The organism is Paenibacillus hodogayensis (assembly GCF_039536325.1).
Taxonomy (GTDB): domain Bacteria; phylum Bacillota; class Bacilli; order Paenibacillales; family NBRC-103111; genus Paenibacillus_AB; species Paenibacillus_AB hodogayensis.
The window spans coordinates 173,015-288,357 of record NZ_BAAAYO010000014.1; the positions used below are offsets into that span (position 1 = coordinate 173,015).

Below are 115,343 nucleotides of genomic sequence, written 5' to 3' on the forward strand. Positions count from 1 at the left end.
ACGTTCCTGCAGCAGCGGGGCAAGACGCTAACCAACTGGCCGAACGACATTTTCAGCTATACGAACGGCAAGCGTGTGAACGGTCCGCTTCTCCAGGACTGGTGGGAGTTCCGGTCCGGAACGATCGAAAGCTTCGTGAAGCAGACGCGCGACCTGGTTGACCGCTACACGGCGTCGAAAGGGAAAAAGATTCAGACGTCGGCCTATGTAGGCGCCTGGTTCGAGTCATATTACTTGAACGGCGTTCACTGGGGAAGCAAAAACTTCCGCTACGACAGCCGCTTGAAATTCCCGACCGATTCCATCTATACCGACGCTTACTACCAAACCGGCTATATCGACCATATGGACTTCCTGATGGTCGGCACCTATTACAGCACGACGCCGGAAATTCAACGCTACATCACGATCGATTCGATCGTCACCAACGGCGAAGTGCCGCTGTACGCGGGCATGGCGCTGGCCGACCTGCAGTCCCCGGCCTTACAGCGGGAAATTTTCCAGACGGCGCTTGGCAGCTCGAACGGACTGATGCTGTTCGACGCTTCTCTCGCCAACTGGCCGATTATTAAAGCTTCCATCCAAGATGAAGCCTATGTAAAGGATTACCAGATCGGCATGAGCAAGCCCGGTGACTCGTCCTCCTTTATCGAGGGCAACTACTACAATGTCAGTCGAAACCTCGGAGATTTGACCGTGTACAACGACGAGTTCGGCACGTCCACCGGAGGCAACCGTTTCGGCGTCGAAGTCGTGGCGGACGCGAACGGCAAAGTCATCCAAATGGCTAACAAATCGCAGGCGATCAACTGGAACTGGACTACGCCTCAGGATAACAACAGCGCCATTCCTCCGGGCGGCATGGTCATCTCCGCGCTCGACGAGAACGGCGTGCGCACCAAGCGCCAGCTCGTTGCCAATGCGTACAATATCGGCGACGACGTCAGAGCGGCGGCCTTAACGGGGCCTCTCAGCTATGACGGCAAGACGGTGTCGACAACGGATTTCGGCGGAAACGTCAAGGTGCTCGGCGCCGGCTCGTCCGTCAACGTTCTGCTGAACGGCAGCGCGGCAGCTTTCGACGCAAATAGCGGCGATTTCACCGGCAGCGTGAGCCTTCAGGAAGGCGGCAATACCGTTACGTTTGCCGTGTACGTCGACGGCATGAAGACGAACGAGAAGTCGATTCAAGTCACATACGTTCCAGATGCGGAGAAGCCGACATGGAGCAGCGGCGCCAAGTTGAACGCGACGAACGTGGATCAGACCCGGCTTCAGCTGTCCTGGTCCGGCGCCACTGACAACAAAGGAGTCACCGCCTATAAGATTTACGAAGGGACCCGCGAGATCGCTACGGTTACCGGCAGCGTCTACGAGGTCACCGGTCTGCTTTCCAGCACAACGTACAGCTTCAAGGTCGAAGCCGGGGATGCGGCCGGTAACTGGAGCACGAACGGACCTTCCGCGACCGTGACGACCCGCAGCTATTCGTCCGGCAATTCGGGCAATCCGGGAGGACCGACGGGAAGCGGCGGTTCTACTCAGCAGCCGGCTCCCGCAGCGACCGGTAACGGCGTAACGATCGCGGCCACCGCGGTGCAAACGACCGACGAGCACGGCAAAGCGGCAACGAAAGCCACGCTTGACGCCGCAACGGTAGCCCAAGCCGTCGCTTTGCTGCAAAAACAGGAAGGCGAAGCAAAACAGATCATCGTCGAATTGTCGGCCGCTCAACCGGTCGCCATGCTGACCCTCCCGGCCAAAGCGTTGGCGGATGCGGCTGCAGCGGTCAAAGGCGCCGTGCTGGTCGTCAAATCGGGCGGGACGAGCTACTCCCTTCCCGCCGATCTGCTCGATCTCGGCGCGCTCGCCGGCCAATTGGGCGCGGTTGCCGGAGACGTGCAGCTGACGATTACGCTGGAGAAAGTAACCGGAGCGGACGCGGAAGCGATCGCGAATGGTGCAAAAGCGCAAGGCGGAAGCCTCATTGGCGACGCCTACGATTTCCGCCTGACCGTTCAAGCAGGCGACAAGAAGCTCTCGCTGGACAGCTTCGGAAACCGCTACGTGGAGCGCTCGATCACATTGTCCGGCACTGTGCCGGCTCACGCTACCGCAGCGGTGATCGATCCGCAAACCGGCGAGATGACGTTCGTTCCCGCCCAATTCGTACAAGCCGGCGGCTCCACCGTCGTCACGATCAAGCGGACCGGCAACAGCATCTATGCAGTTGCAGCTTTCAGCAAATCGTTCGGGGACACGCAGTCGCATTGGGCAAAAGCCGATATCGAGCTGCTGGCCTCCAAGCTGCTGGTGAAAGGCGTAACGGACAGCGAATTCGCTCCGGACAAGTCAATCACCCGCGCTGAATTCGCTGCTCTGCTCGTACGCGCTCTCGGTCTTGCCGCGCAAAGCGGTTCGCCGTTCAGCGATGTACGCGCCAACGACTGGTATGCGGGCGCTGTCGCCACCGCCTCCAAAGCCGGGTTGATCGAAGGCTACGAGGACGGCACATTCCGTCCGAATCAAGTGATCAGCCGCGAGGAGCTTGCGGTTCTCGCCGTGCGCGCTTCCGACTTTGCCGCAGCGAAGCCGACGGCAGCGGGCAAAGCATCCGCCCTGCAGCCGTTCGCCGATGCCGGCACGATCAGCACTTGGGCGCGCGACGCCGCTGCAAGCGCCGTAAGCGAAGGCATCATGAACGGCGTCTCCGACTCGGCCTTCGCGCCGAAGGAGCAATCGAGTCGCGCGCAGGCCGCCGTCATGCTGAAACGTCTGGCGATCAAGCTCGGCTTGATGAACAACAACTGAATGTTTGCTTGAGAACGTATGAACGGGAGCGCGGCTGCTTATGCTGCGCTCCCGTTTTGTTTGCTCCCCTGTTCTCTTCCTTTCTCCCCCCCTATCCGGCGGTCCCGCTTCAGTCCGGCTTGTAGTCCACGTAAAACCAGGTGATCAACGCGGTACCCGACCTGTGTACGACATGGGATTCGGATATGACGGACACCCGGTAAAGACCTGGGGACGGCATAACCAGCTCGGCCCGGAACGTACCCTCCTTCATCGGTGTTTCCACCGTCTTCACCGGCACAAACCCTTCTCCGGTTCGCACTTCGTCGATTTCCACGGTCAGCGCACTCCCGAAAGCTTCGTAGACGACGCCCGTCACCGTATAGGAAGGGCCGCCGATTCGCACATAGCCGGAACGCGGCTCATCGAATCCGATTTTCGAATAACGGAACAGCGGATCGTCGGGCGGATTCTGCACTTGCAATGGCATGCTTTCTGCCGGGCTTCGGTGCGCCGTGGCGGGATCGTAAGCCGTTTCCAGCCGCGGGCTCGGATACAGGTTCGTCATCGATTCACTCAATCGACGGACGAAAGTGACTGCCTCCGCTCGCGTCAGCGTTTCGTCGGGCATGTATCCTTCCTCCGTAGCCGCCGTTTTCCCTTCGGAAAATCCGGCATCCAGCATATATCGGACCGCATCCGACCGGCTGTAATGCCTGCCGTTTGCCGCCGCGACCAATTGGGCTACGTACCCTCTCGACGCATACGGCTCCCCCTGCTCGTTAACCGCCGTGTCCTGCTCGTTCTGCTCGACGAAGCGCCAGCGCATGGCCGATTCATACGAATGGTACGGGGCGCTCCAATGCACGTCTGTCCCTGCCTTGTCGTCAAAATCGGTCGGCTTGAATGTCCGGAGCAGCATCGCCGTAAACTCGATCTGCCCGACCTGCTGATCGGGACGGAACGATTCGTCCGAATAACCGTCTACAATACCTTGATCGTGGGCCCAGCTCACGGACGGGTAAGCCCAGTGATCTGCCGGCACGTCCCGAAATCCGCTTCCTTCCGCATTCGCCGACCAAGCGAACATCGCGATGGAGCATAATGCCGCCCCCAGCGCCGTACCCTGCCGCAAACGCCGCATTCTCATCAGTCTTCATCCCCCATCTTTTTAAAATATAGGAAATTTCTTCTCTCTATATAGACGCGGTGCAGCCGTAAAGGTTGTACGCAGCTAGTCGCGCAGCAGTGCCTCTACCTTCTCGCTGGCCGCCGGCAGGCTCATCCCTTTCTTCCAGACCAGAACGGCGTTTTTCCGCGTCCCGAAATAGAGCGCCGTAATGTCCTTGCCCCCCATCGGCTCCTGCTCGTTAAACCAATAATACTTGTTGAACAGGCCGGTACCCGTAATCGGCTTCGACTTGATTACCGGCCGGTAAGGGGTCAAATACAGATTGCCGTTCGCGTCGTCATCGAATCGTACCTCATTAAGGGCATAGCCATCCGTCAGCTTCACATGATACACGATCCGTCCGTCGGCCAGTCGGCTCACGTCGGTAATCTGCACCTGATCGCCCGATACGGTCGTCACATTCCAATGGACCAGCCCGAAATATCCCCCTACGATAACCGCACCGAGAAGACCGGCTATGGCCGCGCCTTTCCAGTAAGCCTTCTTCACCGAACGGCTCCAGACCGCCGACAGCCCTTGCAGCATGCGGCTTTCGCCGCGGTTCTGCTCAACCGCCGGCAGCGGGACGTTCAGTTCGTCCCGGATCTGCTTCAATTGTTCGCGGCAATCGGCACACTCGGCCAGATGGTCTTCGACGATGGACCGGCTGCTCTCGCTGCACACCTGGTCCGCATACAGGGGCAGCAGATCCCCGATCAGATCGCATGGCGTTTTGCTCATAAAGCGGATTCCTCCTTCAGCATGTGCTGAATATGTTGTTTGGCGCGATAGAAGGTGACGCGGGCCCAGCCCTCCGTCTTCTCCATCAGCTGGCCGATCTGAGCGAATGACAGCTCCCCGAACACCCTCAGCATAAACACTTCCTTGTACGGCTCTTCCAATCGGCGCAACGCCCGATGAATGCGCATCGTTTCCTCCTTGTTCAAGACCGCTTCCTCGACAGGATCGCCGCTTGTGCTCTCCTGGAGCGCTCCCGGCTCCGGCGCGAACCGCTTTTGCTTGTCCATATAGGTAAAATAGCTGTTTTTGGCAATCTGGCACAGCCAGACGCTCATTTTGCACTGCCCCTTGAACGTATCGATGCTTCTCAACGCTTTAAAAAACGTATCCTGCGTAATTTCCTCCGCGACCGTCTCGTTGCGGCTCAATGCGTATACGAACGAATACACATCCCGAAAATGCCGGCGGTAAATCGGCTCGAAATCCATCCCCTGCTCCCTTCCACCCATCCATATGACTACGATCCGTCCGTTTCGTTACAAACAGTATACAAGTTTTTATGCACCCCCACCCAGACGGTCAACGCGTTTATTTATTTCTTGAAGGCCTTATTCAAAAAATAAAAGTCGTCCTATCCGAGAACCCCGGAGAAGACGACTTATGGCATTACCAATCAAGAACGCAAATCGCTGAAAGATGAGGATAACCCTATGAATAACAGCGACCACCGTTCATCCTTTTACTGCCCCAATAACGAGTCCTTTCACAAAGAAACGCTGAAAGAACGGGTAAGCGATCAGAAGCGGAATGACCCCAATTACGGCGATCGCCATTCTTACCGTTTCACTTGGCATCGGCTTGGATTGCAGGCTGCCAGCATTCAAATTGCTGGATGCCAGAAACTGAATATCCATCAAAATTCGGTTGAGCAAGTTTTGCAGGCTGAACAGCTTGCTGTCCGTCACATACACCATGCCGTTGAACCAGTCATTCCAATAAAGAACGAGCTCGAACAACCCGACTGTCGCGAGGATCGGCAAGGACAGCGGAAATACGATCGAGCAGAAGGTGCGGAATTCTCCCGCCCCGTCTATGTTCGCCGACTCGATAACCGGCGCCGGAATGGACGTCGAATAAAACGAGCGCATCATCATCACGTTAAAGCCGTTCGTCAACAAACCGGGTACGATTAACGCCCAGATCGTATTTTTCATATCCAGCACTTGCGTGTAAATCAGATAAGTCGGAACGAGTCCGCCGTTAAACAGAAGGGTAAAAAAGATCAAAAAGGCGACCAAATTGCGATAGGGCATATCCGGTTTGGAGATGGGATAGGCGAGCATCGCCGTAATGAGCACACCGACGGTGGTACCCACGACGGTAATGAAGATCGTAATGCCATAAGCCCGTACAATTTCTTCCCATCTGCTTCCCAAATACGCATAGGCATCAAGACTGAGCGATTTCGGAAAAAAGGAGTATCCTTCACGCACGATCGACTGTTCGTTCGTAAACGAGGAGACGATCAGCAGCACGAACGGGAAGAGGCACGCTAGCGAAATCAAAAGCAGGATGACGTGAGAGCTCCATTGCCAAAGACGATTTTCTTGATTCATGCTCGGCTCCCTCCTTAAAACAACGAATTTTCCCTATTGATTTTTCGCACGATATAATTGGAAACCAGAACCAAAACGAGACCGACCAGCGACTGATACATCCCCGCGGCCGACGACATGCCGATATCTCCGAGCTGCATCAATCCGCGATACACATAGGTATCGATTACATTCGTCGTATCGTACAAGGCTCCCGCATTCATCGGCACCTGATAGAACAAGCCGAAATCGGAATAGAAAATGCGTCCGATCGCAAGCAGTGTCATCGTAATGATGGTCGGTACGATGAGAGGAAGCGTAATGGCGCGGATCTGCTGAAATTTCGATGCCCCGTCGATCGTAGCGGCTTCGTAGTACTCGGGGTCGATCCCGATCATGGAAGCGAGGTAGATAACGCATAGGAAACCGACGCCCTTCCATATATTGACGATCGTCAATATGAATGGCCAATATTTCGCTTCGCTGTACCAGGAGATCCCCTCCATACCGAACAAAGGCAGTATCGTTTTGTTTACGAACCCCGTTTCCGTGCTGAGCATGGAAAAAACCAAATAGCTGATGATGATCGTCGAGATGAGATAAGGGATGAGCACGACGCTTTGGTAGAAACGCATGAAGAGCTTGTTTTTGATTTCATTCAGGAGAATAGCGACCGCTATGGCGGCCACCGTGTTGATAATAATAAAGGTGCCGTTGTACAAAAGTGTATTGCGGGTGATGATGTAGGCGTCCGTCGTTTTAAACAAATATTCGAAGTTTTTGAGCCCTACCCATTTGCCGCTAAACATGCCTTCTGAAAAGTTAACGTCCTTAAACGCAACCATTAAACCGAACATCGGCAGGTAATTATTAATCAAAAAATAAAGCAATCCGGGCACCATCATTAAAGCCAGCAAGCCGTAACGTTTCGCTTTTCTTCTGCTTCGGGTTCGGGTTATCGTTGCGGGTACGGTTACAGCGGCTTGTTCCATTTTGTGCTCCCCTTTCCGCGCTTTGTTCGCATTTAGAAAAGCTGTGATCCGCCGCACATACCGCTAACCGGCGTGGATCACAGCTTGGGCTTTTTCCTATCGGCGCTCCTGTTATCGGAGCACAACCGTCTTCTTCTGGTCGGCAGCCTGGTACGCGGCCAGCGCGACTTCTGTCGCTCGCAAACCGTCGAGACCCGTTACCGAAGGGGCTCTCCCATTGCGGATGCTATCGATGAAATCGTGCATAAGGCCCGTATCCATGTTGTCGCCCCAAGGGTCCCACTTCACACCCGCGGCTTCGCTGTACACGTTGACTTTTTGGCCGAACGCATCCACGTACAGAATGCCGTCCGTGCCGATGATCTCCATGGTCACGTCGCCCCAGATCGGATACATTTTCTTGCGCGACCAGCTGCAGTCGATGGTAGCGAAAACACCGTTATCGAACTCCAGAGTCACGATGCCGCAATCGTCAATCGGATCGTCGGAGAAACGACTGTCATACTCCGCATAGACGTCCCGAACCTCGGTCCCCATCATCCATCTCATCAGGTCGACCAGATGTACGGTGTGGTCCATGACCGCCCCTCCTCCCGACAAAGCGGGATTCGTAAACCAGCCTTCCGGGATAAACCCGTGGTTGGTTCCTTTAATGGCGAGGATGGTGCCGATTTGGCCGGCATCGATCGCTTTTTTGGCTTCCGCAACCGGCGTGCTGTATCGAACCGGAAAGGCCGTGCCCAGGTATACGCCGTTCTCCTTGCATACGTCGATCATCTCCTGCGCGTCCTTCAGGTTGGTCGCGAGCGGTTTTTCGCACAACACATGTTTGCCGGCACGCGCCGCGGCAAGAACATGCTCGTGATGCTTCGCATTCTCGGATGTGACGATGACGGCATCGACATCCTGCTCCAGCAGTTCCTGATAACTCGACAGGAACGGAATATGGAGCGGCTTGAGGAATTCGGTCCACTGTTCCTGCCTGGCTTGATCCTCTTCGGCGATGCCGACAATTGTCACGTCCTTCATGCCAAGCATGACCTGGATATAGGAAAGCGCATGCATATGCGCCAAGCTGATAATACCGATTTTCACGGATCGTCCCTCCCTGTTTATAATGTGACCGGCTGGCCCGTTTCCATCGACCGGATCGCTGCAAGCACGATTTCTACCGCTTTGTAACCGTCCTCCGCCGTGACCCTCGGGATGGAGCCGTCTTCGAGGCATTCGAGGAAATGCTGCAATTCACGGGCGTAAGGATTTTGCGCGACCGGACTTTCCGGTACGTGGACGCCGTTCGCCGTTTCTTCCGCCTGTCTGCGGGTCAAGGCAAGCGGCTTATCCCTGCCGCTGTCGAAATCGATGATACCGCCCGAACCGGCGAACTCGTATTTCGTCGTAAAGCCTTCATGCGCCCAAGATCCTTCCACATGCGCAATCACGCCGTTCTGGAAACGAAGCGTAACAAGCCCATAGTCCATCGTTCGGCCTGTCTGATTGGCTCGTCCATGCAAGCTTTTGGCATAGACGCGTTCCACATCGCCGAAGCACCAGCGCAGAAAGTCGATATCGTGAATGGACAAGTCCATGACGACGCCTCCGCTCTTCGCCGTATCCGCGTACCAGTCATTGAAGCCGCTCGGCATACGTCCGGCGCGGGTCATGCGAACGACGCCCACTTGACCGATCGTCCCGCTGTCCAGAAGGGATTTGGCCTTCTCGTATTCCGGGAAAAATCGCAACACATGTCCGACAAACAACCGAACCTCCTGGGCTTTGCAAAAGTCGATCATCTCCAGAGCATCCGGCAAGTTTCCGGCAAGCGGCTTCTCGCAAATGACATGCTTGCGATGCTCGGCTGCCTTCAGCACGAATTCCTTATGCAGAAACGTAGGCACGCATACGTCGACGATATCGACCTGATCCAGTGACTGAAGAGCTTCTTCCAGCGTGGCAAACGCCCGGGCGCCGGTAAATTGCGCCAGCCGTTCCGCCCTGTCCAGCTGCGAATCGACGATTCCAACGAGCTTGGCCTGAGGCAGGCCGATATAACAGGATGCATGGGCGCCGCCCATCGTGCCTGCGCCAATCAATACGATGTGTTGCAAGGTTCATTCCTCCTATTGGTTGTTTTTGGCCCATGCGTCCAGCTGCTTCTGCTTCTCGGCAATGATCTTGTCCAGACCGGACGCTTTCAGCTTGTCCATCATTTTCGGGAGCGTTTCCTTCGGATCGAGCGTTCCGGTTTCGAGGCCTCCCTTATACTGATTAAGGACGTTCGTCACGGAAGCCGATTCCGTTTTCACCGGGTCGACATTGAAGATAAAGCCCAGCGCCTTCGATTTTTTCGCCTTTTGGTTAAAATCTTTCAGCTTGCTCCAAATATCCGGCTCATTCCCTTTAAACACATAGGTGATCAATTGATTGCCGAAAAAGATACTCGAATTCGTATAGCCGCTCGTAGCTGCGGTCGTTCCTTGCGGAAAATCGATCATCGTATCCGACGTCTTGACATAATGCGTGCCTTCAATCCCATAATCCAAAATATTGAGCAGCTTGCTGTCCGAGTAGAGCAGATTGAGGAATTGCAGTGCTTTCTCCGGGTTTTTGGAATTGTGGGCAATGCCCTGCATCAGAATCGTAATGTTGCTCGTTTGGGTGACCGGCGGGGCGAATTGGACGGCTACAAGCTGTTGACCGGTTGCCGTCATTTCCTGGGCTTCGATACCCGGCTTGATTCTGCAGAAATACGCAAACGCTTTCCCCGCACTCATCAGCGTCTGGGCGGTATCCTTCATCGTCGCCGCTTCCTTCGGGATATACCCCTTCAAATACCATTGCCTGACCAGATTTAGCCGGTCCAAATATTGAGGGTCTTCAAACAGGTTGGCAACCTTAAACTGATTATCCAAGCCGGGAAGCACGCCGATCGAATCGTCCAGTGTATCGAAATCGCTTGTATTCATGAGGTCCGTAAAGGTCAGGTTGATACTCCCGCCGCTCAGCGGAACAAGCGGGCTCAAACCGGGCTCGTTGTCTTTGATCGTCTTGAACACTTGCTCCAGATCGTTGTAAGTCTTGATGCCATTGACATCGATCTTGTATTTGTCGATCAGGTCTTTTCTCATCAGAATGCCGGGGCCGGCTGCAAAATCCCGAATGGTGGGCAGCGCATAGAGCTTGCCGTTGATTTTCGTTGCGTTCAGGTATGCCGGATCTATGGCGTTCAAGATGTCCTTGCCGCTTTTGGCAAGCAGGTCGTCCAGTGCAACCAGCTGTCCTTTGGCGACGCGTGTGGCATATTCGTTGCCCAGAACCGTCATGATGTCCAGCTTCTCGTTCGAGGAAAGCATCAGGTTCGTTTGCTGCTGCCATGCCCCGAAATTGATCGGCAGCAGCTTCACCGTCGCCCCGATCTTGTCTTTGACCAGCTTGTTCACCTCGTCCTGAACAAGGGCGATGTCCTTCTGCCCCGTACCGGGATAAGCCATCGTAATTTCATAAAGCTTACCGTTCGCTGCGGAGTCGGACGGTGCCGGGCTTGTGCTTTCGGATTGCCCGCTCGAGCATGCGGACAACATCGCGCCGGACATCAGCGTAGCGGCCATCACCCAATGAACCCGCTTTCTTTTTCTCATCTGTTCGATCAACCTCCCCGATTGGATAGTCTAATCTTACTGAATGTTGCCCTGCCGTCTCTACCTAATGCAAGACTTCTTCCTGAGTGAAATCCGACACGTTATTGTTCCCGGCAGCCAGAAAAAAAACTGGAAGGGCGGCGAAACGCCGTCTTCCAGCTTCAGGATTGCCTTTCAGGGGATTGGCGGAATTCGTTCGGAGCGAGCCCCGTCCACTTTTTGAACATGCGGGCGAAGTTGGAGAAGTTCGAATAACCGATGGCGCCGGCGATCGTGTTAATGGACTTGTTCGTTTTCCGCAGCAGCTCTTTCGCCAAATCCATCCGTTCCTTCGCCACATAATCCGAGATCGCCATCCCCGTTTCCTTCTTGAACATTCTTGTCAAATAGTCCGGGTTCAAATAGACGTGAGCGGCGATTTCGTCTCTGGTTAAGTCGGGGTTTGTCAGGTTCGCCTGGATATAGATTTTCACCTTTTCCACCACGTTTAAGGTTTTCTCGGCTTCCCGCGCATGCCGAATCGACTGGCTCACAAGCACTTGCATCCACTTGAACAAATCGTCGACGGAGCGCGTGGCCCGCAGTGCCGCTTCTTTATTGTCGTCGAAAATCCGATGCGCCTGGAGTCCCTTCAGGTGAAGAAAATGATACACGATTTGAAGCATGTTCTGATCAAACTCCCGGAGCCACTTCGCATGAAGCCGTTCATCCTTTTCCACAACATCGAGATAAGCCCTTATTGCCGACAGCAGCTCGTTCTCCGAATATTGCTTCAACAGCTCCGTCCAGACAAGCAGAGGCGGCTCGGGCATCGCATCGTCGTTCCGGCTCGGCGTCTTCTCGCGAGGCAGAACCAGCACCTGATTGCGGAGCCGTATATTGTCGGCGTCCATCTTCACCAGCGTCTGGTACATGCCGACCATGTCGTGAGCAGCCGACGTTTCCCCGATATAGCAGCATAGACTGCAATACAAATATTCGTTGGAGGCTTTGATGAAATGCTGCAGCAGCTGCTGAAGCTTCTCGAGCCCGACGGGAGCCGGGGCCATATCGGGAATGATCAGCACCAGCATCTCGCGGTTCACTTGCACGAGCTGCCCCTTGATCCGGTATTCGCCAAGCAGCTCCTGCATGACGTTATGCAAGGCAAACTCCAGCATTTTCTCCTCGCGGAGAACGAGTTCCTTATGCCAGCGCTGGATGCGTACCAGCACGGGCAGATGGGCGGTTTTATCGTCGTAAGGCACATTGCCTTTGGACAAATACTCCCGGATATGCCGCGGCTCGGAAGGAATCATTTCCGTCAGCAGATCGCGCCAGAAATGCTCGATGAAGACAGGCTCATGGGAAGTCCACATTTCATAGTATTTTAAATATTTTTCCCGTTCCGCATGCTGTTCCCGCTCTCCGGCTATTTTCCCGAGCGCTTTTCCCGCTACCTCCTCCAGCTCGGGAAACCGGATCGGCTTCAGCAAATATTCGAAGCTGCCGAGCTGAATCGCCCGCTGCGCATATTTGAAATCCGCATGGCAGGTCAAAAAAATGCAGACGACCGAAGGCGCATGCTCCTTCACCCACTCCATCAGCTCCAGCCCGCTTCCTTGCGGCATCTCGATGTCGCAAATCATCAGATCGATCCTCTGATTCTCGATAATCTCCTTCGCACGCCGAATATTGTGCGAGATGTGCACGGTAGATATGCCCAGGCGCTCCCAGCTTACGCCTTCTTCAATCGTCTTGGCCGTATAAGGTTCGTCGTCTACGACAAGCAGTTGATACATGGACGGAAATCCTCCCTTCTGTTATCCCGATATCGGAAGCACAATCCGAATCTCGGCTCCCCATTCTTCCCCGTTAGCAAATGTGATCGCAGCCTTTTCTCCATGAAGCAGACGCAGCCTGTACTTGGCGTTCCAAATCCCGAGGTGCTCCGCCTGATCGTTGATCAGATCCTCTTCGGCGGACAGCTTCCGCAACACGTCATCGGAAAAGCCTTTGCCGCTATCCTTGATGAGCAGCATCATCTGCGTCCGTTCGGGGTCGTAACTGGCGACGATATCGAGATGAATGGGCTCATCCATCGTGACGGCATGCTTGATCGTATTTTCCACGAAAGTCTGAATAAGCAGCGGCGGCACCAGACACGACATCAGTTCATCCGGTACCGAGATATCGTAAGTCAAGTTATCTTCGTACCGCATTTCCTGGATGCGAAGATAGTTGCCGATTTGGGCGATCTCGTCGCTCAGCATCACTTCCGTTTTATTGCTCTGGAACAGCATGTACCGGAAGTAATTGACGAGGGCAAGCGCCATTTCGGGAATGACGGCATAATTGTGCACCTGGGCCGAATTGTAAATGATGTTCATCGAATTCATGAAAAAGTGGGGATTGATCTGAAGCTGCAAATGCATCAGCTCGGCTTTTTGTTTGCTGATTTGTTCCTCGTATACGCTAATTTTCAAATCCTGAATCGTCGCGATCATCGTGTTGAACGTTCCGTGCATCAGTTCGAATTCGTAGGAGGAGGGAACGGGTTCGATTCTCGTTTCCCATTGACCGATGTTGACCCGTTTCATCGCCGTCATGATGCGTTGGACAGGCAGCAGGATCATCTTCCGGAACGACAGCAATTTGATCGGGATCACGATCACGGCTCCGATACAGATAAACGCGATGATATAGTTAAAGAAGGGCAGCTGCTCCAATATGGCGCTGTCCGGAATAATGGCGGCCAAGCTGAATGCTCCGCGTTCGGACGCCGTCCGCACGACCAGGAAATGGCCGTCCGCATCGGGCTTTGGACTGTTCGCGATATCGATTCCATGCTGGCGGACGAAATCCCGATCGGTCATGGCTGCATTGTCCGCTTCGTCGATGAGGATCGCTCTCCCCTGTTCGCCCAGATGAATCAAGTTCAGCGGAACCATGATTTTGTTGACATTGACCCAGGCTCCGACATACACTTGACCGGCTTTGACGAGATGATACAGGAAGTAGTCGTCCCCCATTCGGTAAGCATGCCACCGGTCATCGGAATAGACGCGCTCTTCTTCCAGCGTCTTCAGCCATTGCTTGATCTGGCCCTCCATGTTTTTGCGGTATTCGTAGGTTAAGCTCATATTGTCCGTCATGATCATATCGTCATTGACTCTGGAATAGATGAGGAAGGAATCGATCGACTTGTAGGAATGGACATCGCTTGTCATTTTATTCGAAAGCGCGATTTTGGCAATATTGTACGCGTCCGTATTCCCGGTGTCAGGCTTATCGAGAGGGAGCAGGTCGGTGTCCATGGCGGCGAGCGCATACAGGTAATGATCGACCTCTCTAAGGCTGGCATCGATTTGCCCCATGTACAGGCTCAACATATTCATGTTGGACTGGGTCACCTGATTGCGAACAACCTGGATCGCGTAGAGATTGTTGCTGATCAGCAATCCGATCAAGGGGACGGTGATGATCAAGACGCCGAACATCAGTTTAAACCGGATTGATTTAAAGAAAGCGTTTCCAAGCATGGCATCAGCCCCGTTGTGCATTTTTTGTAAGTATACCCATTGTCCCCGGGAACGGCAATGGGAATTCCTGTTGGGGCCCATGTTTGATTTTCAGATGCCTTTACAAGAAAAAAGAATGATACCCCTGATTGCCACTCAAGGATATCATTTTTTTTTAGATGAATGAATGATTGAAACCCGTTGCATTCGCATTCCGAAAAGACGGCCTTGCCGCTTCAAACATGCTCTCAAACCTGAGCCATTGATTCATCCTTATTTTCAGTCTTGTTTTGCTTAAGGGCAATGAAAGCGACCACTATACCTAGCAGCGTAACGACGGTCGTAACGATAAACGCAGTGTGAATGGAGTGGTTCAGCTCAGCAGCCGTCATCGTCTCCAAAGTCGCATTCGAGCCCATGCTTGCGGATAGGATCGCCATAATGACCGCGAGACCGATCGCCCCGCCGATTTGCTGGCCGGTTGTAATCAGCGCGGAAGCGACGCCCTGCTCCTTGGGATCAATGCCCGTACTGCCTGCGATGAACATCGTCGTGAACACAAGCGCTTGACCGATGCCGATAATCACGGTGCCCGGAATGACTCCCCATACCGAACCCGTAGCGGATAGCTGAGTGAGCAGCAGGAAGCCGAAGGCTCCAGTCCCCATCCCCGCAGCAATCGTGCCGGCAACTCCAACCTTCGTTAATAGGGGATTAATGAGCCTCACCCCCAGAAACGCGCTGAGCGTAAGCGGCAAGAAAGAAAGGCCGGATTGAATGGCGGAATAGTGCAGAACATTTTGCGTATAAAGCGTCAAGAAATAATAGAGCGTACCGAACGATGCGGAAAAAAGGAACGCCGTCAGCGCGGCTCCGGTCAAATTGCGATTGCGGAACAAGCGAAAAGATAACAGCGGCGCTGCCGAACGTTGCTCGATGGCAACGAACGCGATGAGCAAAATAATGCCAGCCAAGACAAAGGGCAAGGTACCTAAGCTCAACCAGCCTGCGACCGGCGATTGGATGAGATAGTAAACGATAAGCAGCAAGCCTGCCGTTATCGATAGCGTGCCGCCAACGTCGAAATGCCTTGTTTGGGTCGAAATCTTGCTTTCTTTGAGCACGATCGGCGTCATCGCAATGGCGAGAAGCGCGATCGGCACATTCACGAAGAAGGTGGCTTCCCATCCGACGTAGCTGGTCAACACGCCGCCAAGCAGCAAGCCAAGGGACAAGCCGACTCCGCCCATTGCCGACCAGATGCCCATCGCTCGGTTGCGCTCGGCGCCTTCGTCGAAGTTGGACATGATCAGCGACAACGTGGCCGGCGATAACAGCGCTCCTCCGAGTCCTTGCAGTCCTCTGGCGATGACCAGCATGAGCTGGGATGTCGAAAGGCCGCCGAGCAACGAACCTAAACCGAACAAGGCCATCGCGATAATGAACATGCGGCGTCTACCCATTAAGTCGGATAACCGACCGCCAATTAATAAAAATCCCCCGAAGGCTAGCGAGTAGGCGCTGACGACCCACTGCAGGTGGTTGGCCGAGAAGCCCAGCTCCTCGCCAAGGGAAGGCATGGCGACGAAAATAATCGTGTAATCAAGAGCCATCATCAACTGCGAAACGGCCAGAATGAACAACGCTAATCCTTTAAAACGATTGGCATTCATCGAAATTCCCTCTCCTTTATAGACCAAATAGTCTAAAATGAATATATTTTTGACCGATCGATCTAATATAAGCAAAAATAAATGAAGCACAATGTGCTTCGCTTTATCGATTAAGCACGGACAGGGTAACGGCCGTGATTTGCTCCAACACTTTAGCATCGTCGGATAATTTGGCGACTTGAGTCAACGCATAACGGGCATGATACAAATACTTCGCCAGCGCAAGCAAGTCCTGCTCCGCGCTTAGCTCGCCTTGATCTCGAGCTCGAATCAAAGCTTCATGGAACGCCTTTTCCAGCCGTATCCGGTCTTGTTCGAACAACGCCGCGATTTCCGGATCGTGAGGAACCTGATCGATGGCGCTGTACAGAATCAAACATTCCTTGCGCCGATCCTGATCCTGCAGCGTCGTTACGATCTCCCGGAAAATGTCCGCAATCGTTTGCTTGACCGGTCCCGTACGCTCCAGATAGGAGACGACAGCCGACGACTTCTCGTTAACGTAATGCTTAACGGCTTTAATAAAGAGATCCCGCTTCGTGCCGTACGTATCATATAAGCTCTGACGGGCGATTCCCAGGCTGTCGAGCAGCATTTGCAGGGAGGTTCCCTCGTAGCCGTAATGTCCGAACACTTCCATTGCCTTGTACAGAACAAGGTTCATGTCGAATTCTTTGCTTCTTGCCACTTCATAAACCTCCTTTCTGTCCCATACTACCCGGACCGGATCGTTCAGTCAAGAAAAAGGGTGTGATCTTTCCCGACCATTCTAGACTGATCGATCAAAAATAATCTTAAAAAAAGGGCACTCCCTTGTCCCCTACCCTCCAACGTCCCCTACCTCTCAATCACTTCGCGAAATGTTCTGCCCCTCCTTCCTGCGTGATCCCATCTTATCATTTCCGGACCATTTGGTCAATAATAGGTACATCAACAAGATTACAAGAGACAGTGCCTTTCCGTACAAGGGTTTTAGGAATATCAGATGAAATCTTGCATGAGTGTTATATGATTGAAGCAGGAATAAACAATGGAGGGGGTCAGAGATGGATTACACTTCACCGAAAGAAGCGGCGTTACAGGTGAAACGCTGGCCGAAAGATACCATAGCAGCGGGTCGTCGTCATACCGTTGGTCTTCAATCTGACGGAACGGCGATCGCTGTCGGTGATAATCAATTTGGCCAATGTAAGGTAAGCGACTGGCGCGGTATGGTAGCGGTCGCGGCGGGTAATGTTCATATGGCGACGAACACGGGTAATGCTCATACCATCGGGCTTAGATCGGACGGTACGGTGGCGGCTGTCGGATGGAATAAGCATGACCAATGCGAGGTAAGCGGCTGGCACGATATGGTGGCGGTTGCGGCGGGTTGGCGTCGTACCGTCGGGCTTCGATCCGATGGCACCGTGGTTGCGGTGGGTCGAAATCATGAAAGCCAATGCAACGTAAGCGATTGGCGCGATATGGTGGCGGTCGCGGCTGGCGACTGGCACACCATCGGGCTTACATCGCACGGCACGGTGGCCGCTGTGGGCAATAATCAGCATGGCCAATGCAAGGTGAGCGGCTGGAGCGATATTGTTGCGGTTGGGGCGGGTTACCTTCATACCGTCGGGCTTCAATCCGATGGCACGGTGACGGCTGCGGGTTCCAATAAGCATGCCCAGTGTGAGGTAAGCGGCTGGCGCGACATGGTGGCGATAGCCGCGGGGAGTTATCATACCATCGGTCTTAAATCGGACGGTACGGTGGAGGCTGCGGGTTCCAATAAGCATGGCCAATGCGATGTAAGCGGCTGGCGCGATATCGTGGCGGTTGCGGCGGGTTGCGCTCATACGATCGGCCTTAAATCGGACGGCACGGTGGTTGCTGTGGGCGATAATGAATATGGCCAGTGCGAGGTAAGCGGCTGGCGTGGCATCCGACTGCCCGGTAAATAGTTTACAACATGAACAACCCCACTTTCCAAGCGAATAAATGGCCCGAATTGCGAAAAGCCATCCGCAATATCTTCGGACTATATCAACCGCCTTGAAGAAACGCTCCGGTTGGCAACGCCCGACTGGTTCTGTCGGTCTGCTCTCCATGTCTTTCGATTCAAGTCCTCCGGCTGTTCTTGTCGTCGAGCCGCACTCGCATCCGTTCGAACTCTTCCAGCTGGCGGGCAGAATAGCGGCGCTTATCGATACGCCCCCGCCGGATATTGCGGCGCATGCGTACCTCCAAATACGTACAGAGAGCGAGGTTTGCAAGGGCAAGCGGAATGACCCAGGCCAAAGATTCTTCTGTAGGAAACAGCATCTTCACAACTCCTTGTCAGGAATACTAAGATTAGGTTTATCGGAATGGACGAGTGTTCCGAGCCGGGAAGACGGTGAGCTACATCGTCCGATGTTCAAGGAATCGTGAAGCGAGGCATAATGCATAATGATCACCTCCTTCAATCAAAGAAGATAAGGCGCCAGGAATGGCTCGCTTACACGTTTTCGAGAGGCGGATAGGCCAAGGAGATTGCCATGTAACAGCGCTCCTCCTCCACAACCAGCTCCTTCCTCACTACCCGATAGGAATTTCCTTCCAAGCATACCGAATTTACCACTTCCAATGCAAATATCAGCTTATGGATGTGTGGAACGTTGGTTTCCCGGATCGTATGGTCCGGCAGCACCCAGTGTAAGTCCATTAGGGTTTCCTTCCTTTATGTGAAATGACGGTAGCGCTTAGTTAGGAACACAAGTTCAAGAAGACTGAACCTCATCGGCCGGGAACAACTGCCCGACCTCCTGATCGACGATCTGGGCGATACGCAATGCTACCGGCAACGGTGGTCGATTACGTCCGGTTTCGATCATCGAATACCCGCTTTTCGATTGATACCCCAGCAGCTTTGCCATCTCTTCCTGCGTTAACCCTTTCGCTCGCCGAGCGTTGCGAAGACGTGTGTTCATGTTGGGTTCCTCTTTTCAATAAATTCACGATACATGAATATAACTGTCATTATACGCCCAAAATAACCATATATCAACAGTAATATTCATTTATCATGAATTAAATGAATGGCATTCTCCAATAAGTTCATTTTCCGTGTACAATGAAAGGAATCCCTTCCCGAAGGGATAGCAATTTTGAAAAAGGGATGGTTTATGTTGATCGGAAAACAGTTGCGTGAGCTCAGAAAAGAACACAAAATGATCCAAGAACAGCTTGCGACAATTTTAAATTTGGCCAAGTCTACCATATCCCAGTATGAAAACAACGTAAATGAACCTGACTTGAAAACTCTCGTCAAACTGGCGGACCTCTTTGAGGTTAGTACCGATTATCTATTGGGGAGAAGCCTTGTCAGAACCATACCGGACACTGAAGTACCGAAACCCAACAACGTGGCTTACTTCGGTGAATACGAAGAAAAGTTGAGTAAAACCGAGGCAGAGTTTCTAAGGGAGAGCTTGGGCGTGTATCGGCGGGTGAAGGAGTAAGTTTTTGAATAAGCGAGTAAACGCAAGTATATGAAAGTAGAAAATTGCTCGAAATTTATGGGTAATGTCCAAAAAATATGAGATGGCCGTGTCCAGACAGTTAAATTTAAAGGGTTCCACATATAGTTATGCATAACTATGTAGAACCCATTATGTTATTTGATTTTTTTAAGTTTAGGTCTAGATAATTTCCAGTCTATATAATAGTTTATTTTCTTTTAACATAATGCCGATAGCTTCGTATTGCCGAATATAACTCTTGTAATCATTAACAATCCACAAAAGTTTGGTTATCTGCTCATCAACTAACGCATGATGGGGCATCAAACGATACTATCAGCATTGAACTCTTCAATCTCATTATCGACTATAGCAACTGGACCCAAACGATTGAACCCTACTTTAATACTAAAGGAACTTAATCGTTCCGGAATTTGTTTAGGGTTGATAAATACTTTTGCTCCTCCAGGATTACAAATTATCCAAGCATTTCGAGGACCTTTCTCTATCACGCTACCAGAATAATTTGTATGTACCAGGTTGTTCATACCGGAAATATAACGTATATGTTTGATGTCAGTTCGCCCCATTGAAAATGCCAGTTCTTTTGTTACTTTAAATTCATTAATCGCATCAGCGTACCTTCCTGACTCCCACAGTGCTACTGCATGCCAAAAATGGGACTCCAATTTATGGTATCCAGCACCAATTCGTTGAGCCTCCAACAAATATGGGACAACATCGGGCAACGTCCATCCTGGACCTAAAATCATACTTTTAGCATGCAATACCATAATGTCAGGGTGCGATTTATACAACTCAATTGCGCTCGCGGATGCATCTCTTGCGGCTGGAATGTTCTTGTGTCTCAATTCCCAATTAATGTAATTTGAGAAAAGCTCGGCAGGGGGAGCTGAACCAGTAATCGCTTTTTTGTAGAATTCTCGAGCATCTTCTCCGTGACCAATAGCAGCTTCAATTCGGCCTTTTGCTCGATATAAATGCGGTGTAACTCCGCAATTGGTCAGAGCCTTTTGGTAATCAGCTTCTGCTCGAGTATATTCAATGAGTTTTTCATCTTGGGATTCGTTACTATTGCCCAAGAGAACACGAGTTTCAATCAAACTTACCCAAACATAATCATCTTGCGGAGCACGCTTTGTTAATTCTATAAACTCTTGGATTGCTTTAGAAAGGTTTGCTTTTTTCTCATACCCAGTAGTGATAACCGCTCTTTGTTTATAAAGCAAGCCAGCAGTATGTCGAATCGAGTTGGCATTGTGATTTGTTTGTTTTAATGCGTGCCTAATCAATCGTTCAGCTCTTTCTAGTGATCCCCCTTCATGTATAGAACGAATTTCCATACGAGCCTCATGCTGATCCAGATAAGCTTCATTTGGATTTATAATTCTTAAGGAATCAAATAAACGTCGACGTGTTTCAATTCCTCCCAGACTGTCAATTAAATCTTCGTTCGACATAAGACTTCGAAAAATATGATTATCTGATATATACCCAAGATCCAAGCGCCTAATCAATTGGTCAAGAATATCAATTCGTGTCAGTTCTGCGATGGAATTGAATATAATTCTTGCAATCATGGCATGACGAGCTGTGACAATATCATCTTTAAAATCAATCAAACTATCCAAATCTTGAAATATAGGAGCAATATCGACAATGTTGATTTCTAGACTTCTAGCCAAAGCACTGGTACGGATTCCTTTTCCAAAAGAATGCATAAAACATACATGAAGGTAAGCTTGCCGTGCTTCTTGGTCTGGAATTGATTCATATTCATCTACAACCAATTCGTCAAATTTCTTCCCTTCAGTTGCTTCACGTAAGGCAACTAGCAGTTGTCTGTCTGAATATTCTTTAAACCTCCTTATCCGATCTTCTTTCCTCAAATCCGATAAATTTCCAAGACAATTAAACTTCTCCAGTTTAACAATAATATTTTCAATTTCATTATCACTTAGTCGCGAAAGAGTCCAACTCCTAGTGTACCGAAAAGAACCACCACCGCTGTAATTCCACTCATTGGGACGATCAGCGATAACCAATGTAAGAGGCACTTTAGCATAAGTACAATCTTTCCTTAAGGATTCTAAATTGCCCAAAAATTTTGAAGCACGATCTACAAAAATAAATATCCGACTACCTGTTTCTTTATAAATACTTTCAATTGTTTCGAATCTTATTCTCCTGTCTCCTCGGTACCAGAAGACAATTTGTACAAAATCGTGACACAGATCGAATGCCATCCTCCGCAAGATTGTTGATTTTCCCGAACCGGCTTCAGCGAGCAGAGTATAAGATGTAGTTTGATGCTCTATTGACAAGGCATCCTCAATTAAATTGATCATCATTGGATCGAAAACATCACGCTCGGCATCAACTTTATGAAATAAATCACTCCAATCGGCTTCAGAGCCCTTATAGAATTTCCCAGGATTCGAAGTCTCCCCATATTTCGGAATAGGTAAATGGAAGTAAGAGAGTAACTCCTGTAAAAGATCTGAACTAATTTTTTCATATTGTTTAAGAATGGGGAAATTGTATTGTTGAATATGAGATACCGATCGATTTGGTACCCTCCTATCTATTTCTTTAAGGAACTCATCAACATCTCCATCAATGAGTGTGATATTCTTTTTTCTCCAGACCAAGTCATCCTCAGGTAATTTTCCAGGGAAAAGGGCAAAACCCTCGGGAACTTGCCCTTTCATCTCCTCAAAAACATCGGCTAAAATGTCTCGAAAATTTGTATCCTGTCTCCCGTACCCCAAGTACAAAAAGGGCCGGTCGTAGAGCAAATCTGCCAGTCTATTAAATAGTCTCGCACGATTTCGTCGATAGTCAGCGTAGTCGTCCGGTGTGATTACCAATCTGCCTTCCGTCGTGTCAGCCCTTGAAATACACCCATGAAGTTTATAAAGAGGAACATCATTGGGGCCTAAATCCATTTGTTGAGTAGAGGAATAATAAACTTTTAAAGATTGAACGTTAGAGCTTAGTCGATATGTATCTTCAACCAAAAGATCATAATTAGTTGTAAAAATACCCGACCATTTAAATGAACTGATAAGACTGAAACCAGGTGAAGGAATTGCACCTGTCATCATTTCGATAATAAATGTGTTCATAGCTGGTCGGTTATGACTCGCCTCAACTAATTCCGCAGTTTCAGCCAAATTTGCTTTACGGACCTGAAATTTTTCACTAAGCATTTCTGCCAATCGATTTCCGGTCGGCATCTTCTCACCAGAGTTAGTAATACAATGATAGTTGGCGCCTGCGCCAATAAAAAGGACTACCCTTCCCGTTTTTAACGCCAAGAATAGTCGTTCGGGTATATGCATCAATTTGGACCTCCTCATTAACAAAACAAATATTGGAATTAATTATAACATATGTATGTTACATCTCGTAAGTAAGCTTAACAAGAACAACTGTAGCTATGAGAACTAATTTTATGACTTTCTTTTGGGCTTTCCAGAGGGTATCGCAGAAATAACACTAACTTGCCCTAGTTGTAACGGCATGATACAACTCACCCGTCTGCAAATCATCCATTTTAAATCTACGAACTCCTCCTTCGCTCATGTCACTAACCACCACTGTTCCTCATTAATTGCGAAAGAGCAAAAGGTTATACTTCCCATTTAGTTTCAGGGGTTCAGGGGGCATTAAACAGTTTTTCTTTCAGTATTAAACTCGGTCAATTTACAAAGGAACTTTCTATATAGCGATGGACCAAATGTGGTTCATCTCTCACCTCCCTTGTTGTTCTTTTGAAACACGCATGCCGCTGTGAGAACACTCCCTTCAACCGAATCCTATCACTATCTTTTCACTAGAACCCCTTCACCTCAAAGAAAGATCCAGCACCACAGCCTCGATATGCATCTGGTAGCGGATGGAGAGTTGTTCCGCCTTCTCATGAAACCGTCTTCTAGCTTCGGCGAGCGAATAACTCGGGGCTTTCCCGGCCCGGTAATCCCACTTCTCGTCCCACTGCGGGCAGGTGAACCAGCCAATGACGTACAGTCCCTGGAAGCATTGATGCGGGATCATATATTTTCGAACCAGCTGCTCTTCCATCAATTGTTCCAGATTGTTATGCCAGCAGCCTTTGAGCTCGATGTAGACACGCAAATGTTGATTTCCGGAAGAAGCGGGAACTTCCACCTTCAGATCGAGTCGGGCGCCGCTCTCTTCGCCCTGGGATCGATGCACTTCCACCTCCCGGTTAAAGGTAATCCCTCTTTGATCCAAATCTTTGGAAAAATGATAGTTCAGCACATCAGATAAGGTGTTCTCGTCTTTAGGCGCGTATTTCGTTTTGCCGGCAGTCCTTTTCTGCTTTCCCTCGACCTCGGGCCGCTGCTCGTTCCATAACAAAGGGATTAACGAGTTTTCCGAACGGCGCCAATCGTTCTCGAAAGCCTGAAGTGAGTCCCGCACCACGCCCAGTAGATGCTCTCCGCTGGTAATCGGTCTGGATTTGCCGTTATCGATCATATGGATAAGCGTGCTCATAGCCGGCGGCCGCCAAGTATCCCGCTCATAGTTCTGCCGCACCATCTCCCATTGATGCCGCGCAACCTCGCAGTCCGGCAGCAGTCGCGTTAATCGTAGAACATGGGCCGGCTGCAGCTTATTATCGGAGAAACCGTGACCGAGAATCGTCTGCTTCCAATCCGAGGCAGTCCCGCGCCAAGTTTTGGCAAAAAAAGTCGAATGCGCATGTATCCAGACGTACAATCGGATCAGCTGATCCGGCGACCACTTTTCTCTAAACTGATAAGCGGGCCGGTCCCCGGCATATCTTCGAAGGACCGCATACAAGAAGCGATCGTCCCTCGTCTCGCTGGATTCCAGCAAAGGCAAGAAGGCTTCACTCCCGCCATCTGGGGCATGGTCCAACTGCTTGGAAAGCGAAGCAACGGCCCTTTTCCAGCCGGTTAGCCCGGTGTAGCGATTACGGACGGCAGCGCGTGCATAGTCGCAAGCCTCGGCCGGAGCATGCCGATACAGCAGTCCAAGCAAATCCCTTAATGCGGTCCAGGAGAGAAGAGGTTCCGACAAAAGCCTCCTCACCTTGCCGCCTACATGGGCATCCCAGCAATACGCTACACGACTTTCCGCGATATCTCTGCTGCCATACCACGCTCCCGGTGTCCGGCGTTTTCTTAATTCTTCCAGAGGGGCATTCATTACGTCTGCGTTCCGGCGATAGGCAAAAGCAAACATCTCCTTGCCCCCGGCATACGAGTTAAAATTGGGCTCCACCATGTACGGAATCAAAACCGCCTCTCTGCCCGGCTCCATTTCTATGTACTAGGAATCCAGCTCCCATACGAGCTGCAGTGCATAACGGATAGGAAGGAAATCGGTCTTCCGCAATTTCGCAGGGTATTTCTCGGGATCGAATTGCAGCAAAAAGCAGCGTGCCGCTTCCAACATCCGTTCTCGTTCGAGATGGTTGAAAACTAGCCATACCCGGCTTTGAGTAACCGGCTTTCCCCACTGTTCCCATATATTCGGCCAGCATTGCTCGGCGAGCATCGGCCATCCCCAGCAGGCATCCTTCCCGGCCTCCTCTAGCAGGAGGCGAAGCCGTTTTTCCGGCGTTTTCCGTCCCAACAGCCTCAATCTCCTCGCCGGAGCCGATGGGACAGGAATGGGAAGCTCCTTCATGACGGCGCAAACGGGCGAGTCCAGCGATACGGCGTGCAAACTTTCCGCTCCTTGTTCGAACCGACGGTACACAGGCAGAAGTACCGAGACCTGGTCTTCATTGTATGGGTTCATTACTTGAGAAATCACATTCAGCAAACACTCACGGTATGCCGGTTCCTCCGTCTGCAAATAAAGCTCGACCAGATCGGGCAGCTCCTTCTCCTGAAACCAATGGCAGGCCGTCATTCGGCTTTCCGGCGCAGCGTCGCTGTACAGACAGTGCAGCAGGCGTAATTTGGCTTCCCAGGACGCGTTATGGCGAAGTACCGCATCCGGTTTCGCGAGAAGCCCTCCGATGGCGCGGATTCTCTGCGATCTTAGGGTTGGCGCTGTCCCCTCCTCGTTCCACCTTTCGGCCTGACGGACGATCAAACAATCCAGCACGCCGCTTCCCTCATAAATCCCCCTTTTTGCTTCTTCCTCAAGAAGCCGAATCGACAATGTGTATTGGTCCTCGGCCGACAGTACATCCAGAATCGTATAATCGCTGAACCAGTTCCAAGACAGCAGGAAAGCCGTCAAATCTTCCAACGATAATAAAGAAGGATACAATGCGCGAATAATCTTGTGGGCAAAAAACTCCGAGATATCCTCCGTCAGCCGGGAAGCAAGCTTCGCTTTGGCAGTCGTATCGCCGAGATCGATATAGAGGGACAGCGCTTCTTTGGCCATATCACTATCAAAGGTATCGTTCATGAATTCGTACAAGTCTTCCGTACATGGCTTCAAGTCCATCATTTGGATTAAAAATAAAATAAAGCTGCCAAACGGCCCTCTCATCCATCCTTTCTTCAAATAACCCGACAATAACTTCTCTACCCCGACATAGTAGAGCTGCTTGTAGAAGGCCGGTCTTCCCAGACGTGCATACATCCAATTCTGCTCATAGCAGGCAAGCAAAGCTTCCATTACTTTACGCTTGGCCGTATTCGTCCAACGGCCCGGATCTCCCAGACACAAAATCTCCGGATCATGCTGTACCATCAGCTCGAACAGTTCCGGGGAATGATCGCTTAGCCACGCAGCCGTCTGAAACAACTGCGGAATCACATTCCACTGTTCGTTGAACACCAGACTGCTTATCTGCTGCACCGTCATTTGCTGCGTCAACAGAAAGCGGGATGCCAAAAATTCCGCATAACTGTAATGGGCCCAGTTAAATTGCATAGGCTCGAATTCCCTGAACAGACCGGAACGAAGAACCTCCTCGGCATCCTCGACCGAGAAGCCAAGCGTACGACGAAGGCTGATCGGCCAGTCGCGCAGATCGAGTACACCTTCTTGAGGTAAACCAAGCGAGCGGTTGGAGATAATCGGCTTATTGCAAAACACCGTAATCGCCGCCAGGAACATGGCGACTTCGTATCTTTTCTCGGCGGAAGCAAAATTGCCGTTCGGCTTGCTTGTCTTCTTCCTTTCCTTGCACAATTCAAGACAGCCCAACTCGAATAAGCGGTCTTTCGTTGAGGGCAAATTTCCGTTATTTCTATACTCTCTAAGAAGCATCCTCAAGGTTACGGGAAAATAGACAAACCCGTTCATATACCGCTGCTTGACGTCTTGCAGGAATTTGTCGGCCTCGACTCCATAATCCGTGCAAGCGAGACGGATATCCTCCAGAAATAACGGCGCGAGCTGGTAGGCTTGAACGGCCTTCTCCCCCCATAACTTGCTCAGTTCGCTTTTGAACGAAGGCGGGAACAACCCCGGCCGGCAGGTTATGCGTATAATTAATCGGGATCGATCCATTTGGCGGAACGACTCCTTCAGAAGATCGCACATACTGTCGATGAGCAGCATGCCCTCGTCTAGCGCGTCGATGTATAAATAAAGAATGTCGCTGCTCCTCTGCCATCTGGCGACTGTCGGATGTTGCTCCAACTTGGCGGACAAGATTCCCGGAGAAGAAACAAAACGCAAATCTATAACATGATTCAAGCTGCCTTCCTTTTCATGAACTAAACCATTTTCGATAACAACCGACTTACCCAGACCCGAATCCCCTAGCAAAATTAGGCAAGGTACATGCGACAATTCGCCGAGCTGCACGAAGCAATCGCTCTCTCGGGACGGAAAAGCAAGCCATTCTTCCCTTTCCCACCAAGAGCGGATGTGTTCTTTGTCTCTCGGATACCAGTAACGCAACCAGTTATGCTGGATGCCTTCCGAATCTTTCATGTCAATCCCTCCGGGCGTACGATGCCGTCAACGTTGCGGGCCATTTCACAAGGAACATCTGGGTAGTTTGAATCATAAGTAGGGACTTTAGACGCATTCTTCCTTAATTCGACGTTTTCCAATCGATTCCTTCTTTGGGAGAGGAAAAAGCAAAAAGCACGCTTGCGCGTGCTTTAGTACAAAGTCAGTGCTCATCCACTGTCTTCGGGAAGGTTCAACGTCTATTTGCTGGCATACAAATGCTTCAGCATTTCGCGGTTTTTCTGCGCGAACAATTCATTATGCGAGGACACCATCCCGTACGAGTTGGCATCGGGCGTGACGAATTGCTTCGCTTTATTGACCGCGTTGGCCGCGTCTTGGAACGCTCCGGCTATCAGGTGCAGCTTGCCTTCGTGCTGCAACACATCGCCAGCGGCATAAATGCCGGGCACCGAGGTTTCGCTCATGGAAGATCCCGCAATGCGATGGTCCTGCAATTCGATCTTCACCTCGCTATTGGCCAGCAATGCCTTGTCCCGCTCGTACCCATGATTGATGATCACCTCGTCGACCGCAAGCTTGAACAAGGTCCCTTCCTCATTGTCCTTCAGCAAAACGGTTTCGATCCGCTCGTGATCTGCGGCTGCGATCAGCTTTTCGATCGTAGTGTTGAGCAAGCATTCGACGGCATTCTTCTTCAGCCGCGTAATGTCGGCTTCATGGCCGGCTTTTAACGAATCCTTCCGATAGGTCAAGTACACCTTCTTCGCAATCGGCCCCAATTCGTTCGCCCAGTCAACGGCGGAATGGCCGCCTCCGGAGATCAGCACGGTTTTGTCTTTAAAGCGTTCAAGCGATTTCACGGTGTAGTGTAAATTTGCAACCTCGAATCGCTCCGCTCCCTCGATCTCGAGCTTGATCGGCTTCAGGATGCCTCCTCCAATGGCCAACAGCACGGTCTTGGACCGATGCGCCCGGTTCGAAGCGGTATGCAGAACGAAATGTCCTTCCGCATCTTTGGATATGGAAGTGACCTTTTCCCCAAGCACGACTTCCGGCTCAAACGTCAGGCCTTGCGCGACCATTTGCTCGATCAGCCGGGCACCAGGAACGGGAGTCAATGCGCCCACATCCCAAATCATCTTTTCCGGATAAACATGTACCTTACCGCCCAGAAAGGGCTGGAATTCAATAATTTTCGTTTTCATTTCACGCAAGCCGCTATAAAAGGCGGCGAATAACCCGGCGGGACCGCCGCCCACAATGGTGATGTCAAACAAATCGTTGTCCTGCATGATACAATCTCCTCGTTTCCCTTTATGTTTTCCAAGACGTGCGATCAGCTTTATGTTGATAATGATTATTGTTATCAATAACTCTCTGCAATAGTTTAGCAGTAACCGCACCAAATGTGAATACATAAATGACAAAATAAATATGAACAATTATCAAACGCAAACCAGTGAATAAAGCCGTATTTCCTACTATGTAAAATTAACTAAGCGGATTGGAGTCTATGAAACGGGCGGTTCACTCACATAAATTTTGTTGTAGGCGGAAGGAGACATCCCGAATTTCTGTTGGAATACTCTGCTGAAGTAGAGCGGATTGGCATAACCGACACTTGCCGCAACATCGCGAATGGGAAATTTGCCTGCCTTCAGCAGTTCACGCGCTTTTTCCATCCGATAATGAATCACGTAATCAATCGGCCGGAATCCGGTGTACTTATGAAAATAATACGAGAAGCGCTTCGGACTCATTGCGTGTAGCTCTGCCAATTCGCTGAGTGTCAGCGTGTTCATGTAATGCCCGTTCACGTAGGCAACGGCATCTTCTATCACCTTTTTGGCAGATGGACTGGCGCTTTCTTGGCGTTGGCAGCCCGCCAGCACCTGATGCATAATGCTTAAAAAAATTTGCTTGGCGCGAAGCTTTGCAATTCCCCCGGCAGCATGATTGTTCTGATGCAGCATATCCAGCCATTCCAGCATGCCCGGAATCGCCCCCGGCTCCAGCACGAAATGGCGGTCGCAAAGATGTTCGCCGCCGACATCGCCCGACTTGTTCAGGCTATAAAATAATAAATCGTATTTGAATGGGGAAAGCCCTGTAGCCTGCCATTCCAAGTGCATATCCGGCGCAGCATGAAAGACGGATCCGGGCCGCATGTAATAGTCAGAGCCGTTCGCACGTATTCTGGCCTCTCCGGCAATCGTAATCAAAAATCCATGCTTTACCGTCCTGAATTCACGCAATCCGCTTTTGGGTTGAATGACGAACCGGTAAACTCCCTCTATATCGCGGGAACCATTAGCCAACACCGCCGCTAATTCATCCACATCTATCATTGCATTCGCCTGCCCCTGCCAAAAATTGTACATCTGGCTGCTTTCATAAAAATTTCGCCACACTTCTCCCCTGTCATTTTAGCAAATTCCGGCTCAGGATGCCTCTTGATCCAGAGACCGATAGCCGGCGGATTCCAAGTATCCCGCTCATAGCTCTGCTGCTCTACTTCCCATTGATGGCGCGCGGCATTACGGTCAGGCAGCAGTCGTGTTAGATGCGGCATATAAGCCAGCTGCGGCTTAGTGTCTTTAAAAAGAATGCTGCCCCTTAAACCCATATTATGGATTTTGGGGCAGCCTCCGTGCTCCGGCTATCAGTCTCTATTTCCCCCCTTTATGCGAATTGCGTGATAGCAAGGTGTGCTGAAACAGGTCTTGTTCCTCCAGCAAGAGGAGTAATAGTTAATGCCGTAGAATTGCCAACAGGATTTCGTACAGTAAGCAATGAATTGATGACGGTTGTTTGGACAAGCGCTATTCCTACGATCTGAGAAGTGCCTGTTGCACGTCCAACCACTGTATAGGCCAGATCAGCGCTATTAAGAGTTAAAATCAATTGACCTGCTTCAGTCACACTCACCTGAAACAAGACCTGATAAGTTCCAATTGCAGATAAGTTAAACGTACTGGGACCTGTACGGGAAATAGTCGTCCCACTAGTAGGTCCATTTTGCGGGAAACTTACGTCGGTACCAGGAGCGACTGTTGCTGAATTATCAAGAGGCATCAAGGCATAAAAATCTGCAAAACTTAACACTCCTCCTGCAGATCCGGTTGCTCCCGTTGATCCGGTTGCTCCGGCTGTTCCCGTTCCTCCCGTTGCCCCGGTTGCTCCCGTTGATCCAGCTGTTCCTGTCGCTCCCGTTCCTCCCGTTGCTCCGGCTGTTCCTGTTCCTCCTGTTGCTCCCGTTCCTCCCGTTGATCCGGCTGCTCCCGTTCCTCCGGTTGCTCCCGTTCCTCCCGTTACTCCCCTTGCTCCAGCTGTTCCCGTCACTCCCGTTCCTCCGGTTGCTCCCGTTCCTCCCGTTGCTCCCCTTGCTCCAGCTGTTCCCGTCACTCCCGTTGCTCCGGCTGCTCCCGTTCCTCCGGTCGCTCCCGTTCCTCCGGTTGCTCCGGTTGTTCCCGTTCCCGTTGCTCCGGTTGCTCCCGTTCCTCCCGTTGCTCCCCTTGCTCCAGCTGTTCCCGTCACTCCCGTTCCTCCGGTTGCTCCCGTTCCTCCCGTTGCTCCCCTTGCTCCAGCTGTTCCCGTCACTCCCGTTCCTCCGGTTGCTCCCGTTCCTCCTGTTGCTCCCCTTGCTCCAGCTGTTCCCGTCACTCCCGTTCCTCCGGTTGCTCCGGTTGTTCCCGTTCCCGTCGCTCCCGTTTCTCCCATCGCTCCAACAGGTCCGGGTACTCCTCGTGGCCCTCGCATCCCGGTAGGTCCTTGTTGTCCTTGATGTCCTTGGGGTCCTTCGGGTCCTTGAAGTCCTTTAAGTCCTTGGGGTCCTGCAGGTCCTTGAGGTCCTTGAGGTCCTTGAAGTCCTTCGGGTCCTGCAGGTCCTTGGGGTCCTTGGGGTCCCGTAGGACCGCCAGCAGGTCCCGCTGGTCCTTGGGGTCCTGTAGGTCCGGGAGGGCCAACAACCGTCGGAGTTGTAACGTTCACTTCAGGTGGAGGACATGAGACCTGCACAATTTTTTTTATGGCTTGCTGGCGACGCTTCTTTCTTTTTCCAGTCAAAGGGCAACTAATTACGGTTTTCTTCATACACCGTTTCTTTTTTTTCATACAACCCAATAACGACACCTCCCTATATTAGATGGTTCAGTGTACGTTATTTCTTTGTATTAGGCGTGGACTAAACACTATTTTCAAACAATTGGGTTCTTGTCGATTTCCACCTTCGATGCCCAAAATTTCATCCTGAATTACCGTTGGGAAAAAACGGAACGGCGAAATTAACGAAATCAAGTAAAATTCGCCCATCAAAAACTTTCTGAAATGAAAGAAGGAGCTGCATGTCGCAGCCCTTCGTTTTGGAACAAATGTTGACTGGTCAGATTTATGGAGAAAGCTCTACCTCTCTATCTGGAGGACCCCACCGCCGCATAACGTATCTCCCCGCCGACCATCGTCCACTGCACCTCGAAGCGGTCATTCAATAGCGTCAGATCGGCGGCGCAGCCCGGCTCCAGACGTCCGGCCGGAAGACCGAGCAGCGAAGCCGGAGTAGTGGCCGCCATCGTCACCGCGTCCGCTAGCGAGATGCCCAGCTCCGTCGTCAGACGTAGAGCCTCGTTCATCGTGACCGTACTGGAGGCGAGCGTGCCGTCCGCCAGACGGGCAATCCCGTCCTGGACCGTGACGTCATGGCCGCCAAACCGGTAGTCGCCGTCTCCGAGCCCCATCGCCTGCAGCGCGTCGGTAATGAGCACCATCCCGCGCGGTCCTTTGATCCGGTGCATCAGCCGCACGATGGCCGGATGCAGGTGCACGCCGTCGACGATCGCCTGCAAGCTGACATGCGGCTCCTCGAACGCGGCGGCGATTAGGCCGGGGGCGCGGTGATGGATCGGCGGCATCCCGTTGAAGCAATGCGTAACGTGACTGGCCCCGGCTTGGAACGCCCGGCTGGCCTCCTCGTACGTAGCGTCGGAATGCGCAAGCGCCACAATAATCCCCTTCTCTACCAAATAAGCGAGCAGCTCCATGCCGTTCGGCAGCTCGGGAGCCAGCGTCACCATTTTGACGAGCGGCCCGGCTTCCTGAAGAATGCGCTCCATCTCCGCGATATCCGGGTGCCGCAAATGCGCCTCATGCTGCATCCCCTTCCGCTTCGGGTTCAAATACGGCCCCTCCAGATGCAACCCCGCGATGCGGGCACCGGCCTCCCGGCCGATCACGCCCTTTACGCTGCGGATCATCGCGAGCAGATCGTCGAGCGACGAGCTGACGGAAGTCGCCAGGAACGATGTGCAGCCCGTCGCCGCGCACGCCCGGGATACCGCCTGTACGCTTTCCTCGGTGCCATCCATCATGTCGTAGCCTTCCGCGCCGTGAATATGCACGTCCACCATGCCCGGTATGAGCAGCATGCCTTGGCCGTCGATATGCCGGACGTTCTCTTCCTGCACGGGCCCCTTCCCGGGCTCGATCCGTTCCACTACCCCGTCGCGAATCCACACCACAGCGGACGGAACCACTTGATCCGGCAGGACTATACGAGCATCGGTAATAACCGTTCGTTCGCTCATGCTTCCCCCTCCTCTTCGCTGATGTCCCCGCAGATGACGACTTCGACTTCATGCCGGTCCAGCGCTTCCTGCATCTCCCCGGGCACGATCTTATCCGTGACCAGTACGTCCACCCATTCCAGCCCCAGCCGGAAGCCGGACATGGCAGCGAGCTTCGAGCTGTCTGCGACCGCGATGACCTGATCGGCCCTTCGGGCCATCTCCCTTTTCACGCGCGCGTCTTCCTCATAAGGATACATCAGACCGTCGGACACGATGGCGGAAACCCCGATAATCGCTTTGTCTGCACGGAGCTCGGACAGCTTCTCCAGCACCGAAGGGCCGTACAATAGATGATGCTCCTTATGGAGATAGCCGCCGAGCATGTAAATCTGCACATGCGGTTTATCCATCAGAACGCCGACATTATCGATCGAGTGCGTGATGACGGTAACGCCCTTGGCTTCGATCCGCTCGGCAACCGCCTTAACTGTCGTCGCTACGTCAAGAATAACCGTCTCGTCGTCGCGGATCATGCCCGCTGCCACTCGCCCGATGCGGCGCTTGGCTTCGGATTGCTCCGTGCTCCTCTCCCGGTAAGACGCGAACGGCTTGTTCAGCCTCGGCAAAGCGATGCCTCCGTGCGTGCGAACGGCGGAACCGTCCTCCGTCAGCCGGACGATATCCCGCCGGGCCGTATCGCGCGAAACGCCCAGATGCCGGCAAATGTCCGGAACGCTCATCGCGCGGTGCGATTTCAAGTAATCCAGAATGTAAAGCAGCCGTTCTTCCTGCAACATGACCGCATCCCCCGCTTTCATAAGTATTTTATCATAAGTAATAAGTATATTTAAGTATTTAATGCGTATTTTCGCAAAAAAAGACCGCCTCTTGCCGCTTCAGAAATTGGCATAAGGCGATCTATTCGTATTTTCTCAGTCATAGAAAGGAACCGCGGCTCCTTTCAACCCCACTGTCCCGGACAAAACGGACGACGCGGCTGATTAGGACCGGCACCGAAATGGGGTTTCCCCGCTCAAGCTCCTCTACACGTCTGAACGCAAGCTCAGAACAGGAACCGGGCATGGCCGCCATCCTCCACGCCTTCCACACCCTCCAGCTCCAGCAGCTTGCGCTTCATTGCCAGCCCGCCGCGAAAGCCTGTCAGCTTCCGGTTGGCGCCGACGATCCGGTGGCACGGCAGCATAACCGGGATCGGATTGGCCCCGTTGGCGGCGCCCACCGCCCGGACCGCTTGCGGCTTGCCGATCTCGGCGGCGATATCGCCGTAGGTGCGGATTTCCCCGTACGGCACTTTGCCGAGAGCCGTCCATACTTGCTGTTGAAACGGCGTGCCGATCAAATCCAGCGGAATATGCCCGAAAGACTCGCGCTCTCCCGCAAAATAACCGCGCAGCCAGTCCACCGCCCCTGTCCGCTCCAGCGCTGGCGCATCTTCCCGCATCTCCGTACCCGGTGCGATCCGGTTGATCCACCCGCGCCAATGCTCCAATCCTTCATGCGGGAAGACGATCCGGCACAGCCCGCGCTCGGTAGACACAAGCAGCCACGAGCCGCCCTCCAGCTCCAGTCCGGCCCATTTCCATTCTGTCCTCACGATCATCAGCCTTTCCTTATATCGCCGTGCGCGGCAAGCGCCAGGTGTCGCTCCCCTACTTACATGCCGCCATATGTCTTGATTATAACCCAGCCGCGCGGTCTTATCCCAGCCTCCGCCATGGCCGCCGCTGCCGGCATACAAAAAAAAGTAACCCTCAGCTACGGGCTGAGGGCCAAAGTTTATATGAAAAAAAGGGGGTCGAGTTCTATTATAGGCTTGGTTTGTTAACGCTGTATCAAATTAAGATTTCCATTGTGTTACAAAAAAAATCATTCTCGTTCGAAGTTGATTTTTGACTATCCAAAATCAATATTTATCCATTGCGCCAAAATGTAAACGTATACAATAGATGAGAAAAACGGCTTTACACCGGTGCAAAGGAATCGTCGGTTCAAGTATCGGAGGTGTTCGGAGGGGGATTAAAGACCAAGGCAAGCGCATGTTAGGGCGGATCGGCCATTCCTAGACTACGAAACGGAGGTTGTCTGCATGAACAAAAAAATAGCGACAGCACTTTCAATGGGGTTGGTATTAACCGTTGCCGCAACGGCCTGCTCGTCCGGCAGCAAAGAGTCGAAAGATCCGGGTACTCCGTCCGGCGATAAAAAAGGGGCGCGCGTCAAGCTGAGCCTGTTCCATACGAATGCGGGCATTACGATTCCCGACGGTACGGATTTGAACAACAACCCGTGGATCAATATTGTCAAAGACAAAGCGAATGTCGACCTAGAGGTGGAGATTCCCCCCTACACCGATTTCCCGACGAAATTTAACCTGCTGCTCGCCTCGGGCAGCTTGCCTGATATCGTGCAGGGCTACGATCCGATCGCAGCCTACAAGGCGGCCCGGGACGGCGCCTTCATCGACTTGAAGCCCTACTATGATAAATCTCCTCTGCTGCAAAAGGTCGTTACTCCGCAAATGATGGAGCTCGCCAAGGATACGGTCAGCGGCAAATATTGGCGCATCCCGATGGCCTATGACAAAGGACCGCAGGGACAGGGCGTCTTCGCCCGCTACGATCTGGTGCAAAAGTACAACGACGGCAAATGGCCGGAAACGATCGACGAATGGATCGAGCTGCTGCGGAAAATCAAGAAGGCGGTCCCCGACTCCATCCCGATGTCCAACCGGGTCATCGGCGACACGCTGTTCGGCTACGGCGGCGCGGTATTCTTCAATCTATTCGGAGCCGATCCTTACGGCTTCCGCATCCAGAGCGGCAAGATCGTACCGAACGTGCTGCTGCCCGAATACAAGGCGGCGGTGGACGTGTATCGTCAGCTGTATGCCGAAGGCATCTTCGATCAGGAGTTCGCGACCAATACGAACGACAAATGGTTTCCGAAATGGAATTCCAAAAACGTGCTCTTCCAATGGAACAGCGCCGACCAGCTGCTGCCGGGCATCGTTCCCGTATCCGGTCAGGTCGGAACCGCGACAATGGCGCCGGAGGCGAGATTCGCCTTTGCCCCGGACCTGAAAACGTATCCTTCCGTCGTATCCGATCCGCGATATGCCAAAGGCTTCCTGGGGACGCCGATCTCCGGTCACGGCATGTACGTGTCCTCGCAAAGCAAAAACCCGGATCGGGCGTTCCAGGTCATCGAGGCGTTCGCCTCCGACGAGCTGCGCGAAGCGGTCTTCTGGGGCAAGGAAGGCGACACTTATACGGTGCAGGCCGGCAAACGCGTGCCGATCGCCGACAAGCTCGGGGACCCGAATCGTACCTGGAGCCGGGTATACGCCCTGCTGTTCGGCTATACGGACGGTCAGGATGCGCAGCAGGCGCTGTATGAGCAGAAGGCCGGCGCGGACTACTTCAAATTGGCCAAGGACAGCATGAAGCAGCGCCAGACGGATGCGGAAGCGAACGGCTTGAACAGCCTGATCGGGTATGCGGCGCCGGACGATGCGGCGAAGAAGACGTCCGAGATGAAGCAGGCGCTCAATAAATTCACGACCGAAGCGATCATGGGCAAAATTACGATGGACCAGTTCGATCAAGCCCGCAAAGATTGGGAAAAGCAGTACCGCACCCTCGTATACGGTCCGATGCAGGCGTATTTGGACGCCAACAAAGATTATTTGATCAAGCTCGGCGTGAAGCAAGCGGGCTGGTAAGCCGACCCGGCGAACGATTCCCGGTCCCGCTTCGCGAATCCCGCAGTCAGGAGGAGGTGTCGGAATATGAGCGAAACTGCGGCCGTCTCCACATCGCCGGTGCAGCATACGAAGAAGCTGAAGAAGCGCAAGGTCCGAGCCAAGACGCTGCTTGCGTTATACGCGTTGTTTGCGCCGACGGCCATCTGTCTGTTTATTTTTCACTATATTCCGATGTACGGCATCATCATTTCGTTTCAAGACTTCTCGATCTACAAAGGCATTCTTCACAGCGACTGGGTCGGATTCAAGCATTTCCACTACTTTTTGACCGACCCGAAGTTTTGGCAGGTTATCCGCAATACGATTCTGATCAACTTCTATAACCTGCTCTTCGGGTTTTCCGCTCCGATCTTGTTTGCGCTGCTGTGCAACGAGATTTATCAAAAGCACGTCAAGCGCGTCGTGCAGACGATCTCGTATTTGCCGCACTTCCTGTCCTGGCTTGTCGTGTCCGGACTGTTCTACGAGCTGCTGTCTCCGCAAACCGGGCTGGTCAACCATCTGCTCGGCTGGTTCGGCGTCGACCCGATCTTTTTCATGACCGAAAGCAGCCTGTTCCGGGGCATTCTCGTCTTCTCGGATATTTGGAAAAACGTAGGCTGGTCGGCCATCCTGTATTTTGCCGTCATTTCCGGCATAGACAGCAGCCTGTACGAAGCCGCTTGGATCGACGGGGCGAGCCGCTGGAAGCAGACGATCCACATTACGCTCCCCCACATGCTGCCGATGATTTTGCTGCTGTTCCTGCTCAGGCTCGCCAGTCTGTTCTCGGTCAATTTCGACCAGGTGTTCCTGATGCAAAATCCGCTCGTCTACAACGTATCCGACGTGGTAAGCACCTATGTGTACCGGATGGGCATCGAGTCTTCGCAGTACAGCCTGACTACGGCGATCGGACTGACCCAGAGCATACTCGCCTATACGCTGTTGGTCAGCTCCAACCGGCTTTCCAAAAAAATATCCGGCCTGGGGCTCTATTAAGGAGGGAACCGCGGCATGCTGAACTATCGCTCCCCGTCCCGCATTGTATTTAACATCTTTAACTATACGCTGTTCGCGGCGCTCTCCGTCTCGATCATCATCCCGTTCATCAACGCCATCGCGATATCGCTGAGCGATTACGGTGCGGTGCTGTCCGGCAAGATCGGGCTCTGGCCGGTCAACTTTAATCTGCTGGCCTACAAGAAGCTGGTCGCCAACTATTTGTTTATCAACTCCATCCTCAACACCGTATTCCTGACGGCGGTCAATACGGTGCTTGGCGTAACCGTCGCGCTGTGCGCCGCTTATGCCTTGGCCCACAAGCAGTTTATCGGAAGGAAAATTGCCTTCAACTTTATTTTGATCACGATGTATTTCAGCGGCGGGCTGATTCCCACCTTCCTGCTGGTGAAGGGACTCGGGCTCGGCAACACGTATTGGGCGCTTATTCTCCCCGGCATGGTCAGCACGTTCTACATCATTATTTACAAGAACATGATCGATCAGCTGCCGAAGGAAATTATGGAGTCGGCGGAGATCGACGGAGCCGGGGAATTCTCGCTGCTGTTCCGGGTCGTGCTTCCGCTCGTGCTGCCGATGACGATGGCGTTCGTCATCTTCAGCGCGGTGGCGCATTGGAACGAGTGGTTCGGCGTCCTGCTATATATCAAGGACAAGAGCAAATGGACGCTGCAGTTCCAGCTGCGGGAAATTATGTCTTCCGGGCTCAGCAATTCCGCCAAGGATCTGGAGGTCGCCGCCAACCCGGGCCAGCAGATCCATGCGGAGAATTTGAAGATGGCCGCGCTGATGATTACCGTGCTGCCGATCATTTGCGTATATCCGTTTCTGCAAAAATATTTTATTCACGGCCAGTTCGTAGGCGCGGTCAAAGGATGAACCGGCGATGCCGCAAACGGAAGGCGCGCGAACGGAAGGTGGGGATGGGATGTCGGATCGTCAGTTGAAACAGCCGGAAGCTGTAGAGCGGCCGTGCCGCAATTTCTGCATCTTGGGCAAAACCGTTGTCCGGGACCCGATGGACGGACGGGAAAAGCTGGTGCTGTCCAATTTCGCCGCGGGGTCGGTCGGCAATCTGATCTTGATCGACACGGAAACCGGCGAAGGGGAAACGATCGGCCTGCCCGGCGATGCCGGGGCTTGGGCGCTGCTGAATTGGCGCGACGAGAAGCTGATCGTCGGCACGTGCCCCGGCTATGCGTATGTGCATAGCCTGGACCTGCGCACGCGTACGTGGGCCGTGCCGCTGCGCGACGAGAGCGAGCAGTATGTCTGGAATTGGACCATCGGCTCCGACAACAACGTATACGGCGGCACGTATCCCGGCTGCGTGCTGCTGCGGTACGATCCCGAAGCCCACACGCTGGAAAACCTCGGCAAAGTGTCGGATCATCCGAAAAACATGTACAGCCGCAATGTGGGCGCGGTGCCGGGCCATATTATTATAGCCGGCGGCTTGGATACGCCGTTCGTCAGCGCCTATGACATCGCCGCCGGCACGCTCCGGCCGTTCGCCAGCCCGCAAGGCTTCGCATCGCTGCACGAAGCCCATGACCGGTTCATTTGCGTCGCGCTTGACGATACGTATACGTTTTACGATTCTGCGACGTTCCTGCCGATGGAGGAGCCTCCTTCCTTCCGCGAATCGCTTGCCCAAACGAAGCTCGCGCTCAACGAGCGCGTCAGCGTCGGCGTCATCCCGCTCGGCGGCGGGGGGCGGGCCGGCGTTCGCGGGCAGGATTACGTCATCGCCGCGCCCGGGCAAAAGCCGGAGCTGCGCCCTATTCCGGCGGAGGCGCCGGCGACGCAGATTCATACGGTCGTGTCCGACGAAGAGGGTCGCATCTGGGGCGCCTGCGGCTTCGGCCAGACGATCTTCCGGTACGATCCCGCAAGCGGCGACTACTGGAACTCGTCCGGCGTCTGCGACTCAGGCGGCGAAGTGTACGGCATGCGGTTCGCGGAAGGACGGCTGTATATGACCGCTTACGCGGGCGGCGACCATATCGTCTACGATCCGCTGCGGCCTTGGAATCAGTTGGACAATGTCAATCCGCGAACGCTGCAATCCGTCGGTCCCGAGCTGATCCGTCCGCTCTCGCGCAGCATCGTCGGCCCGGACGGCGCCATCTGGACCGGATGGTCGGCCCAATACGGCGTCTACGGCGGAGGGCTGTCGCGCATCCGGCCGGCGGACGATGCCGTCGACTCTTGGTACGATCCGGTGCCCGGTCAGCAAATCGCCGAAATCGCCGCCGACGACCGGTACGTGTATTTCACGACGAATACCGGGGGCAATGGGTTGAAGGGGCGGCAGGAGCCCTGCCACCTGGCCGTCTTCTCGACGGAGGGGACTATGGTGCATAGGGTCCGTTTGGACGAAGGCGTCGTCCCGACTGCACTTGCCGCAGGCGGCGGCAAAGTATGGATTAGCGCGGGCACCGGGATTCTCGTCTTCGATCCGGACTTATGCGCGTTCGAGCCGACGATCGACCTGGGCACCCGCTCGCACTGCATGGTCGCGATCGGTGCAGAGACGCTGGCCGTGTTCGGCGAGCGGGAGCTGTTTCATCTGAATACCCGGACCGGAGCTGCGGTCGGTGTCGCCGCTCTGCCGGGGGCCGTCAAGACGGCGACAGTCACCCCTGCGGGCGAGCTGTACTTCGGCTTCGGCGTCGACCTGTACCGCTTCCCCCGCGCGGACGGCGACTGAGCTATCGCCTCACGGAACGGCAAACAAGCAGAAAGAGACCCTCAGCAACGGGCTGAGGGTCTTAAAGTTTATATGAAAAAAGGGGGTCGAGTTCTATTATAGGCGCTGTTTGTTAACACAGGATGAAAATCAGATTGCAGTTTTGTTACATTTTGCTGGGGCTTCCTAAAGCATAGCCGGCTTCATCATCAGCTCTGGCGTACCATTCCGCTCCACGGGCCGTTATTCCGCCCCTGACAGCTCGTAGTCATACCACATGGCCGCCTGCCCGCTATCGAGGTTGCGGATCACGTTCACCTTCGTCCCAAGCGTATACAGCTGCTTGTCGCTGCCGATATACACCTTGACGGCGTCGTGCTCCGGATTGCCGAGCGGGGTCAAGGTCCCATCCGCGCCAACCGTGTACAGACCCGGCTCGGCCCTCTCGCGCTCCCGGTCAAGCGGAAATTCGCCCAACCGGACAACGAGCTTGCCGTCGGAAGTCAGGGGCATATGCACGCCGGGATCGCCTCTCCCCAAGAATGCCGCCTCAAAAGTCGGCGCTCCCAAGTCCAAAACTTGAACGACCAATTGGTTCCACTCTGCATTCATGACGCGAAAGCTGTTGTCCGCAGCCAGATGCCCAAGCCGGAACGAATCCATCATCATGTGCCCGTGAAAGGATTGTCCGTATGTGGCGAGCCAATAGCTGCCGTCCGCGTTCGGAATCACCTTCGCCGGCACCTGCGGAAAATCGGTCAGCGGCGTCGCTTTGCCGTCGGCAACCAAATAAAGATAGCCTCTCAGCATGATCGCCGTCGTGTAGAAGTTCCGTTTCTCGATCGCGACGAGCGAGCGAGAGCCGTCCAAGGCAAATACCTTTTCCTCGTATTCGACCTTCCCTGCGTTCGACGGAACGTCCATGTCGGCTTTCTCCAGCAAGCGCAGCCCTTTGTAGTAGATGCCGTCTTCGCGAATATCCGGCTCCTCCGCGACTCCGCGGTAAGGATCGTCCAGCCGCTGCCGCTCCATCCGCTCAAGCAGTGTTTGAGTCTCCTCCTGGCTCAACGGGACCGGCTTGGCGTCAAGCGTCTTCCTCACTCGGAGGATGCGGTTCTGGTCCACGGGCCTGGGGGCGAGCACATACAGATGATCGGCGTCATCGAATACGATAAGCTGGAGCACCATCTGCTGCCCGCCGATGACGTTCAAGCCGTTGACCTTGTCCCAATACATCGTCAAATGCAGCAGGTCATGAACGAAATGCCACGTCAGCGGCATATACGTAATCCCTTGCAGCTCCAGAAACGGATACTCCTCCCTACCGTTCTCGATCGCCGTCCCCGCGACGGAAATCGGGTACGCCGCCGGAATTGCCGTGTAGCTTGCGGGCAGCGAGCGCTTAGCGGACAGCTCCTGCGAGAAAGGCTTCTTGGGAAGTCGGGGGACCAAAGCGGCTTCCCATTCCGGGACTGCGGTTATTCGCAATCCCGCTTGTTCGTCCCACTCGAGACGAATGCCGAGCGCTTCCGCATTGTCCCACGCCAGCGGCAAGTACGTGATGCCCTTGTACGTGATGAGCGGATACTTCGCGCGAATCTGGTCCGTAAGCTGACCGTTCATGCGGACCGGATCGTTCGTAACCGACACCCGTACGGACGTCCCGGCCGCTCCGGCCTTCTCAGCGATCGGAGCGAAGACCGCAGCCGACCAAGCGACAGCCAGAACGAGCATCCATATCCTTATTCGATGATTCACCGCTACGGCACATCCTTGTCTACTTGCCCCAGCAGCCATTGTGCCGCCTCCAGCACGTTGGCCGCAACGAAGTCGGGCTCGGCGTCGGCCCATTTGTCCCGGTAAACGTGCAGCGAATCGCTGCCCCAGCCGGTCAGCACCAATATTTTCACGGCCCCTACCGCATGGGCGGCCAGCATATCCGTCGAGCCAACGTCCCCGATCACCGCGCAGCGGGTCAGATCCAGTCCATGCTCCTGCGCAGCTTTCCGCAGCAGTCCGGGCTGGGGCTTGTGGCACTCGCATCCTGCGCCAGAGGAATGCGGACAAATATAGGAGGAGTCGAAGCCATACGAAGCGAACTGATCGACAAATTCCTGCTCCACGGCTTCCCCGCGGGCAATCCGGTGCTGGTTGGTCAGCGCAAATACCGGAATGCCGTTCTGCTTCAGCAGCCGGATCGCCTCCAAGGAAAAAGGAAACAATTCAAAGTCGCGGGGATGAATAAAATGCCCGTCGCCCCCGATCGTGCCGTCACGGTCCATAAATACAGCCTGAACACCTTGCAAGCCGCTCTCTCCTATACCCGCAATGCTCAACTGTTCATACCCCTCTCGCGAAATTAGATAAGCGAACATGATCCCTATCTACTTTCTGTGAGAACGGCTTGTATTCCTCCCCTTATCATTCACGAATTTGGACAAAATCGGTACAAATTCCATCATTTTTCCCGCTTACTCACAGACAATTTCGACGACCCGGGCATGATCCAAACCGTTCGTTTCCAGCACTTCGAGACGCAGCCTCGTTACACCTTTCAGGTCGATACCGAGATGAAGCATACGCTGGTAGTGGTCACGAATGTGGGCGATTTCCGTGATGCCCCCTTCGTGCTCGGCCCTCAACCGGAACGACTTCAACGTCTCCTCCTGCGGTTGTCCCCACTGCATGCGCCGAAGGACCGAATCGACGTGACACAAGGTGAGCCAACGGTGAAGTCCGGTGTCCAGCACCAGCGTCACCCGCTTCAGATCGACGGGAGTATCCCAGCGAAGCTCCAGCCAAGGGGCCGCGTCGCCAGGCTCGGACATCCAGCGGTGGGTGCCCGGATCGGTCAAGTCGGGACGCACTCCCTTCTCCCCGTGAACCGAACGGGTATGCCCATCGACCGCGAACGCCGCACGGCCCGCCGCCTGCTCGGACGAAGCCGTGATGCGGGCGCTCCTTGCGAGGTTGCGCGTAAGCCGATAGCCGGGCAGAAACGCTCCCTGCCGGAGCAATTGCTGCTGGGCGGCCTTCACCACCTCCGGATCGGTCCACGCCTGCCGAAGGGACAGCTTGCGAGCGAGCGCCGTGGCGGCAAACGTACCCAGCCCCTCTCCCATCGTTGCGCACGTCCCCATTACCCGCGTACTGGAAAACGCCATGTGGGTGGCAGACAGGTTGCGCCCGGCGAACATCAGATTGGATACGTTCCGGCTAATCATCGACCGCAACGGGATGCTGTACAGGTAAGGCGTGTACGGCTGGTGGCAGGGCTGCTCCCCCTTGGCGTCGATCCCTTCGGGCGGATGGGTGTCCATGGACCAGCCGCCGTAGGCAATCGCATCCTCGAAATCCGCCGCCTGCTCCAGATCGTTCTGCGTCAGCACGTGCTGGCCAAGAAACCGTCTGGACTCTCGTTTGCCGGGAAGAAAGCCGAACCAGTCCAAGGCCCAATTCGCCGATTCGGGATGATGCCCGCTGTTTTTGATATGATCCCAGACGCCCAACATGATCGCCAGCAATTCATCGCGAATCCGTTCGTTGTCCTTGATCGTATCGAGTATCCCGCCGAACTCGACCCACCAGTACCCGTACTCCCAAGTGCTGTGGTTGCGAAATCGAAGGTCCTCCTCGCTGAACGTCCGGGCCCATTCCGGCGCTGTGAATGCCATCGGCTTCCCCATATCCCGGGACGTAAACAGCAGCGAGGACCCGAGCCGGTACGCATCGCGGTTCGCGTTCGCCCCCGATTCCCCGTATTCGTCGGCTCCTTCCCTGCCTGTGGTATAAGCGGCTTTCGCCTCGTGCCCGAGCCGGCCGTCCCCGGTACAGTCCGCATACAGGACCGCCTGAATCTCAAATTCGTCCTCCGTGCTTTCCCTTACCGCCGTTACCGTTTGAATGGTATCTCCCTCCATCGCCGCCCCCACGACTGTCGTATTCAGCAGCAGCGTCAGGTTCCGCTCCGCGCGGCATTTCTCATAGAGAATCAAATCCAGCATACTTGCGCTGCGCTGAGGATTGCGCACCGAGCATTCCAGCATGATCTCCTCCAAAATCCCGCTTTCTCTCCGCTCGGTTTCCAGCTCCTTGCCGATGGCCGACGCTCCCGAAATATTCATGCGGATTTCCGAGGAGGCGTTGCCCCCCAGCACAGGGCGGTCCTGACACAGCACGACCTGCGCCCCGTTGCGAGCCGCGGCAATGGCGGCGACGACTCCCGTCACCCCTCCTCCGGCCACCAGCAGCTGTGTGTCCCATACGATTCGCTCACTTTTCCCCATCGTTGCTTGACTCCTCTCCTTGGCAGGACTATCTTTAATTACATAGTAAACGAGACCCCATCCCTTTAAAATTCACATAATTAACTTGACCATATCCAAAATTTCAACGCCAAAGGAGAGGTCGGCCATGAACCGGGACCTGCTGCCGGAGCTCGTGACGCATATGTATTGGGAACGCAAGGAGCGCTTCTTGCTGGAGCAAGATACGTACGTGACATGGGTGCTGTTCGCTATCGAGCAAGGGAGCTTCGCATACCGGATCAGGGACGTGGAAGACACGGGAGAGGTCGGGGATTTGATCGTATGCCCGCCTCGCACCGCCTTTCACCGTTCGATCCGGGCTGCTCTGAGTTTTCATGCCATTACGTTCCGGTTTCCCGCCGAAGTCGAGGAGCAGGCGCTACAAGCGCTAAAGGGCATAACGAAAATCAAATTGCCCCAAAGCCGCCGATTTCTCGAAAATACGCATGCGCTCCGGCAAGAAGCCGCTCTCTCCAGCCCCAGTGTGGCGTTCGACAAGCGGAAGCAGCATTATTTCCTCGATCTCTGGCTAATCGCGATGAGCGTCCTCGCGCAGTCCGCGGATCGCCCCTCCCCCGCTGTCGACCCGATGATGCGGCAAGTTTCCGATTATTTGAGCCGCCATGCGCAGGAATCCCTTCAGATCCGGGAGGTTGCCCGCGCGTTCGGGCTGACTCCCGTGCAGCTGATCCGCCGGTTCCACGCCGCCTATGCGACGAATCCTTTGCATTATTTAACGGAGCTAAGAATGAAAAAAGCCTGTGCTCTATTGCTAGAGACAGACTGGACTTTGGATGTGATTGCCCACCAATGCGGATACGAGAACGGCTACTACCTGAGCCGCGTCTTCACCAAGCAGTTGGGGAGCAGTCCTTCGCTTTATCGGCAGCAGCATCGGCTGTAGCTCGCTGAAGCCCTTCGCCGCCAAATCCAAGAGCATCTACAAGCCCGGATCGGGCAAATAATACTTTTTGCCGTTCGGTCCCATGTAGAATTTGTTGCGCAGATCGATTAGATCCGGGCCGAATTTTGCTTCCAAAGGTTCCCGGAATTCGCGCATAATCTCCATCAGATAAAGGTCATGGATAATAACCTCCGTAATCGGCATAACAAGCCCGGGATGCAGCGTCCAAGCTGCGCGGCTATCGTCGCCGAGCGATAAGATGCCGGCAATGACCTCCCGGTCGTCCGCGCTGAATACGACCCAGCGCCCCCCGTAATCGGAAGTGATGGCTGCGCTGCTGTCGTGCGGATATACGTCGGCAAAATCAAAATCAAGCTCCCCGTACGCCACGATGACGATCCGGACGCCGGCCTTGGCCGCCCGTTCTAGGTCCTCGCGTAACTCCTCGGCGTCCTCTTTCCACATTTCCAGCAAAATACGGTGTCTCGCGCCCTTCACGCCTTCTCTAATGCGGTTAATAATCGCTTCGCCGCCTGCAATGTTCCATATACTTTCGCGATTTTGCGACGTGATCGTGTATTGCTCCAACGCTTGCTGTGCATCCGCGAATACTTGCTCCGCTTTACGCTTTCTTTGGGCTATCAGTTCATTCGGCGGCAACGGCACGTATAGCGGAGTACTTTCCTGACTGACCAAGATATCGCCGCGGCTGACCATTCCCCCCAGCACCTCATAGATTTTGGATCGCGGCACGCCGGAGTTCAACGATACGGCGTAGCCGGAAAGCGGGGACTTTTCCAGCAGCGTCAAATAGGCTTTGGCCTCGTATTCCGTAAAGCTCATCTCTTGCAAAAATGTCAGGACTTCCGGTTTCATGCGGAGGTTCCCCCTTATCCCAATCTTTACTATCTATTTTCTTGACAAACAGAAGAAGAGTCAATATTCTTTAAGGTAGCTACTTTTGTAGCTACTAATTTAAAGATATATGCTTAGGAGGATTTTTATGAGCAAACCGTCGCCGCTCAACCGAACTTATTACGCTTCCACCGTTACGGCCCTGCTCATCTGGAGCACGTCCTTTATCGCTACGAAAGCGGCATACGCTACTTTCCCGCCGATTACGCTGGGCGCAGCTCGCTTCGTTATCGCCACTGCCGTTCTAGGCATTTTTCTGCTGCTCCTGAAAGAACGTACGCTTCCAGCGCCAAAGCATTTGGCTCTAATGGCCCTGAGTGGCAGTCTGGGCATTACTTTATATTTTATGATGGAAAATATCGGCGTCAGCCTGACCAGCGCCTCCAACGCCGCCCTGATCGTTGCTTCCTATCCGGCCGTAACGGCACTGCTGGAGTGGCTCCTGTACCGGACAAAGCTGTCCGCAAGCAAAATGCTCGGTATCGCCCTCGCGATGATCGGAGTATACGTCTTGTCCCAAACGGGAGGCGCGGAAGAAGGAGGGTCGCATATCGTCGGGAATGTGATCCTGATCGGGACCGGTTTTGTATGGGCTTTTTATAATTTTACTACACGCAAAATCGTTAACCAGTATCCCGCCATCACGCTATCTTTTTATCAGACAGCTGCCGGAACCTTGCTTTTTCTTCCGTTCGTCTGGATCGAAAGAAACGCCTGGCAGCCTCCGACGCTGGCTACTTGGAGTCTACTCCTGTACTTGGGCGTGATTTGCTCCGTCGTTGCTTTCATGCTTTACAACTTCGGTCTGAGAAAATTGTCGGCCAGCGTGTCTGTTTCGTTGATGAATCTGGTACCGATTTTCGGCGTTTTGTTTTCCATTTTGTTTTTGCGGGAAACCGTGTCCTGGCTGCAAGCGGCGGGCGGCTTGGTCGTCATCGTCGGAGTGCTGCTGAGCGCCGCACAGCCAACCTCCAAATAACCGGTCGGGACGAGAAGCCCCCCGACCGACCGCTCAGAAGCCGAGCAGCCATTGCTCGGCTTCCTCTACGGTGGCGAACACTTGGAAGTCGTTCCCGTGCTTCATTTCCGCAATCATCTCTTTGGCCCTTCCCTGAATAAGCTGACCATCCGGTATGACGGCGGCCGCGCGAATGCGGTAATTCACGAATTTTTGCAGGACGCTTCCGGCCAGCCCGGTTCTCAGCTTGAAAAAATCGTCCGATAACGTTCCCTCCCCCAGAAGCAGCCGCAGCGCGTCATGCCCCATGCAGGCGCCGACCAGGTCCAGCGCATCCTGCTCCGTGGCGAGCGGACTCGTGGAATCGGCCGCTACATATGTTTTGCCGTTTCTATCGATAATGGTGTAATTCATGGGTGTTCCTCCTCATTTTCTTCTATTAGGGATAAAGCTTGGCGCAATCGTTGAATCCACTCGACTTCCGCTTTGTAAAAACTCGCGACATTGTCCCCGATCATGTCCCGGATACAGGCCGCCCGGGGCGTTACTCCTGCCGCTGCGGCGTCTCGCCGCTTTTTCTCCTCATGGTAAGCCAATTGCAGACGGACTTCCTGCTCGTAACGGTCCAGCATGATCTGGAGCTCCGCGGCATCCAAGGATCCGGCGCCGGCAAGCCGCACGAGAAACATTTTTTTGAATTCCGGCGGCTCGGCCGCGGCAAGCAGCCAGTTTTTCAGCTCGGCCAACCCGGCTTCCGTGATCGTATACACTTTAATGGACGGCGAGCTTTCCCGGTGCTGGACCTCATGGGTCAAATAGCCATGATTGAGAAGCTCGGTCAATGATTTGTAGATCTGATTGTTATTGCCCGACCAAGGCATGTACGATGAATTCTGCATCATCTTCTTGAGATCATATCCGGTTACCGAACGTTCACTCAGTATGCCCAGAATGGCGTGATTGATGGAAATTGGAACTCCTCCTTTCGTAACATATGTTAATAATAACATAGGTTATTGTAAACTTCCAGTCCCCGCATGTTAACTCTTCAAGTGCCCAACCCAGTTGACGACAAGAACGCATTCCGTCATAATTCAGTTCGATACGGCTCATTTCCGTTTCAAAACCGATAGGTTCTGAGGAGGCCAGCCTCATTGAAAATTAAAGTGCTGATCGCGGACGACAATTCGTTTATTCGGGAAGGCATGAAAATTATTTTGACCAGCTTCGAGGAATTTGAAGTGGTCGGCACGGTTGCCGACGGAGCCGAGGCAGTAGCGTTCTGTCAAAGTCACGAAGTGGACGTCGCCTTGCTCGACGTGCGGATGCCGAATATGAACGGCGTCGAGGCGACCCGCCTGCTGACGGAGCGGACTACCGCCAAGCCGCTTATTTTGACGACGTTCGATGACGACGACTTCATTCTAGAGGCTGTGAAAGCCGGAGCGCGCGGATATTTACTGAAAAACAACGACCCCGAACGCATCCGCGACGCGATCAAAAGCGTTTACCATAATCATAACGTGCTCCAGGACGTCGTGCTGGATAAGCTGAAGTCCAACCTGCTTGCCGGTCCGCATGCGGCCGTTGCATCCGCGCCCACAAACAAACCGGCATCTGCGCCGGATAAGCAGGCGGCCGAAGGCGGCAAAATCGACCGCAGCCTGTTCACGGAGCGCGAGCTCGACACGATGGAACTGATCGCCAAAGGGCTGTCCAACAAAGAAATCGCCAAGAAGCTGTTCATCTCCGAAGGGACCGCGGCCAATTACATTACCTCGATCCTGAACAAGACGGGGCTGGAGCATCGTACGCAGATCGCCATTTATTATTTGACCGGCGCCTTGAAAATGTCGGACGAATAGGAGAGATGTCACCGATGGAGCTATGGACGATCGGGAACAAAGCGGCGGTGCTCGGGTATGTCGTTGCGGCTGCTTATCTGGCCGATTCCGAATCCGCCGTCAACCCTTGGCACATGCTTGCCTACCTGCTGTATCTTGCCCTTAATATCGCCGTGCCGATAGTCAAAAAGCAGCAGCCGAAACGACTGCTGGTCGCGCTGTCCGCCGCTTCGGTCATCGTCTTCGCCGTCCGGCTGAACCCGCTGTTCCTGCTGCTTCTGCCGGTCAACGCCCATGAGCTGCTGTCCTTGCCGAAGGAGAGAAGGCTGTTGACGCTGACAGCCATGGTACTGCCCGTCCTCCTCCTACCCGTTGTCCTGTATCCGCCGTACCTGCTTTGCGCCTTGCTCAGTTATTTGCTTCAAGCCTGCGGCAACTCGATGGGCGGCAAGCTGGCCAAGCTCGAAGACGAGCGGGAGCGGACGCGGGAGGATGTGCACCGGCTCACCCGCTCTCTGCACGAAAATATCGATTATATCCGCCAGTCGGAGTATACGATCAAGCTGGAGGAGCGCAACCGGCTGTCCCAGCGCATTCACGACGACATCGGACACGCGATGGCCGGCGCGCTCATTCAGATGGAGGCTTCGCGGCGGCTGTTGACCTCCGACCGGGACAAGGCATCCGAGCTGCTCGGCAATGCGATCGCCATTTCCAAGGAGGGGCTCGAGCGGATTCGACTGACGCTGAAGGATATGAAGCCGCGTTCCGAGGAGCTCGGGATCAATCGGCTTCGGCTGTTCGTGGACGAGCTGTCGACCAAGGAGACCGTGACGGCCACGCTCAGTCACGACGGAGATCTGGATAAGATTACGCCTCTCCAATGGAAGATCATTCAGCAGAATACGACCGAAGCGGTCACGAACGCCCTTAAATACGCCGAAGCTACCGCGATTCACGTGGAGGTGCGGATGCTGAACACCTTCATTAAGACCGTCGTCACGGATAACGGCAAAGGAGCGCCCAAGGTCGTGAAGGGGCTTGGCATACTCGGCATGGAGGAAAGGTCTGCGGCTGCGGGCGGAACGGTGATCGTCGACGGAACGAAAGGCTTCAGCGTCACGACGCTGCTGCCTTATCAGGGAACATGATATTTCTCATCTCGTAAAACATGAATATTCTCATAGCCAAAGGATGAACTTATGCACTGACATGAGGGCATCCTTTTTGATTACAATACAGTCATAACCGCTAAGGAGTGATTCGGGTGAGCAACGTTCTGGAGATCCGCGGCCTGACGAAAAAATTCGGCGATTTCATCGCCGTCGACAATATGTCACTTAACGTGCGCGAAGGGGAAATATTCGGTTTTCTGGGCGCGAACGGAGCCGGTAAAAGCACGACCATCAATATGGTCGCTTCGCTCTTGCGCAGCACGAAGGGCGAGATCGCCCTGCTCGGCAAAACGATCGCCAAGCACGGCAAATTTGCCAAAATGAATACCGGCATCGTGCCTCAGGATCTGGCGATCTATGAGAACATGACCGCTTACGAGAATGTCAGCTTTTTTGCCGGGCTGTACGGTCTGAGAGGGGCCGTGCTTCAAGAACGAACGGAAGAAGCGCTCGAATTCGTCGGCCTGGGCGACAAGCCCCGCAGCTATCCCCGCAACTTCTCCGGAGGGATGAAGCGGCGGCTGAACATCGCCTGCGCGATAGCCCACCGGCCCAAGCTGATCATCATGGACGAACCGACCGTCGGGATCGATCCGCAATCGCGCAATTATATTCTCAACTCGGTGCGCAAGCTGAACGAGATGGGCTGCACGATCATTTATACAAGCCATTACATGGAGGAAGTCGAAGAAATTTGCACCCGTATCGCTATCGTGGATCATGGCAAAATCATTGCTGAGGGCACCAAAGAGCAGCTCAAAGCCATCATTACCGATTCCAAGGAAATATGGATCGGCATCCGGTCCGACGAATCGTTGAACACCGAGCCGTTGAAGGCGATTCAGGGCGTGACCTCCGTCCGGCTGGAGGAGCAGACGCTCAAGCTCGTGTCCAAGGCGGAGATCAACAATTTGAACCGGATCATTCAGCAGTTGATCAAGGATCAGGTCGAGATCCGCTCCGTCGAAGAGCAAGCGCCCAATCTGGAGACCGTATTCCTGACCTTGACCGGCCGGAACTTGCGGGACTAACACGTAAGGAGGATGAAGGTCATGACGATATGGACGATAGCTTATAAAGAAATCCGCTCCAATCTGCGCGATACCCGGACGTTCCTGTTCATGCTGGCGTTGCCGATTCTGTTGATGCTCATTCTCGGCTCCGCGCTTGCCAACACCTTCTCCGACGACATTCATGTAGGCAATCTGCGGCTTCTGGTCAAAAGCGAAGCTACCCTCCCCCAGTTGACCGCCTATTGGAACGGGTTCGCGGAAACGATCGGCAAAGAAGGCGTGGCGATCGAACAGGCCTCCGTCGCGACGGACGGACGGGACGAAGTTCGCGCCAACCGCTATAGCGCTTATGCAGAGCTGGACGATACCGGCATCCGTCTGTATGGGAGCAGCAAAGACACGATCGAAAGCAACATTTTGCAAGGGATGCTGACGGCATTCGCTGACCGTTACTCGCTCGCAGCCGCGGCCTTCCGGACCGATCCGGCCGCCGCGCAAGCGATCGTCGCCAGCGCCGGGCAACCCGTCGATTTCATCCGCGAGACCGCACTGACTGCCGATAAGCGGCCGGGCTCGATCGATTATTATGCCGTTGCGATGACGACCATGATCGCCCTCTACTCCGCCATGTCGGCCAGCTCGCTCTTCCGCGGGGAACGCACCCGCAACACCGCCATCCGGCTGATGGCCGCTCCGATCAGCAAGGGAGAGATCTTCCTCGGGAAAGTGATCGGATGCACCTTTATCAATATGCTGTGCGTCATCGCCGTCGTGTTATTCAGCAAATTCGTCTTCCAGGCGGATTGGGGCAATCACTACGTCTCCGTGTTTCTCGTGCTGCTCACCGAAGTGCTGCTTGCCGTAAGCCTGGGGCTCGGGATGAGCTTTCTCATTCAAGGCGACGGCGCCCGGTCGATCATCATGATCTTCACGCAGATTGCCTCCTTTATCGGCGGCGCCTACTTTCCGATCGGCGATACGGAGGGCGTGATGACCTGGATTTCCAACCTGTCGCCGCTGCGGTGGGCCAATACGGCTTTGACGCAAATTATTTATCTGGACAAAAGCTCGGCCGCATGGCCCGCCATCGAACTGAACATTGGCATCGCTGCGGTTTTTCTGATCATTGCCGTTATCTCCATGCGCAGACGGGAGGCGTTCTAACATGAGCGACCTGTTATGGCTTATCCGTAAAACGCTGACGAACACGTTTCGCAGCAAAAAAAGCTGGTTCATTTATATCGGACTGCCGATCGTAGGGGTGCTGGTCTCCATGCTCTTGTACAGCAACGAAAACAGCGGCACGCTCCATATCGGCATCGTAAACCGGGACGGCGATCAGACGATCACGCAGAATGCCATCCGCTTTCTCGAAAGCATGAATCAAGTCAAGGTCACCTCCGTTGCCGACGAACCGACGTTGAACGGCCAGATTGCCGCAGGTCAACTGGACAGCGGCATCCTGTTCGGGGCGGGGTTTGCCTCCAGCGTGCGGAAAGGGGAGCCCGAGCAATTGACCCTCGTTTCCGTAAAAGGCGCGCAGGTGACCGCCTATGTCAAGTCCATGCTGCACGGCTATATCGGCAACGTCGCCGCAATCGGCCGCAACGCCCCGGACGACGCCCGGTTCGCCATGCTGTATGACGCCTACGATCGGCAAAGCTTCAAGCTGACTGCCGAGACGGTGCAGGACACGTCCAACACGAAGATCATGACGTATCAATCGATCGGGTTCCTGATTACCTTCATGATGTTTTCCGCCGTGAATATGTCGGAAATTATTCTAAAGGATAAGGAAAACCGCACGTTCTTGCGCCTTCTCTCCTCGCCCGTGTCGGCCAAAAAGTACGTGTTATCGAATGTCGTCGCGAACGCGGTCGTCCTTTTGCTGCAGATCGTCGTCACGCTATTCATCATCAAGAATGTGTTCCATACCGACTCGGGCATCCCTTATCGATACCTGGTTCCGGCGCTGTTTCTGTTCGGGCTGACGGCCATCGGCTTGTCGCTCTTGATCGTCGCGTTCTCCAAGAACAGCGTGAGCGCTGGCGCCTTGCAAAACCTGATCATCACGCCTACCTGCCTGCTCGCCGGCTGCTTCTTCCCGATGGACATCATGCCGGATACCGTGCGCAACATCTCGAAATTTATGCCGCAGCACTGGCTGCTCGATATGATCAACAAGCTTCAGCAAGGCCAGTCGTTCGGCAGCCTGTCTTTGAATATGGCCATTCTGATCGCCTTCGCCGCCGCCTTTGCCTTGATCGCGACTTTCCGGTTCGGGCGCAACAACGACATCCGACAGTTTGTATAATGGCGAACCGGCCGTCATCGGCATACAAGTTGCGAATCGGAAAGTATGGGTCGTAATGTCCATACAGCGGCAGCCCCCGCCGCTCCAAGCGAAGCAAGCACGGCTCTCCGCTGGTCTCGGCGGGATTAGCACCGCATGGGGCGAATCCCGCTCTTGGACCTGCCGCCTCTCCTTATTTTGCCGTTCTGATCCTCTTGGCTTCTTCGATCCGTTTGAGCGCAAGCTCCTCCGCCTCGCGGAACGCCGTGTTCATATCTTTCGTGCCGTCCGCGATCGGCAAGGCGGATGCCGCGTACACGCTGTTCACCGAGAACGTATAGTCCGCGGAAGGCGGGATCGGCGCGTTTTTGTATTTGAAGAGCGCCGCATAGTTTTTATCCGGGAAAGCCGTTTCCTTCCCGTACTCTTTCTTCGTATCCTCCGTCATCAAGGTCGGAATGAAGCCGCGCCGGGAAACCCAGCTTTGGTACTCGTTCGAAATCATGAACTTCAGCACTTCCATGGCGGCGTCCTTTTCTTTCGTCATATTGGTCAAGCCGAAGTAGAACGGGGTCGTCTGCGTCCCGACTCCGGGCGCATCCGGGAAGACCGGCACCGTAACCATATCCCAATTGAACTGCTGCATGGCGGGAATCAAGCTCGGGCTGATGTAGATGGCAATGTTGTACGCATACATCGCCAAATCCTGTTTCGTCACGAACGCATCGTTGCCCGGTATCGCCTTCAATGTCCCGATTTTGCTGCGAACGCCGTTATCCTGCATCGGCTGCACGAACAGCGCATCGAACAGCCTGCGCCAGCCGGGATTCGTATTGATCGTCGGCTGCTCCGTCTCGTTATTGACGAGCGGGATGGACAACTGGTTTTGGGCGATGAATTGGCTGGGAGACGTACTCAACCCGACATACTGCGTGCCGTTCTCGAACCGCGTCAGCTTCTTGCCCAGCTCGACCGCTTCGTCCCACGTCATGCCGTCCCGGGGATACCCGACGCCGAATTTATCGAACAGATCTTTGTTGTAAAATAGAACGAACTTCATATCCGTAACCGGTACGCCGTACGTTTTTCCTCCGGAAAACTGCTTCATCGCTTTAATCGATTCCTGCTCCAGCCGACCCAGATCGACTTGATGCTTCTTCATCAGTTCGGTCATGTCGTACTGCATCCCGAACGAAAACAGCGTGTTCTCGAAAATCCCGATATTGTTGTAGAAAATGTCGATGCGCTGGCCTTCCGTCAGCAGCTTCGTCGTGCCTTCCTGGATATTCCCGCTCGGCATCTGGATATATTTGAACGTATGGTGAGGAAATTTTTTGTAAAGCAATTCCCCGTACTGTTTATCGAAAAAATCTTTCGGTTGAGTCGAGCCGCCATAGAAAATAATTTCCGCCGGAGGCGTCTGCACATTCTGTACTTCTTCCGCCGCACCGCTGCCCGCTTTGCCGCAAGCGGCAAGCGGCAGCAGCATAAACAATAAAGGCGCCATCCCTATTTTTTTCGATACGATCGCCAAGTTGTTGCCCCCCTATGGAATCGTTTGCTCTACCCTGTACATCCGCTGAAGTTGTAGATCTAATGTAAACGTTTACAATGTTTTCTGCATGTGCGCCGCTTTTCACTCCTCGCCATCGTTACAGGATGATCCCCAGCTTGCCGTCTTCCAGCACAACTTCGTAGCGGAGCAATCGCGTATTGGGGCGAACGAGCGATTTGCCGGTCTTGATCTCGAATTCCCAGCCATGCCACGGACATCTGACGATTTCGCCTTGTCTTCCAAACGCGTACTCGTATACATCGGAGGGCAAGGTCGTACCGCATACCGGTCCTTTGCACATTTCCGCCCCTTGATGAGGACAGCGGTTCAAGATCGCGTAATATTCGCCTTGTATATGGTAAATGACGACGGAGCGCCCCGAGACTTCGTATACGCGATGCTGTCCTTCGGCAATCTGGTCGGCCGTGCCGACAACATGTACAGTCATTGTGCCTTTCCTCTCTACAGCTTGTATAACTGCTTGGCGTTCTCGTAGAAAATGCGTTTCCGCTCTTCCGGCTTCAACCATCTCAGAATGTGATCAGGAGAATCGAAATCCCAGTGCGGATAATCGCTGGAATAGAGCAAAATATGCTCCGCGTCGATCATCTCGAAAATCTGCTTCAGCTGGGACGGCCGACTCGGCTCCTCGATCGGTTGTGTCGTAAAGAAGCAATGGTCGCGAATGTAAGCGCTCGGCATTTTTTTCAGCCAAGGCACTTGGGAACGAAGCGCCGTGTAGTTTTTATCGAGCCTCCACATCAGATGCGGCAGCCACGATACGCCGCCCTCGATGAATACGAATTTCAAGCGCGGATATTTCTCGAATACGCCCTCGCATATAAGACTGGTGAGATGCGCCATGAATGTCGTCGACAAGCAAGTATGCCATTCGATATACCATGTCGGATACCCCGCCGCCGTAGGCGGATTGGCCTGTCCGGCCCCTTCCGCTCCGGGATGGATCGCTATCGGCAGTCCGTTTCGTTCGGCGGCCTCGTAGATCGGATGGAAGTATCGTTGCCCGAGCGGCATCCGGGAGGCGCTGCTGCTCACCACTTGGACGAAGCCCGGATGGGAACCGAGCCGGTCGATTTCTTTGGCGGCTAGCTGCGGATCCTGCAAGGCAATCATAATCGAGCCTTTGAATCTGGGGTCTTTGTCAAGCCAATGTTCGACCAAATGATCGTTGTAGGCGCTGACGACGGCTGCGGCGAAGTCCGGATCATGGCCCACCGACACGCTGAACAAATTGCCGGTCAAAATCGCGTACTCCATATTAAAGGGCTCGACCAGCTGCTTGATGACGAAATCCGGGTCCGATCCGACGCCTCCGCCATCGGGAGGAAAAGCATCCTGCCTGCCGACACCGACAGGAGAGTAGTAGCCGGAGTACATCAGACCGAGTCCCGATTGGGCCACCCGGTTCTTCCACGCGTCGGACAAGTACGGCAGCAAATCCCGTTCGCTTCTTAACGCATTGTGAACGTCGCAGTCAATGATCTTTAATGGTTCACTCAACATCCGATCCCCTCTCTGTTTGAAACGTACCTCCAATTTATCATGAGCGCGATTTCAATATCCATGAACGTTAGCGATTCTTTTTGAACAATTCAACCCTTTTGCGAAATGCATCCCACGAACAAAGGACATCGGTTTCGCGCGTAGAATGGATAATCGACTCCGGAATGGGAGAGGTGGATGACTCATGTTTACTTTGAAATCCGTCTTGTACGACGACCGCATCGAGAAGTGGCACATCCGGGACGAGCCCGTCTATCACCATATCCTGATCTTCGTTGTACGCGGAAAAGTGATCTACCAAGTAAAAGGAGAAGTGATCGAGCTTCACGAAGGGGACGTTCTGTTTATCCCGTCCGGCACGATCCGCTCCTGCCATAACGATGCCAAAGGCCCGCATCAGAAATATTCCGCGCATTTCACGGCATCCGGAGAAGCGGAATCGGCCCTGGATGTATTGCGCGAAAACGGCGTATTCAAATGGACGATGCATAACGGCAATTACTTCAGACAGCGTTTCTCCATGCTCCTCATGCAATGGTTCGATCAAGCGCTCGGAGGGCATCTGATCTGCCAGGGCATCTTGCTCGAGCTGGTCGGAAGACTGATTCACGATGCTCGGCACAAGCATAACTCCACGGTCAAAAAAGATTTGATCGGCAGACTGCAAAACTATATCGTCCACAATCATTGCAAGCCGATTCAGCTGTCCGACTTGGCGCGTCACATCGACCGCTCCCCGAATCACGTGACGCGAATATTCAAGGAAATGCTCGGACAAACGCCGATCGATTACATTCATCAGGTCAAAGTCTCGGTCGCCTGCGAATTGCTGAAGGGGGGCGGCATGACGATCGCGGAAATTTCCGATCATCTCGGCTATTGCGAGCAGTCGTATTTTCATCGCGTCTTCAAAAAATGTACCGGAGTCGCCCCAACGGCCGTGCAGAAAGGACATTCGATCGCCTTCGTCCCGCTTCCCCGGCTTAGCGCGGCCGCCCGGACAGAAGCGTCCACATGAAGACGAGTTCGGCCCGAAATGAAAAGGCCGCCACGAATGGCGACCTTTTCACTCCGCTTATTTGGGCTGTACCCATATGGATGTCACTTTGTTTTTATTCAGACGCTCTACGCCGCCTACGATTTCTTTTTCATGCTCAGTCTTTAGTGCGGCTATTCGACGATCCAGAAACTTCTCATTCCGGCCAACTACTCCCGTGCATCGATATCATTTGCCGCACGATGATCCTTCTCTGCATGGCGTCTTGCGCAGCTATATTGACGCTGGAAAGCTAGTTGGGGGGGGGCAGCCGGTTTTACGTGACGGGGGCGAATTTGTAACCGAAGCCTTTCACCGTCGCAATATATTTGGCGCGGGACGACCCGCCTTCCAGTTTCTTGCGCAGGTTATGCATATGCGTTTTGATCGTGTCGGGGGAGTAGTTGGAGGGGCTGTCCCAGATTTGCTCATACAGCTGCCCGGGATGAAAGACCCGGTTCGGGTGCTGGGCCAGCGTCAGCAGCAGTTGAAGCTCCTTGGGCAGCAGCGCAACCGGTTCCCCGTTAACCTTCACGATCAATTGGTCCAAATCAATCTCCAAACCCGGGTAACGGAGCTTGCGGCTTTTCTCCGCCATGGCGGCCAGCTGAGCGCTCCATCGCAAATTCGCCTTCATCCGTGCCACCAGCTCGAGCGGATCGAACGGCTTGGTCATATAATCGTCGCCGCCGGATTGCAGCGATTGAAGCTTATGCTCCTGCTGCTTGTTCCCTGACAGAAACAGGATCGGCCGATCGTACATCGTTCGGATTTGCCGGCACAACGTGGCGCCGTCCATGTCCGGCATTTGCAGATCGAGCAGGATCAAATCGGGGGTTTCGCGCTGCAACAAGTCCAAGCATTGCCGGGCGTTGTAGGCGGGAAGCACTCGGAAGCCCTCCGCGGTCAAAAACAGGTTCAGTATCTCCTGCAGCTCCGAGTCGTCGTCTACGGTCATTACGGTTGCGGACATCGGCCACCCTTCCCTTTACAGATTGGATCAAACCGGATCTTACGCGAATTCGCCCAATACGTCTTCTCTACCGCCTATTATACGCCTCTCCCGCACAGGACGCTACGGAAGCCGGGGGCGGAAAATTCGCCGCTTCCGTTGAAACCCGCCTCGATTTATCCTATACTGCAATCATTGATAACAATTCTCATAGATTAGCTTACAGACTTTTTAGCGAGAGGTGCGGATGTCCATGGCAGGAGAGGCGCGCCAACGAATCGAAGCAACGGCTGCCTATATGGAGCGGCATCTCGACGAGAACGTAACGCGCGAAACGCTGGCCGCGCTGGCCGGCATGAATCCGGAGCATTACTCGCGGTTGTTCCGCAAATACATGGGAGCGAGCCCTATCGACTATTTGACCGGGCTTCGGATGGAACGGGCCAAGACGCTGATGCGCCAAAGCGAGGCGCCGATTGCCGTCATTGCCCGGCAGGTCGGCTTTACCGACCCGTATTATTTCAGCCGCCGCTTCCGGCAAGCCGTCGGCCTTCCCCCGCTCTCCTACCGGCGGAAACCGCAGCAGCGCATCGTCGCGCTCGACTACTACGAGCATTTTCGCCTGCTCGGCATCGAGCCCGTTGGCGCGGACGGCAGCATGGTAAGCGGTTCTTTCCCCGATTGGTCCGCTACGGCCCTCGACGTCAGCGGGTTCGACTCCCGGCCCGACGCGGAGCGCATTCGCGCGCTGAAGCCCGATTTGATCGTGACCGCTCGGGAGGAGCTGGAGCCGGCGCTTGCAGCTATCGGCAAAACGGTCGTACTGAATATGCACAAGGACCCGGTATACGAGCAGCTCCGGGCGATCGCGAGCTTGACGGGCAGGAACGAAGAAGCCGACCGCTGGATCGCCGCCTATGAAGAGCGGGCCGCGCGGCTGCGCCAGAAGCTGTCCGCAGCGGCGGGCCATTCGGACCGGTCTGCCGCCGTACTGCGGATACGGGGGAATCTGCTGCAAGTATACGGCACGCTGAATATGGGCTACCCGCTCTACCGCTCCCTGCTGCTGGAGCCTCCGGAAAAAATCCGGCTGCAATCCTTGTGCAACCATTACTTCCATTCCAGCGTCATCGCCCCGGAAGAGCTGCCGTACTATGCGGCCCACCATCTATTTGTCGTTCTTCAGCCCGATTCGGCCAGCCGTCAAGTCTGGGACCGGATCCGGACGATGCCTGCATGGCGCCAGTTTCCCGCGGTGCGCAACGGGAATGTCTATGAAGTCGACGTTCGCCGCTGGCTCGCGTTCGACCCGATTTCGATCATGCGGCAGATGGACGAGGCCGCCTCGCTGCTCCTTGCCCGCTAAGGGAACGCCTTATCCGTTTCAATGACGCATAAAAATCCATCCAAACCGTCACAACCCTCTATGGTTCGCCGGCTCCGGCAATGGTATGATTTTTAACGATAACAAGAATCATTATCATTCATGGAGGGTGTCATGACACAAGCTGTACGAAACTGCTGCCGATCGGTCCGGCTACCGGCCATCGCCGTGCTCATGCTGGCGGTTCTGCTCACCGCTTGCGGGACAAAACCGGAAACGGATACCAAGACAACCGCCCCGGCGGTGACGAACGGAGCGGCATCGACCGACAAAACCAGTGCGAACGGCTCTACCGCCGCCAAGCCGCAAATGCGCATGTTCACAGACGATCTCGGCAGGAAGGTCGAAATTCCCGTAGCGCCGCAGCGCATCGTCGTCAGCGACTTCTCGGCGGAGATGCTCGCGGTCGGAGTCAAGCCGATTGCCGCCGGCAACAACGACTTCAAAATCGTCTTTACCCAATCCCAGATGAACGGTGTCGGGAAGATCGGGGACCCGCCGAACGCGGAGAACATTTTGCAGCTTGATCCGGATCTGATCGTCATGTCGACGATCGCTCCGCAAATTTACCCGAAAGTGACCGAGCAGCTCGAGAAAATCGCACCGATCGTCTACTTCTCGTTCGAGCAGGACCCGATCTACGAAACGTTCCCGAAAATTGCCGATGCCGTCGGCAAGCCGCAGGAAGCGAAGGCGTGGATCGAAGGCTATGAGAAGGAAAGGAAGCAAGCGCAGGAGCAGGTCAAGGCCGCCATTGGCGACGAAACGGTATCGGTGTTCCGGATCGAAAAGGGACGCCTGCGCGTTTACCTGAACCGCAACTTTGCCGGATACACCGTCAGAACCGCGCTGCAAACGAAGCCGCCCGCCGCCGTCGCCGCCGAGCTGGCCAAAGCCAAATACGGCTCCGCCGTCGAAATCTCGCTGGAGAAGCTGCCCGAATACGCAGCGGACCATCTGTTCGTGATCGTGCGCGGACAAGGCGACGATCAGGGGGCATTCAAGGAAATCGAGCAATCCGCGATCTGGAAAAGCCTCCCTGCCGTTCAAAAAGGTCGGCTGTACTTCATCGATACGGATACGTATTACGGGGTCGATATCGCCACGATCCGTCAAACCATGAAAGAAGCCTCGTCCATGCTGACGAAAGGCGCGGGAAAGTAAGCCTCCCCCGGACGCTGGATATTCTGGCGGGCGGCTGATCATTTTCCCCGCCGCCAAGCGGGTGTTAAGCCCCTCTTCCCCTCAAAAAGCCCGGAAACCGGCGAACTTCGTTCGCTCGATTTCCGGGCTTTTCTTGGAGAAATGGCGCAGGCGACGCGGTCAAGGCCCCGCTCGCCGGAAAGCGCTGCTGCACGATGCGTGCGAGTCCCCCTCTAGCGCACGGCTCTTCTCTCCCTAAGAACATCCGCGGCAGCCGTTCATCCCCCGTCCCGCTCGCGGTTCGTAATGCCGAACGGAATATGAACGGACGGGACGAGGCGAGCCACATCCTCGATATGGCCCACCTGGTCATCGAAGAAGATATGCGGTTTGTACACCGCAAGCACCCTCCCCTTGTCGATTCCCCCAAGGAAGAACGCCTCGTCGATGCGGATATTCGCCTTTCTCAGCGTTGTGACGACCCGCTCGTGGGCGGGAGCATTGCGCGCGGTGACGATGGCGACGCGGATTTTGGGACGGTATGCGGGATTGTTGCGGTTGATCTCGGCCTCGCGATTTTGCAGCTTGGAGATTTCCGTCAAAAACCGGTACAGCGGTCCGGCCGGCAGCGGCTCGGCGGCCTTCTGCCTCTCATGGTCATGGAACGACTCGATCTCCCCGTCCAACTGAAACACCGTCTCGGCCGAATCGTCGGCAATAACGCCGTCAAAGTCGAAAGCCAGGCGCAGCTCCTGATCGTCGTCGTTGTCGATATAGTCGGTCGGGTACATGCAGCCTGCGGGAAAGCCCCGCTCCACCGCCTCCTTGACATCCTTCGGGTTGCCGGACAAAAACAACGAAGCGTTGAACGCTTCCATATATTCGAACGGATTGTTGCCCGCGAGAAAGGCGGCCCGGCTGATCGGCAGCTTGTAGTGCTCGATCGATTTGAAGACGCGCAGCCCCGTATCCGGATCGTTCCGCGACAGCAGCACGACCTCGACCGGCTGCTCCTCCGGCGTATTGATGCCGAGCAGCCGCTTGATCAACGGAAAGGCGACGCCTTTGCCCAGCGTGGCGTATTCGTTGTTTCTCTGGTACGCGCGGTATTCGTCCTCCCCCAGCTCCCGAAACACGTGATCCGATTCGGTCAGATCGAACAGGGCGCTTGAAGCGACGGCGACGACAAATTTATTTTCGATCGGATAGGCCACGGGTTGCACTCCTCTTTTGCTCTATGACAGGCTCTAGCGCCTATTATACGCCTCTCCGGGGCGGGACGCTATGGATGGTATGATGCTCGATCTGATCGTTCCCCCCTCTTGCAGAGCAACTGTTCGGCGTAGCGAATGCCGAGCCTCATTAAGCCCGATCCCAACTCATACGGCTCCGCTATCCGTCCAACGATGCCAACAGTTCACTTCAGCGGGGTGCCGCAGTAATCGCACACCTTGCGTTCGTTCGCGCCCAACGACATCTTGGCTCCGCAGCCGGAACACTCCGTCACTCTATGAGTCGGGGCTGGCTCGTTCTTGCCTTCTGATGATTTCTTCTTGGAGGGCTGACGCTGCGGCTCTCCGAAATGGAATTCCTGATTAATCTCTACGTTAAACGAATTCACCAAGCTCGGTTCCGGCCTATTCCGTCTTCCTGCAACGATAATGCGTCTCGGATTCTCATACAAGGTTGCGCCCGGCAGCCGCCCCAGATGGATCATACGATTCAAATCGGTCATGACGGTTGCGGGATTCTGATGCGTGCTCTGGGCGATCACATCGACAGAGGTCATATGCTGGTCCATAATCATCATCTCGTAATGACCATAAGTTTGCTCCAGCGCTTTTGTCCTTAATCGCGCAACAATCCATAAAGAGAAAGCCGGAAGAGCGAATAAAATAGAAAATACGACAACCAAAATAACGTAACCAGCCGTTTCCCCTTCCCCCTGAGTAAGGGCCAAAAAAGAGGTACACAGCAAGAACCAGATCCCCATCAAAAAAGCGGCCAGCAGCTTCAGATCGCCTGTTTTCAAATGGTTGGCGTGGCGATGTTGAACCGCCCGGATTATCAGCATCAACAGACCGATCGGGAAAAAAATAAAAAACATAAGAACAACCCCGTAGCCGGGAATCTTCGGTTTGATGAGGTATTTCATGTTAATCGTTCCTCCTGTAGGCAGAATCCCGCAGCCTGGCCCCCCGCTTATCCAAATCCGCAACGATATCTTGGGCCAGTCGCAAGGACATCTCTAGATGAAGCTCGGCGCCTCCGGGCTCGCACAATTTGGCGATGCATCCTTCCAGTTCCCTCATCTGCCATAGCGCCCCTTCTTCGAGCGAGGATAAGGACGGGATACTAAGAGGGTTCGCCCTATCCAGATGTTCCCCGATCGACTGAACGACCGTTCCAATCGATTCCTTCTTTGGATGATCCCATTTCGCCAACGCATCCCGTATCGAGGCGAACGAGTCCCTCATTTGCCGAATAAAGAAAGTGCGGTGCTCCCGGTCCTCCTCTCCTTCGGCTACGAAACGAACATATTTGCCAGTCAGGAGCTGAGCGCAGACCAGAACAACCCATGTCGAGATATGTACCATGGCAAAGGACAAAACGGGAATCCGGATCAGGCTCCCAAGCACAATGAAATAAACGAGCAGAAGGACGAAATAGCCGCCAATGACGGTTCCTTTGACCAGATAGGCGGGCAATACCTGTCTCCCTCTCCGATCCAGAAGCAGCATGCCCCGGACAAATCGGAAGACTAGCCACTCGGCCCATAAAAAAGAAGCCCAGGAAATCCAAACATAAGCGGAGGGCAAACCCCATTGATAAAATAGCCGCATTAACATGCTGGTCGCTACCAGCAGCAGAAGGAATACAACGGTCGTCGTAACGCCGTGGCCGCCGTGCTTCTTCATGCGCTCTCTCCTCACCCTGCCTGATTTCCGCATTCTGGACAAAATTTTTGTCCCGGCTCCAATTCATAGCGGCAGCGGCTGCACGTAACGGTTACTCTTTTACCACACTCTGGACAAAACTTGCTGCCTTTCGGAATGGTCGCTCCGCAATGATGGCAGGCAGCCCCCATCTCGCTGCCGCAGCTCTTGCAATGAACGGCATCGGTCTCGTTATCCGTCAGGCAAACCGGGCAAGGATTGTAGGGATCTCCGCAATTGGTGCAAAACTTGCTCCCGTAAACCAGCGGGTGTCCGCATTTACTGCAACCGGGATCTTCCATATCGAATTCGCCTTCGTCTACATCTGCGGCATCATCGGAGGCGGTAAGGGAAAATTCGATTTTCAACTCGTCCCCGATGTCGTCCAGCCGCAGAGCGGGCTTTTTCATAGGGGGCGTAACGGCAGGTTTAAGGAAGGAAAGCTCCTGCGAGACGGTGCTGCCAAGAATATCCCTTTCCGCTTTTGTAGCCAGCGCCTCCTTCAATCGAGAGGTCATCGCATCGTCTTCGGGAATGTTGATGGAATCCGTATTGAAATTAAGCAAGCGGACCCCGAACGTCTGAAACAAAGGAGCGATTTTTTTCTCGATATGTCTGGATACTTCACCGATGTAAGCGTTAATCTCCAAAATGTTAATTTTTTTATGAATCAGGTAAGCGGACAAATATTCATTAATGTTCATTGTAATAATTGCGCGGAAATGTTTCCCGATTTCCTCCTGGTCGTATCTTCCGAGCGTGCCGACCACTTGCGTGAGAAACATCCGTGTGTCCTCGATCTGTATTCCGAATTGACCGAACGCCCGTAAAGAAATAGGCAGTCCATAAACCGGGTCTTTCAGTTGGATCGGAGCAGGCGTCCCCCACTTGACCGTAAGGGTTCTCAGCTTGTTCACGTACCAGACCTCTGCGGTAAACGGAGATTTCCCTCCGAACGGAAGCTTGACGAGCGAAATGAAAAGGGGCACGTTCCTCGTAGATAACGTATGCCTGCCCGCCGTATAAAGCTCTGTCGCCTGTCCTTCCAGAAAAAGCATCGCCTCTTGCGATTCGTTCACGATCAGCTGGGTCCAAGTCCCTAGCTCCTGACTGGGATATTTCCACACAAGCTCGTCGGGAGGACCATCGTATTTTACGACTCGAATAATGGCCAAAATAGTTGTTCCTTTCTGCATTCATTCGTGGTCTTTATTTGTTGGTTTATGATGCTTACGAACTATTCTGATTATAGTACGTGCAGATTTATAAATCGATTCAAATTTTGGAAATGACGCGAAAGCGAACATTTTTGATGAACGAGCAAACAATCCTTTATTCCTCCGCTTAATTCCTTTGTCTATAATCGAAGTGTCTGCTACAAACAAGTACGCCACTACCGACACGGAGGGGACACGATGACAGAGGCAACAAAAAAATCGCCCATTTTATTTTCTTCTGACAGCACCTTGCGTTGGGAACGCAGGGAGCTGCCGAACATCTCCGCGCAAGGCAAGCCGGATCTCACTTTAACGGGCACGCGGCTCCAGCCGATCGAAGGGTTTGGCGGCTGCTTCAACGAGTTGGGCTGGGCCGCCTTGTCCGCTGCGAAGGACGACAACCGGCGCGAGGTTCTGGATCAATTGTTCGATCCGCTCGCGGACGGGCTGCGTTACGATATCGGCCGTATTCCGATTGGCGCGACGGACTACGCAACCGATTGGTATAGCTGCAACGATACGTCCGGGGACTACGCCATGGAGCATTTCACGATCGAGCGCGACAAAAAGCAGCTGCTTCCCTATATACAGGCCGCTTTATCCAAGCGACCGGACATGACCATGTTCGCTTCGCCGTGGAGTCCGCCGACCTGGATGAAGCACCCGCAGGTTTACAACTACGGCAAGTTGACCTGGACCGAACAAAACCTTCGCGCCTATGCTCTGTACCTGCTTAAATTCGTCAAGGCGTACGCTACGGAGGGAGTAACGGTCAACCAGCTCCATTATCAGAACGAACCGCGCGTTCACCAGCGTTTCCCGTCCTGCATCTGGACTGGCGAGGAGCTGCGCGACTTTTTGCGGGACTACCTTGGCCCGGTGTTCAAGGAAGAGAGCCCGGAGACAGAGCTGTGGCTGGGCACGCTCAACTGCGACAACTTCGATAAGTACGCCGCCGTCGTCCTGAAAGACCCCGCAGCTCTTGAATATGTAAGCGGTGTCGGATTCCAGTGGCTCGGCAAGCTGGCGATTCAGCGGACCCATTTGACGTGGCCGGAACTGCGGCTGATGCAGACGGAGAACGAATGCGGCGACGGAACGAACAGTTGGGATTACGCCCATTATGTGTTCAGCCAGGTCTGGCATTATTTGAACAACGGGGCGCGCAGCTATATTTATTGGAATATGGTGCTGCCCAAGGGCGGCGAATGCACGTGGGGCGGGAATCAGAACAGCCTGATCAACATCGATATGGAAACGGGCGAAGCGGTGTTCAATCCCGAATTTTATTTGTTCAAGCATGTAAGTCGATTTGTCGGACAGGGCTCCGTCAGGCTTTCGCTGGGCGGGCCGTGGAGCGGCAACGCGCTTGCGTTCGAGAACGCCGACGGCCAGCAAGTGATCGTGATCAACAACCCGCACGACACCGACGCCGAGCTTTCCATTCATTGCCCGGACCGGGGCACATGGAAGTTCGTTGCCTCGCCTTTATCGTTTCATACGATTGTGCTTGCCTAGCCTACTAAAGGGAGAGGGTATTGTATTCATGCCGAACATAATCAAACGTGGCGTTGTACTCGCGGCAGCAGCTTCGCTTGCGCTGATGAGCGCTTGTTCCAACGGGGGGACCGGCACAGGTGCGGATTCATCCGGAAAAACGCCGAATGCTTCGCCAGGCGCCGTCTCTTCGCCGAAGAAAGAAAACATCGAATTGACGGTCGCATGGTGGGGTGCGCAAGCGCGGCACGATTTGACAATCAAAGTGATCGATCTATTCCAGAAGAAATATCCCCATATCAAAATCAATACGCAATATTCGGCCTATGACGGGTATATGGACAAATTGAATGTGCAGTTTTCGGCAGGCAATGCGCCGGATGTCATTCAGTACGGCGGCAGCCTGCCCGAATTTGTCAGCAGGGGCGTCGTGCTTCCGCTTGATCCGTATGTCGGAAAGATATTCCATATTGAGAATATCGACAAATCGATGGTGGATGCCGCCAAATTCGACGGGAAGCTGTACGGGATTTCGCTCGGATCGAATGCCCGCACCATCGTCGTCAACAATACGCTTCTGCAGAAATACGGGTTGAGCGTACCGCCGAACAATTGGACTTGGGACGACGTCAAGAAGCTGGGTATCCAGTTTGCGGCTGCTTCCAACGGAGCTTATTTATTGAAAGGCTTCGACTTCGATCTGAACGGCTTCGAATACTTCGTTAATCAGCGAGGCAAGTTTCTGCATAAGAACGGCCTCATCGGCTTCGACAAGCAGGATGTGATGGATTGGTTTGTGCTGTTCGACGATCTTCGCAAAAACAAAGTCATTCCTCCATCCGACTTTCAAACGGCAGAACCGAAAGAAATCGAGAATTCGTATCTGGTCAAACAAAAATACGCGATGGCGCTCATTTCCAGCAACCAGCTCGAAGCCTCGCAGGTCGTCATGAAGGACCAGCTATCGCTCCATGACTTGCCGCACAACGCCCAAGGCAGCGGCGTTCCGCTCCGACCGAGCATGTTTATGGCCGGATATGCCAAAACCAAGCACCCGGAGGAGGTAGCCGCCTTCCTCGACTTTATGGTGAACGATCCGGAAGCGACGAAAATTTTGGGGAGCGAGCGGGGCATTCCGGTATCCTCCAAAGTGCGCGATCAGTTGAAAACGTCCTTGAATCCAACGGATAAGCTCGTCTACGAATACGTCGAATATATCGGAGGCTCGTCCAAAGCTCCTTACACGCCAGACTTGCCGGGCGTCAGCGAATCCACGAAGCTTTTCCAAGTCACCAGCGACAAAATCGGCTTTAAACAGCTGACGCTCGAAAAAGCGGTCGACGAGCTCTGGACCGAGCTGGAGAAAATCATGAAGAAATACGCCAAATAAAGGAAGGAAGCGTCCGGTGGGAGCCCATTCGCAAGCCGGAATGGGCTCCGGCGCTAACGGGAAGGAGCAACTAGATGATCACGCGCTTCCGTATAAGCAAGCAGACATGGAGAAGCAACAGGGCGGGGTACTTGTTTTTGCTGCCGTGGTTGGTCGGTTTTTTTGGACTGACGCTTATTCCGATGCTCAGCTCGCTCTATTTATCGTTTACTTCTTACGATCTGCTCACGCCGTCCCGCTGGATCGGACTCGATAACTATAAGGCGATGTTCACGAGCGACCGCGCTTTCGCCGATTCTGTGAAAACGACCCTGCTGTTCGTCTTTTTGTCGGTACCTTGCAAGCTGGCCTTCGCTTTGCTGATTGCGATCGTATTGAACCGGCAAATGGCGGCCGTCAAGCTGTACCGTACCGCCTTCTACATCCCGTCCCTGCTCGGCGGCAGCGTGGCGATCTCCATCGTCTGGAAAAAGGTGTTCGACGGCGACGGGCTCGTCAATCAAGCGCTTGCTTTGTTCCACCTCGACGGGCCGTCGTGGATTTCTCATCCCCATTACGCCGGTCTGACGCTCGTCGCCTTAACCACGTGGCAGTTCGGATCGTCCATGGTCATCTTTTTGGCTGGGCTTAAACAGATTCCCACCGAGCTCTATGAAGCTTCGGGCGTAGACGGAGCGCGGAAAATGAGACAGTTTTTCCATATCACGCTTCCACTGCTGACGCCGGTCATTTTTTTCAATCTGGTCATGCAGTTCATTCATGCGTTTCAGACGTTTACGTCTGCCTTCATCATCAGCGGCGGAACCGGGGGACCTACCAACTCCACACTGCTGTACACGCTGTATTTGTACATGAGAGCCTTCAATTTCTTTGAATTCGGCTACGCCTCGGCGATGGCCTGGCTTCTTCTGGTCGTGCTGGCCGCGTTTACGGCATTCTTGTTCATAAGCTCCAGATTCTGGGTGTTTTATGAGGATGGGAGGAAATGATCATGCTTACAACTGTCCGTATCCGCGGAGCGGTGTACCATCTGCTCCTGGCGCTGTTCGCCATCGGCATGCTTTACCCGGTATTGTGGATGGTTTCCAGCTCGTTCCGGCCAAGCGCGGACATCTTCACCGCCCCCGGCTTGTGGCCCGGGATCGTCAAGCTGGACAATTATGCGAACGGCTGGTATGGCATTCGCAATTCCAACTTCGGATCGTTCCTGTGGAATTCGACGCGAATCAGTTTGCTCAGCGTCGCGGCTACGATCGTCAGCTGCTCGATGGCGGCCTATGCGTTTGCCCGTATCCCCTTCGCGCTCAAGCCGCTTTGGTTCGCGCTGCTCCTGCTGACGCTGATGCTGCCGGTCCAAGTAACCCTGATTCCGCAGTACACGATGTTTCACGCCTTTGGCTGGATCGATACGATTTGGCCGCTCATTACGCCGAAATTGCTGGCGACCGACGCGTTCTTTACGTTCCTGATCGTGCAGTTTATCCGCGGGCTTCCACGCGAATTGGACGAAAGCGCGACCATCGACGGCTGCGGCTATTTCGGCATCTACTGGCGCATCATCATGCCGCTCGCGCTGCCGGCTCTGATCACGACGGCCTTGTTTACGTTTCTGTGGACGTGGGACGATTTTTTTATCCAAACGATTTATTTAAATTCACGCAAAATGTTTACCGTTCCGCTCGGCTTGCGGCTGTTTCTCGACTCGGAAGGACAATCCGACTGGGGGGCGATGTTCGCCATGTCCGTCGTGTCCTTAATTCCCTGCATCGCCATCTTTTTATTCAGTCAAAAATACTTTGTCGAGGGCATTGCGACTACAGGACTCAAGGGGTAAAATGAAGCCACTTTGATCGTCTGGGAGGAACTTGTGTGCGGCCGCGCAACTTGTCTGTCATCATGGTGCTTTGTCTTGTCGGCATTAATGCGTTGTTTCTGACAACCGTCACGACGATCTCGTATCGGATTTATTCGCAAATTACGTTTGAGGAGGTCAGTGAAGCCAAGCTGACGCTCATGAATGAAACGGTCAACCAAGTGTCCACCTATATGAAAGGACTCAGTCAGTTTGCCCTGTACCTTGTCTCCAACGAATTTGTGATCGCTTCCTTGTCAGAGCCTCCTGCATCATCCTTCGATGCCGTGAACAAGCAGCGCGATTTGACCACATTTGCCACCCAAGTGCTGGCCATGAACCGGGCTATTCATTCGATCGAGATGTATACGGACCGCTTCGAATCGTTCCCCATCTACCCGAACGGCTGGGTATTTCCCCTTGAGGTTCTCAAACGGCAGGAGCAGTTTTCGTTTTTCGAGCAATCGGACGGAGCCTGGCTTCCTCAGCATCTGTCGGAAGCCTACCAGGTTCAGGTGGTCAGTTATATTCATCGGATTCATAGCTTGAAAGGCCAAACCATCGGATTCGTCAAACTAAATATTTTGGCGGATCATATCCTCGTCAACAATAACAGGCCGACAACTCCGTATCAGCAGCTGCTGCTCGATATCGAAGGCCGGCTCATTGCCAGCAATGCCGTAGGGAATGGGGACAGCCGACTTGACGGGCTGCTTGTCGAAGCGAATGAAGGGGAATGGTTTGCGCTGGCCCGGAATACGGATCAGTCGAACCATTATCAGATCATCAAGCAGCAGGGCAAAAAATATGTGGCGATCGTATCCGCGCTCAGTCCCGAGCAATGGCGAATGATGCAGCTCATACCGCTCGATATTCTGCTTAGCAAAGCAAACAAAATCGGCCAATACGTAGCGATTCTGGGCATCGGCGGATTGCTGCTGTCCATACCGCTCGCTTTTTGGATCGTCCGTCTGATGGTTTCGCCGATCCGCAACATTATCGCCGGGATGAGAGCCGTGGAGGACGGTAACTTCGAAGTCAGAGTAAAAGCGTTTGCCGTCGAAGAATACGCCGCCTTATCGGCCAGCTTCAATAAGATGGCGCAGCGCCTGCAAGAATTGCTGGAAAATTTGAAACGAGAGCACAAGAAGAAGCGGGAAGTCGAGCTCCATTTGCTACAATCCCAAATCAAGCCCCATTTTCTGTACAATACGCTGGACATGATTTATTGGCGCGCGCTGGATTACAAAGCGGACGATATCGGGATGATGATCAATCAATTGGGCAAATTGTTTCGCATCGGATTGAACGGCGGCCATCTGTATATTAAGCTGCGCGACGAGCTTGAGCATGTCAAATGCTATTTACGCATCCAGAAAGCAAGGCTGCACCTTAAGATTGATTATAATGAGGACATTCCGGCCGCCTTGATGGGACACTATGTGCCCAAAATAATATTCCAGCCGTTTATCGAAAACAGCATTATGCACGGGTACGGCAAGAACGGCGAGCATTCGATCGTACTGGAGATCTCCGGCCGGATTCAAGGCGAACCGAATCGCCAATGGATGGAGCTGACGATACGGGACAACGGGATCGGCTATCGGGGAAACTTTGATTTCACCGCATTCCAAGGAATAGGCGTCCGCAATGTACATGAACGAATTCAGTTATATTGCGGCGACGATTATGGGGTCCGGTTAAGCGATCATCCGCTCGGCGGTGCGGTCGTTACGATCCGGCTGCCCCTTATCGACAGCGAAGACAAGCTAACCGACCGATTGGACGGACATCACGAGTTTGATTCTGCACAGAAGCGGAGGATATCCGATGAAAGCGTGTAAGCGAAAGGGAGTTTTTCTGGTTGACGACGACCCGCAAACGATCCACGGGCTGCAGTCCCATGTCGCTTGGGAATCGATGGGCTTGCACGTTCTCGGTACGGCCGCGGACGGAAGGGAAGCGCTCGACCGCATTCGACAAGCGGCAATCAAGCCTGACATTGTGATGACCGATATTTATATGCCGGAGATGGACGGGTTTACGTTTATTCAATCGCTCAGAAAGGATGTTCCCGACATCCGCCTCATCATTTTGAGCGGATACGAGGAATTTGAAAATGCGCGGCAGGCGATGCGGTACGGCGTGCAGCACTTTTTGCTGAAGCCGGCGAGCAGGCAAGAAATCGAATTCGTGCTGCGCGAAACGGTACAGGAAATCGATATTCAGCTGGAAGAGGCGACGATCCGGGAAACGTACATCCGGCAATTTACCGACAATTTGCCCCGTATCCGCGATTCGTTCTTTCGGGAACTGCTCGTTACCCGGTATGCGCAGGAGGAATTGTCTTCGGAGAAGCCGGCGCTAATCGGGTTTCCGTCTCTCCCCCATTTGATCGCGGCGAGCATCGAATTGGTTCGGCCTCCTTATTTGGGCAAAAATCAAGAACGGCATTGGCAGCTGTTGAAATTCGGCGCCGGCAACATCGTGAACGAATTGGCCGCGCAATCGATCCGGCAGCTTCCGGAACTGACGATACACGCGGTCGATTTTACGGATGAACGCTTTGTCATCGTCCTGCTTTCGACGACTGAAGCGGGGATGGAGGAAGCTGCACTGGCGCTTGCCGAACAAGCGCTGGACAAAATATTGCTCTTCCTGAAGCTATCCGCCGTTGCCGGTATCGGCAGACGCAAGCAAGGGTATCACCATCTGATCGATTCCTACCTGGAAAGCCAGCAGGCGTTGAAAGCCGCCGAATATGACGAATTGAACAACGTTTATCAAGCAGCGGACAACAACGATCGAGAGGAAAGCGAGCCCTTCCGGTATCCGCTTTCCGCTATTCAACAAATGCATGATGCGCTCAACCGCCAAGACCTGGATCTATTTAATCAAAGCTGGCTTGCGATCAAAGAGTCGATACAAACGCATAAACTTCCCCTGTATATGATGCAAACGCTATGTACAAGCGTTCTCAGTTCAATGCAGCTTGCCGCTTCCAACGCGCAGCCGGGACCCTATTCCGAGAACGAGATGTCGAACCTGATGGAACAGATGTATGCGCAATCGACCGCAGCCGGATTGAGAATATGGATGGACGACTTTATTGCGAAATGGAAAGGCGAGATCGGGCGCGGGCAGGAAAGCAATACGCTCATCAAGCAGGTGAAGTCGTGGGTGTCGCAGCATTATGGCGAAGATATTTCCTTCCAGGAAATCGCGCAATCGTTGTACGTCGGACGGACCTACTTGAGCCATTTGTTCAAGCGTGTGACGGGGGAGACGTTTTCGCAATATTTGATGCATTACCGGATAGCCAAAGCGACCGAGCTTTTGCGGACGAAGCAGTATATGGTCTACGAGGTTAGCCAAATGGTCGGCTATCAGAATCCGACTTATTTCAGCCAAGTGTTTAAATCGGTCAACGGCTACAGTCCGACGGACTGTATGAATTGGAAACATCCTTCGCAAAACCAGGAACGCTGAAATTCCATAATCCGTGAAAATCCGCTATAGAGGAGGAGTCTTCAGGGGAAGGGAAGCGGACGCATGCCTCAGTCATGCGCCCGCGTATGAACTTTGCAGAAATACCGGCTGCGGATTACTTGGCTTTCGCCTCGGCCAACCCTTTCACGGTGCCCTCTTGCGCATCTCTCAAGGCGCTGTTCAAATCTTTGTTCTCCGCCAGCACCTTCATCATCTCCGGCAGCAAATATTTGTCCTGGGCATTAACGCCGTTAACGAGTCCGGGCGCCCTGCCCTGCGGCTCGGGAGCGAACTTGACGGAATAGAACGCCTGGATGTTCTTTCCCTTGTACACCGGGTCGTTCTCCATATACGCCTTCTTCACCTTCTCGTCGGTCAGTACGGGGAACAGCCCGTCCTTGGCCATCTGCAGCTGGTACTCCTCCGACGTCATGTAGGCGGCCACCTCGAACGCGGCCTGCTGCTTCTTGCTGCCTTTCATAATGTAGTTATAGCGGGCGTTAGCCTGCAGCCCGACCCCCGGCTTCTCCTTGTAGCTAGGCACCGATACGATGTCCCAGGCGAATTCCAGCTTGTCGACATTCAAAGGCATGATCGTCATGCCGGATACGCCGGTCTGGAATATTTTGCGGTCCTCCTCCTTGAACGCCGTCTTCAGGTCGAATTTCAAGCCGGGCAGCGTATAGAAACGCAGCCAGTTGTTCGCCACTTTTTTCCAGTCTTCATTCAGGAAGGTCGACTTCTCTTCTTTCGGATCGAGGTAGGGCAGCTCGAACGGATTGGCCGCGAAAAACGTATCGCCCCAGCGGTCGCTGAAGCCGCGGTACTGCACGCCGCCTTCGGAGCGGGTCAGCTTCTTGGCGATTTCGTAAATGTCGTCCCACGTCATGCCGTCCTTCGGGTAAGCGACGCCGAATTTATTGAATAAATCTTTGTTATAGTATAAGGCGTTTACATTGAGATTCAACGGAAGTCCGACGATTTTGCCCCCTGTCGCCTTCTGCATCAAATCGAGCGTAATCGGGTCCAGTCGGGACGTATCGTAGTTGTTGCTCTTGATGAGGGGGCTAATGTCCTCCGTCAAGCTAAGGGCGTTCAACTGGTTCGGCAGCGCCCCCTTCGTTCCTACGAATACGTCGGGCGGAGTACCGGCCGCCAGCAAATCCTCGATATTCGATCCTTTCTCCGGCCGTATTCCTTTCACCGTAATATGCGGAAATTTCTTCTTCAGCGGCTGCACGTAAAACTTCTCGAATTCCTCCGCCGTTGCCGAATATAACGAGAAGCTGAGCTCCACCGGTTCCTTGGCGACATTCTTGGGTGTTTGTCCGGCGCCTCCCTCTCCGGCGTTTCCGCCTGTTTCCTTATTGCCCCCGGACTGACTGCCGCATGCGGCGACGACGGGAACGAGCAATGTTAACGCAAGCGCTTTTTTCCACATGTTCACTAACCCCCTGTTATATGGTGTGTTAAAGAAATGAATTGCCGTTTACCGGCGCATTAACAGCCGGATAAAGCGCTTAAACAGCGCAGCTCTATCGAGTGCGATCGGTCTGCCGCCTCATGAACCGTAAGGCGGATAATACCGTCGGCATAGTGCCAGTCCTTGCCCGAATCCAGCCTGCGCCCTTGCAGCAGCACCTCGGAAGGAGCAGCGCCGGCGTGAATGCCAAGCTCGAACGAGCGTTGCTCGGGCATATTCTCGTAGCAACCCTCCCGCGGCTCGATCACGATGCGGATCTCTCTGTCATCGGCTTCGCTCGTTATGCGGGTAACCGCTATCTCGCCGCCGGCATAGCGGAATGTCGTTCCGTCATCCTCGTACAGCGTGAATTCGCTCGAGCCGTGCGGATACAAGTGCAGGCCGATCGTATCGACCGGCTTATGCCCGACGTAATCCATTTCCGGCCATAGCGGAAGTATCGCTCCCGCCTTAATAAACAACGGTCCGCCCCGGTCGCCCGGAACGTCGGCGGTCACATCGGCAGGCCCGACGTAACGCTCTCCGCTCCAATAGTCGATCCATTCCCCTTCCGGCAGGTGCACCTCGTTCGTAAAAGCGGCGACCAGCATAGAGGGGCCGAACATATACTGCTGCGTAAGCTCGTCGCATCTCGGGTCGTCGGGATACGCCAGCGGCATCGCCCGGATAATCGGCATTGCGGTCTGCGCGGCGACATGGGCGGCCGAGTAAATGTACGGGAGCAGCCGGTAGCGCAGCTTCGCATACGCTTTGAACATGGGCAGCAGGTTTTCGCCGAGCAGCCAAGGATGCCGCCAGTACGCCCAGCTGTTCACTTGCGACCACGGCTGCAGAAAGCCGAAATGGATGCCTTGCGGCGTGAACACGTCCATATCGCAGCTGGCGTTCGCGTGTCCGGTCATGCCATGCGCGAGCATCGAGACGAGCGGCTTCGGTCCGCCTCCCGTGTCCCCGGCCCACGTCGCCGCGTACCGCTGAATGCCCGCGTATCCACCGGATGTGTAAATCATCGGCCTCAAGCCGCCATGCTCGCGAAAGCCCTCGTGCATCTGCTTGTTGAGCAAGACGGGGTAAGCGTTATGCATCTCCTCGTCGTCCATGCCGTTGCCCCACTTGCGGTCGGGGTGCTCGTTGACCTGTCGTGCCCCGTCCATCTTGAACGCCTTGACTCCCTGATCGACGAACGGAGTCAAGTGGCGGAACCAAGGCTCATCCCGCTTCGTCAGTTGGTCCATGTAGACGGGAGCGTGCGCGCGCAAGTCCTGCTCGAAGTCGTCGGGGTGGTAATCGCCGGACTCCTGTTCGTTGCCCGAGGCTTGTGCCCGCTCCCCCGCGAGCTTCTCCTCGTGGTACGTGATGTCGTAGTCGCTGCACAGCCACAGGCTGAGCTTGAAGCCGAGCCGCTCCAGCGCGCCGACGAACGTCTGCTGTCCGACAGGGGCCCAGCCGGGAATGTAGAACCGGTCGGGATGCCACTTCTTGCCAGTGGAGTAGTCGTAATTTTTCTCCATCCATCCCGGCTCCAGACCGATCAGGTCGCACGGTATGCCTTCCCGGCGAAAGCTCATCGCATCGTCCAGCATTTCCCTGGCATTCGCCTGCTGGTTGCATACGAATGTCAGTCCGTACGCCCATATCGGCAGCATCTGCGGCTTGCCGGTAATATCGGTATAGCCGTCCAGCAATTGCCCGTAATCCTTGCCGGCGATCAGGTAATAGTCCAGCTCCCCGTTTCTGGCAAACAGTCTCCAGCGATCCGGCTTGCTGTGCCCCAGATCGAAGAAGTGCCGCCAGGTCGTATTCAGAAACAACCCCCAGCCCTTGTTGCTGTACAGAAAAGGAATCGGCGAGTAGCAATCGACGTTCTTGACCCACATTTTCGCCCGATGACCGCGCTTTTGCAGCCCGACTCTCGACTCGTCTCCGAGCCCGTACAGCTTCTCGTCGTCGGCAAGCGAGAACTCCGCGGCGAAACCGGACTCTGCGGACGAATTCGGGCTTTCCGTTTCCCGCAGCAGCTCGAGTCCGTCCCCGTCGGAGAACGTGACCCGTCCGTCTCCCCTGCTGACCGTCACCGCCGCCTCCACGGTGCGAATGGTTACGGCGTCCTCCCGCTCCTCCAGCTCGAACGGTACCGGAGCCCACTCGCTTCTCACTACGCCGTACTTCACCAAAGCCGCCTCCGCAAACCTGGTATGCGTCCCCAGACGTATCCGGAAAATACGTTCGGACACCGGCTCCACTCTCACTATCCCGCCGTGATGCAGCGGAACATCTACGTGTCTTTCCTTCATTGCTGTCTTCTCCCCCTTCATCCTCTCCCCATTTATTGTATAAAACAATACTTCTCGAACCTATAGCGTACGATTGCAGGAAAATGGTACGTTGATGACTTCTTCGAATTTGTTATGGTAAAATGAATGCACTTTCCAAAATACGCGACGCCATTCCCACTTTCGTGACAACGCTTCCACAATAATATCGGAGGTGCCCGGTGATGTCCCCTACGCTAAGCTTTACGCTGGCCAACGGTCTATTCGTACGGATTCAGGCTGTCGCGGAGCATACGTTCCGCATCCGCGCAAGCAAGTCTCCCGACTTCCCGGAGTCCCCGCTCGTCCGTTACGGCATTTTGTCCGCGAGCGAGGAGCCCGCCGGATGCCGGATCGAGGAATTCGACTGTCACGCACGAATCCGCTCGGAGCATGCGAGTCTCGATATCGACATGCGCGACGGTACGTTCGTGCTGTCGCGACCGGACGGAACCATCCTGACCGCGAGCGCGGCCCCGCCCCGTTCCGGACCGGACGACGGGTTCGAAGCGCAGTTTCGGCTGACTGAAGCGGAGAAATGGTACGGACTGGGCGATAAGGCAAAAGATCGGATTCAGATCAGAGGGCTGCGCGCCGCTATGCGGACGGCGAAGGATGGATTCAGGGTGCCGATTCCGTTCATGATGAGCAGCCGGGGGTGGGCGCTGCTGGTCAATTCGACCCGCCCGCATACCGTCGATATCGGCCACACCGTGCACGACCGGCTGACGTTCGGCGGAAGCGAGGGGACGCTCGATTATTATGTCATCGCCGGCGAAAGCTTGGGGACGCTTCTGGACCGGTATACCGGCTTGTCCGGCAGGCCGGCACTTCTGCCGCTCTGGGCGTACGGGCTCACCTTTATCGCCAATCAATACGCCACGGCCCGCGACGTTATCGAGGACGGGCTTAATTTCCGCCGGGGCGACATTCCTTGCGACATGATCGGCCTGGAGCCCGGATGGATGGCAACGATGCGCGATTATTCCACGAACAAACAGTGGCATCCCGAGCGCTTCGCCATTCCGAGCTGGAACCCGAAAGGCCCCCGCACGTTCATGGGGGCATTGGACCGGATGGGCTTCAAGCTCAGCCTGTGGCTGTGCTGCAATCATGATGTAAGCCGGCAGGAGGAGCGCCGTCTTGCCGGCAGGACGGCTGCCGATCCCGAGGCAAGCGAGGATTGGTACACCCACCTCGAGAAATTCGTCGAGCAGGGCGCAGCCGCCTTCAAGCTGGAAGCTTTTCCATTCGAGGACAGGCCCGAGCTGGAGTGGGCCAACGGCATGAGCACGGATGAGATGCACCATCTATATAATTTGCTGTTGTGCAAGCAAATCTTTGGCGGATATGTCGAACAGACGGGCCGCCGCCCCCTCGTATATTGCGCGAAGGGCTACGCCGGCATTCAACAATACGCTGTCACCTGGACCGGTTATCAGTATGTCAATCTGATCGAGCTGCTTAACCAGAACATGTCCGGAAACATAAACGCCTTGACCGACATGGAGGTTCATGCACCCTCCGGCATTCATTTCGGATTTTTGCAGACGCTGGCCCAGGTTAACAGTTGGGCGTACTGGCAGCATCCGACTTTGCTGGACCCGGACTTGATGCAAATGTTTCGCATGTATGCGAAGCTGCGCTACCGGCTCATCCCGTATTTGTACTCCGCGGCCCATACGGCCGCCCGTACCGGCTTGCCCGTCATGCGCGCCATGACGCTTATGTTTCCCGACGATCCCCGTTCGGACGGCCTGCTGGAGCAATATATGCTGGGCGACGCCTTTCTGGTCGGCTTGGCAGACCGCATCTATTTGCCGGAAGGGCAGTGGATTGATTATTGGACGGGCATGCGTTACGCCGGCCCGCTGGAGCTGTCCAGCCCGGTTCCCGCACACGCCGGGGGTTACTTATTCGTCCGGGACGGGTCCATTATACCGGTATGGCCGGAGGTGAGCCATGTGGGGTCCGCCTTGCCGGAGAGGATCGGCATCGAATTGTACCCGCGAGCGTCCAACGCCTATGCCTTGTATGAAGATGACGGCGTAACGTACGAATACCGGAAGCACAAGTTCTCCCAGACGAGCATAAGCTTTGCTACCGAGGAGGAGCGGCTTGTCATTCGCCTTGGACCGCGTGTGGGGGAATTCACGGGCATGCCGGAGAAGCGGACATACGCACTGTCCGTGCATGCGGAAAGCGAACCCTTCGCACTGCTTGTGAACGGGGTACCGCTTTCCCGGCTTTGCCATGATGCCGACCGGGCCGGCACGGAGGCGGACGGCTGGGAGTTTGACCGGGACTCTTCCGTTATCCGGTTGTGCGTTGCCGAGGATCCCGGCAAAGGTCAGGTACGGATCGAGATCGATTTCGCCGCAGACGGCGATAAAGCTGCCGCAAGCGGCAAGGAACGAAGAGGAACGAATCAGCGCCGCTTTATCCGGCCAACATCCGACAATCCGCTGATTCGGCAAGTGCTGAACCAGTTGGACGAGAGCTTGGACCAGGAATTGACGCTGAACGTGATCGCCGAACGGCTTCATGTGAATTCGTCCCATCTGAGCCGGTTGTTCAAGCGGGAAACAGGCTTCTCTTTCTCCGCCTACGTACTCGATCTGAAGATGGACCAAGCCGCCCAATTGCTGATCGCCAAACGAAAAATCGGGGACATCGCGGAATGGCTCGGATTCACGGACGCCAGCCATTTCGTTCGCGTATTCCGCAAATATTGGGGCGTAACGCCCGGCAAGTGGAGTGCTCCCTGACGCTTTATTCCATTACTCCATCCGGGAGGATTCGGGGCGCGGCCGTCGAATGTGAAGAAACAAGCGCACCAACCGGGAGGCGGACTGATGGGAGCATATCCGATAACAGTGGTGTATCAGGACTACTGGAAAGAAAAGCCGCGTTTCATCAAGGCGAAGGCCAATGAGCCCCGCTGGCTGATGTTTGCCGTAGAAGAAGGCCGGTTCTCTTACCGGATCGACGATGTAAGCGGAGAGGCCGTCCCCGGCGACATCGTGCTTTGCCCGCCGGGCCTGGAGTTCCAGCGCGAAGTGATCGAGCCGCTGACGTTTCACTATTTTATTTTTTATATCCACGATACGGGCGAGGGCGCGGAAACACGGTCGATCGATCTGCTGCGCAGCCTGTTCTCCTTTAAATATACGTCCAGCGAGCAGGAGCGGCTGTTCAACAATTACCGTCTGCTGAACCGTCTCATCCGTACGCAGAACCCGCAGAGCAAACGATGGGTGCAGCATTTCGTCAACGATATGTGGGCGCTGTTCCATATGGACGCCGAGCAGTTGGCGACGCAGGACCGGCTTGCCGACGACCGGCTGATGAAGGAAGCAAGGGCGCTGATCGACCAGCACGCCTTCCGGGAAGTCCGGCTTCAGGATATTGCCGGTCTTCTGCATATTCATCCGGTGCAGCTGAGCCGAAGATTTCAGCACGTGTTCGGTATATCGCCTTCGCGGTATTTGATCGCCATCCGGATGGAAAAAGCCAAGACGTTGCTCGTGCAGACGGAATATACGCTCGACCATGTCGCCAAGCTATGCGGATACGAGAACGGCTTTTATTTCAGCCGGGTTTTCACCCACTACAGCAAGATGAACCCGTCGCAGTATCGCAAAATGTACAGCCTCGCCACGCTATAGCGTTTCCGGATATGCGACTCGATCCGTTCGGAAACGATGCTTCCAGGGCTCGCGGAATCTCCCCCGGCAAGCGAAAAGGACGCCACTCCGTCAGGAGGGCGTCCCGCCTGGAGCCCCCGCAAGAGCAGGCTCCTTTCGCATCGCAATAGGATGGCGTTTACTTCTGTTTGCTTTGAATCTCCTCGATTTTTTTCTTGGCTTCTTCTTCCGCCTGGCGCATCGCGGTATTGATGTCCGTCGCTCCTTGCCAGATTTGGGTACCGTATTTGGCGTAAATGTTTACCAGGTCGGCGTCGTACAAAGCTTTGGGCGGAATTGGGGCCGGTTTGTTCTGGAAAATCGCTTTGAAATTTTTGTCCTTGAACACCGACTCTTGACCGAGCGCCCCGCGTACGCTTTTCGCTTTTCAGCACCGGCATGATCCCCTTCTTGGACAAGCTCGTCTGGAACTCGTCGGAAGTCATGTAATCCAGCACTTCCATCGCGGCTTCCTTGTTCTTGGCGATGCTCGTAATGCCGAAGTTGATCGAATTGATCTGCGAACCGGAGCCCGGCAAGTCCTCGAAGCTCGGCAGCGGCGCAATATCCCAATCCACTTCCTTGAGCTGATCGGTCCAGATCGTAATGAGGCTGGACAAGTACGCCATCATAGCCACATTCTTATCCTTCACGAAGCCGCTATTGTCCGGTATGGTTTGGAGCGATCCCGGCGAAAGCTGCATATCGACGAAAAACGTCTGATAAAAGCGCTTCCATAAATCGTTTGTGTTAATGGTCGGCGTATGGACCTTCACATCGGCATTTGGTATTGAAAGCGGATTCATTCTTGTCAGCAAACCGGCATTGGTGCCGAAGCCGGCATACTGCACGCCGCCATCCTGACGCGTCAACCTTTTGGCCAGATCGGCCGTCTGCTTCCAGGTCATGGTTCCCGTCGGATAAGGAACGCCGAACTTGTCGAAGATCGATTTGTTGTAATACAGGATAAGATTGTTGCCATAGACGGGGAGGCTGTACATTTTGCCGCCGGACAGCTGCCGGATCGCCTCGATCGAGGTGGGCTCGAACCGGTTCAGATCGATTTTGCGCGATTGGATCAAATCGGTCATATCGTACTGGAGCCCGTTCGGAACCAAAAAGTTTTCATAAAAGCCGATGGAATGATAAGTGATGTCAAACCTAGTTCCGGATGTAATCATTTCCGGCAGTGTCGTTCCCTTTTGGCTAAAAATATACGAGATTTTGTAGTCCGGGAACTTTTTGCGGATCGCGTCGCCGAACCGGTAGTTGAAGCTATCCTCCGGATCGCCGTTGATGGCGTAGAACACCAGCTCGACCGGCTCCTTGGGCGCCTGCGGCTTGACGGTCTGTCCTCGTTCGGCTTGCTGCCCTTCCGCCGGCTTGCTCCCGCTCGTGCCGCACGCCGCCAAAGCGGCGGCGGACATGCACAAGACGAGGGCGAGCGAGCCTGTTTGACGCATCTTTTTTAACATGGCACGACCCCCTTTTCATCATGAGAAAACGATATATCGATTACAGATCCAGCGATTGACCGTCCTGCAGCAAACGTTCTCTCAGCTCGGAGTACTCGACGTCCTGAACGGCGCGTCCTCCGGCGGCAAGGGCCAAGCCGGCAATCGTAGCGGCAGACTGGCCAAGCACCATGAATACCGGCTCCATCCGGATCGAGCCGTAAGCAATATGAGAGGCGGACAGACATACCGGCACGACCAGGTTCGTGCACTCCTCGCCTTTGGGCAGAATCGCCCGATGCGAGATCGGATAAGGGCCGAGCACCGGTATTTCCACGTCGCCTTCGTTCACGCAGCGACCGTCGAGCACCAGACGACGGCAGTTGTGCGAATCCATCCCGTAGGAAGCGAGACCGATCGAATCCTCGGCCTTCACATAGCGCAAGCAATGGTTCTGGTTCATGACGACTTCTCCGACCATCCGCCGGCCTTCCCGCACATACAAGTAATGCGGCCAGTTCGCCGTCTGTTGGAACTCGTCCGCCGGCAACCCCCAGCGGCCGACTTCCTCGCGTACCGCTTGCGGCACCCGCTCGTCGTTGGACAGGAAGTACAGCATGCCGAGATTATGGTGAACATGCTCTTGGAAGACTCTCTCCCTTGTAGCATAATCGCCGTCCGGCCATTCGTGGTTCATGCCGATATGGTCCGTGCTGACTCCGCCGAAGTTGTTCAGGTCGGTTTTCTGATTCGGCATGGGCACATGCAGCCTCAGCGCATCCCATACGCCGGCGCGAAGGTAGCGGGCCAGCAGCTCGAATTTGGACGGATCGTATTGCGGCGGTTCCGGAAACTTCACCCGGTTTTCCGGCGCGTCGGTCAGACAGATGCGGAAATTGTATGCTTGAACCGAACGGTCCCCTTGTCCCTGAATGCCGGGAGCTTCGTCGGATATGCCGTGCAGCAGGCCGCTGTCCGGCTTACCCTCCTTGACGAACGGATCCACCCATGCCTTGAACGTATGGTGCGGGGAACCGAACTGGATGCCGTTCCACGTCTCGTTGTAGACGGTGTTCGATTCGCGGCCGACATGGTACGAAACCCCGGCGCGCGCCAGCAGGTCCCCTTCGTAGGTCGCGTCGATGAACGCATCGGCGGCGAAGACGTTGCCGTTTTCCATCGTGATGCTGATGATTTTGCCGTCCTTTTTCTCTACCTTGGCCAGATGCTGTTCGAAGTACACCGGCACGCCGGCTTTCTCCAGCCATTCGGTGTATACCCGCTTCGCTACATGAGGCTCCAGGTACCAAGCGGTCCCGTCGCCGTCTTCGCTGCCGTACTGCTTGCCAATCTCTTGGTAAAACTCGCGGGCAATGCCCCCGACCGACGTCTTGTAGCCGAAGTCGGTTCTGCCCAGACCGCTGGCCGTCAAGCCTCCCAGGTGCAGGCCGAATTCGGCGATGACCACGCTGAGTCCCATCCGGGTCGCCTGAACCGCTGCAGAAATGCCGGCGGATGTGCCGCCGTATATACAAAGATCGGCTTTCACCCGTTCCGGATTTTCGCTTACGGCCTGTTTCTTGTAATAGCGCAATTTGCTGAAATCGGTGATCGTCATCACGGTATCCTCCTGCCGTCTTGCTTGCTTATTCTCGCTTGCAACATCAGCTTACCGGAAACCGCTCCCGGTTGAACATACACAATCTTAGTGCGTCTTTATACATTCTTTCATGCTCGTCCGGAGTAGAATTAGAAGTTCCGATTCGATTTGGAAACGCTATCCCTTGCTCTGTAGCGGGCTTCACTCATCCGGGAGCTTCAGCGGCGCAATCTCCTGCCTCCCTTTTTTTAACTGCGTACATTATATGGACGGCACAAAAAGAAGGCAACCCTTCGATCCTTAGCGGAATCGTTGGATTGCCTTCTACGCTTGTACGCCTATCCCCGCCAGTCGACGACATCTCGGTAAGCGATCGTGCCGCCGAAAATATCGAGCGCGCTGCCGATCGTCAAATCGATCCGGCCCCGGCCGAGGTCGCGGACCAGCTGCAAATCGGAAAACTGCGACACCCCGCCCGCATACGTCGTCGGGATCGTCACCCACTCGCCGAGCATACCCACCAGATTCGTTTCGATTCCGCGGCACAGCCCTTCGACATCGACGGCATGGATCAGAAACTCGTCGCAAAAACCGGACAAATGATCCAAGTTGTCCTTCGTCACCTCGAAGGAGGTGAACTTCTGCCAACGATCGGTCACGACATAATAGGCGTCATCCCGTTTCCGGCAGCTCAAGTCAAGCACAAGCTTCTCTCTGCCGACCTCCGACACAAGCCGGGACAGACGTTCGAAGTCGATCTGACCGTTCTGGAATACGTAGGACGTGACGATGACGTGGCTGGCGCCCGCTTCCAAATAGTGCGCGGCATTGTCCGCAGTGACTCCGCCGCCGAGCTGCAGTCCGCCCGGATAAGCGCGCAGGGCGGACAAAGCCGCTTCCTCGTTCCCCGGGCCGAGCTTGATGACATGGCCTCCAGTCAGCCCGTCCTCCGCATACATCCGCGCATAATCGGCTGACGAACGGTCCGATTCGAAATTCGTCACCAGCTCCTGCCGGCTCCCATCTTGCAGGCTTCCGCCGACGATCTGCTTCACTTTGCCGTCGTGAAGATCGATACAAGGTCTAAACTTCATCTTCCCATTCCCTCTCCCTAGCTTATTCGCCGACCTTCCAGCGGTGTACTCAGCCGGAGTCAAGCTCCCCGTCAGCCGAGCGGAAGCGTATCGTGCTCCTCGCAGGCAGTCGAGCAATATCCTTGATGCTCGTCTTCGCAGTCGACGCACACGAGATGCTGCAAATGGCAGGAATCGTCCGCACAGTTGATATAGCGGTCTGTCGGTCCGCCGCAATGATGGCACCGCCCGACGATCACATGATCGTCCGTCTGGTTGATCCGCACCGAGATGCGCTCGTCGAACACGTAGCAATTGCCGTCGAATCCCGCGCCCCGCACCTCCGGGTCTTGGCCGTACGTCACGATGCCGCCGTCCAGTTGATGCACGTCCTCAAAGCCTTCGTTCCGCATGACGGCGGTCAGCATCTCGCAGCGGATGCCTCCGGTACAGTACGTAATGATCGTAGCGTCCTTGCGATCCGCCAGGTTGTTGCGTATCCAGTCCGGAAATTCGCGAAACGCTTCCACATCGGGCCGGATCGCATTGCGGAAATGACCGAGATCGTATTCGTAGCCGCTTCTTCCGTCGAGTACGATCACGTTCTCTTTATTTAAATAGTCGTAAAATTGCTTCGGGTTCAGCCGTCCGCCTCCCTCCGTAACCGGATCGAGCTTCCGGTCGTAGCGGAGCGTCACCAGTTCCTGCTTGTAGCGGACGAACAGCTTCTTGAAAGCATGCTTGTCGCTGCTTTCCGTTTTGAAGACGATATCGGCGAATAGCGGATGGCTGCGCAAGGCGGCCGCGTACTCGTCTGTCTGCTCCACCGTGCCCGAAAGCGTGCCGTTAATGCCTTCGTCGGCGATCAGAATCCGCCCTTTGACGCCAAGCCGGCGGCAAAAGTCGAGATGCTCCGCAGCGAAAGCTTCGGCTTCGGGGACGGGGACATATTTATAAAACAGCAAAATGCGGTAATCGTTCATCGTCAATCCTTACCTTTCTGTCGGAAATCGAAAAAGAATAGCGGAAGGGAAAGGTTATCCTTTCGCTCCCGCCAACCAAATGGTTACAACAAAGTACTTCATGGGTATGTCCATTGTATCGCGACTTCTAAAACATTGTCAACATTTTAGTTTGAAATGTGGAAAACGCAACTTTCGCGAAAGAAACCCCAAAACAAGTGAATAATGATAAAATAGGAATCGAACATTTAAACCGGAAAGGCGGAGAAGCTATGGCTTACACCTTTTATATCGAGCCCGCGAGCTATTACGCCTTCGAGGACGAGGCCGCCCAGCTCAAGCAATGCAAGGAATGGGGGCTGCTCTCCGAGAAAGCGGCAAAAACCAAAACGTTCTTCTATAAAGGAAACGGCATGAACGCCACCTGCACCATTGTCGGCTTCGCCGATAAAATAACGGCGGTCATCGAATTCGAGGACGGCCGGCGGCATTGCATCCATCCGGCGTATTTGAAAGAAATGCAAGCGGCCAACTACGGTCAAAAATCGGCCGCAGCGGCAGAGGACTCCGCGGAAGCGGCGGACGGAGCGGACGGGCTTTCCGCGACAGGCAGCACGGAAGCTTCCGAAAACTCCGACACCGATATCGGCGCCGCACCAGAGAACGACGTGTCGGCCGGGGAACCGACAGCGGACGGGCATGACGAAGCCGTACAGGCGGAGCCGGAATCCGAATCCGAGCCCGACGCGGGGACGGTATGGGAAGATGCGGAGCCGAGCTCGGTGACCAAGTCCGATGCTGCATCCGACGACGCAGCGGCTCCTGCAGAGCAGCCAGCCAAGACCAAAGGAAAGAAGGAAAAAGCGCCTAAGCTGCAGCTTCCCGAGGAAAAGGTGAAAATGACCGCGATCGTCCAGGAGTTCACCACGGTGCCGAACAACTTTTCGGACAATGACGATGAAGTGATTATTTATGAAGCCGTGTCGATACTCGATCCGGCCGTCGAACTGGGCACCGCCTGGTCCAGCAACAGCGCGACGCTCAAAAAGCTGGAGCTGGGCATCGGGGATACGATCGTCTTCGAAGCGAAGGTCGTCGCCAAGAAGCTGACGAAGCATCCCGTGCCTTACAAAATCAACAACCCGAGCAAAATCCAGAAGGGACAAGCCTGACCGGCCGGACGCGGGCAATAGCGCCGCAGCTCGTCTATCAAGTACGCGGCGATTATGGCGAGATCGCCGTGTACGACACCGAAGAGCTCTACGGAGAGAAGGGCAAATTCCGCACCTTGCAGTTTTCCGACGAAGCCGTGCAAGGCGCGATCGATTTGAACAATCCCGGCCGTATTCTGTTCGAGTACGTCCGGGGAATCGTCCATTTGATGGAATTCAACAGCCCGTTTTTCGAAGACGCTTTTGTTATCGGGCACGGGATCGGCACGGTAGCCCGACATTTTGCCGAGCGGCGGGTGAAAGCGGCGGAGCTGGACGCCAAGGTCGTCTCTATTAGCAGAGACTATTTCGGCTACGCCGGTGATCGTGTCGTCGTCGGTGACGGACGGCGCATTCTCGAAGAGGAGGCTGACCGCGCATACGACTACATCGTTTTGGATGCCTTCACCGAGAAAGGAACCCCGTCTCATTTCACGTCGAGGGAATTTTTCAGCCTGGCCCTGAGCAAGCTGGATCCGCGCGGAGCGGTCATCATGAACCTGTTCGGAAAAAGCGGACATCACGAGCGGATTCAGGCCATTCATGCGACGCTTGGCGAGCAATTCGCCTATACGAAATCGTTTACCATCCCTTCGCGCGGCCGTACGGACGTCCTGAATGTGATCATGGTCGGCAGAAACCGGCCGATCGGGTATCAAGCCCGCCATATGGCGGGCTTTGCCGAATTCGATCCCGGCCCGGGACGCATTATTGTGGATGGAGACGACTGGCCGCGTTCTTGAGCGAGATTGCGGATAAAAGGAGCGTGTGCGGACATGCAGCTTGTCACGGCGGAGGAAATGCGCCTTATCGACCAAGCGGCAATCGGACAGCTGTAAGCAGGCTAAAAAGCTCGGCCCGATCCGCTATGGGTTTTTTCAGCGGCCGGGCCTTGTTTTATGCGTACCGTCCGTTAAGCAAAGTAAGTCCGGCACCGCTAGGCGCCGGACTTATCCATCATGATTTGGCTTTCAGCTCTGCCAACCTCAGCAGCACTACGACTGCTTCAGCGCGCGTCGTGAAGCGAAGCGGCTGTAAGTCTCCTTGATCGTCTCCTACAAGCAGGCCGAAGTCCAATGCGGCGCGGAAAGCGTCCAGCGCCCAATCCGGGATGCGGCCGCCATCGGCGAATGCGCTTATCGGGGCAGTTGACGACGACGGAACGGACAAGCCGAGATAAGAGAGCGACCGCATCAGCATAACAGTTATTTCCGAACGGGAGACCGGGATGTTCGGACGGAACGTGCCGTCCTCGTAGCCGGATACGATTCCGGCCTGCATCGCCTGACCGATCGCCTCCTGCGCCCATTCGGGCCATACCTCGCTCCCAACCGGCTGCCGGTTGCCGGGCTCCCGCGCAAGCCCGAGAAGCCCCTTTAGCATCATCACAAATTCCGCTCGCGTCACACGCTCATCCGGCCGGAACGTGCCGTCCGGATAACCGGACACGATTCCCGCCCGGGCTGCCCGGACAATGTCGCCGTAAGCCCAATGTCCGACCGTGTCACTGAATTCGGACGATCCGGATCTGTCGGGAGGCGTCGCAGGATTCGTCTCCGGCGAAGGTTCCATTTCAGGCAAACCGGTTCCCTGGTTGCCTCCGCCGTTTACGCCGCCGTTATCGGGTTGAGCGACTGGGCCGGAATTCGTTCCAGGGTCGGGGTTCGTTCCTGGATCGGGATTCGTTCCTGGATCGGGATTCGTTCCTGGATCAGGATTCGTACCCGGGCCAGGGTTCGTTCCTGGATCAGGATTTGTTCCTGGGCCGGGATTCGTTCCTGGATCAGGATTCGTTCCTGGGCCGGGATTCGTTCCTGGATCAGGATTTGTTCCTGGGCCGGGATTCGTTCCCGGATCGGGATTCGTTCCTGGGCCGGGATTTGTTCCCGGATCAGGACCGCCTCCAGGGGAATCCGCAGGCTTCACGCTCAAGGCTGCCGCGGCACGGAAAGCGCCGTATACAACGTTCAATACCGTTACGCCCGGGGCTGTCCCAGTCACCGTTCCGACTGCGTTCGCCTGCGCAAGCCCGCTGTCCTGCACCGTATACCCGCTTGCCACCGTTACGTCGGCCTTGCTCCCGTCGTTATACAAAGCTTTGACGGTCGTTTGTACCGTTTTACCGACCTGTACTTCATAGTTGTCGGGCTCAAAGGCAATGCCGGAAAGCACCTTCGTAAAGACAACGGTTGCCGGAGCGGCAGCCACAGTCCCGTTCCGTTTGGCCGTTACCGTAGCGGTTCCCGGCACACTGGACACGATACGGGTACGGTATTGTCCGTACGTCGTCTCCGTAACGCCGCCTATCAGTTGGCCCACATCCGTTTCAAAGTCCGCCGGACCGCCGCTTTGCGTCAGCAGATTGCCGCTTTCGTCCATCAGTTGGAGCACGATGTCCGCCGCGCTCGTTCCGTCAGCCGGTACGCTGGCCGGCACCGCCGTCATGACCGAACGGGTGCTGCTCGGGTCCCCCGCGACGAAGGTCACCGTCGCCGACAAGAGCGGCTCACCATATACCGAGACGTTCACCGTGGACATTCCTGTTGCCGCAGAGGTCAACCGGGCCCGATAATAATCGGCTCCGGGAACGGGTTCCGCTTCGATCTGTCCCAAGGTGGCCGATACGGCCATATCGCCGGCGGGCACATGCAGGAGATGATTCCAGACGTCGCGCACGTAGATACTGAACGTCACCGTATCCATCCCCGCTCTCGCCGCGCTTGCGCTCGGTTCGATGGAGGAAAACGCCAAGGCAGGCGCGCCGTAGGTTGTCTGCACTTGCAGCTTGGCCGGGACGTCCAGTCCGTTCACCTTCGCTTTCACTTCCGCTTCGCCCAATCGATCGGGCGTAAACAAGGCGGTAAATTGTCCGTCGCCGGCGTAAGAAACCGCCCCAAGCGTTCCCGCGCTCGCGGACATCACAACTCGGTCGGAGCCGAACTTGGCCGGTCTTCCCCAGTAATCCGCCAACTGCAATGTGACCGGGACCGATTCGCCGGCCCGGACGGGAATGGCCGGATCGTTCGTCCAGAACGTTTTCCCGAGTACCGTGAACGTGTTCTGAAACAGTTTGTTCATCGCCGCTTCCGTCCGGTTGCCTCCCAACTGCTTATTGCTGTTATCGCCTACTCCCCATACGGTTCCGTCGTTCTTCAGCATAAACGTATGCTGTCCGCCGGCCGCCGCTGTGGAAACCCCCTCCGCCGGGGAGCCATCCTCCGTATTGGTCATCTGCAAAGGGAAAGGCGAATTGGCCAATCCGAAGTCTTGAGCCAACTGTCCGCTTCCGTTGCTCCCCCACGCCCAGATCGTGCCGTCCTCGAGAAGGGCCAGCGAATGCGCTCCTCCCGCTTTGACCGTGCGGACACCGCCTAGCAGGCTGTCAGGTTGGAGCATAACGCGCTGAGCGCTGGTCGCAAGGGTATAATTGCCCGTACCGATCTGCCCTTCGTTATTCGTTCCCCACGCCATCACCGTACCGTCCGTCTTGACCGCAAGGGCGTGGAAGCTCCCCGCAGCGATGTGCCGGACGCCGGTCAGCGGAGCACCCGCGTCCTTCACATGCACCGGATAAGGCCGGGGGGCGTTCGTATTCACTCCGTCACCGGTCTGCCGATTGCCATTATACCCCCAAGCCAGCACTTGCCCATCCTTGGTCAGCGCCAGCGAGTAAAGCAAGCCGGCCGCTACCTCCTGGATGTCGGTCAACGTCTCGGCCGCCGACTTGCGGACCTGGACGGGGACGGCGATTCTCGTACCGGTCGTGCCGATGCCCGCACCGCCGGCCAGATTATCTCCCCAAGCCCATACTTGCCCATTTTTATCCAACGCCAAAGAATGCGTCTCTCCAGCCGCGATCTGAATAATGTCCGTGAGCCCGGTTACAGGCTCGGCGACCAGTCCGAAAGGATCGGTTTCCCCGGGTGTCGGCCGCCCCAATTCATGGCTCAGATTGCTTCCCCACGACCAAACCGTCCCGTCCCGCTTCAAAGCGAGCGAAAATTGCGCACCCGCAGACAGCGCTATGACGTTGGACAAATTTTTCAGGCCGTTGTTTTGTTCGTAGACGGGCATCGCTACCGAAAAAGAGCTTCCCCGGGTTCCATTGCCAAGCTGACCGGTCAAGTTATATCCCCAAGCCCGCACCGTCCCGTCGTCAAGCAGCGCCAGCATATGATTTCCGCCCGACGGCGTGGCAATGGACACCACTTTCAACGAAAAGGGCTCGAACGGCTCGGCCCGAACGCCCGGCAGCGCCCCGGTGAGCTGTCCCGCAAACAAGACGAAGGCGAGCAGCCAACCGGTCTTTTTACAATGTTTTGAAAACAAAGCTTTACCTCCGTTCTAAGCTGACATGGCGATCCCTCCTTATTGTAAAGTGACTTCGTTTCGTCGTAACCTAACTAAAGTTAACAGTCGGCGATTTTATGCCCGACTTCCTCTATTTTACCGCCGCCGGCCTGAGCGGTACCGCACGAGCGCAGCTGCTGCGCCCCCGGCCAGAATGACGACTGCGATAAGCCATAAGCCCGAAACAGCCTTTCCCGTTCCTCGGGCTTCCGCCGGTACCGCTTCGATCCCCGTTCCGAGCTGGGCGATCTGTTCCGGACGCAGCTCCGACCAAAGCCTGGAATTGCCGCAAATATTCGCTACCCATTGACCTTCGCTCCCGCTGGCAAACACGATATAATCTTGCCCGTCTTTAAGCGACTTCCACATGTCGCTGACCTGAATGCCTTCGCCGATCTGTTCCTTGCTGCCTTTCCAAATCGTTTTGACTTCAAACTCTGCTTTCCGGTTTGCCGTATTCGTGCGCAGAACCTCCCCCCTGAACACGAGGGCACTGGCGTCATACTCCTCTTTCAAAGACTTCGGCGGAACACAGGAAAGGGCGTGAGCGGTACCTGGCTCCCCAACTTGAATCAACACGAGCAGAACGATAATGGCCAAAACGATTTTGTTCACCTTTCTCGTTCTCCCTCCTTTGCCTATCCAAACGTACGTATGGATATAGAATGTTTCGCGACTTTCCAAAAAAAAGCATGTCGATTAGAGGCTCAAACCCGAAATCAGTGCTTGACGAATGATGATGTTGACTGGATCGCGCAGGGAGAGAAGGTCGTTGGAAGGAAGGCCGCTTTGTACGATATTTCATACAGGAAACGGTCTTTTCCAGGCAATGACGAGTGTTTTATATGAAATACCGTACAAATTTTCGATTTTTGAATGCTGCGTCTTGCTTTTTGTACGATTTTTCGCACAATAGGCATTAATAGGAGTCGTTCTGGTGACAACTTGTGTGACAAATCGTACAAATCTCTTCTTGTTTCATAAGACGTCAGGGACGAAGAGAGTCTCTTTGGACCTTCCCATCACGTCTATCACTGATTTTGAGGCAGAGCCCGATTAGAACCATGAGTTTCCCCGTAAAAGCGGCTGGACACGTCGACGCTTTAGACCGGCAACTCCTGGTGATCAAATCTCCATGGGCCGCCGCGATCCGACCTGCCTTTCAAATTCGGGCTTGCACCTCCCGTTACGTGAGGTGATATGCTGCCTTTGAAAGATCGACTACAAGTCCAAGGAGGAATGCTTGATGAAGGATGCCCGCCAATACTCGATCGGAGATTTTGCCGAAAAAACCGGTACCTCAATTCGTACGCTTCATTATTACGACGAAATCGGTCTGCTGAAGCCGCACAGACAGCCCGGCTCCGGGCACCGTCTGTATACCGATCGGGACGTGCTGACTTTGCAGCGGATCATCGGCTTCAAATTTCTCGGTTACTCGCTCGAGCAGATCCGGGAGATGACGGACGAAGCGGACGTTGAAGGAAGTTTAAAGCAGACGCTGAGGGTTCAGCAAAAAGCTTTGGAGGAGAAGCGAGAGCAGCTCGACGCGGCGATAGGCGCGATTCGGCGCACAAGTGCGCTGCTGGAGGAAAGCGGCACGGTCGATGGTTCGATTCTGTTCTCCTTGGTGAAAAGCATGCAAACGGAGAAGGAGCAGCGGCTTTGGATCGAACGGAACGTGTCCGCAGAAGCCATCGCCCCTCTTTTTGACAAACCCGATGAGGAACATTTGGCTCTGGACAAGCAATATATCGAATTGTCAGAAGCGGTCAAGAGGCTGGCCGGCCGTGCCGTGGATGACCCGGAGGTTCAGGAACTGTTAGAACGATACTTGCAGGCCAGTCTGAACGTAACCGGACCGGAGACGCTGAAACACTTCGGCCGTCTCGAACAGGCCGAGCTCGAAGAATGGAACGATCTCGTCGCCTCCCCTTTCACGGAGGAAGAAGAGGCTTGGTTTAATAGCGCGATGGAGCACTATATGGTGCGGTGCGGCATGCTCGGCCCGCCCGTCTAGCCAGTCCGCTAATCGCTCGGGTACACATAGATGACGCGCACTCCCTTTCGCTCCGTCTCCTGCTTGAGATGCCGTTCGGACCCGCCGATCACTTGAATCGTGCGCTCATCCAGCCAGCGAACCTGGAAAGGGCGATCCGATACGTACAGGTTGCCTTTTCCTTTCACCGATCCATCTCCGCTGTCGACGAGCGACAAATGGTAGCTGTAGCCGGCGGTTGCCCCGCAGTTCCGCGAAAACTGCACATAGTCGTATTCCCCTTTGACGGGCTGCTCGGATCTGGAGTCGACCGTATTCTCGCACGCCCCGGCCATCACTTGATTCGCCATGATATAGATCAAAAACAGACCGATCGCAAACACCGCCGTCACCGATCCGGCGGCGATCGCAATACTGCGTTTGGCGATTTTCTGCATATGTTCGCGATCCTGCTGTTCCATCGTTTACTCCCTCCCGGCATTCCTAAAGCTTTATCATGTTAAAAATTCATCCTGTTTATATATAGTCATGTATCGTAAATGAAGTTGCGGCCTATTTCGCGCTAACTTTTGGAAATAAATAGAATTAATTGAAAACTCATCGTTTCGAAGAGAAATAATTGTGTGCAAAAAAAAGAACCGCCGACGAAATTCCGTCGGCAGCCTTTTGTTTAAGGCGCTACATGCAGCCGTATCCACAGCTGCGGATACGCAGCCGAAAGCTCGCTGATCCGCGTCTCCAGCGCCGATCGGTCAAAGCGGCCGGCGAACAGCTCCGGATCGGGTTGGAACGTAACGCTCGTGCCGGTATCGTCCGTTTCGCCGATCGTCAGCAAGCCGGACTGCGGAATGCCGTGACGATAATCCTGCCGGAATATGCCGCCGTCCCGGCGAATCTCCACGCCAAGCTTGCGGGACAACGCATTGACGACACCGATGCTGATGCTCTTCTCCCCGCCCGGGGCATAGAAACGGCGGGCATCGTCGCCAAATCGGGCAAGCTCGGTCAGCACCGACTGCACAGCCGGCTTGCCCGTAGCCGGCAGCAGCCGAACGGGGATGCCCCGGCCGTTGTCCGTAACCGTAGCGCTGTTGTCGTCATGCACATAAATCCGTACTTCGCTGCAATGACCGGCTTGATGCTCCAGCACGGAATTGTCGACGACCGCCCACAGCAGCTGATGAATGTCGTACCCGCCCTGTAAGGCCTGGCCGAGATAAGCATGCGCTTCATTTCGCGCCTCGGCCATATCGATATAATCGCTCGTATCGCTCAAATCCGATACGGCTGCCAACAGCAGCAGCAGCGGAAGCCTGCGGTGCGGCGGAATCGTGTAGCGCCCTCCCCGTTCCTCCTGCGCCAGCAGGTCCGCGCCGGACAGTGCCTTCAAGTGATGATACAACTGGCCCGTCGTTCCCATGTGGAGCTTATCGACCAGCTCGGTACCGGTCAACGGCTCCTTCCATACGGCCAGAATCAGGTCGAGGCGCTGCTTATGCCCGAGGGCGGCAAGCACCTTAGCTGCCTTGTCGCCGGGGACGCCGATCAGCTCTTCGGCTTTCCGCTCCTGCGGCTCGCACCGGACGAGCTGGCGGCCGCTACGGTATTGGCCGGAGTAATAGATCGTGCCGTACTCCGACGCCTCCGCCTCCGATGCCGCTTCGGCGATTGGCGCCGTGAAATCCACCGAGTCGTACGACTCCTCGAGCCGTTCGGCTGCGGTCGAGTCGGTCGGCGCTCCCTCTACTTCCAAACCGTTTTGGACAATCGCTTGCGGCCGCTCCCCAAACGCCTTCCGAATCAACCGTTCCAATCCGGCAACCTGATCTTTCAAAGCGTCGAGCTCTGCACCGTAATCCCTATTCATCGGCTTACACTCCTTTTATATATTATTAATTTACGTAATTACGTTATTACATAATAAATTATACTCGATAAAAGACCGGATGGGAACCGAAATTCAAAAAAAGCGCACAAAAAAAACCGGCCCGGAGCTTTCGCCTCAGAAAGCTTCCGGATCGGTTTTTGCGTCTTCGCTACCTCAAGTCACTGCTGCCGACGTCTAGCGCAGACATTTCCCGTCTGCTTAGGCGGATACGGACGCCGGCGCCTTTTTCCGCAGCGGGAACAGCACTCTCATCGCCATAGCCATCATCTCCACAACGACGATCGCCCCCACAATATCCAGCACGACGTGCTGCTTGACGAATACCGTCGACACGATAATGGCCCAGGCGACTATGCCGATTACGGCATGAGCTTTGCGCGATAACGTAATATATTGGACCGTGCTTTTCCAAATCAGGTACGTCGTCAGTACATGAATGCTAGGAAAGCAATTGTACGGCTGATCGGTGTTGTAAACGAGATTGACCAGCATATGCAGCGGTACATCGTCGGTTACGACCGGCCGGCTCACTACCGTCTGGAAGAAATAATAGGTAATGTAGCACACGACGAGCCCGACGCAGAGCATAACCAGCGTGCGGTAATACACCTGCGCATCTTTGCGGAACAGCAAGACGAACATCCCGATCATGAATGGGTACCACACCAGGTAGGGAATAATGAAATAAGACACGAAGGGCGTATGGACATCCATAATCGTCATCAGACTGCGCACGTTGGGGCCTTCGCGATTCAACAGCCCGTAACATACGTTTAGCACCGGGATGCACAATAGCCAGAGTAGAGGCATATAGCCGGCTACTTTCGCTCTCATTAGGTTTCCCCCCGTTTTGTTATCATCTTCTGTTACTATAACGAAAAACGGCTCAAAAGGGTAACAGCTTTTTGGTGGAAACTCGTTTTTTCTTGCTATACGGTAGGCTTAGCCTTCCTGACGCGCTTCGGAGAAGCTTGACGCGGGCGCTGAATATCTTTGAAAGTAACGAATTTGCCGCTTTTCTCATTCCAAATCCGGAACCGCAGCGACTCCAGACTCGTACGCAAGGTGATCGTCTTCACATCCTGCAGCTGCGGATTTTCGCTGTGCACCTTCTCCAAGTAATAATTCGGTACGCGCGGACTCAGATGGTGAATATGGTGAAAGCCGATATTCCCGGTAATCCAATGCAGCAGGCGCGGCAGTTTGTAGAAGGAGCTCCCCTGCAGGGCCGCCTTCACGTAATCCCATTCCTCATCCTCTTCGAAATAAGACTCCTCGAACTGATGCTGGACGTAGAAAAGCCAAATACCCGCTGCCCCCGAAACGAAAAAGATCGTTCCTTGTATAAGCAAAACGTACTGCCAGCCGATCGCCCAGCAAAGCAAAGCGATACCGCCGACAATCGCCAAGTTTGTAACATACGTATTTATACGCTCCGGCCATGCCGCCCGTTTACGGTTAAACCGGTAATCGATCAGAAATATATAAATCGGGCCGATCGTAAACATGATGAAGGGATTGCGGTACAGTCTGTACACCAATCGCTTCCAAGGGGAAGCCGATATATATTCATCGACCGTCAGCGTCCAAATATCGCCTGTGCCCCGCTTGTCCAAATTACCGCTAGTCGCATGATGGACAGAATGACTATGCCGCCATTGGTGATACGGGCAAAAGGTCAAAATGCCGGTTATCGTCCCGACGATCTCGTTGGCCGTCCGGTTGCGAAAAAACGATTTGTGGCAGCAATCATGAAAAATAATAAAAATACGGACAAGAAAGCCTCCGGCCACGATCGCCAATGCAAGGGTAAGCCAATAGGAGAGCGATAAACTCAAATAGGCAAAATACCAGAGCAGAAAAAAGGGTACGACGGTATTGAGAATTTGCCGTACGCTGTTTTGAATACGAGGTCTTTCGTATGGAGCAATGTTTTTTCTCCAGTTGCTGGTCTGCTCATGAGGTATTTGGATTGAAATCTTCCTCTCTCGGGATCGTTGGGTGCGATATGGTGACGCATGGACACCCTGCATAATACGCAAAAAAAAGAAGAAAGTTTCCGAAAAAATAAGAAAACATATGGAAAATCGTCTGAAATATCGATTTTTCATACATTTTCGGTCTATTCGCCTTGAAACGAGTCTCTTCCTTTACCCCCTTCAGGAACCATATCTAATAAATTCTTCGTTTTTGTAAAGAATAAGATAATCTTGCTGGAGGCCGTTGCCACCGCCATACATTTGTACTATCGTTAAATCGAATACATATAAGGTAAAGGAGACAACTCCCGATGTATACGACTATTTCAAGCTTCATTGACGATTATCGGCAAGAATCCACCAGTACCCAAAAGCTGCTCGACCTATTGACGGACGACTCGCTTCGGCTGGAAGTCGCTCCCGGCTACCGGAAGCTGGGCGATCTTGCTTGGCACCTGGTGACGGCCGGCGGCATTCTGGAGCCGACCGGACTCGAATTCGACGCGCCGAACAGCCGCAGCGAAAGCCCGCCGACGGCTGCCGCCATAGCGGAAACGTACCGCATTTCGGTCGAGTCGCTGCTTCAAGCCGTGAAGGCTCAATGGACGGACGAAACGCTCCGGCAAACGATCGACGTATTCGGGCAGCAATGGCAGGTCGGCAAGACGATGGCCATGTTCGTCAAGCATGAAATTCACCACCGCGGTCAATTGACGGTGCTTATGCGGCAGGCCGGACTTCCCGTTACCGGGGTGTACGGTCCGAGCAAGGAAGAATGGGCCGCGATGGGCGTCCCTTCCCCCACCTGAATCGACTGCTTGGCCCAACAAGCGAGGCGCGCCTCTCCCTGACGGAGAAGGCGCGCCTTCTGTTAGCCGGAAATCGTTTATAAAAGGCGCTGCCGCTTGGCAGCAGTGTATAAAAATGCACACGCAACAATTTTATTTCAACATAAAAGTAGAGAGAAAGGCAGGTTGTCCGCGTCAAGCGGGTCATTTCGCGGGTATTTAGGAGGAAATGGACCCAACGCGCAGAATATCAAGGGGTTACCGACTAAAGGGGGAGCTTTACATGAGACGAGTCGACGTCGCATCCGCATTGATCACGAATGACAAAGGCCAACTGCTGCTGGTCCGGAATGTAAAAGGCCACTCTAGCTACTGGGGTCTTCCCGGAGGTGCGGTGGAAAAAGGAGAAACGCTGGAACAGGCAGCCGTTCGCGAGGTGAAGGAAGAAACGGGGTACGATATCGCCATTACGGGCTTGAGCTCCCTTCGGGAAATGTTTTTCCGCGATGCCGGCAATCATGCGTTCATCGTAACGTTTTTCGCCAAAATCGTAGGCGGCGAGATGGACGCCCGCAACGACCCCGACCGCGATATCGCCGAAGTGCGGTGGGCCGACCTGCCGACGGCGAAGCGATTGATGCCGTCCTTTATTCATAAGCTGCAGATTCGCTCCACTACCGACAAAACCCCCGCTTTTTACGCCTTCGAAGGGACGATTTAGTCCGAGTCAAATCTGCACTCAGGTTCGCTTCTGCCTTGTACGAGCCGCGCGGCGGCGGACGGGACAAGTCGCCCGTCCGGGTATGGCTGTCCGCATGGCCGCGTTCGGGTCCGTTGCCGCTTGTCCCCAGCCTGCTCCCGATTCGATGCGCTCACATCCGTCCGTACATATAGCGCAGCTTCGACAGCATGCGGACGAACGGGTCGCGCCCGACCGACACGCGCAAAGCGGCTTCCGTGCCGTCCGCATCGCTGACCACGTTCATCCGGAACGTATCGAAGCCGAAGCTGCCTCCGGACACGAAATGCTCCTCGGCCGGCGCGGACACAACGAAGCTGTCGATCCACGACTGGTACTGCGCGACGGAACGATACCCGGGGAATTGAATGTAAAAAAGCGGACCGATCCACTCGCGCCCGTCCAGCTTGTAATCGGGCGAAGGGTCCACCGAGCGGAAATAGACGGAGACCTTCTCTTCCCGCACCGCGTGCCCCAAAAAAGCGTCCATCCAGCAAGCGTTGCGGTTCAACCGGGATAACCGGGCAATAACGCGCTGCAAATCCGGAGCAGGCAGCTGCCGGACCGCGACCGGGTCGGCCCCGGCATCGAGCAGCGCCAACAGCGTCACCCACTGCTCCCGCCGCTCTGCCGCTTCCAACGCTCGGCCCGTCGCTACCAGAAAGCCCGCGTTCGCCAAATCAAAGCCGTACTGCATATGCTTGATCCCACTCTCGACGCTGACCAGCACCACATGGGATGGCAAACGGTCCGCATATTTCGCGAACAGCGGGTTCGCCACGCTCGTCAGCGTCCGGTCGACGATGACATACAGCGGCTGCTCTTGTCTGTGCCGGGACAACCCCTCGAACAGTCTTGCCAGATCGACAGCTGGCCGGACCGGCCAGCATACGCCCGGATCGACGAGCAGACCGCCGACCGGGGCATTGGCCTCCACTTTGGCGTACAAACCCGCCACGTCCAGCTCCAAAGGGTCATTCAGCAGCGTGTTGGTCAGCTCGATCCCTTCGCCGTAAAAGCCTTCTTGAATATAAAAAGGCAGCGCTTCGCGAGTCGTGCTTTTATAAGCGACCAGCGCAAGCTCCAGCGCCTTCATGCCCGAGGTCGTCAGGAAACGCACGCTCCGCTCGCGCGTCTGCCCGGACATCGGATAAAAAGCGTCCAAGGAAGCCTCCTCGTACGCCTTCACCGCTTCGCTGCCGTAGCCGCGCTCATACGTGCCCTGCTCCTCCTGGACAAACCCGACCTCTTCGGCGAAATCCGTGTCGGGGCCGCCCCATGTTTTGCAAGGAGACTGCCAGTCGCTTCCCGCTACGATGGCGCCGAGCTGCTTATACAGCAGGCGGATCTCGTACTTGAGAGTCAGATAAGCGTCCCAATCGCACGTCTCCGGCCTGCCTTCATAGCCCTGCGCGCGTTCCTCCAGGCCATACGCCTGACGAGCAAAAGCCGCCTCCAGTTCCCGCTCGAACCGGTGGTCCGGAAACGCATCCCGGTACAAAGCCAATCTGTCCCGTATACCCCGCAGCAGCCAGCGAAGCTCGGCGACGTCCCCGCTCCGGTCCCGCAGCTCCGTCTCCTCCATCCAGGCCGACACCCCGATGTCGGAGCCATTCTGCAAAAAGCCGGTCCAATCCCAATCGTTCGGCGCGACCGTTAAAGCCGCATCTTTGTTCATCCCGTTCAACACCCCATTCGAAACATAGTCGGCTTCCTACATTTTACCCGGAATCCGGCTGCGTCAAGCAGGGAGGGGAGCATGGGCATGCAACCAAATCGGCTCTCCTGGCTGCGCGAGTCGCAACCGGAGAGCCGATTTACTAGGAAGCGTTTCTATTTGATAAACCGGACGCCCTGATCCACCAATCGGTCCTGGAGCTCGCCGATCGGAACGTTCCGGCATGCGAGCCCGCCGTCGATCGCCAGCGAGGCGGCAATGCCGGCCGCTTGGCCCAACGCATAGCATGTCGGCTGGACGCGCATCGAGGACATCGCGACGTGGGTCGCGGAGATGGCCCGGCCGGCGACGAGCAGGTTGTCGAGACTATCCGGCACCATACAACGGTAAGGGATATCGTAGCCGCTCACCTTGCGCTCATCGGTCGTCTTTTTGCCGTCCGGGCTGTGAATATCGATCTCGTAATTGGTTTGCGCCACTACGTCGTCGAATCGCCGTCCTCCGACGACATCGTGCTCGGTCAGCGTATACAGCGCCTTGATCTGGTTCGTCTCGCGGACTCCTACCTGCCCGGCGACATGGGAGAGCACGTACGTCTCGAAGCCGTTGCGCTGCAAATAGTTGGCGACGGAGAACACCTGCTTGAGCGCCTCCGTCTCGGCGTAGTTGATATCTTCGATGCGGGCGCCGTTGCCCTTGACGCGGGTCATATTGACCAGCAGCGTCCCGTCGGAATTGCGCTCCCAGTAGAGACGCCGTCCTTGCGGCAGTTCGGAGACGTCGTTGTACGTATAGCAGCCTTCCGGCAGCAGCGGGGTAACCGGCTTGCCCGTATTTTGCATCATAAACATCAGCGTCATCGGCTGCGTCAAGCCATCTTCCTCGCGTCCCGATACGTAGGGCACGCCGGCGTCGATCGCCGCCCGGGCATCGCCCGTGCAGTCAATGAACTGGCGTCCCTCGAACGCGCGCAGCCCTTCCCGCGTGGAGGCGACGATTGCGCTCAGACGACTGCCCTCGCGCACGGTCCCGACGAAGTCCGCATGGTAAAATACTTGTACGCCTTCCTTCTTCATCTTCTCATTTAAATAATGCCTCAGCAGAAAGGGCGAATATTGCGGCGCTATCGACGTGTCGTGGCCTTCGGGCAAATATTGGGCCAGCGTCTCGGCGATGATCTCCCGGTAAATTCCCGTGACGTTGCCGATCGGCATAAAGATGCTGACATTCCCCAGCGTGCCCATGCCGCCAAGCTGGCCGGACTTCTCCAGCAAAATGACCTGCTTCCCGCTGCGCGCCGCGCCGATCGCGGCTGCCGTTCCCGCCGGTCCTCCTCCGATGACGACCACATCCGCCGAGGCGTGGGTCGGCACCTCCTTGCGATATTCATAAATCCGCTTCTCGCTCATTTCTGATCTGTCCCTTCTCCGTCTGGAATAAGGCCAGTATAGACGAAAAAACGGCGCGCTTTTAGTTTCATTTTTGTTGTACATATCGCGGGTGGAGGCACGTTCGACATAAACCGCGCTTTTCCCCGATCTAAGAAAAAACGCCCTTTCCTGCCGACGGCAGTCAAGGACGATCATATTCATTGCATAGCTTCCGTGTGCTGACGTCCAAACGCCAACGCGTAAGAAAGCCCGACTGCGGCCTGATTCGCCTGCTTGAGAAATTGCCGGATTTCCTCCATCGACAATCCCATGCTGCGGGCCGATCCGATCAACTCTACCCATTCGTGATCCAGTTGAGCCTCATTTCCCTTTGCGTTCCGCATGCCACTCTCCTTTTCCGCCCGAGAATATGGCTTTGGCAACACTCCGAAAAGAAACAGTCTGGTGCGTCAGCTGCCGATCGTTATTTGGATTGAAGCTTCCATTTCGTAAACTCCAAATATTCACGGAACTGCTGCTTCGTGACGCCGGAATCCATCGCTTCGCGCACCAGCTCCAGCCACTCCTCATTCAATTGCTCTTTCGGTTCGGCCGGTCCCTGCAGGATGACATCCACCGATACCTCCAACGCATCCGCCACTCTCTCGAGCATATGGATGGAAGGATTCTTCTGAATGTCCCGCTCGATGTTACTCAGGTACGACTTGGCCACCTGCGCTTTCCCGGCCAATTCGGTGATGGACCACCCTTTACTCAGTCGTAAGTCCCGGATTCGCTCCCCTATCATGCATAACCGTCCTTCGTCTGTCTCTCGATCTTTGTCGACCTCCTACTAATATACCATGGAGACCGAACTTTGTTAACCCAATGATGTGGACGATTAAGGAGAGGTTCGGGATTTATGCGCATCTCGCGTCGCGTTCGTTTTCCAAGCTTCCGCTTTCTTCCAGAAATCTTTCGGCTCGTATCCGAGTCTCCATACGGCGACTCCGTGAAGCCCGTATTCTCGGGCTAATGCGTAGCGGGCTTCGACGGTTGCCGTATTTTCCTCCCAGACCTCAAAGCTTCCTTTGCCATCTTTATATTTCACGCGATACAAGCCGTGTTCGCTGTCCCACTTCCGGTCGACCTTCTCATAGCCGATCAGCGTTCCATCCAGCGCCTTCATCGACAGGGGACGGCTCGACATCGGCTTGCCGGCTTTATCCAGCTGCCATTCGCGCGTATATAAAGGAACGCCGAGCACGATTTTGTCGGCCGGGACTCCGACGGCGATCGCCTGGCGAATGCCCGCCTCCGTCCATTCCATGCCGGATACCGGTCCGGTATGCTCGCTGCCCTCATAGAACTGGTCATAGGCCATAAGAACTACCTGATCGGCGGCGGCGGCAATGCGCTTCGCATCGAACCAAACCGGCAGCTCCCCGGTTTCCGTGACCGGCACGTCGACCGTCAGACCTAAGCTGTTGGCTCGGAACGTCTTCGCCAGCTTCTCAACGAAAGCGGCGTACGTATCCCGGCTCTGCGGCTCGACTCCTTCAAAATCCAGATTGGCTCCGGCCAGCCCAACCTCCCGGAACCGTTCCGTCAACGATTCCACAAAGCGGTCCACCGCTTCGGGATCGGCGAGAAATTCTGTCGTCATCGCTTTGCGGTGCTTGTTGCTGACGAGCGGCGTCACTTCCATGCCCTGCTTGCGGATATCCCGGACGAGCTTCTCGTCCGCCACATCGTACACCTCGCCGTCCGAAGCGACCAGCTCGAACCAGCCCGGAATGAGATTATCCACGCCCGTCAGTCCCGGAAGCTGCTTGCGAATGACGGCGGGGGCGAATTCTCCGTTCCAAGCCCATACCTCGAGCGGTCCGTCGCGGTGAACGGCAGGCGGCGGAGCAGGCGGCACCGCCGGGGTCGGCGATACCGGCAGTTCCGACATGCTGGCATTCGTCATCGCAAGCATTCCCAGCACCAGTACGATCGGGATAAGTGGTGAGTACAGTCGCATTGTTCGCTTCCCTCCTTACGGTGCCGAGTTGAACGCTTCTTTCATTCGTTCGTAGCTCGGTTTCAAACGTTCTACGTATTGGGCGACGTTCCAGCCGTCCCACGTGTACGGCTTGATCGCTTCCAACGATACTTGCTTCGCTGCGGACCCGGCTCCCGCTCCGGCGGCTTCCGCACGTTCGCTGATCCACGGCAAAATACGGACACCCTCCGTGGCTTTGGTCAAGAACGCCTTGCCGCTGTCCTCGTAGGTAATGACCTGCTTCGAGCTTGGATCGGAGAAGCCGAGCATCATCCAAGGAATGCGAACCTCCACCGTGGTGCCCTTCGCTTCCCAGCCGGCCAAAGAATTGTACTGCGTACTGGAGAAATCGTTCGTCCCCCGCTGCAGCTTGCCGACCAGCACGTCCTCGAACGGCATATTGAACTTCGAATCCGGCGGCTCCATCGCCAAGCCTACCGTCAGCTTCCAGGGCAGGAATACGCCGGAATCGTCCTTCTGCTGCTCCTCCGGGTAAGGAATCATGCCATAACGCGTGCCGTACAGCCTGGATTGAAAGTCGTAATTGGATGCTATCGTCATCTCAGTCTCATCGTCGCGTCCGATCGTCAACAGCGTATCGAGTCCTTCGTCGAGCACGATGCCCCCCAGCTCGGCGGCGTGCTTGTTGCCCCCGGCCTGCGTGCTGAAGCCGAAGCGAAGCAGCTGCCGCTCCGCATCGAACGGCTGTTCCAGCTCACCCATGAGATACAGATAGCCTTCGTCATGCGCGGCCCATACTTCCTTCCAGCCCGGCAGCGGCGTCTCAAGCCGGAACTTGTCCTTGCCCTTCTTCAGCTTCTTCCAGTCGGAAGCGTCGCCGTTGATCGTAATCTTCTCTTCCTTGGACGGGTACATGCCCAGTATACCGAACATTTGTTCGTTTGTCAGCACGTTCAGCCACATCGCCCGCCGATCGGCGGGCAGCTCGAACGGCATGGTGTTCCACGTCTTTTTAAACCACTCATCCTGCCAGCTAAACAGGGCTGCTCCCGCATACCCTTCCTCGATGATCGTCCGATACATCGCGACGTTGATATCGCCCTGCTCCTGCTCCGTATGACCGCCCTGATCCCTTCCGCCAGGACCGAGATGCGCGAGTCCCAGCGAGGAAGGAACCCCGAATTCGGTAACCATGATCGGAATGCCCGCATGGTGCGCCTTCAGCTTGCGCAGGTAGGAACGGTACGGATCGGGATTGCCCTCCGCATCGGTAACATCGTTCAACGTCTGGTCGATGCGGAAGAAGTCCGGATAATACGGGTATACGTGGTAAGCGGCATAATACCCGGCCAGCCAGTCGCCCGCCGTCACATGCATCGGGTCGACGGATACAAGATCTTCGTTATACAGCACTTCGCCCGGATGGGCGAGCGGGTCGGTCGTGACCCAGTTCGTGAAGGCGAGCGGGTGCTGCCAATTGCGTTTCTGCTCCTCCGTGGCCAGATCGTCCAGCAGCCCGGCCAGCCACCGCTCGAACGGGGAGGCCTCCGGCTTGGCCGTCACATGAGTGCCCTCTGCAACAGGAACGGCAGCATGTTTCTCGTTCGTCTTGGTCACCATGACCGGGTCCCATTCCGTACCGAGATGCCAGCCGATCACATACGGCCCCGCATTCGCCTTGTATTTGCCCGACGCCTTGCCGGGCTTGGGCGGAATCGTCGTATCCCCGTACACCGCGCCGACCGCGTGCACGATCTCTTCCTCGAACGCCTCCTTGATTTCCGGCAAGTAGGCGTCCTTCAGCTCGATCAGCTTCTCCTCCGGACTCCAGATGCCCTGCATCAAATAAAGCGGCGTATCCGCATGCTTGCGGTTGAACGCAACGAGCGCTTCATAGAAATACGGAGGCAGGATCGTGTACACCCGGATCGTATTGGCGCCGGTAGCGGCGATTTGCCCGAACCAGCGCGTATACTGCTCCTTCGTGACCGCCAGCTCGCCGGGATCGTGCCCGGGCACGGTTGCGCCCAGGTCGATGCCTTTGACGAGAAACGGCTTCCATTCGCCGTTCTCGTACCGCTCCAGCTGATCGCCCGCGGTACGGAATTTGAGCTGGATGCCGTTCGCCTCGAAACGTTCGACCGCGGGCGTCATCCAGCCGTAACGACTGTTCATGAAAGCCGCGGCCCCCAGACCGGCGGCGACAACGAGCACAATCAGCATTCCCGTCCATACGAGCGAACGACGCTTCTTCATGACGCGTTCACTCCTTTCCATCGTTCGGCCGCGCCAATCGTATGACGCCGGAGCCTTTTACAGCCCGACGGCCTGTGGCGGCGCAACCTTCTCGGCGGAAGCCAGTCCGCTGCCGAGCTTGTAAATATGCGGCTGAGAGAAATCGCGGAACGCGTTGCGCGTGTCGAATATAACGGTTCCGGTATTGGCGATTTCTTCATATTGGAGCGCCTTGTGCGCCGTAATGGTGACAATGCAGTCGTACTGGCGGATTTTGTCCGTCGAGTAGTCGATCGAATGGATCTGCTGCCCCGCTTTATCCAGGAAGCTTGGCGCATACGGATCGTAATAGTCGACCAGGGCGCCGCTCTTGCGGAACAGCTCGTAAATTTCCAGCCCCGGCGATTCGCGGAGGTCGTTGATCTCCGGCTTGTACGCCATGCCAAGCAGCAGGATGCGCGAATTGCGGATCGAACGGGAGTAAATGTTCAGAATCTCCGCCGTCTTGCCTACGACGTAATCCGGCATCGTCTGGTTGACCGACTGGGCCAGCTCGATAAACTGGCTGAAGAACCGGAACCCCTTCGCCTTCCAGGACAAGTACATCGGGTCGAGCGGGATGCAGTGGCCGCCGATGCCCGGTCCCGGGTAGAACGGCATGAAGCCGAACGGCTTGGTGGAAGCGGCGCGAATCACTTCCCAAATATCGATATTCATTTTATCGCAGAGCAGCGCCATTTCGTTCATGAACGCGATGTTGACGCTGCGGAACGTATTCTCCAACAGCTTGCTCATTTCCGCCACCTTCGGCGACGTGACTTCGACAATGTTATCGACGAATTCGCGGTAGACGAGCGAACCGAGCTCGGTGCATTCCGGCGTCGTGCCGCCGAGCACCTTCGGCGTGTTTTTCGTCTGGTACTGGATGTTGCTCGGATCAACGCGCTCCGGCGAGAAGCACAGGAAGAAATCTTCGCCAAGGCGATAACCGACGGCTTCCAGCTCCGCTTGTATCAATTCCTCCGTAGTGCCGGGGTAAGTGGTGCTTTCCAGCACGATCAGCGCAGGCGGCTGCATATAAGTTTTAATCGCATCGACGACGCGGGTGATGTATGACGTATCGGGCTCCTGATGCTCGTTGAGCGGCGTCGGCACGCAAATGCTGATCATGTCCAGCCATTTGATCGAGGACAGTTGGCTCGTCGGATGGAAGCGGCCTTCCTCCAGGCATTCCCGGATGTGCTCGTCGGGCACGTCCTGAATGTACGAGCGGCCTTCGAGCAGCGTGGCGGATTTCCGCTCGTCGATGTCGATGCCGTATACGGTGTAGCCGCTCTTGGCCATTTCGACGGCCAGCGGCAATCCTACATACCCGAGTCCCATTACCCCAATCTTGGCGGTTTTCGATTCAAACAGTTGGCGCAAAGCCGTGTACGATGCGTTCATTAATCAATCATCTCCCGTTCTCTCTTTATAGTGTTAGGCGGTAACCGTCAATCTGCGAATGCGGGCATCCAGCTCTACCGGGGAAAAGGGCTTTGCGACAAAATCCGACGCGCCCAGATCGAAGGCGCGGCTGACGTCCTGGTCGAGACGTCTTTCGGTCAAGACGATAATGCGGCAAGTGTTCTCGCTGCGGCTGCGCAGTCCGCGGATCAGCGAGTAGCCGTCCGATTCCGGAAAGTTCAGCTCGGTAATGACGAGCGAAGGACGGTGCTCCTCGTAAAGACGGAGCGCCTCTTCGGCATCGGCCGCCGCCAGGACGACATATCCTTTCCAACGCAGACGCTCGCTGAGAAAAGCGCGGGTCATATCGTCGCCGTCGACGAGCAGCACCTTGTTCTCGCCGCCCAGACGACGGTGAAGCATCACCGAATCGCTTTTCTTGCCCGCCTCCGCGGCCATCTCGTTCAGCCTGCGGAGCGCCGCCGGCTTATCCGGCGTGTCGCCCTCCGGCAAGCTGGCCACGACGACCGTACCGGCCAGCAAACCGCTGTCCTCGATCAAGTCTTTGATCAGCAGAGACACGAAGTGGGTCAGGCCGAGCTTTTGACCGGGAAGCAGCGCCGCCACATAGGAGCCTTCGGCATAGTAGACGAACTCGACCGCTACGTCCGGATGCTCCTCCGCCACGGCACGCTGCCATTTGGCGAACTTGCTAGTCGCGTCGCCCCGCACGCCGGCCAGGATGACTCCGCAGCAGCCGGTCTCCTCCCAAGCGCGGCTAACCTTGCCCAACAATTGATCGACTACCGTTCCCGTTTTCAACATCGTTTGCATTTTCGTTTCAAGCTCCCTTCTGAATCGTTGTTGGCGTTGCTTGTTTCGCGGGCTTGGTCGCCCAGCTTTGACGGGTCATTTCACCCCAGGAATTGTTGTTGCGCAAAAAGTCGATATGTCCCCGCAGCCGCCAGTAAGCGTTCAATTGCACGTAGCCGAATGCCATCAGCATGCCGACGCCGACCATCTTGAGCAAGTCGGTCAAGCGGGGGTAGCGGCGGAACGCCATCTCTTCGATCAGCAGCGCGCCGCAGTTGAAGAGCAGGACAAGCGCGACATTGATGCCGAAGAAGGCGAGCAGGATCGGCCACTTGGTCATATCCAGCATGACGTATCCGATCAGCGCCAGATAGCCGGACAGTTTGATATAAGGATTCAGCATTTCATAAATAACCGTGTAAGGCATGGACAGCAGACCGAACAGCTTGTACTTCGGATTGAAGATCAAATGCTTGTATTCCCACATGTTCTTCAGATTGCCGCGGCCCCAGCGCTTGCGCTGGCTGCCGAGGATGCGCATCGACTCCGGCGCCTGCGTCCAGCAGACGGCGTCCGGGCAATAGGCGATCCGGTACTTGCGGCCTTGCTCCTGCATCATCTTGTGCAGCTTGATGACGATATTCATGTCCTCGCCGGGGTATCCTTCGCGGTAGCCGCCGACCTTGACGATGTACTCTTTGCGGAAGACGCCGAACGCGCCGGAGATGATGATCAGCGCATTGATCGCGCTCCAGCCGATCCGTCCTCCGAGGAACGCCTTCATGTACTCCACGCACTGGAAGCGGGCCCACCAGTTGCGCGGCAGCCGAACTTCCTTAACGATGCCGTTCTCGATCGTGCAGCTGTTCGCTACCCGTACCATTCCGCCGACGGCAATCGTTTCCTCCGGACTTTCCATAAACTTGCGGCCGATCCGGATGAGCGAATCTTTCTCCAGCAGCGAGTCGGCGTCGATCGTGCATACCATCGCATAATGCGAGAAGTTGATGCCGACGTTGAGCGTATCGGCTTTGCCGCCGTTCGGCTTGTCGATGACATACAGCTTCGGAACGAGCGGGTTATGGAATACGCCGCGGGTCGGGTTCGTATCGAGCAGTCCGTTGCCCTTGGACATCTCCTCCGGCAACCGCTCCAGTTGAAACTCATCGATCAAGATTTCCAACGTACGGTCCTTGGAGCCGTCATTGACGACGATCACCTCGTGCTGCGGGTAATTGAGCGCCAGCAGCGACCGCACATTCTCGATAATCGTCAGCTCCTCGTTATAGGAAGGAACCAGTATGGACACCGGCGGCACCGTCTCCGAGCCGGCCAGCTTGGAATAGCTCGTATATTTGTTTCGGACGATCGTCGGTTTGATGTTTTTCAGCGAAAGCAGCAAGATGAAGAAATAGATGGAATACACAATTACGATGTAGGCCACGACAAAATGTCCGTAGCCGAGCAAAAACTCTCTCATGAGGGACTCCTTTCGTTGGGCAAGCGTGAGAACGGCTATCCGGTCTTGACTTCCGCCTGCCGTTTCCCGTATTTGCGGTAAGCGTAAAGGAGCGTATTATGGCGCAGCACCTCTTCGGGCTCGTCGCCTCCGGCGCCGAGCGCCCGCACGCCGCCTTCCTGCAGCAGCGCCAGACTGCGCACGCCCTGCTCCCTCACGCGGTCATGTCCATCCTCGATCGTAGCGGCGATAAGCGGAACGGCCGAAGATTCGCCCAGACCGCCGAGCTCGCGCACCGCCTCCATGCGCACTTCCCAGTCGGGATCGCGCAGCAGCGAACGGACGCGCTCCGGCTGAAGCGTCCCCGACTGCACGAAGGCGCGGATCGCATTCAGACGCATTTCCTTGTCGCCCGTCTCGGTCAAGCGGGCCACGTCGCGGCCGACGTGCGGATCGACCATCGTCGGCAAGCCGATCAGCGCGACGCGGATGAGCGCCGGATTGCCGCTGCCGATCAACCGCCGCGTAACGACAGCCGGATCGGCGTCCGCTTCGCGGATCAGCTCCGCAGTCAGCCGAGTGGCGTCGCCATGATCGCGGGACAGCTCCAGCACGATGCGCTCGACGTCTTCCGCACGGGTGGCGCAGCAGGCTGCGGCTTGAGCGAATACGAACGCATCCGCCTTGCGGCCGGCTTGGGCGATGAGCCCGCACAGAGGCTCCAGCGCCTGGGGCGCACGCATGAAGCCGAGACGGTGCGCGGCGTCGAGGCGACGATCACTGAGCCCGTGCCCGAGCCGTTTCAGCTCGCGCTCCACCAGGCCAAGACGGCCGCTCAGCGCGAGCAGCTTGCCGTGCTCTTCGCCGCGGATGCGCGCCATCCATTCCGTCAGCTCATGGGTGAGATAGTTGCGATCCGTTTCGGACAATTTCCCGTACGGAGTCGGCAGCTCGTCCACCGTGGCGATATGAATCCGCAAATACGCCATATAGTCGGCATAATTACGCTCGCTTCCTTCGAAAGCTTTGCGGGCGGACGCCCGTCTGATTTTCATGGCAAGCAGCACGCCCCATCCGGCGACGACGCATATACCAATCAAACCGATCAAAATAATAGGTTTCATAAAAGGATCCGGTATCGAATCGAATACCGTCCACATGCGGCTTTCGCTCCTTTCGACGGCAGATGGCTCTGCCCTATATTCGGTTTACAAATCGTTTATAATTCCGCTTTGTTTTCTTGGATTTCGAAGTGCGGTTATTCGACTGTTACGCTTTTCGCCAGATTTCGCGGCTTGTCCACGTCGTTGCCCCGCTCCACCGCCGTATAGTAAGCGAGCAGCTGCAGCGGCACGACGCTGATCGCGGGCGCCAGCAGCGGATCTGTAGCCGGAAGCGTCAGCACTTCGTCGAAGGTGTCCTCCAGCGCTTCGTGCCCTTCCATGACAAGCCCGTACACGTAAGCGCCGCGCGCCTTCACTTCCTTGACGTTGCTCGCCGTCTTCTCCAGCAGGGCGGGCTGCGTAGCCAGCGCGACGACCGGCACATCCTGCTCGATCAGCGCCAGCGTACCGTGCTTCAGTTCCCCGGCCGCATACGCCTCGGACTGGATGTACGAGATTTCCTTCAGCTTGAGCGAGCCTTCCATGGCGACCGCATAATCTGGGCCGCGTCCGATGAAGAACAGGCTCTGCGCCTGGGCAATCCGCCGGGCCATCGTCTGAACGGCGGCGCTTCCGGCGACGACGCGCTCCACCTTGTCCGGCAGCTGCTGCAGCTCGCGCGACAGCTCGGCCAATCTGCCCCGCTCGCCTACTCCGCGCTTCTCCGCCAAATGGATGGCGAGCATGTAGAACGCCAGCAGCTGCGTCGTATAAGCTTTCGTCGAAGCGACGGCGATCTCCGGGCCGGCCCACGTGAACAGCGTGTGGTCCGCTTCCCGCGTCAGCGAGCTGCCGACGACGTTCGTTATCGCCAGAATGAGCGCTCCGCGGCGTTTGGCTTCGCGGACTGCTGCCAGCGTATCGGCCGTCTCTCCCGATTGGCTGACGGCGATCAGCAGCGTACCCGGCATCACAAGCGGCTCGCGATAGCGATACTCCGACGCCAGATCGGTTTCCACCGGCAGGCCTGCCAGCTTCTCGAGCGCTCCTTTGCCGGCCAGTCCGGCATGGTACGCCGTCCCGCAGCCTACGATATGGATCGCGCGGATAGCGGCGATCGCCTCGTCGGTCATGCCCAGCTCGTCCAGCGAGACGATGCCGTGCTCGCCCATCCTGCCGGAAAGCGTATCGCGGTAGGCTTGCGGCTGCTCGTGCATTTCCTTCAGCATGAAATGATCGAAGCCGTTCTTCTCCGCCGCCGCCAAATCCCAATCGACCGTGGACAGCTGCTTGGCGATAAAATTGCCCTCGATCGTCATCAGCTCCACGCCGGAGCGGGTCAGCACGGCCATCTCGTGATCGTCGAGAATGTACACGTTGCGCGTATGCTGGAGGATGGCCGGAATATCCGAGCCGATGAAATTTTCCCCGTCGCCTACCCCGATGATCAGCGGGCTCGATTGACGCACGGCCACCAGCTTGTCCGGCTCGTGCTCGGTCAAAATCGCCAGGGCGAACGCCCCGCGAATATGGCGCGTCGCTTCGCTGACGGCTTTCACGATGTCGCCTTGGTACAGATCGGCGATCAGATGGGAGACGACCTCCGTATCCGTCTCCGATACGAACACATGGCCTTTCGCCGCAAGTTCCCGGCGAAGCTCGGCGTAGTTCTCGATAATGCCGTTATGCACGACGCTAAATTTACTGGTCGTATCCGTATGCGGGTGAGAATTGGCATCCGAAGGCTTGCCGTGCGTCGCCCAGCGGGTGTGGCCGATACCGACCGTACCGGCGAGCGGCTCCGAGTGCAGCCTCGATTCCAGCTCGGCCAACCGGCCCTTCGCCTTCTTCACGGCCAGCCCCGTTCCGGTAACAATGGCCACGCCTGCGGAATCGTATCCGCGGTACTCCAGCTTCTTCAACCCTTCCACCAGGATGGACTGCGAATCCCTGTTGCCAATATAACCGACAATGCCGCACATGCTTTCTTCACTCCGTTTCTTTGTATGGTTCCTTTGTTCACATGTGGGAAGGTATTCTGCGCTGTGGTTGCCTGTTCGCTTGCTCGTTCACTATAGAGAACGCAATATTCATTATAGAGTACGTAGGCTTGGCGACAAAATAGTCCGTATGCCCGATCTTTTTTTACAAAAACAAAACCGGCACTCTCGCAAAATGGCGAAAAAAGTACCGGTTTCAGATCAATTCTTTTTGGTTATAGAGAGCTACGTTTACGGACTCATCCGGGTCCAGGCTTTGTATTCGTGCACGGAAATGCCGGCAAAGGCGGGCTCGTTCGCAAGAGTCGCAGACACCTTCAGCAGTTGGTCCCGCATATAGGTCTTGCTCATTCCGTAAAAGCTGACCGTAGGCGCTTCGTTGTTTTCCTTGGTCTCTACGCCGATCGTCAGCCTCTTGCCCGCTTGACGGGCGGACGCCAGCTCGGCGGAGACGACATCGAGAATGCCTCCGCGCCCTTCGGCATAGTTGCGGTACGCCATGATCGTCAGCTCGTCGAACGTTCCGATCATGAAATCGTGCATCTTCACGCCGGTAGCCGGCACCTCGTACCCATCGAGCCAGAACGGCACGTCGGCGGTTGCGGCTAGCCCCGGAGTCTTGTGCACCTCGGCGGCGAACTCGGCGGAAGCGTCGGCCCACAAATTCGTCAACCGGTCGCGGTCGGTTTTCCATTCCGCCAGCTGATGCGGCTCCAGGTCGATGCGGGCGGCGGCGAAGCGCTCTACCGGTTCCACCGCGGCGTTGTAGGCCGCGACCCAGCGGGCATAGGCCAGCATGCTGCCCCGGTTCTCGGGATATACCCAGGACGCCCGTCCGCTCAAAGCTTCGACGCCAATGCCCATTTCCCGGGCCTTACGGACGAACGGCTGGTACTTAAACGGTTTGATTGTAATATCGACGCCAAAATAAATCCGGTTCACGCTATGCTGAACGGCATAATCGAGCATTTGCTCCCACCCGCCATTCAACAGACCGGGATCCCAAACCCACAAAGCGCTCACTCTTTCTCCGCCGGGAACGGACAATTCCGCTTCCGCTTTCGGTTGTTGGACGAACAGGACTAGGGCGACAGAGACAGCGACAAACAAAGCGACAATGGGGCGATGGTATCGGTCTAAGCGTGCGAGCATAGTCGTTTCTTCCCTCTCTCTTGGAAATGATTGCTACGTAGTACCTCAATCATATGATCGAAGGATGTCGTTTCCAAGGGACTTTTGGACCATTTTACCCATACACGATAACATTTTCGACATTTTCTATGTCATTTGGCCTTTACCATGTCGACAAAGCGGTCCGTTTCCAGCTGTTTTGGCTTACGCAGACATACACGTAATTGTCGTCCCAGGCCATTTGACCCTGGCTGCATGCCGCTTTGGACGACTCCGGCGTATACTTGTTGCGGATGCGGATTTTGTCGCCGTTCACGTCCAGCTTCGAGTCGGGATCGTTTGTACCAATGCCAACATTGCCGCCGCTGCGCTGCAGCGTAAGAAGCGAATCGACCGCTTTGCCGTCGTCGTCGTAGCGGACGAATTGCAGGTTGGCGCCCGTATTGCCGCCGGACTCCTTGGAGCTGTCGGCGCGAACCGCCCAGCGCGGCGTCGTGGCGTTATCCTTCCCTGCTACGCTGAACTGGATGTCCCGGTTCGTGCCGGTCTCGCCCGCTACGCGCAGAATGCCGCTCATGACATTGAAGTTGGACGAATGCGTGCGTATTTCGCTTACGTCGGTGTCGTACGGAATTTCAAACCGCGTAAACAACTGATTCG

94 protein-coding genes (2 of these 94 running past the window's edge) are annotated in these 115,343 nt (G+C 55.1%); 31 read left to right on the top strand and 63 right to left on the bottom strand.

Annotated elements, in window-relative coordinates; all coding sequences use genetic code 11:
* Positions 1-2,811, top strand: the 3' portion of a protein-coding gene (locus ABD796_RS28840; RefSeq protein ID WP_344914913.1) for an S-layer homology domain-containing protein. Its footprint begins 2,112 nt before the window's first position; 2,811 of the gene's 4,923 nt are visible here — the last part of the coding sequence; its start codon lies off the left edge, out of view; the stop codon is at positions 2,809-2,811.
* A 109-nt stretch (positions 2,812-2,920) separates the two neighbouring features.
* On the opposite strand, the gene ABD796_RS28845 is transcribed toward ABD796_RS28840, so the two are convergent.
* The 12 genes from ABD796_RS28845 to ABD796_RS28900 all read right to left on the bottom strand — a co-directional run bounded on the left by ABD796_RS28845 (position 2,921) and on the right by ABD796_RS28900 (position 16,788).
* Complete coding sequence (locus ABD796_RS28845) at positions 2,921-3,940, bottom strand: S-layer homology domain-containing protein (RefSeq protein WP_344914915.1); 1,020 nt, start codon at positions 3,938-3,940, stop codon at positions 2,921-2,923.
* An 84-nt stretch (positions 3,941-4,024) separates the two neighbouring features.
* The gene (locus ABD796_RS28850) at positions 4,025-4,702 is read right to left on the bottom strand and encodes an anti-sigma factor family protein (RefSeq protein ID WP_344914917.1); all 678 of its coding nucleotides are present in this window, start codon (positions 4,700-4,702) and stop codon (positions 4,025-4,027) included.
* Positions 4,699-5,190 carry an RNA polymerase sigma factor gene (locus ABD796_RS28855; protein WP_344914919.1) on the bottom strand — a complete coding sequence of 164 codons (492 nt, stop codon included), beginning with the start codon at positions 5,188-5,190 and terminating at the stop codon, positions 4,699-4,701. The genes ABD796_RS28850 and ABD796_RS28855 overlap by 4 nt, the downstream gene beginning before the upstream one ends.
* 243 nt (positions 5,191-5,433) lie before the next feature.
* Complete coding sequence (locus ABD796_RS28860) at positions 5,434-6,318, bottom strand: carbohydrate ABC transporter permease (RefSeq protein WP_344914921.1); 885 nt, start codon at positions 6,316-6,318, stop codon at positions 5,434-5,436.
* A gap of 14 nt (positions 6,319-6,332) precedes the next feature.
* Complete coding sequence (locus ABD796_RS28865) at positions 6,333-7,289, bottom strand: ABC transporter permease (protein WP_344914923.1); 957 nt, start codon at positions 7,287-7,289, stop codon at positions 6,333-6,335.
* A gap of 111 nt (positions 7,290-7,400) precedes the next feature.
* Positions 7,401-8,384 (bottom strand): Gfo/Idh/MocA family protein, encoded by a 984-nt coding sequence (locus ABD796_RS28870; protein ID WP_344914925.1) that lies wholly within the window; start codon positions 8,382-8,384, stop codon positions 7,401-7,403.
* Between the two features lie 17 nt (positions 8,385-8,401).
* Positions 8,402-9,397, bottom strand: coding sequence for a Gfo/Idh/MocA family protein (locus ABD796_RS28875; protein WP_344914927.1), 996 nt, complete (start codon positions 9,395-9,397; stop codon positions 8,402-8,404).
* A gap of 12 nt (positions 9,398-9,409) precedes the next feature.
* Positions 9,410-10,927, bottom strand: coding sequence for an ABC transporter substrate-binding protein (locus tag ABD796_RS28880; protein ID WP_344914929.1), 1,518 nt, complete (start codon positions 10,925-10,927; stop codon positions 9,410-9,412).
* A gap of 161 nt (positions 10,928-11,088) precedes the next feature.
* Positions 11,089-12,708: a response regulator transcription factor gene (locus tag ABD796_RS28885; protein WP_344914931.1), complete on the bottom strand. Its 1,620-nt coding sequence runs from the start codon at positions 12,706-12,708 to the stop codon at positions 11,089-11,091.
* Between the two features lie 21 nt (positions 12,709-12,729).
* Positions 12,730-14,448, bottom strand: a complete 1,719-nt coding sequence (locus ABD796_RS28890; RefSeq protein WP_344914933.1) for a sensor histidine kinase — start codon at positions 14,446-14,448, stop codon at positions 12,730-12,732.
* Between the two features lie 227 nt (positions 14,449-14,675).
* Positions 14,676-16,100 (bottom strand): MFS transporter, encoded by a 1,425-nt coding sequence (locus tag ABD796_RS28895; protein WP_344914935.1) that lies wholly within the window; start codon positions 16,098-16,100, stop codon positions 14,676-14,678.
* 103 nt (positions 16,101-16,203) lie between these two features.
* Positions 16,204-16,788: a TetR/AcrR family transcriptional regulator gene (locus ABD796_RS28900; RefSeq protein WP_344914937.1), complete on the bottom strand. Its 585-nt coding sequence runs from the start codon at positions 16,786-16,788 to the stop codon at positions 16,204-16,206.
* Between the two features lie 358 nt (positions 16,789-17,146).
* Between ABD796_RS28900 and ABD796_RS28905 the strand changes: the two genes are divergently transcribed.
* Entirely contained in the window at positions 17,147-18,043 is an 897-nt protein-coding gene (locus tag ABD796_RS28905) for an RCC1 domain-containing protein (protein ID WP_344914939.1), read from the top strand.
* Positions 18,044-18,200: 157 nt separating this feature from the next.
* Here ABD796_RS28905 and ABD796_RS28910 read toward each other — a convergent pair whose 3' ends face one another.
* The 3 genes from ABD796_RS28910 to ABD796_RS28920 form a co-directional block, all read right to left on the bottom strand.
* Complete coding sequence (locus ABD796_RS28910; protein WP_344914941.1) at positions 18,201-18,404, bottom strand: hypothetical protein; 204 nt, start codon at positions 18,402-18,404, stop codon at positions 18,201-18,203.
* 175 nt (positions 18,405-18,579) lie between these two features.
* A complete protein-coding gene (locus ABD796_RS28915; protein ID WP_344914944.1) occupies positions 18,580-18,786 on the bottom strand; it encodes a hypothetical protein in 207 nt (68 codons plus the stop codon).
* Positions 18,787-18,841: 55 nt separating this feature from the next.
* Complete coding sequence (locus ABD796_RS28920) at positions 18,842-19,051, bottom strand: helix-turn-helix transcriptional regulator (protein WP_344914948.1); 210 nt, start codon at positions 19,049-19,051, stop codon at positions 18,842-18,844.
* Between the two features lie 177 nt (positions 19,052-19,228).
* Here ABD796_RS28920 and ABD796_RS28925 point away from each other — a divergent pair, with 177 nt between their 5' ends.
* Positions 19,229-19,582, top strand: a complete 354-nt coding sequence (locus tag ABD796_RS28925; RefSeq protein ID WP_344914950.1) for a helix-turn-helix domain-containing protein — start codon at positions 19,229-19,231, stop codon at positions 19,580-19,582.
* A gap of 323 nt (positions 19,583-19,905) precedes the next feature.
* On the opposite strand, the gene ABD796_RS28930 is transcribed toward ABD796_RS28925, so the two are convergent.
* The 6 genes from ABD796_RS28930 to ABD796_RS28955 form a co-directional block, all read right to left on the bottom strand.
* Complete coding sequence (locus ABD796_RS28930) at positions 19,906-22,947, bottom strand: SIR2 family protein (protein ID WP_344914952.1); 3,042 nt, start codon at positions 22,945-22,947, stop codon at positions 19,906-19,908.
* A gap of 505 nt (positions 22,948-23,452) precedes the next feature.
* The gene (locus ABD796_RS28935; protein ID WP_344914955.1) at positions 23,453-24,676 is read right to left on the bottom strand and encodes a hypothetical protein; all 1,224 of its coding nucleotides are present in this window, start codon (positions 24,674-24,676) and stop codon (positions 23,453-23,455) included.
* Positions 24,677-24,928: 252 nt separating this feature from the next.
* A complete protein-coding gene (locus tag ABD796_RS28940) occupies positions 24,929-27,508 on the bottom strand; it encodes an NACHT domain-containing protein (protein WP_344914958.1) in 2,580 nt (859 codons plus the stop codon).
* Between the two features lie 221 nt (positions 27,509-27,729).
* On the bottom strand, positions 27,730-28,785 hold the full coding sequence (locus tag ABD796_RS28945) for an NAD(P)/FAD-dependent oxidoreductase (protein ID WP_344914960.1): 1,056 nt from the start codon (positions 28,783-28,785) through the stop codon (positions 27,730-27,732).
* Between the two features lie 219 nt (positions 28,786-29,004).
* Positions 29,005-29,841: a helix-turn-helix domain-containing protein gene (locus ABD796_RS28950; RefSeq protein WP_344914963.1), complete on the bottom strand. Its 837-nt coding sequence runs from the start codon at positions 29,839-29,841 to the stop codon at positions 29,005-29,007.
* Positions 29,842-30,175: 334 nt separating this feature from the next.
* Positions 30,176-30,598 carry a hypothetical protein gene (locus tag ABD796_RS28955; protein ID WP_344914965.1) on the bottom strand — a complete coding sequence of 141 codons (423 nt, stop codon included), beginning with the start codon at positions 30,596-30,598 and terminating at the stop codon, positions 30,176-30,178.
* A 26-nt stretch (positions 30,599-30,624) separates the two neighbouring features.
* On the opposite strand from ABD796_RS28955, the gene ABD796_RS28960 reads away from it, so the two are divergent.
* Positions 30,625-31,260 carry a hypothetical protein gene (locus tag ABD796_RS28960; protein ID WP_344914967.1) on the top strand — a complete coding sequence of 212 codons (636 nt, stop codon included), beginning with the start codon at positions 30,625-30,627 and terminating at the stop codon, positions 31,258-31,260.
* A 642-nt stretch (positions 31,261-31,902) separates the two neighbouring features.
* Here the strand turns inward: ABD796_RS28960 and nagA are convergent.
* From nagA to ABD796_RS28975, 3 genes are all read right to left on the bottom strand, one after another.
* The gene (gene nagA / locus ABD796_RS28965) at positions 31,903-33,072 is read right to left on the bottom strand and encodes an N-acetylglucosamine-6-phosphate deacetylase (RefSeq protein ID WP_344914969.1); all 1,170 of its coding nucleotides are present in this window, start codon (positions 33,070-33,072) and stop codon (positions 31,903-31,905) included.
* A complete protein-coding gene (locus ABD796_RS28970; protein WP_344914971.1) occupies positions 33,069-33,851 on the bottom strand; it encodes a DeoR/GlpR family DNA-binding transcription regulator in 783 nt (260 codons plus the stop codon). The genes nagA and ABD796_RS28970 overlap by 4 nt, the downstream gene beginning before the upstream one ends.
* Before the next feature lie 266 nt (positions 33,852-34,117).
* On the bottom strand, positions 34,118-34,675 hold the full coding sequence (locus ABD796_RS28975) for a methylated-DNA--[protein]-cysteine S-methyltransferase (RefSeq protein WP_344914973.1): 558 nt from the start codon (positions 34,673-34,675) through the stop codon (positions 34,118-34,120).
* A 486-nt stretch (positions 34,676-35,161) separates the two neighbouring features.
* Between ABD796_RS28975 and ABD796_RS28980 the strand changes: the two genes are divergently transcribed.
* From ABD796_RS28980 to ABD796_RS28995, 4 genes are all read left to right on the top strand, one after another.
* Positions 35,162-36,796: a type 2 periplasmic-binding domain-containing protein gene (locus ABD796_RS28980; protein WP_344914975.1), complete on the top strand. Its 1,635-nt coding sequence runs from the start codon at positions 35,162-35,164 to the stop codon at positions 36,794-36,796.
* 66 nt (positions 36,797-36,862) lie between these two features.
* The gene (locus tag ABD796_RS28985; RefSeq protein WP_344914977.1) at positions 36,863-37,819 is read left to right on the top strand and encodes an ABC transporter permease; all 957 of its coding nucleotides are present in this window, start codon (positions 36,863-36,865) and stop codon (positions 37,817-37,819) included.
* Between the two features lie 15 nt (positions 37,820-37,834).
* On the top strand, positions 37,835-38,719 hold the full coding sequence (locus tag ABD796_RS28990) for a carbohydrate ABC transporter permease (protein ID WP_344914979.1): 885 nt from the start codon (positions 37,835-37,837) through the stop codon (positions 38,717-38,719).
* A 49-nt stretch (positions 38,720-38,768) separates the two neighbouring features.
* Positions 38,769-40,553, top strand: coding sequence for an NHL repeat-containing protein (locus ABD796_RS28995; RefSeq protein WP_344914981.1), 1,785 nt, complete (start codon positions 38,769-38,771; stop codon positions 40,551-40,553).
* A 222-nt stretch (positions 40,554-40,775) separates the two neighbouring features.
* Here ABD796_RS28995 and ABD796_RS29000 read toward each other — a convergent pair whose 3' ends face one another.
* The 3 genes from ABD796_RS29000 to ABD796_RS29010 form a co-directional block, all read right to left on the bottom strand.
* A complete protein-coding gene (locus ABD796_RS29000) occupies positions 40,776-42,290 on the bottom strand; it encodes a hypothetical protein (protein WP_344914983.1) in 1,515 nt (504 codons plus the stop codon).
* A gap of 2 nt (positions 42,291-42,292) precedes the next feature.
* Positions 42,293-42,838, bottom strand: coding sequence for an HAD-IIIA family hydrolase (locus ABD796_RS29005; RefSeq protein WP_344915385.1), 546 nt, complete (start codon positions 42,836-42,838; stop codon positions 42,293-42,295).
* Positions 42,839-43,003: 165 nt separating this feature from the next.
* Positions 43,004-44,818 carry an FAD-dependent oxidoreductase gene (locus ABD796_RS29010; RefSeq protein ID WP_344914985.1) on the bottom strand — a complete coding sequence of 605 codons (1,815 nt, stop codon included), beginning with the start codon at positions 44,816-44,818 and terminating at the stop codon, positions 43,004-43,006.
* A 127-nt stretch (positions 44,819-44,945) separates the two neighbouring features.
* On the opposite strand from ABD796_RS29010, the gene ABD796_RS29015 reads away from it, so the two are divergent.
* Entirely contained in the window at positions 44,946-45,743 is a 798-nt protein-coding gene (locus ABD796_RS29015; RefSeq protein WP_344914987.1) for an AraC family transcriptional regulator, read from the top strand.
* A 36-nt stretch (positions 45,744-45,779) separates the two neighbouring features.
* Here ABD796_RS29015 and ABD796_RS29020 read toward each other — a convergent pair whose 3' ends face one another.
* Entirely contained in the window at positions 45,780-46,619 is an 840-nt protein-coding gene (locus ABD796_RS29020) for a TrmB family transcriptional regulator (protein WP_344914989.1), read from the bottom strand.
* A 127-nt stretch (positions 46,620-46,746) separates the two neighbouring features.
* Here ABD796_RS29020 and ABD796_RS29025 point away from each other — a divergent pair, with 127 nt between their 5' ends.
* Positions 46,747-47,637, top strand: coding sequence for a DMT family transporter (locus ABD796_RS29025; RefSeq protein ID WP_344914991.1), 891 nt, complete (start codon positions 46,747-46,749; stop codon positions 47,635-47,637).
* A 33-nt stretch (positions 47,638-47,670) separates the two neighbouring features.
* Here ABD796_RS29025 and ABD796_RS29030 read toward each other — a convergent pair whose 3' ends face one another.
* Positions 47,671-48,030, bottom strand: a complete 360-nt coding sequence (locus ABD796_RS29030) for a DUF4180 domain-containing protein (protein WP_344914993.1) — start codon at positions 48,028-48,030, stop codon at positions 47,671-47,673.
* Positions 48,027-48,518 (bottom strand): helix-turn-helix transcriptional regulator, encoded by a 492-nt coding sequence (locus tag ABD796_RS29035; protein ID WP_344914995.1) that lies wholly within the window; start codon positions 48,516-48,518, stop codon positions 48,027-48,029. The genes ABD796_RS29030 and ABD796_RS29035 overlap by 4 nt, the downstream gene beginning before the upstream one ends.
* Before the next feature lie 252 nt (positions 48,519-48,770).
* Here ABD796_RS29035 and ABD796_RS29040 point away from each other — a divergent pair, with 252 nt between their 5' ends.
* From ABD796_RS29040 to ABD796_RS29060, 5 genes are all read left to right on the top strand, one after another.
* Positions 48,771-49,481: a response regulator gene (locus tag ABD796_RS29040; protein WP_344914997.1), complete on the top strand. Its 711-nt coding sequence runs from the start codon at positions 48,771-48,773 to the stop codon at positions 49,479-49,481.
* A gap of 14 nt (positions 49,482-49,495) precedes the next feature.
* On the top strand, positions 49,496-50,611 hold the full coding sequence (locus ABD796_RS29045) for a sensor histidine kinase (RefSeq protein ID WP_344914999.1): 1,116 nt from the start codon (positions 49,496-49,498) through the stop codon (positions 50,609-50,611).
* A 116-nt stretch (positions 50,612-50,727) separates the two neighbouring features.
* Positions 50,728-51,666 (top strand): ABC transporter ATP-binding protein, encoded by a 939-nt coding sequence (locus ABD796_RS29050; protein ID WP_344915001.1) that lies wholly within the window; start codon positions 50,728-50,730, stop codon positions 51,664-51,666.
* Positions 51,667-51,687: 21 nt separating this feature from the next.
* Positions 51,688-52,812, top strand: coding sequence for an ABC transporter permease (locus ABD796_RS29055; RefSeq protein WP_344915003.1), 1,125 nt, complete (start codon positions 51,688-51,690; stop codon positions 52,810-52,812).
* Position 52,813: 1 nt separating this feature from the next.
* A complete protein-coding gene (locus ABD796_RS29060; protein WP_344915005.1) occupies positions 52,814-53,962 on the top strand; it encodes an ABC transporter permease in 1,149 nt (382 codons plus the stop codon).
* 172 nt (positions 53,963-54,134) lie between these two features.
* Here ABD796_RS29060 and ABD796_RS29065 read toward each other — a convergent pair whose 3' ends face one another.
* The 3 genes from ABD796_RS29065 to ABD796_RS29075 all read right to left on the bottom strand — a co-directional run bounded on the left by ABD796_RS29065 (position 54,135) and on the right by ABD796_RS29075 (position 57,020).
* Positions 54,135-55,475, bottom strand: coding sequence for an ABC transporter substrate-binding protein (locus tag ABD796_RS29065; RefSeq protein WP_344915007.1), 1,341 nt, complete (start codon positions 55,473-55,475; stop codon positions 54,135-54,137).
* A gap of 118 nt (positions 55,476-55,593) precedes the next feature.
* On the bottom strand, positions 55,594-55,944 hold the full coding sequence (locus tag ABD796_RS29070; protein WP_344915009.1) for a Rieske (2Fe-2S) protein: 351 nt from the start codon (positions 55,942-55,944) through the stop codon (positions 55,594-55,596).
* A gap of 14 nt (positions 55,945-55,958) precedes the next feature.
* On the bottom strand, positions 55,959-57,020 hold the full coding sequence (locus ABD796_RS29075; RefSeq protein WP_344915011.1) for an amidohydrolase family protein: 1,062 nt from the start codon (positions 57,018-57,020) through the stop codon (positions 55,959-55,961).
* 184 nt (positions 57,021-57,204) lie between these two features.
* Between ABD796_RS29075 and ABD796_RS29080 the strand changes: the two genes are divergently transcribed.
* Positions 57,205-58,038 (top strand): helix-turn-helix domain-containing protein, encoded by an 834-nt coding sequence (locus ABD796_RS29080; protein ID WP_344915013.1) that lies wholly within the window; start codon positions 57,205-57,207, stop codon positions 58,036-58,038.
* Positions 58,039-58,333: 295 nt separating this feature from the next.
* Here the strand turns inward: ABD796_RS29080 and ABD796_RS29085 are convergent, their stop codons facing one another.
* Positions 58,334-59,029 carry a response regulator transcription factor gene (locus ABD796_RS29085; RefSeq protein WP_344915015.1) on the bottom strand — a complete coding sequence of 232 codons (696 nt, stop codon included), beginning with the start codon at positions 59,027-59,029 and terminating at the stop codon, positions 58,334-58,336.
* Positions 59,030-59,255: 226 nt separating this feature from the next.
* On the opposite strand from ABD796_RS29085, the gene ABD796_RS29090 reads away from it, so the two are divergent.
* Together ABD796_RS29090 and ABD796_RS29095 are read left to right on the top strand one after the other, a co-directional pair.
* Positions 59,256-60,374, top strand: coding sequence for a helix-turn-helix domain-containing protein (locus ABD796_RS29090; RefSeq protein ID WP_344915017.1), 1,119 nt, complete (start codon positions 59,256-59,258; stop codon positions 60,372-60,374).
* A gap of 132 nt (positions 60,375-60,506) precedes the next feature.
* A complete protein-coding gene (locus tag ABD796_RS29095; RefSeq protein WP_344915019.1) occupies positions 60,507-61,556 on the top strand; it encodes an ABC transporter substrate-binding protein in 1,050 nt (349 codons plus the stop codon).
* 257 nt (positions 61,557-61,813) lie between these two features.
* Here the strand turns inward: ABD796_RS29095 and ABD796_RS29100 are convergent, their stop codons facing one another.
* The 4 genes from ABD796_RS29100 to ABD796_RS29115 form a co-directional block, all read right to left on the bottom strand.
* The gene (locus ABD796_RS29100; protein WP_344915021.1) at positions 61,814-62,749 is read right to left on the bottom strand and encodes a 5'-nucleotidase; all 936 of its coding nucleotides are present in this window, start codon (positions 62,747-62,749) and stop codon (positions 61,814-61,816) included.
* Between the two features lie 203 nt (positions 62,750-62,952).
* Positions 62,953-63,690 (bottom strand): hypothetical protein, encoded by a 738-nt coding sequence (locus ABD796_RS29105; protein WP_344915023.1) that lies wholly within the window; start codon positions 63,688-63,690, stop codon positions 62,953-62,955.
* A 1-nt stretch (position 63,691) separates the two neighbouring features.
* Positions 63,692-64,453 (bottom strand): hypothetical protein, encoded by a 762-nt coding sequence (locus tag ABD796_RS29110; RefSeq protein ID WP_344915025.1) that lies wholly within the window; start codon positions 64,451-64,453, stop codon positions 63,692-63,694.
* 11 nt (positions 64,454-64,464) lie between these two features.
* Complete coding sequence (locus ABD796_RS29115) at positions 64,465-65,646, bottom strand: SPFH domain-containing protein (RefSeq protein ID WP_344915027.1); 1,182 nt, start codon at positions 65,644-65,646, stop codon at positions 64,465-64,467.
* Positions 65,647-65,886: 240 nt separating this feature from the next.
* Here ABD796_RS29115 and ABD796_RS29120 point away from each other — a divergent pair, with 240 nt between their 5' ends.
* The 6 genes from ABD796_RS29120 to ABD796_RS29145 all read left to right on the top strand — a co-directional run bounded on the left by ABD796_RS29120 (position 65,887) and on the right by ABD796_RS29145 (position 73,916).
* The gene (locus ABD796_RS29120) at positions 65,887-67,206 is read left to right on the top strand and encodes a glycoside hydrolase family 30 protein (protein WP_344915028.1); all 1,320 of its coding nucleotides are present in this window, start codon (positions 65,887-65,889) and stop codon (positions 67,204-67,206) included.
* A gap of 28 nt (positions 67,207-67,234) precedes the next feature.
* Positions 67,235-68,575, top strand: coding sequence for an ABC transporter substrate-binding protein (locus ABD796_RS29125; RefSeq protein ID WP_344915029.1), 1,341 nt, complete (start codon positions 67,235-67,237; stop codon positions 68,573-68,575).
* Between the two features lie 74 nt (positions 68,576-68,649).
* Positions 68,650-69,564, top strand: coding sequence for a carbohydrate ABC transporter permease (locus ABD796_RS29130; protein ID WP_344915032.1), 915 nt, complete (start codon positions 68,650-68,652; stop codon positions 69,562-69,564).
* A gap of 2 nt (positions 69,565-69,566) precedes the next feature.
* Entirely contained in the window at positions 69,567-70,409 is an 843-nt protein-coding gene (locus tag ABD796_RS29135; protein WP_344915034.1) for a carbohydrate ABC transporter permease, read from the top strand.
* A 35-nt stretch (positions 70,410-70,444) separates the two neighbouring features.
* Positions 70,445-72,271, top strand: coding sequence for a cache domain-containing sensor histidine kinase (locus ABD796_RS29140; protein ID WP_344915036.1), 1,827 nt, complete (start codon positions 70,445-70,447; stop codon positions 72,269-72,271).
* Positions 72,258-73,916, top strand: coding sequence for a response regulator (locus tag ABD796_RS29145; protein ID WP_344915038.1), 1,659 nt, complete (start codon positions 72,258-72,260; stop codon positions 73,914-73,916). The genes ABD796_RS29140 and ABD796_RS29145 overlap by 14 nt, the downstream gene beginning before the upstream one ends.
* A gap of 115 nt (positions 73,917-74,031) precedes the next feature.
* On the opposite strand, the gene ABD796_RS29150 is transcribed toward ABD796_RS29145, so the two are convergent.
* Positions 74,032-75,357: an ABC transporter substrate-binding protein gene (locus ABD796_RS29150; RefSeq protein ID WP_344915041.1), complete on the bottom strand. Its 1,326-nt coding sequence runs from the start codon at positions 75,355-75,357 to the stop codon at positions 74,032-74,034.
* A gap of 59 nt (positions 75,358-75,416) precedes the next feature.
* Positions 75,417-77,693 (bottom strand): glycoside hydrolase family 31 protein, encoded by a 2,277-nt coding sequence (locus tag ABD796_RS29155; protein WP_344915043.1) that lies wholly within the window; start codon positions 77,691-77,693, stop codon positions 75,417-75,419.
* A gap of 203 nt (positions 77,694-77,896) precedes the next feature.
* On the opposite strand from ABD796_RS29155, the gene ABD796_RS29160 reads away from it, so the two are divergent.
* Both ABD796_RS29160 and ABD796_RS29165 read left to right on the top strand, forming a co-directional pair.
* Positions 77,897-80,479, top strand: coding sequence for a TIM-barrel domain-containing protein (locus ABD796_RS29160; RefSeq protein ID WP_344915045.1), 2,583 nt, complete (start codon positions 77,897-77,899; stop codon positions 80,477-80,479).
* Between the two features lie 87 nt (positions 80,480-80,566).
* Complete coding sequence (locus ABD796_RS29165; RefSeq protein WP_344915047.1) at positions 80,567-81,379, top strand: helix-turn-helix transcriptional regulator; 813 nt, start codon at positions 80,567-80,569, stop codon at positions 81,377-81,379.
* Here the strand turns inward: ABD796_RS29165 and ABD796_RS29170 are convergent.
* From ABD796_RS29170 to trhO, 4 genes are all read right to left on the bottom strand, one after another.
* Positions 81,322-82,872 carry an ABC transporter substrate-binding protein gene (locus ABD796_RS29170; protein ID WP_344915049.1) on the bottom strand — a complete coding sequence of 517 codons (1,551 nt, stop codon included), beginning with the start codon at positions 82,870-82,872 and terminating at the stop codon, positions 81,322-81,324. The genes ABD796_RS29165 and ABD796_RS29170 overlap by 58 nt on opposite strands.
* A 40-nt stretch (positions 82,873-82,912) precedes the next feature.
* Positions 82,913-84,469: an FAD-dependent oxidoreductase gene (locus tag ABD796_RS29175; RefSeq protein ID WP_344915052.1), complete on the bottom strand. Its 1,557-nt coding sequence runs from the start codon at positions 84,467-84,469 to the stop codon at positions 82,913-82,915.
* Between the two features lie 320 nt (positions 84,470-84,789).
* On the bottom strand, positions 84,790-85,545 hold the full coding sequence (hisA, locus tag ABD796_RS29180) for a phosphoribosylformimino-5-aminoimidazole carboxamide ribotide isomerase (RefSeq protein ID WP_344915054.1): 756 nt from the start codon (positions 85,543-85,545) through the stop codon (positions 84,790-84,792).
* A 71-nt stretch (positions 85,546-85,616) separates the two neighbouring features.
* Positions 85,617-86,507: an oxygen-dependent tRNA uridine(34) hydroxylase TrhO gene (gene trhO / locus ABD796_RS29185; protein ID WP_344915056.1), complete on the bottom strand. Its 891-nt coding sequence runs from the start codon at positions 86,505-86,507 to the stop codon at positions 85,617-85,619.
* Between the two features lie 251 nt (positions 86,508-86,758).
* On the opposite strand from trhO, the gene ABD796_RS29190 reads away from it, so the two are divergent.
* Together ABD796_RS29190 and ABD796_RS29195 are read left to right on the top strand one after the other, a co-directional pair.
* Complete coding sequence (locus ABD796_RS29190; RefSeq protein WP_344915058.1) at positions 86,759-87,658, top strand: hypothetical protein; 900 nt, start codon at positions 86,759-86,761, stop codon at positions 87,656-87,658.
* 68 nt (positions 87,659-87,726) lie between these two features.
* The gene (locus ABD796_RS29195) at positions 87,727-88,440 is read left to right on the top strand and encodes a spermidine synthase (RefSeq protein WP_344915060.1); all 714 of its coding nucleotides are present in this window, start codon (positions 87,727-87,729) and stop codon (positions 88,438-88,440) included.
* A gap of 214 nt (positions 88,441-88,654) precedes the next feature.
* On the opposite strand, the gene ABD796_RS29200 is transcribed toward ABD796_RS29195, so the two are convergent.
* Both ABD796_RS29200 and ABD796_RS29205 read right to left on the bottom strand, forming a co-directional pair.
* Complete coding sequence (locus tag ABD796_RS29200) at positions 88,655-92,026, bottom strand: RCC1 domain-containing protein (protein WP_344915062.1); 3,372 nt, start codon at positions 92,024-92,026, stop codon at positions 88,655-88,657.
* Between the two features lie 117 nt (positions 92,027-92,143).
* Complete coding sequence (locus ABD796_RS29205; protein WP_344915064.1) at positions 92,144-92,662, bottom strand: hypothetical protein; 519 nt, start codon at positions 92,660-92,662, stop codon at positions 92,144-92,146.
* A 631-nt stretch (positions 92,663-93,293) separates the two neighbouring features.
* Here ABD796_RS29205 and ABD796_RS29210 point away from each other — a divergent pair.
* A complete protein-coding gene (locus ABD796_RS29210; RefSeq protein WP_344915066.1) occupies positions 93,294-94,067 on the top strand; it encodes a MerR family transcriptional regulator in 774 nt (257 codons plus the stop codon).
* Between the two features lie 8 nt (positions 94,068-94,075).
* Here the strand turns inward: ABD796_RS29210 and ABD796_RS29215 are convergent, their stop codons facing one another.
* The 4 genes from ABD796_RS29215 to desA form a co-directional block, all read right to left on the bottom strand.
* A complete protein-coding gene (locus ABD796_RS29215) occupies positions 94,076-94,507 on the bottom strand; it encodes a hypothetical protein (RefSeq protein WP_344915068.1) in 432 nt (143 codons plus the stop codon).
* 209 nt (positions 94,508-94,716) lie between these two features.
* Positions 94,717-95,913 carry an ATP-binding protein gene (locus ABD796_RS29220; protein ID WP_344915071.1) on the bottom strand — a complete coding sequence of 399 codons (1,197 nt, stop codon included), beginning with the start codon at positions 95,911-95,913 and terminating at the stop codon, positions 94,717-94,719.
* A gap of 219 nt (positions 95,914-96,132) precedes the next feature.
* The gene (locus ABD796_RS29225) at positions 96,133-96,768 is read right to left on the bottom strand and encodes a phosphatase PAP2 family protein (protein ID WP_344915073.1); all 636 of its coding nucleotides are present in this window, start codon (positions 96,766-96,768) and stop codon (positions 96,133-96,135) included.
* Between the two features lie 95 nt (positions 96,769-96,863).
* Positions 96,864-97,901: a Delta(5) desaturase DesA gene (gene desA / locus ABD796_RS29230; protein ID WP_344915387.1), complete on the bottom strand. Its 1,038-nt coding sequence runs from the start codon at positions 97,899-97,901 to the stop codon at positions 96,864-96,866.
* 323 nt (positions 97,902-98,224) lie between these two features.
* On the opposite strand from desA, the gene ABD796_RS29235 reads away from it, so the two are divergent.
* Positions 98,225-98,722 carry a DinB family protein gene (locus ABD796_RS29235; protein WP_344915075.1) on the top strand — a complete coding sequence of 166 codons (498 nt, stop codon included), beginning with the start codon at positions 98,225-98,227 and terminating at the stop codon, positions 98,720-98,722.
* A gap of 262 nt (positions 98,723-98,984) precedes the next feature.
* On the top strand, positions 98,985-99,422 hold the full coding sequence (locus ABD796_RS29240) for an NUDIX hydrolase (RefSeq protein ID WP_344915077.1): 438 nt from the start codon (positions 98,985-98,987) through the stop codon (positions 99,420-99,422).
* 151 nt (positions 99,423-99,573) lie between these two features.
* On the opposite strand, the gene ABD796_RS29245 is transcribed toward ABD796_RS29240, so the two are convergent.
* The 13 genes from ABD796_RS29245 to ABD796_RS29305 all read right to left on the bottom strand — a co-directional run.
* Positions 99,574-101,118 (bottom strand): hypothetical protein, encoded by a 1,545-nt coding sequence (locus ABD796_RS29245; RefSeq protein ID WP_344915079.1) that lies wholly within the window; start codon positions 101,116-101,118, stop codon positions 99,574-99,576.
* Between the two features lie 155 nt (positions 101,119-101,273).
* Positions 101,274-102,527, bottom strand: coding sequence for an FAD-dependent oxidoreductase (locus tag ABD796_RS29250; protein WP_344915081.1), 1,254 nt, complete (start codon positions 102,525-102,527; stop codon positions 101,274-101,276).
* A gap of 179 nt (positions 102,528-102,706) precedes the next feature.
* Positions 102,707-102,892, bottom strand: coding sequence for a DNA-binding anti-repressor SinI (gene sinI / locus ABD796_RS29255; protein ID WP_344915083.1), 186 nt, complete (start codon positions 102,890-102,892; stop codon positions 102,707-102,709).
* Positions 102,893-102,972: 80 nt separating this feature from the next.
* A complete protein-coding gene (locus tag ABD796_RS29260) occupies positions 102,973-103,296 on the bottom strand; it encodes a helix-turn-helix domain-containing protein (RefSeq protein ID WP_344915085.1) in 324 nt (107 codons plus the stop codon).
* A 93-nt stretch (positions 103,297-103,389) separates the two neighbouring features.
* The gene (locus ABD796_RS29265; RefSeq protein ID WP_344915087.1) at positions 103,390-104,514 is read right to left on the bottom strand and encodes a glycosyl hydrolase family 18 protein; all 1,125 of its coding nucleotides are present in this window, start codon (positions 104,512-104,514) and stop codon (positions 103,390-103,392) included.
* Between the two features lie 15 nt (positions 104,515-104,529).
* On the bottom strand, positions 104,530-106,752 hold the full coding sequence (locus ABD796_RS29270) for a hypothetical protein (protein ID WP_344915089.1): 2,223 nt from the start codon (positions 106,750-106,752) through the stop codon (positions 104,530-104,532).
* Positions 106,753-106,809: 57 nt separating this feature from the next.
* Positions 106,810-108,177 carry a nucleotide sugar dehydrogenase gene (locus ABD796_RS29275; RefSeq protein ID WP_344915091.1) on the bottom strand — a complete coding sequence of 456 codons (1,368 nt, stop codon included), beginning with the start codon at positions 108,175-108,177 and terminating at the stop codon, positions 106,810-106,812.
* A 33-nt stretch (positions 108,178-108,210) separates the two neighbouring features.
* On the bottom strand, positions 108,211-109,011 hold the full coding sequence (locus tag ABD796_RS29280; RefSeq protein ID WP_344915093.1) for a response regulator transcription factor: 801 nt from the start codon (positions 109,009-109,011) through the stop codon (positions 108,211-108,213).
* A 7-nt stretch (positions 109,012-109,018) separates the two neighbouring features.
* Positions 109,019-110,470 carry a glycosyltransferase family 2 protein gene (locus ABD796_RS29285; RefSeq protein WP_344915095.1) on the bottom strand — a complete coding sequence of 484 codons (1,452 nt, stop codon included), beginning with the start codon at positions 110,468-110,470 and terminating at the stop codon, positions 109,019-109,021.
* A 35-nt stretch (positions 110,471-110,505) separates the two neighbouring features.
* Entirely contained in the window at positions 110,506-111,609 is a 1,104-nt protein-coding gene (locus ABD796_RS29290) for a HEAT repeat domain-containing protein (protein ID WP_344915097.1), read from the bottom strand.
* Between the two features lie 98 nt (positions 111,610-111,707).
* Entirely contained in the window at positions 111,708-113,534 is a 1,827-nt protein-coding gene (gene glmS, locus ABD796_RS29295) for a glutamine--fructose-6-phosphate transaminase (isomerizing) (RefSeq protein ID WP_344915099.1), read from the bottom strand.
* A gap of 249 nt (positions 113,535-113,783) precedes the next feature.
* On the bottom strand, positions 113,784-114,704 hold the full coding sequence (locus ABD796_RS29300; RefSeq protein ID WP_344915101.1) for a hypothetical protein: 921 nt from the start codon (positions 114,702-114,704) through the stop codon (positions 113,784-113,786).
* A 142-nt stretch (positions 114,705-114,846) separates the two neighbouring features.
* On the bottom strand, positions 114,847-115,343 hold the 3' portion of the coding sequence (locus ABD796_RS29305; RefSeq protein WP_344915103.1) for a hypothetical protein. It continues 412 nt past the right edge of the window; 497 of the gene's 909 nt are visible here — the last part of the coding sequence; its start codon lies off the right edge, out of view; its stop codon occupies positions 114,847-114,849.

Bases quoted from the DNA above. Each gene is read 5' to 3' on its own strand.
- ABD796_RS29270 (WP_344915089.1), bottom strand. From the start codon at position 106,752: ATGAAGAAGCGTCGTTCGCTCGTATGGACGGGAATGCTGATTGTGCTC.
- ABD796_RS29170 (WP_344915049.1), bottom strand. From the start codon at position 82,872: ATGTTAAAAAAGATGCGTCAAACAGGCTCGCTCGCCCTCGTCTTGTGC.
- ABD796_RS29165 (WP_344915047.1), top strand. From the start codon at position 80,567: ATGGGAGCATATCCGATAACAGTGGTGTATCAGGACTACTGGAAAGAA.
- ABD796_RS28890 (WP_344914933.1), bottom strand. From the start codon at position 14,448: ATGCTTGGAAACGCTTTCTTTAAATCAATCCGGTTTAAACTGATGTTC.
- ABD796_RS28950 (WP_344914963.1), bottom strand. From the start codon at position 29,841: ATGATAGATGTGGATGAATTAGCGGCGGTGTTGGCTAATGGTTCCCGC.
- ABD796_RS28910 (WP_344914941.1), bottom strand. From the start codon at position 18,404: ATGCTGTTTCCTACAGAAGAATCTTTGGCCTGGGTCATTCCGCTTGCC.
- ABD796_RS29145 (WP_344915038.1), top strand. From the start codon at position 72,258: ATGAAAGCGTGTAAGCGAAAGGGAGTTTTTCTGGTTGACGACGACCCG.
- ABD796_RS28885 (WP_344914931.1), bottom strand. From the start codon at position 12,708: ATGTATCAACTGCTTGTCGTAGACGACGAACCTTATACGGCCAAGACG.
- ABD796_RS29095 (WP_344915019.1), top strand. From the start codon at position 60,507: ATGACACAAGCTGTACGAAACTGCTGCCGATCGGTCCGGCTACCGGCC.
- ABD796_RS29045 (WP_344914999.1), top strand. From the start codon at position 49,496: ATGGAGCTATGGACGATCGGGAACAAAGCGGCGGTGCTCGGGTATGTC.
- ABD796_RS28985 (WP_344914977.1), top strand. From the start codon at position 36,863: ATGAGCGAAACTGCGGCCGTCTCCACATCGCCGGTGCAGCATACGAAG.
- ABD796_RS29225 (WP_344915073.1), bottom strand. From the start codon at position 96,768: ATGAGAGCGAAAGTAGCCGGCTATATGCCTCTACTCTGGCTATTGTGC.
- ABD796_RS29055 (WP_344915003.1), top strand. From the start codon at position 51,688: ATGACGATATGGACGATAGCTTATAAAGAAATCCGCTCCAATCTGCGC.
- ABD796_RS29125 (WP_344915029.1), top strand. From the start codon at position 67,235: ATGCCGAACATAATCAAACGTGGCGTTGTACTCGCGGCAGCAGCTTCG.
- ABD796_RS29275 (WP_344915091.1), bottom strand. From the start codon at position 108,177: ATGAACGCATCGTACACGGCTTTGCGCCAACTGTTTGAATCGAAAACC.
- ABD796_RS28860 (WP_344914921.1), bottom strand. From the start codon at position 6,318: ATGAATCAAGAAAATCGTCTTTGGCAATGGAGCTCTCACGTCATCCTG.
- ABD796_RS28855 (WP_344914919.1), bottom strand. From the start codon at position 5,190: ATGGATTTCGAGCCGATTTACCGCCGGCATTTTCGGGATGTGTATTCG.
- ABD796_RS29190 (WP_344915058.1), top strand. From the start codon at position 86,759: ATGGCTTACACCTTTTATATCGAGCCCGCGAGCTATTACGCCTTCGAG.
- ABD796_RS28905 (WP_344914939.1), top strand. From the start codon at position 17,147: ATGGATTACACTTCACCGAAAGAAGCGGCGTTACAGGTGAAACGCTGG.
- ABD796_RS29160 (WP_344915045.1), top strand. From the start codon at position 77,897: ATGTCCCCTACGCTAAGCTTTACGCTGGCCAACGGTCTATTCGTACGG.
- ABD796_RS29060 (WP_344915005.1), top strand. From the start codon at position 52,814: ATGAGCGACCTGTTATGGCTTATCCGTAAAACGCTGACGAACACGTTT.
- ABD796_RS29265 (WP_344915087.1), bottom strand. From the start codon at position 104,514: ATGCGACTGTACTCACCACTTATCCCGATCGTACTGGTGCTGGGAATG.
- ABD796_RS29210 (WP_344915066.1), top strand. From the start codon at position 93,294: ATGAAGGATGCCCGCCAATACTCGATCGGAGATTTTGCCGAAAAAACC.
- ABD796_RS29020 (WP_344914989.1), bottom strand. From the start codon at position 46,619: ATGAAACCGGAAGTCCTGACATTTTTGCAAGAGATGAGCTTTACGGAA.
- ABD796_RS28930 (WP_344914952.1), bottom strand. From the start codon at position 22,947: ATGCATATACCCGAACGACTATTCTTGGCGTTAAAAACGGGAAGGGTA.
- ABD796_RS29240 (WP_344915077.1), top strand. From the start codon at position 98,985: ATGAGACGAGTCGACGTCGCATCCGCATTGATCACGAATGACAAAGGC.
- ABD796_RS29155 (WP_344915043.1), bottom strand. From the start codon at position 77,693: ATGAAGGAAAGACACGTAGATGTTCCGCTGCATCACGGCGGGATAGTG.
- ABD796_RS29280 (WP_344915093.1), bottom strand. From the start codon at position 109,011: ATGCAAACGATGTTGAAAACGGGAACGGTAGTCGATCAATTGTTGGGC.
- ABD796_RS29215 (WP_344915068.1), bottom strand. From the start codon at position 94,507: ATGGAACAGCAGGATCGCGAACATATGCAGAAAATCGCCAAACGCAGT.
- ABD796_RS29090 (WP_344915017.1), top strand. From the start codon at position 59,256: ATGTCCATGGCAGGAGAGGCGCGCCAACGAATCGAAGCAACGGCTGCC.
- ABD796_RS29220 (WP_344915071.1), bottom strand. From the start codon at position 95,913: ATGAATAGGGATTACGGTGCAGAGCTCGACGCTTTGAAAGATCAGGTT.
- ABD796_RS28945 (WP_344914960.1), bottom strand. From the start codon at position 28,785: ATGCAGGACAACGATTTGTTTGACATCACCATTGTGGGCGGCGGTCCC.
- ABD796_RS29035 (WP_344914995.1), bottom strand. From the start codon at position 48,518: ATGATGCAGAATTCATCGTACATGCCTTGGTCGGGCAATAACAATCAG.
- ABD796_RS29085 (WP_344915015.1), bottom strand. From the start codon at position 59,029: ATGTCCGCAACCGTAATGACCGTAGACGACGACTCGGAGCTGCAGGAG.
- ABD796_RS29025 (WP_344914991.1), top strand. From the start codon at position 46,747: ATGAGCAAACCGTCGCCGCTCAACCGAACTTATTACGCTTCCACCGTT.
- ABD796_RS29010 (WP_344914985.1), bottom strand. From the start codon at position 44,818: ATGGGGAAAAGTGAGCGAATCGTATGGGACACACAGCTGCTGGTGGCC.
- ABD796_RS28895 (WP_344914935.1), bottom strand. From the start codon at position 16,100: ATGAATGCCAATCGTTTTAAAGGATTAGCGTTGTTCATTCTGGCCGTT.
- ABD796_RS28915 (WP_344914944.1), bottom strand. From the start codon at position 18,786: ATGGACTTACACTGGGTGCTGCCGGACCATACGATCCGGGAAACCAAC.
- ABD796_RS29030 (WP_344914993.1), bottom strand. From the start codon at position 48,030: ATGAATTACACCATTATCGATAGAAACGGCAAAACATATGTAGCGGCC.
- ABD796_RS29285 (WP_344915095.1), bottom strand. From the start codon at position 110,470: ATGAGAGAGTTTTTGCTCGGCTACGGACATTTTGTCGTGGCCTACATC.
- ABD796_RS29105 (WP_344915023.1), bottom strand. From the start codon at position 63,690: ATGAAATACCTCATCAAACCGAAGATTCCCGGCTACGGGGTTGTTCTT.
- ABD796_RS29260 (WP_344915085.1), bottom strand. From the start codon at position 103,296: ATGATAGGGGAGCGAATCCGGGACTTACGACTGAGTAAAGGGTGGTCC.
- ABD796_RS28975 (WP_344914973.1), bottom strand. From the start codon at position 34,675: ATGATCGTGAGGACAGAATGGAAATGGGCCGGACTGGAGCTGGAGGGC.
- ABD796_RS29130 (WP_344915032.1), top strand. From the start codon at position 68,650: ATGATCACGCGCTTCCGTATAAGCAAGCAGACATGGAGAAGCAACAGG.
- hisA (WP_344915054.1), bottom strand. From the start codon at position 85,545: ATGAAGTTTAGACCTTGTATCGATCTTCACGACGGCAAAGTGAAGCAG.
- ABD796_RS28990 (WP_344914979.1), top strand. From the start codon at position 37,835: ATGCTGAACTATCGCTCCCCGTCCCGCATTGTATTTAACATCTTTAAC.
- ABD796_RS29150 (WP_344915041.1), bottom strand. From the start codon at position 75,357: ATGTGGAAAAAAGCGCTTGCGTTAACATTGCTCGTTCCCGTCGTCGCC.
- ABD796_RS28940 (WP_344914958.1), bottom strand. From the start codon at position 27,508: ATGAAAGATTCGGAAGGCATCCAGCATAACTGGTTGCGTTACTGGTAT.
- ABD796_RS29235 (WP_344915075.1), top strand. From the start codon at position 98,225: ATGTATACGACTATTTCAAGCTTCATTGACGATTATCGGCAAGAATCC.
- ABD796_RS29070 (WP_344915009.1), bottom strand. From the start codon at position 55,944: ATGACTGTACATGTTGTCGGCACGGCCGACCAGATTGCCGAAGGACAG.
- ABD796_RS29175 (WP_344915052.1), bottom strand. From the start codon at position 84,469: ATGACGATCACCGATTTCAGCAAATTGCGCTATTACAAGAAACAGGCC.
- ABD796_RS28865 (WP_344914923.1), bottom strand. From the start codon at position 7,289: ATGGAACAAGCCGCTGTAACCGTACCCGCAACGATAACCCGAACCCGA.
- ABD796_RS29080 (WP_344915013.1), top strand. From the start codon at position 57,205: ATGTTTACTTTGAAATCCGTCTTGTACGACGACCGCATCGAGAAGTGG.
- ABD796_RS28920 (WP_344914948.1), bottom strand. From the start codon at position 19,051: ATGAACACACGTCTTCGCAACGCTCGGCGAGCGAAAGGGTTAACGCAG.
- ABD796_RS29245 (WP_344915079.1), bottom strand. From the start codon at position 101,118: ATGAACAAAGATGCGGCTTTAACGGTCGCGCCGAACGATTGGGATTGG.
- ABD796_RS28980 (WP_344914975.1), top strand. From the start codon at position 35,162: ATGAACAAAAAAATAGCGACAGCACTTTCAATGGGGTTGGTATTAACC.
- ABD796_RS29120 (WP_344915028.1), top strand. From the start codon at position 65,887: ATGACAGAGGCAACAAAAAAATCGCCCATTTTATTTTCTTCTGACAGC.
- ABD796_RS29110 (WP_344915025.1), bottom strand. From the start codon at position 64,453: ATGAAGAAGCACGGCGGCCACGGCGTTACGACGACCGTTGTATTCCTT.
- ABD796_RS28880 (WP_344914929.1), bottom strand. From the start codon at position 10,927: ATGAGAAAAAGAAAGCGGGTTCATTGGGTGATGGCCGCTACGCTGATG.
- ABD796_RS28845 (WP_344914915.1), bottom strand. From the start codon at position 3,940: ATGAGAATGCGGCGTTTGCGGCAGGGTACGGCGCTGGGGGCGGCATTA.
- ABD796_RS29290 (WP_344915097.1), bottom strand. From the start codon at position 111,609: ATGTGGACGGTATTCGATTCGATACCGGATCCTTTTATGAAACCTATT.
- ABD796_RS28995 (WP_344914981.1), top strand. From the start codon at position 38,769: ATGTCGGATCGTCAGTTGAAACAGCCGGAAGCTGTAGAGCGGCCGTGC.
- ABD796_RS29250 (WP_344915081.1), bottom strand. From the start codon at position 102,527: ATGAGCGAGAAGCGGATTTATGAATATCGCAAGGAGGTGCCGACCCAC.
- ABD796_RS29075 (WP_344915011.1), bottom strand. From the start codon at position 57,020: ATGTTGAGTGAACCATTAAAGATCATTGACTGCGACGTTCACAATGCG.
- trhO (WP_344915056.1), bottom strand. From the start codon at position 86,507: ATGAACGATTACCGCATTTTGCTGTTTTATAAATATGTCCCCGTCCCC.
- ABD796_RS28850 (WP_344914917.1), bottom strand. From the start codon at position 4,702: ATGAGCAAAACGCCATGCGATCTGATCGGGGATCTGCTGCCCCTGTAT.
- sinI (WP_344915083.1), bottom strand. From the start codon at position 102,892: ATGCGGAACGCAAAGGGAAATGAGGCTCAACTGGATCACGAATGGGTA.
- ABD796_RS29015 (WP_344914987.1), top strand. From the start codon at position 44,946: ATGAACCGGGACCTGCTGCCGGAGCTCGTGACGCATATGTATTGGGAA.
- nagA (WP_344914969.1), bottom strand. From the start codon at position 33,072: ATGAGCGAACGAACGGTTATTACCGATGCTCGTATAGTCCTGCCGGAT.
- ABD796_RS29135 (WP_344915034.1), top strand. From the start codon at position 69,567: ATGCTTACAACTGTCCGTATCCGCGGAGCGGTGTACCATCTGCTCCTG.
- ABD796_RS29300 (WP_344915101.1), bottom strand. From the start codon at position 114,704: ATGCTCGCACGCTTAGACCGATACCATCGCCCCATTGTCGCTTTGTTT.
- glmS (WP_344915099.1), bottom strand. From the start codon at position 113,534: ATGTGCGGCATTGTCGGTTATATTGGCAACAGGGATTCGCAGTCCATC.
- ABD796_RS28970 (WP_344914971.1), bottom strand. From the start codon at position 33,851: ATGTTGCAGGAAGAACGGCTGCTTTACATTCTGGATTACTTGAAATCG.